Raw genomic sequence first — 112,733 nt, 5'->3', positions numbered from 1 at the left:
GCCGGCGCGCTCGACGGCCGAGATGTGGACGAACGCGTCGTCGCCGCCGGTTTCCGGTGCGATGAAGCCATAGCCCTTGTCGGCGTTGAAGAATTTGACGGTTCCGGTGATCATATGGGTATCCTTTGTCCCATGGAGGACGGGCATACGCCAAACGCGGCGCATCCCGGCTACGGCGAGGCTAGAAAGGGACAAAGGGGAGAGCCGAAGCGGCCCGATATCCGTCGCATGCGACGTCAGCGAGACGGGTGATACACCAAAGCGTCGGATTTTTGAAGGGGGGGGCTTCGGAAAGGCGTTCGAACCCGTCCGGCGCGGTCGGCGAAGCGGCTTCTCAGGCCTCGATACCCGCCTCCCCTGCGAATTCGGCTTAGGGCTGGGTTGCCAGGATATAGGTCTGGCGCAGCGTGTCGATCGGCTTGAGCACGCCTTGATCCTCGTGATGCCAGAAGGTCCAGCCATTGCAGGCGGGGGTCTTGCGCAGCAGCGAGCCGAGCTTGTGGATCGAGCCGGTCAGCCCGCACGCGCTGGCGAGCGAGCCATCGGCGCGCACCACCACGCGGAAGCGACGCTTGTCGTCGACCAGCACCGCACCGGGGGCGAGATAGCCGATCTCGACCAGCTTGCCGAACGGCACCTTGGGCTGCTGGCGCGGGCTCATCATCGTCGCCAGCGCCGATTCGTCGAGCGGTAGCGCCGCCTCGATCCGCTCGGCGGCGGCGGCGCAATAGCCGGGCTCGCGCTCGATGCCGATCCAGTGGCGCTTCAGCCGCTTGGCGACCGCCCCCGTGGTGCCGGTGCCGAAGAACGGGTCGAGCACCACGTCCCCCGGCTTGGTGCAGGCGAGCAGGATGCGATAGAGCAGCGCCTCCGGCTTCTGGGTCGGGTGGACCTTCTGGCCTTCCTTCTTCAACCGCTCCTGTCCGCCGCAGATCGGGAATTCCCAGTCCGAGCGCATCTGGATCTCGTCGTTCAGCGTCTTCATCGCGCGGTAGTTGAAGGTGTATTTCGCCTTCTCGCCCTTCGACGCCCAGATCAGCGTCTCATGCGCATTGGTGAAGCGGGTGCCGCGGAAGTTCGGCATCGGGTTGGCCTTGCGCCAGACGATGTCGTTCAGGATCCAGAAGCCCAGGTCCTGCACCGCCGTGCCGACGCGGAAGATGTTGTGATAGCTGCCGATCACCCACAGCGTGCCATTGTCCTTCAGCACCCGGTGCGCCTCCGCCATCCAGGCGCGGGTGAAGGCGTCATAGGCGGCGAAGGTGTCGAACTTGTCCCAGTCGTCGGTGACCGCGTCGACATGGCTGCCATCGGGGCGGAACAGCTCGCCGCCGAGCTGGAGGTTGTAGGGCGGATCGGCGAAGACCATGTCGACCGACTTGGCCGGCAGGGACCGCATCGCCGAGATGCAGTCGGCCATCAGGATCTGATCGATCGGGGCGGGGGTCGTCGCGGCAACCGGCTTTGCCTGGCCCTTTGCCTTGGCGCCCGGCCGCGCGATCGTCTGAATAGCCCCCATCTCAATCCCCTTGTTCGGCCCTTAAAGTGACCGAGGCGGAGAATCCGTCAAGTCTTTCCGAGTCGCGGCCTTGACTCGCGGATTCGCGCGAGTCGTTCGGAACATTACAGGGGTGGGACAAGATGTTGCGGTTGTGCGAATCGCCCGACTCAAGCCGTGGTGGGTGTGCCGCGAAAGACTCTGCGGTCGGCAAGCCGGTTTTCGGGCGAAAAAATGCGCCCAGTCGAACGGCGATGACGCCGAATCAACGCTACAGGAGCAGGCCGAACTGCGCGCAGGCGCGAGCGACGGGCGCGAAACTCCGCCGGTGAATCGGGGTCGGGCCATGATCGCGCAGCGCCGCCAGGTGGCGCGGGCAGCCATAGCCCTTGTTCGAATGCCAGTGATATTCGGGGTGCGCCTCCGCCAGCTCGATCATCATCCGGTCGCGCGTCTGCTTGGCGACGATCGAGGCGGCGGCGATCGACGCGCTGATGCCGTCGCCGCCGACCAGCGCGGTCGCCGGATAGGTCCAGCGCGGCAGGCGATTGCCATCGACCAGCACATGGCCCGGATCGACCTCCAGCGCCTCGACCGCCAGCGTCATCGCCTTCATCGTCGCCCAATAGATGTTGAGCCGGTCGATCTCCTCCGGCTCGACGATGCCCAGGCCGATCGTGGCGCAGTCCTGCAACCGGCCGAACAGCCGCGCGCGCTCGGTGGCGGACAGCTTCTTCGAGTCGTCCAGGCCGCGCGGCACGCCCTTCGCCGGCAGGATCACCGCCGCCGCGACCACCGGCCCGGCAAGCGGCCCGCGCCCCGCCTCGTCCACGCCGGCGACGGGGGGCAGGCAGAGCTTCTCATGCTTCAGGCCGGGCATTCATCCTCCAGCATGTCGAACGGCACCAGGCCCAGCGTATGGCCGATCGGGCCGTGCCCCGCGCCCAGCCCCGGCGCGGCGGCGAGCGCGGCGCGGACCAGGCGGACGGCGCGGGCGAACGCGACCTCGACCGGCAGTCCCGCGCCCAGACCCGTGGCCAGCGCGCTCGCCAGCGTGCAGCCGGTGCCATGGCTGTGGCGCGTGTCGATCCGGGGGCCGCGCAGGATGGCGAGGACGCCCTGCGGGCCGATCAGCCGGTCGACCACCATGTCGCCCTCGGCATGGCCGCCCTTGGCGAGCAGGTAGCCGCCATGCGCCAGCACCGCCGCCTCGCCGCCCAGCGCCGCCAGTTCGGGCAGGTTGGGCGTGACGACGGTGGCGATCCGCATCAGCCGGCGAAAGGCGGCGATGGTGGCGTCGTCCGCCAGCGTCGCGCCGGAGGTGGCGATCATCACCGGGTCGAACACGATCGGCACGTCCAGCGGTTCGAGCAGGTCGGCGACCGTCTCGGCGATGGCGGCCGATCCGATCATGCCGATCTTGACCGCGTCCACGCCGATATCGTCCAGCACGCTCGTCATCTGCTGCGCGACCATGGCAGGGGGCACCGGATGCACGGCCTGAACGCCCAGCGTGTTCTGCGCGGTGATCGCGGTGATCGCGGTCATGGCATGGCCGCCCAGCATCGTCACCGCGCGGATATCGGCCTGGATCCCCGCGCCGCCGCCCGAATCGGAACCGGCGACGATCAGGATGCGGGGGATCACGACCCGGCCTTGTGGCGGCGCACGGTGTCCGCCGGATGCCGGCGCAGCGTCTGGCCGGTGCGGGTCGGCCGGTCGAGCAGCTCGCCGCCGCAATGGGGGCAGCGTTCGTCCAGCGCGTCGGCGCATTCGGCGCAGAAGGTGCATTCCAGCGAGCAGATGAACGCGCCGCCCGCCTGCGGGGGCAGGTCGGCGCCGCAACGCTCGCAATCGGGGCGCATCGCCAGCATCAGGCCGCCGCCGCCCGCACCGCGTCGCAGATCGCATCGACCAGCCGCTCGACCTGGGCGGCGTCGTCGCCCTCCGCCATCACCCGGATCACCGGCTCGGTGCCGGAGGGGCGGATGACCAGCCGGCCGCGCCCCTTCAATTCGGCCTCGGCCTCGGCGATCACCGCCTGGACGCTGTCCGCCTCCAGCGGCTTGCCGCCGGCGAAGCGGACGTTCTTCAGCAATTGGGGCAGGGGGTCGAAGCGGTGCAGCACCTCGCTGGCCGGCGCGCCCGCGCGCTTCACCTCGGCGAGCACCTGGAGCGCGGCGATCAGCCCGTCGCCGGTCGTCGCGTAGTCGGCCAGGATGATATGGCCCGATTGTTCGCCGCCGACATTGAAGCCGCGCGCGCGCATCGCCTCCAGCACATGGCGGTCGCCGACCTTGGTGCGGATCAGCCCCAGCCCCTGCGCCGCCAGGTGCCGCTCCAGCCCCAGGTTGGACATGACCGTGGCGACCAGCCCGCCGCCCGCCAGCCGCCCGCGCCGCGCCCAGCCGGCGGCGATCGTCGCCATCAGCTGGTCGCCGTCGATCACCCGGCCCTTCTCGTCGACCACGATCAGCCGGTCGGCATCGCCGTCCAGCGCGATGCCGATGTCCGCGCCGCTGGCGACCACCGTCTCGGACAGCGTCTCGGGCGCGGTGGAGCCGACCCGGTCGTTGATATTGGTGCCGTTGGGGGTCACGCCGATCGCGATCACCTCCGCGCCCAATTCCCACAAGGCGTCAGGCGCGACCTTATAGCCTGCGCCGTTGGCGCAATCGATCACCACCTTCATCCCGTCGAGCCGCAGGTCGGTGGGGAAGGTCGCCTTGGCGAAATGGATATAGCGGCCGGCGGCGTCATCGATCCGTCGCGCCCGGCCGATCTGCGCGGAGGGGACCAGCGGCACGTCGCCGTCGATCAGCGCCTCGATCGCCTCCTCATCGGCGTCGGACAGCTTGTACCCGTCCGGGCCGAACAGCTTGATGCCATTGTCGGCGAACGGATTGTGGCTGGCGGAGATCATCACGCCCAGGTCGGCGCGCATCGTCTGGGTCAGCATCGCTATGGCGGGGGTGGGCAGCGGCCCGGTCATCACCACGTCCATGCCGACCGCCGTGAAGCCCGCGACCAGCGCCGATTCCAGCATATAGCCGGACAGGCGCGTGTCCTTGCCGATCACGACCCGGTGCTTGTGGCCGCCGCGCAGGAAATGGCTGCCCGCCGCCATGCCGACCTTCATCGCCATCGCCGCGGTCATCGCGCCCTGGTTGGTCGCGCCACGGATGCCGTCGGTGCCGAAATATTTCCTTGCCATGCTGCCGTCTTCGCTCGCCTATCGTTCCGTCGCGCCGGATAGCGCATGGGAGATCATAGCGCGAGCATGTCGCAGGCCAGCCGAATTCTTCTCGCCTTGATCGCCGGGCTACTGCTCGGCATCGGTCTGGCCGCCTGGCGGCCGGATCATGCGGCGGCACTGGCCGCCGTCACCCAGCCGCTCGGCACCGCCTGGCTGCACGCGCTCCAGATGGTGATCGTGCCGCTGATCGTCGGCCTGCTGGTGACCGGCATCGCGGCGGCGGCGGAGGCGGCGCGGGCCGGGCGGATCGCGGCGCGCGCGATCCTCGCCTTCGTCGCGATCCTGTGGGGAGCCACCCTGTTGTCGGCCCTGGTGATGCCGGTGCTGTTGCGACTCTGGCCGCTGCCGCCGGGCTGGGGCGAGTCGCTGCGCTCCAGCCTGGCCGGGGCCGCGCCGGTGGGGGAGGTGCCGACCCTGGCCCGCTTCTTCGACACGCTGGTGCCGACCAACGCGATCGCCGCCGCCGCGTCGGACGCGTTCCTGCCGCTCACCGTCTTCACGCTCGCCTTCGCCTTTGCGGTCGCGCGCCTGCCGACGGCGCAGCGGACCCGGCTGGTCGACCTGTTCCAGGCGATCACCGATGCGATGCTGGTCATCATCGGCTGGGTGCTGAAACTGGCGCCGGTCGGCGTCTTCGCGCTGGCCTATGGCGTCGGCGCCCGCACCGGCGCGGCGGCGTTCGGGGCGCTGGCGCATTACATCGTCTCCGTCTCCGCGATCGGCCTGCTGGTGCTGGCCGCCGCCTATCTGCTCGCCTGGATCGTCGGCGGGATCGCGCCCGGCCGCTTCGCCCGCACCGTCGTGCCGGCGCAGGCGGTGGCGCTGTCGACGCAAAGCTCGCTCGCCAGCCTGCCGGCCATGCTGCGCGCCAGCCAGATGCTGGGCGCGCCCGCCGCCACCGCCGGCATCGTCCTGCCGATCGCGGTGGCGATCTTCCGCGCGACCAGCCCGGCGATGAACCTGGCCGTCGCGCTCTATGTCGCGCATCTGGTCGGCACGCCGATCGGGCCGGGCGCGCTCGCCGCCGGGGTGGCGACGGCGGCGATCACCACCATGGGCTCGGTCAGCCTGCCCGGCACGGTCAGCTTCATCGCCTCGGTCGCGCCGGTCGCGCTGGCGATGGGCGTGCCGATCGAGGCGCTGGGCCTGTTGATCGCGGTGGAGACGATCCCCGACCTGTTCCGCACGGTCGGCAACGTCACGATGGACGTCGCCGTTACTCGCATCGTCGCGCGCTGGAGCGGCCCGGTCGAAACGGTCAGCCCGGACGCCGCATCCTGAACAGCGTCGCCTCGGTCGTCTCGAAATAATCGGCGGGTCCGCCGCCCCGGCTGATCGGGCGGGCGCGGGCCGTCTGGTAGATGCCGTCTTCCAGCAGGTCGCCGGCGATATGGATGCCGACCGCCTCGCCGATCACCAGCCACTGGTCGAGCGCGCGGCCCTCCTTGGTCTCCAGCCGCACGATCTGGCTGACCCGGCATTCGAAGCTGACCGGGCTGGCGGCGACGCGCGGGGTGGCGACGACGCGCGACGGCGCCTTGGCCAGGCCGGCATGGTCGAACTCGTCCACCTTGTCGGCGGTGGCGGTGGCGTTCATCGCATCGGCCAGCTCGCGGGTGGCGAGGTTCCAGACGAACTCGCCGCTCGCCTCCGCATTGGCGACCGAGTCCTTCCACCCCATCGACGAGAAGCCGATCAGCGGCGGGCTGTAGTTGAGCAGGTTGAAGAAGCTGTACGGGGCCAGATTGGCGCGCCCGTCCGCCGCCAGCGTCGAGATCCAGCCGATCGGGCGCGGGGCGACGATCGCGTTCAGCGGATCGTGGGGCAGGCGGTGACCCGCTGCCGGTTCGTAGAAATGCCATTCGTTCATAACCGCTTCCCTGCTACAGATCAGCCATGGATGCACGACTTCGATCCGGGCCTGACGAAACGCCGCCGCCCGGCACCCCGATCCGCCGCCACAGGCTGGCGACGCGGGTGTGGCATTGGGTGAATGCGGTGGCGGTCGTCATCCTGCTGGGATCGGGGCTGGGCATCTTCAACGCGCATCCGCGCCTCTATTGGGGGCGGTACGGCGCGAATTTCGATCCCGCCTGGCTGCAACTGCCGCGCTTCCCTGCCTGGATCACCATCCCGGCAAGCTACAATCTGGCGATCTCCCGGCGCTGGCACCTGTTCTTCGCGCTGGTGCTGGGGTTCGGCCTGCTCGCGCATCTGCTCTGGAGCCTCGCCAACCGCCATATCCAGCGCGACCTGCGCGTCCGTCGGGGCGACCTGTCGCGCGCCCATCTCCGGGCCGACCTGCGCGCGCACTGGAACTTCCGCTTCCACGATCCGGAGCGGCCGCGCGAATACAACGCCTTCCAGAAGCTGTCCTATGTCGCGATTCTCTTCGTCGCGCTGCCTTTGGCGATCCTGACCGGGCTGGCGCTGTCGCCGGCGATGGACGCGGCCTGGCCCTGGCTGCTCGACCTATTGGGCGGGCGGCAGTCGGCGCGCTCGATCCATTTCCTCGCCGCCACCGGCATCGCGCTGTTCACCATCGTCCATCTGGTGCTGGTGATCCTGGCGGGGCCGATCAACGAGGTCCGGTCGATGCTGACCGGCTGGTGGAGGGTGCCCGAATGATCGCGCGACGCAATCTGCTCGCCGGGGGCGCGGGACTGTTGCTGGCGGGCTGCGACCGGGTGGTGCAGATCCCGGCGGCGCGCAAGATCCTGTTCGCGGGCGAGGACATGCAGCGCGGCCTGCAACGCGCGCTGATGGATCGGGGGGCGCTCGCGCCCGAATTCCGGCCCGACCAGCGCTCGCCCATCTTCCGCGCCAACGGCACCTACGACCCCGGCACGCCCGAATATACGGCGCTCGCCGCCGGCCGCTTCGCCGACTGGCGGCTGGCGGTCGGCGGGCTGGTCGAGCGGCCGCTCCGCCTCTCGCTCGCCGACCTGCGGGCGCTGCCCAACCGCAGCCAGATCACCCGCCATGATTGCGTCGAGGGATGGAGCGCGATCGGGCAGTGGACCGGGCCGATGCTGGGCAATGTGCTGAAGGCGGCGGGCCTGCGCCGGGCGGCGCGCTACATCGTCTTCACCTGCGCCGACCTCTATGGCGGCGCGCCCTATTATGAATCGATCGACCTGGTCGACGCCTTCCACCCGCAGACGATCCTGGCCTGGGCGATGAACGGCCGGCCGCTCGACGTGCCGCACGGCGCGCCCTGCCGCCTGCGGGTGGAGCGGCAACTGGGCTATAAGCACGCCAAATACCTCATGCGGATCGATGCCGTTGCCAGCCTGGCCGGCATCGGCCTCGGCAAGGGCGGCTATTGGGAGGACCGGGTCGATTATGACTGGTATGCAGGGATTTGACGATCGTTGCCCGGGCAACTTAAGCTCTGGCAAGCTTTGGCATAGGAGCGTAGCAGGACGCGCATGGCGTTGATCGATCGTTTTCTCGCTGCCCAGATCAGGCATGGGCAACTCTCCGTTACCTATGCCGATGGCAAGACCCGAAGCTTCGGCACGCCCGACCCCCGCTTCCGCGACGTCGCGATCCGCTTCACCGACGCCGCCACGCCGGGGCGCATCGTCCGCCATCCGTCGCTGGGCGCGGCGGAAGCGTTCATGGACGGGCGGCTGGTCATCGACCGGGGCGATATTCGCGATCTGGTCACCCTGCTGAAGGGCAATAATCCCTGGGAAGCCGGCGGCGCGGAGAAGCCGGCGCTGCCGATCCGTCTGGCCGGGCAGGTGATCCACCGCGTCGACCGGATCAACATGCAGCGCCGCTCGAAGCGGAACGTCGCGCATCATTACGACCTGTCGGACCGGCTCTACGACCTCTTCCTGGATGCGGATCGGCAATATAGCTGCGCCTATTTCACCGATCCCGACAACATCCTGGAACGCGCGCAGGCCGACAAGAAGGCGCATATCGCCGCCAAGCTGCTGCTGCGCCCCGGCATGAAGGTGCTGGATATCGGCTGCGGCTGGGGCGGCATGGCGCTGTTCCTGCACCAGAAGACCGGCGCGGAGGTGCTGGGCGTCACCCTGTCCGAGGAACAGCTGAAGGTCGCGCGCCGCCGCGCCCAAGAGGCCGGCGTCGCCGACAAGGTGCGGTTCGAGCTGATCGACTATCGCGACGTGACCGGGCAGTTCGACCGGATCGTCTCGGTCGGCATGTTCGAACATGTCGGTCCGCCGCATTACGGCCAGTTCTTCCGCAAGTGCCGCGACCTGCTCGCCGACGACGGCGTGATGCTGCTGCACACGATCGGCCGGATGGGCGGGCCGGGCGTCACCGACACCTTCACCACCAAATATATCTTCCCCGGCGGCTACAACCCGGCCCTGTCGGAGATCGTGCGCGGCTATGAGGGGACGCGGCTGTTCCCGACCGACGTCGAGGTGTTGCGCGTCCACTACGCCATGACGATCGACCATTGGTACGACCGCACCGTCGCCGCGCGCGACCAGATCGTCGCGCTCTACGACCAGCGATTCTTCAATATGTGGACCTTCTACCTGGCGGGCGCGGCGGCGGCGTTCCGGTCGGGGGGCATGTGCAACTACCAGATCCAGCTCTCGAAGAGCCGGCTGACCGTGCCGCTGACCCGCGACTATATCGAAGCCGACGAACGCCGCCTGCGCGGGGCGTGAGGACCGGCCCCGTGCCCTGGCGTTCGCCGGAGCACGGGGGGAAGGTCTAGCGACCCGACTTCACCGCGCCGGCCGCCGCCGCGCGCTCCTCGGGGCTGATCTTGCCGTCGCCGTCGCGGTCGTAGCGGCGGAAGGTCGCGGCGAGCAGCGCCTGCGCTTCCTTCTGAGTCACCTTGCCGTCCTTGTTGGCGTCGGCCCGGTCGAACCACAGGTCGGCCAGCCGCTTGGCATGGACGGGATCGATCCGGCCGCGTCCCGCCGCCATGTTGGTGATGCGCGCCTGCACCTCGTCGCGGGTCAGCACGCCGTCCCTGTTGGTGTCGGTGGCGGCGAATTCCTTGGCGAACTTGGCGGCGGCGGACTGGGCCGTGTCCTGCGCGGCGGCGGGCGAGAGGGCGGCGCCGACCATGAGGGGCAGCAGCGCGGCGACAGCGAAACGCATCGGATTCTCCAGATAGAAACTGTGCGCCCTGTGCCGAAAATCGGCTGCACCGAGGCTGAACATGGGCTCAGGTGTTGCGGAGCGGGCGAGCAGCGCATATCGGCCCGCGCATGACCGACTCCACCCGCCCCGCCGTCAACAAGGTCGTCCTCGCCTATTCGGGCGGACTGGACACCAGCGTCATCCTCAAATGGCTCCAGCAGGAGTATCAGTGCGAGGTGGTGACCTTCACCGCCGACCTGGGCCAGGGCGAGGAGCTGGAGCCGGCCCGCGCCAAGGCCGAGCTGATGGGCGTGAAGCCCGAGCATATCTTCATCGACGACCTGCGCGAGGAATTCGTGAAGGACTACGTCTTCCCGATGATGCGCGCCAACGCGCTCTATGAGGGGCTGTACCTGCTCGGCACCTCGATCGCGCGGCCGCTGATCGCCAAGCGCCAGATCGAGATCGCCAAGATGGTCGGCGCCGACGCCGTGTCGCACGGCGCGACCGGCAAGGGCAACGACCAGGTCCGCTTCGAACTGGGCTATTACGCGCTCGCCCCCGACATCCGCGTCATCGCGCCGTGGCGCGAATGGGACCTGACCAGCCGCAGCCGCCTGATCGAGTTCGCCGAGGCCCACCAGATCCCGGTGTCGAAGGACAAGCGCGGCGAAGCGCCCTTCTCGACCGACGCGAACCTGCTGCACACCTCGTCCGAGGGCAAGGTGCTGGAGGATCCGTGGGACGAGGTGCCCGATTACGTCTATTCGCGCACGGTCAATCCCGAGGATGCGCCGGACCAGCCGGAGACGATCACGATCGATTTCGAGCGTGGCGACGGCGTCGCGCTGAACGGCGTGGCGATGAGCCCGGCGACGCTGCTGGCGGCGCTCAACGACCTGGGCCGCAAGCACGGCATCGGCCGGCTCGATCTGGTCGAGAACCGCTTCGTCGGCATGAAGAGCCGCGGCATGTACGAGACGCCGGGCGGCACCATCTATGCCCTGGCGCATCGCGGCATCGAGCAGATCACGCTTGATCGCGGCGCCGCGCATCTGAAGGACGAGCTGGCCCCGCGCTATGCCGAGCTGGTCTATAACGGCTTCTGGTTCTCGCCGGAGCGCGAGATGCTGCAGGCCGCGGTCAACTACAGCCAGGAGAAGGTGACCGGCACCGTGCGCCTGAAGCTGTACAAGGGCAGCTGCAACGTCACCGGCCGCAAGTCGCCGCATTCGCTCTATTCGGAGAAGGTCGTGACCTTCGAGGACGACCAGGGCGCCTATGACCAGCGTGACGCCGCGGGCTTCATCAAGCTCAACGCGCTGCGCCTGCGCCTGCTCGGCCGCCGCGACCGCTGATCGATCGGGGGGTGGGGCGGACGACGTCGCTCCAGCCCCCTGAAAACCAGGCCCCTCCGCCCTATCTCTTGGCGCATGGACATGCGACAGGCGATCGGCGGGCGGGTGCGGGAGCTGGTGGGCAGCGGCGAGGTCGACCTGACCCGCCCACCCGGCGACGACGGGCTGTTCGGCCCCGATTCGGTCACCTGGGCCGTGCATGGCGACTTCACCAGCATGATGATCGGCGGCGTCGCCTCGCTGCTGGTGCAGATGCTCCACCCGGCCGCGCTGGCGGGGGTGTGGGATCATAGCGACTATCGCCACGATACGCTGGGCCGGCTGCGCCGCACCGCGCAGTTCATCTCCGTCACCACCTATGGCGCGACCGAGGCGGCGGAGGGGATGATCGCGCGCGTCCGCCGCATCCATGACCGGGTCGCGGGCGTGCTGCCCGATGGGCGGCCCTATTCCGCCAATGACCCGGAACTGCTGCTCTGGGTCCATGCGGTCGAGGTCGACAGTTTCCTGCGCGCCTGCCGTCGTTATCGCGAGCCGGACATGCCGGTGGCGCGGCAGGACGCCTATGTCCGGGAGATGGCGGTGATCGCCGAACGGCTGGGCGCGCGCGACGTGCCGACCAGCCGCGCCGCGCTGACCGCCTATCTGGATGCGATGCGGCCGGTGCTGCGGGTGGATCACCGCACGCGGCTGGTCGCCCGCCACTTGACCAACCAACCCAGTCCCAGCCGGCTGAACGCACCGATCAACCATGTCATGATGCAGGCGGGGATTGATCTATTGCCCGAATGGGCGGCGCGGCTGCACGGGTTTATCCGACCAGAGATCGGCAAACCTGTGTTGCGATTGGGGGCTTTGGGGGTGGGCCGGTTAATGCAATGGGCGCTCCATTAACAGGCGTTGCCGTCTATATTGTTGCAATATAGCTTCATTTCTTGTTCTATCCCCTGACATACAGGGGGGCTTCGGACCGATATGGCTTCGCATGAAGCATCATCGCCCGGCCGCATCCCGGCCGGCGGCGGCGGGGAGGCGGACCATGATGTGCGGCTGCGCCACGCCAATCGCCTGTTCGAAGGGCTGGCGGAGGGGATGCTGGTCGCGCAGCTGATCCGCGATGCCGATGGTCCCGCGGTGGACTGGCTGATCCTCGACGTCAACGCCGCCTTCGCCAGCCTCGATCCGCGCGGACCAAGCGCGATGATCGGCCGCACCATCCGCACCATCATCCCCGGATTCGAGACGACGCTGATCGACGAGACGGCGGAGATGGTGGCGCAACGCACCTCCACCGCCTTCACCTGCCATGTCGCGACGCTCGGCCGCGATTTCGAGGGGCGGGCGATCCATCTGGAGGACGATCGCTTCGCGGTGCTGCTGCTCGACGTGACCGAGCGGATTCGCGAACTCCGCCAGCAGGAGGCGCTGCTGCTGCTGGGCGACCAGTTGCGCGAGCAGGACGAGGTCGTCGACATGGCCGCCACCGCCGCACGGATCATGGGCGAGACGCTGGGTGTGGTGCGCGCCGGCTTCGGCCATATCGACCTGCTGGAGGGGACGATCGACATCCAGGCGGACTGGACGGCGCATGGGGTCGCCAGTCTGACCGGGCGGCACCACTATGCCGATTACGGCGATCTGCTCGACCATCTGGCCCGGTCCGAACCGCTGGTGGTCGAGGACGTGCGCCGCGATCCGCGCATGGCCGGCAAGGTGGAAGCGTCGCTGGCGATCGACGTGCAGGCGCTGGTCAATCTACCGGTGGGCGGCGAGCATGGCGGCGCGGTGGCGGCGGTCTTCGTCCATGATCGCCGCGCACGCCGGTGGACCGACAGCGAGCTGATCTTCCTGCGCAAGATCGCCGACCGGGTGGAGGCGGGCGTCGCGCGCGCGCAGGCGGAGGCCCGGCAGCGCGTGCTGAACCTGGAATTGTCGCACCGGATGAAGAACACGCTGACCATGGTCCAGGCGGTCGCCACCCAGACGCTGCGCCGCGCCTCCGACCGGCCGGCGGTGGAGGCGTTCGAGCGACGGCTGGGCGCGCTCGCCACCGCGCATGACGTGCTGCTGGGCCGCAACTGGGCGAGCGCCGACCTCGCCACCGTCGCGCGCGACGTGCTGGCGGTGCTGGCCGCGCCCGGCCGCTGCCGGATCGAGGGGCCGCCGGTCGCCCTGGGCCCGCGCGCGGCGCTGTCCACCTCGTTGCTGGTGCACGAACTCGGCACCAATGCGGTGAAATATGGCGCGCTATCGGTCGAACATGGCGGCCTGATCGTCCGTTGGCGGATCGATCCGACCGGTGCCGGCGATCAACTGGTGCTCGAATGGCGCGAGGAGGGCGGCCCGCCGGCCGCGCCGCCGACCCGCCTCGGCTTCGGTTCGCGGCTGATCGAACGCGGGCTGATCGGCGGCGGCGGCGTGGAGAGCCACTACCTGCCGACCGGTTTCGCCACCACGATGTGCGCGCTGCTCACCGACCTGCGGCTGTAGAGGGCGCAAGGACGCGAAGCGGCCGCCGGCCAGGCGGCGTGCTCAGTTCTCCCCGCCATAGCGGGTTTCCAGATAGCGACCGCGTGTCTGGAGGTTGTCGAGATCGTCCTGCGCCAGCCGACCGGTCATGGCGGCGATCTCGCGTTCGATCACCGACAGGCCGTCGACCAGCGCGCCGTCGGGCGTGCGACCGTTGCGCTCGACCCGGCGCAGCGGCTCGGGGACGCGGCCGTAATCGGTGACGAAGGCGGGCAGCTGCTCGCCGACCAGCCGGCGGATCTCGCCGGCCAGTTCGCCTTCCGGCTCGACCCGGCCGAGCTGCGGCGACAGCGTGTCGAGCCGGTCGCCGATCCGGTCGAGCAGATGCTGGGCCGGCGCGGGCAGGGCGGGGCGCTGCGCGTTCAGCCAGCGACCGGTCTGGGCGGGGAGCGCCTTCAGATCGACGGTGCGGAGCTTGTCGGGTGGCGGCGCGGCGATATTCTCCGGCGGCCATACCGCGAAGAGCACCGTCGCCGCGACCAGCAACAGCATCACCAGCAGCGCGCCCATGATCCCCAGCGGCATCACCATGCCGACGACCAGCGCCGCCAGCAGGATCGCCGCGTCGGCGACCACGATCCGCTTCAGCCGGCGGCCGAGCGGCTGGTTGCGCCGCGCCGGGCGACGGACCGGCGCGCCACCCTCGGTCGCGCTGATCCGCGTCCAGGAGGCGCGCGCCGCCGCGATCGCGTCGTCGACTTCGCTCATGCCGCCGGCCTCACAGCGACTCGAGGCGGAACGAGTCGCCGGGCCCGCGCACCTGGCCCTGCGTCGCGCCCTCGGCCCGCGCGATATAGCCGCGCGACTTCTCCACCTCGTTGCCGAGCGTGTTGACCGTCGTCTTCATCGAATCGAGCGCCTTCAGCTTGAACGTGTCGATCGCATCCATCGTGTCGTAGATGTTCTGGAAGGCGCGTTGCAGCGTCTCCAGCGGGATGGTCGCGCTGGCGGCCTGTTCATGGATGCGCGCGGTATTTTCCTTCAGCAGCTTGCCGGTCGAATCGATGATGTTGGCGGTGGTGGTGTTGAGCTGGGTGATCTGCTCCAGCACCAGCCGCTGGTTGGTCATCGCCTGCGCCACGGTGACGGCGGTGCGCAGCGCCGCGACCGTGGTGGTGGAGGCGCGGTCGACGCCCTTCACCAGCTCGACATTGTTCTTCTTGACCAGGTCCAGCGCCAGATAGCCCTGCACCGTCACCGCCATCTGGGTCAGCAGGTCCTGCGTGCGCTGGCGGGTGTAGAACAAGGCCGTTTCGCGGATCGCCTTGGCCTTGGCGGGATCGGTGTGGTCCAGTTCGTTGGCCTTGTCCTCCAGCTTCTGGTCCATGCTGCGCGACAGGTGGATCATCTGCTCCAGCCGGCCCATCGCCGCCCACAGATTGGCGCGTTCGGTATCGATCGCGGCATTGTCCATCAGCAGTTCGTCCTTGCCGGACGCCAGGCTCTTCAGGATCGCGCTGATATGCGATTGCGACGAGCGATAGCCGTCGAAATAGTCGCGCATCTTGTTGCCGAACGGGATGACGCCGAACAGCTTGCGCGGGCCGGACAGCGCGCCCTTCCGACCGGGGTCCAGTTCCTCGACGATGCGGCGCAATTCGGTCAGGTCCTTGCCGACCCCGGTGTCGCGGTCCATCGCCTTGACCGGCCGGTCGAGGAAGCGGTTGCTGTGGTTCGCCGCCTCGCGGATCTCCTTCGCGCCCATCGCGGTGATCGCATCGACCCGCTTGCCGAATTCGGGGCTGTTGACGTCCTGCGCGACGAGGTCGGTGATGAAGCCGTCGACGCGCTGGTCGAGCTGCGACTTCTTGCCCTCCTCGACCGGCACCAGCCCGGCGGCCTGTTCCGCCGCGACGGTCGGCACCGGATCGGGCGGGGTCAGCACCAGTCCCGGCGCCGCCGTGCCCGTCGTGATCGTGTCCGCCGTGGTCGCCATCCTGTTCCTCCAACTGCGGTATCCGCCTGCACCATAGACTAGTGCGCGGCCGCCGTAACTCAACTGTATTGTATCTATAAGACGGTGGGCGTCGTGACAAGGAACCCGGCCGGGATGCGGCGTCGCGACGGGCGGATTCGGACGGACCCTTCCCGCGACGCACCAATTAGGCTATGGCGCGCGCCAACTTCGCTCCAGACATCCAGGATTCCCCATGAGCCTCCGCAACGTGGCGATCATCGCGCACGTCGACCACGGCAAAACGACCCTTGTCGACCAGCTTTTCCGCCAGTCGGGCACCTTCCGCGACAACCAGCGCGTCGAAGAGCGCGCGATGGATTCCAACGACCTCGAAAAAGAACGCGGGATCACCATCCTGGCGAAGCCGACCTCGGTCGACTGGACGCCGCCGGGCAGCGACGAGTCCATCCGCATCAACATCGTCGACACCCCCGGCCACGCCGATTTCGGCGGCGAGGTGGAGCGCATCCTGTCCATGGTCGACGGCGTCGTCCTGCTGGTCGACTCGTCGGAAGGCGCGATGCCGCAGACGAAGTTCGTGACCGGCAAGGCGCTGGCGCTCGGCCTGAAGCCGATCGTCGTCGTCAACAAGGTCGACCGCGCCGACGCCCGCATCCAGGAAGTGCTGGACGAGGTGTTCGACCTGTTCGTCTCGCTCGACGCGAATGACGAGCAGCTCGATTTCCCCGTGCTCTACGCCTCGGGCCGCAACGGCTATGCCTCGACCGACATGGACGCGCGCGAAGGCACGCTGATCCCGATGTTCGAGACGATCGTGAACCATGTTCCGGCGCCCAAGGTGGAAGTCGAGGACGTGCCCTTCACCTTCCTGGTGACGCTGCTCGACCGCGACAACTTCCTGGGCCGCATCCTGACCGGCCGCGTCAACTCGGGCACGGTGCGCACCAACCAGGCGATCCACGCGCTCGACAACGACGGCAACATCGTCGAGACGGGCCGCGCGTCGAAGATCATGGCGTTCCGCGGCCTGGACCGCGTGCCGGTGGACGAGGCGAAGGCGGGCGACATCATCAGCCTCGCCGGCCTGACGGTCGCGACCGTGGCGAACACCATCGCCGACACCAGCGTGAGCGAGCCGTTGCACGCGCAGCCGATCGATCCGCCGACGCTGTCGATGCGCTTCGCGGTCAACGACTCGCCGATGGCGGGCCGTGAGGGCACCAAGGTGACCAGCCGCATGATCCGCGACCGCCTGCTGCGCGAGGCGGAGTCGAACGTCGCGGTGAAGGTCACCGAAAGCGACGACCGCGACAGCTACGAAGTCGCCGGTCGCGGCGAGCTTCAGCTCGGCGTGCTGATCGAGACGATGCGCCGCGAGGGCTTCGAGCTGGGCATCAGCCGCCCGCGCGTGCTGTTCGGCGAGGACGAGAACGGCAACAAGACCGAGCCGTACGAGACCGTCATCATCGACGTGGACGAGGAATATTCGGGCACGGTCGTCGAGAAGATGAACCTCCGCAAGGCCGAGATGACCGACATGCGTCCCTCGGGCGGCGGCAAGACCCGCATCACCTTCTCCGCGCCGTCGCGCGGCATGATCGGCTATCACGGCGAGTTCCTGTCGGACACGCGCGGCACCGGCATCATGAACCGCCTGTTCGAGAAGTACGGCCCCCACAAGGGCAAGATCGAGGGCCGCAAGAACGGCGTCCTCATCTCGAACGGCGCGGGCGAGGCCCAGGGCTATGCGCTGGGTCCGCTCGAGGAGCGCGGCATCCTGTTCGTCGGTCACGGCGAGGCGCTGTACGAAGGCATGGTGATCGGCGAGAACGCCAAGACGGATGACCTGGAGGTCAATCCGATGAAGGCGAAGCAGCTGACCAACTTCCGCGCCTCGGGCGGCAAGGACGATGCCATCCGCCTGACCCCGCCGAAGAAGATGACGCTGGAACAGGCGATCGCCTATATCGACGACGACGAGATGGTCGAAGTGACGCCCAAGTCGATCCGGCTGCGCAAGCGCTTCCTCGATCCCAACGAGCGCAAGCGCGCCGCGCGCTCCAAGGCGGCGTAAGCTCTCGGGCTTTGGAAGGGGGAGGGGCCGGGCGGAAACGTCCGGCCCTTTTCCATTGCAGCGGCGTGTGGAAGGACCACGGCCCATGAAGCCGATCCTGCTGCTGCTGTGCAGCCTGCTCTACTGGAGCTTCGTTTGCCGCACGGAGGGTGTGGGCGAGCCTTGGGATGCGGCTGCCTATTGGCGGCTCTGGTATCCCCTGTCTTTCCTCCTGTCCGCCGGGGCCGGGCTGCTCCTGCGGTCGCGTGGGTGGATGGCGGGAGGGGTCGTGACGTTCGCCCAGCTTCCCGTCATGGCGTGGAACGCCGGGTGGGGAAGTCTATGGGCGGCAGGGGTGCTGACATTGGCGGTTCTGGCGGTTCCCACCATCGCCGTCTCGGCATTGTCCGGCTGGTTCGCGGCCCGTCGTCCGGGCAGGAGATGACCCGAGTCGAGCATGTTTGGATGAGAGCGAGGTTCGGGACCGATCCCCATTTCGGGCGGGGGATGGCGAACTCACGCGCTTCCTCGCCGATCGCGTCATCGGACCTCGGGAAAAGAACCGGGTGCGGGTGGACCGGCGCGAGACCGTCGTAGCGGCTGGTCCACCCTGCTGAAAGCGCTGAGGCTTCGGCTGCCCTTGTCATTGCAGCCTATGTGCCATTTGCGGCGAATGGCGGGAACGCGTCGTTCCGCTGGTTAACGCTCCCGCCCTCGCGTGCCGGCTTGTAAAATCTGCCGACAGGTCAGAGCGGGCGCACCACCGCGGTCCGGTCGGCGAGCAGCGTGGCGACCGGCATCGCCTCGCCCTCCACGGTCACCGCCGCATCGCCCCAGCCGTCTGCCGGCACACGCAACGCCACCACGACGAGCAGGCGCGTGTCGCCCGCCACGCGCAGGAACGCGACGACCCGGTCCGCGCCCTCGCCCGAGACGGGCAGGGGGTGGTAGCTGCCATCGGCGAAGACGTCCGCATGATCCCGGCGCAGCGCCAGGATCTCGGCGAGCAGCGCCAGCTTGGGTTCGCCGCCGTCCGCCACGGCTCGCTCGCGCGCGTCATAGTCGACCGGGCGGCGATTGTCGGGATCGACCAGGCTATAGTCCGGCAGCTCCGTGCCCTGATAGGTGTCGGGCACGCCCGGCACGGTCAGCCGCAGCGCCAGTTGCGCGAGCATCGCCGCCTCGACCGCCGGGGCCGTTTCCTGATGGAAGACGGCAAGGTCGGCGAGGAAGGCCTTGCCCTGTGCCGGGTCCAGCAAGGCGGCGATCAGCGCCTTGGCCTTGCCCTCATAGTCCTCGGCGGGCGCTTCCCAAGAGGAGCGGAGCTTGGCCTCGCGCAGTGCCTTTTCCTGCCAGGCCGACAGCCGCTCGGCGAAATCGGCCAGGCCGTCCGCATCGTCGGCCCGCAAATCCTCCGGCCAGGCGCCATAGATCATCTGGAGCAGCATGTAGCGGTCGGCCGGATCGACGTCCGGGGCCAGCCGCTCGGCCTCCGCATCCCAACGCCCGACCGCCGCCAGCCAGCGATCGGGAATCTGGCTCAGCACCGCCAGCCGGGCGCGGACATCCTCGCCGCGCTTGTGATCGTGCGTCGCGGTGGCGAGCAGCGCGCGCGGCCAGTCGGCGGCGCGGGCCTGCATCCGGTCGTGGAACTCGGCCACGTCCCCGGCGAAGCGACTGGCGTCGAAGCCGACATCGTTGCGCGAGAGCAGCCGGCCATAGCGGTAGAAGGCGGTGTCCTCCACGCCCTTGGCGGCGACGGGGGCGGAAAGCTGCTGGAAGCGGCGCACCGCCTCGCGCGCCAGATCGGTGTCGCCCGGACCCTCGCCCGCCAACCAGGCCATGATCGCGTCGGTGACGAAATCCTCGCCCGGCGGGATCAGCGACTGCACCCGCCCGCGCGTCTCCGCCCGGATCGCGGCATCGGCCTCGGGCGCGGCATCACCTAGGCCATAGGTGCGATAGACCGGGAAGACCCAGAGCAGCCGCACGATCGCCCGGCGCAGCATCTCCGGCGTGATCGCCGCGCTTTGCGGATCGGACGCGGCAAGTGCGGCAAAGGCGCGGATACAGCCGTTGAGCTGCCCCTCGAACGCCCAGGCGAGCACGTCCTGGCGCGCCTGCAACTCTTCCGGCGGGAAGTCGGCGGCGCGGCCGCTGATCCGCGCCCAAGCCTCCGCCAGCGGGGCTTCGCCGGCCGGGTCGTGGAGCAGCAGGTTGACCTCCTCCATGAAGTCATAGCCGCTGGTGCCGTCGATGCCCCAGTCCGTGGCCAGCGGCTCGCCCGCGCCCAGGATCTTCTCGACCCAGATGATGGCGGGGGTGCCGTCCTCGCGTGGCATGGATTCGAAGCGGGCGCGCAGGCGGCGGCAATAGCCGGCCGGGTCGGTCAGTCCGTCGACATGGTCGATGCGGACGCCATCGATCAGCCCCTCCTGCCACAGGCGGAAATAGAGCGCATGGGTGCGTTCGAACACCGGCTCCTGCCCGATGCGGACGCCGGCCAGCTCGTTGACCGTGAAGAAGCGCCGCCAGTTGAGTTCGTCGTCCGCCGTGCGCCACCAGGCGAGTCGGTAATGCTGGCGGTCGAGCAGCTCGGCAAGCGCCTCGCCGGTCATCGTGCCGCCCTCCGCACCGATGCCGCGATCCTCGGGGCGCAGCGGGAAGCGATGCTCGCCATAGGCGACGATCTCGTCGCCCTCGACGGTGATCGCGCCCTGCTCCAGCGCCTGGGGTAGCGGGTCGCCGAGCACCGGCAGGACGATGGGACGGGAAAAGTCGATGTCGAACACCGTGGCGAAGTCGCTCGCCTCGCCCTTGGCCAGCACGTCGTTCCACCAGGCATTCTCGCCGCCCGCGACGCCCATATGGTTGGGAACGATGTCGATGATCACGCCCAGCCCATGCGCCCGCGCCGTGTCGACGAGCGCGCGATAGCCGTCCTCGCCGCCCAGCTCGGGATTGATCGCGGTCGGATCGACCACGTCATAGCCATGCGTCGAGCCCTTGGCGGCGGTGGTGATCGGCGACAGATAGAGGTGGCTGATGCCCAGCCGCTCCAGATAGGGGACGATCGCCTCCGCCGTCCGGAACGGGAAGTCCTTGTGCATCTGGAGGCGATAGGTGGCGCGAAGGGTCATGCGGTTCTCGCTTCGTTGAGGATCGCGACGTGCCGGGCGACCTCGGGCCGCTGGAGCAGCGCGTCGGTCGCGTCCGGCATCCGCCGTCGCCAATTGGGATGTTCGTCGGTGGTGCCGGGCAGGTTGGGCTGTTCGACCAGCCCGACCACATCCTCCAGCGGCAGGATGGCGATGGCGCTGGGTGTCCGGCCGATGAAGCCCAATGCGGCGTCGACCACGGCATCGGGGTCGGCGGCGGCGGGGGCCTCGCCCTCGACCAGACCGGCGGCCTGGAAGCTGCGCCACCAGCCGGCCCGCTCGCGGTCGCGGGTCGTGTCGGCATCGTCGGCCACGGCGCGGTCCAGCCTGCGATTCCAGGCGATGTCGTTGCCCTGCCACCAGCCGGCCATGGTCGGCAGGTCGTGGGTGCCGGTCATCGCGGCGGCCTGTGCGTCATAATCCTCGGGCGGGACCAGATCGTCGTCACGTGTCTCGAACGGCATCACCCGCATCCCGAAGATGCCGCGCGCCTCGGAGGCCGGGCGGAAGCCCTCGGGCACCGTGCCCAGATCCTCGCCGATCACCACCGCGCGGGCGGCATGGCTCTCGATCGCGAGGATGCGGAGCATGTCGGGCAGGGGATAGGACAGATACGCCCCCTCCTTCGACGTCTTGCCGTGCGGCACCACCCAGAGGCGGCACAGACCCATCGCATGGTCGATGCGGATGCCGCCCGCGCGCGTGCCGTCCCGGCCGAGCGCGGCGCGGACGGTGGCGATGAAGGGGGCGAACCCCTCGCGCCGCAGCGCCTGGGGCGCAAAGCCGGTGATGCCCCAATTCTGCCCCTCCGGCCCCAATATGTCGGGCGGCGCGCCGATCGACAGGCCGTTGATCAGATCGTCGCGCCGGCTCCAGGCATGGCTGCCGCCGCCGTCCATGCCGACCGCGAGATCGGCGATCAGGCCCAGCGCCATGCCGGCATCCTTCGCCGCCTTCTGCGCTTCGGCCAGTCCGCGATCCGCCAGCCACTGGCAGAACAGGTAGAAATCCACCTCCGCGGCATGGGCGCGGGCGAAGTCCGCGACCGCCTCGCCGGCTGGATCGTGATAGGCGCTTGGCCAATCCTGCCAGCCGCGTGCGCCCTGTCCGAAGAAATGCGTGTGCAGCGCATCGAACCGGGCGTGGCGGCGCAGTTCGTCGCCGCCATCCAGCGCAAATTGCGCCACCGCGTCGCGGATCGCGGGCGTCGCGGCGTCATAGGCGGCGCGCAGCGCGGCCATGCGGCGCGGGATCGCGGTCGCCCAATCGATCAGCTCGGGCGCGTCCTCCGCGGGCAGCGGATGCCCGACCAGGCCGGGATCGGCGTAGAAGATGTTGAGGAACAGCCGGCTCGACGGCGCATAGGGGCTGAACCGCGATGGATCGGCGGGGAACAGCGCGTGGATCGGGCTGATCGCCAGCGTCTCCGCGCCGGCCTGTCCGAAGGCGGCGGCGCTGTGCGCGAGGCTGCCGAAATCGCCGAAGCCGGTCGTCCGATGATCGCGCAGCGCCGGAATCTGCACCGCCGGACCCCAGAGCCGCCGGCCGGGCGCGGCATTCGCGACGCCGAAGCAGCGCGACGGCGCGACCGCGACCGTCATCTCGCCATCGTCCAGTTCCAGCCGGTGATAGCCGGTCTCGTCGATCGCGGGCAGCCTGCCGTCCACCGCGATCGTGCCGCCACCGGCGAGATGGAGCGTCCCGCGCGGCGTGAAGGGCAGGTCGGCGGCCGCCCCCCGATCGACCGAGACGAAGCCCGCGCGGTCGGCGCTTTGTTCGGCCGCGAGCCGCTCGCGCGACTCCGCGATGGCGGCGTCGCTGTCCGCCGCCAGGCCGAGCGCGCCCAGCACGTCGACCAGCGCGTCGTCGGACACGCGCTTGGCCTGGCCGCTGGCATCGGTCCAGTCGACCTGTAGTCCCGCCGCCTCGGCGAGTGCGCCGAGCCCGGTCATGCCAGCCAGACGCGGCACGAGGCGGGGGGAAGGCCGGTCGTATCGGCGGGCCCGGCCGCGAACAGCGGCGTATCGGTCGGCAGGTCGGCAGGCACCATCTCATCCCCCAGATTGATCGCGATCGTCAGGAGGCTGTCGTCCTTCATCCGCCAGCGCGCAACCACCGCCCCCTCGCCGATCGCCTCGGCGGACTCGCCCTGCGCACCGGCCAGCACCGGCACGATCCGCTCGGCGCGCAAGTGAAGCAGGCGGCGATAGAGATCGCGCCACGCCGCCGCATCCGGCCCGTCCTCCGGGCGCGAGGCGTCGAAGGTGGAGCGGGCATTGGGATCGGGAATGCTTTCGCGATCCGCTTCCGAATCGAAGCCGGGATGGCCCTTGAACTCGCGCCGCCGACCCTCGCGCACCGCATCGGCCAACTCGTCATGAAAGTCGGTGAAGAACAGATAGGGCGTCTCCGAACCCGTCGCGTCCCCCATGAACAGCAGCGGGATCTGCGGCGACAGCGCCCAGAGCACGGTCGCCGCCGCCAGCTTGGCCGGGTCGGCCAGCACCGTCAGCCGCTCGCCCAGCGCCCGGTTGCCGATCTGGTCGTGATTCTGGAGGAAGGAGACGAATCGCGTGGCGGGCAGATGGCCCGACGGCTTGCCGCGCGGCGCGCCGTCATGGTTGGGCGATCCCTCGCCCTGATAGATGAAGCCGTCGCGCAGGCACCGCGCCAGCCGCTCCGCCGGGCGTTCGGCGAAGTCGCGGTAATAGGCATGGTCCTCGCCGGTCAGCAGGACGTGCAGGACATTGTGGAAATCGTCGTTCCACTGCGCATCGTACCCGCCGGGCGCGAGCCGGTCGGCGTCGTTGCTTTCATTTTCCAGCACCAGATGCACCGGGCGGTCGACCGAGGCGCGCAACTCCGCCGCCATCGCGTCGAGAAACCCATTGTCGTTGATCGCATGGACCGCGTCGAAGCGCAGGCCGTCGATGCGGAACTCGCGCAGCCACATCAGCGCATTGTCGATGAAGAAGCGGCGCACCGGCGCCTTGTCCACCGCCACCGCGCCGCCCCAGGGCGTCTTCACCTCCGGATGGAAGAAGCCGGAGGCATATTCGCCCAGGTAATTCCCGTCCGGCCCGAAGTGATTATAGACCACGTCGAGGAAGACGCTGATCCCAAGCCCGTGCGCGTCGTCGACCAGCGCCCGCAACTGGTCCGGCGTGCCATAGCCCTCCGCCGGGGCATAGGGCAGCACGCCGTCATAGCCCCAGTTGCGCGTGCCGCCGAACGCGTTGACCGGCATCAACTCGATCGCGGTCACGCCCAGCTCCGCCAGCATCGGCAAGCGCTTGGCCACGCCGTCGAAGCCGCCGAGCAGGCCGGCATGGACCTCCTCGATCACCATCGCTTCCCAGGGCCGGCCGGCCCAGTCGTCGTGCCGCCAACGATAGGCGTCCGGGTCGACGACCAGGCTCCAGCCATTGACGCCGCCGTCCTGCGCCCGCGATGCGGGGTCGGGAACCGCCATGTCGCCGATCCGGAAGCGATAGCGTGCGCCCGCCGCGACCGGCGCGCTGGCCTCGAACCAGCCATCGCCCGCCGCCGTCATCGCCTGCGACCCCTGTCCGTCGATCTCGAGCGTCACCGCATCGCGATCGGGGGCCCAGAGGCGGAAGCGGGTGCCGTCCGCCGCGAGTGTCGGTCCCCAGTCGCTCATGCCGGGTCCGACTCCAGATCGGCCGCCGCGATCGTCCAGGCGACCAGCGCCGCGCCATGTGCGCCGAGCACATAATCCTGCTCGAATGCCGCGTCCTGCACGTCCGGATTGGTGCTGTCGACCAGCACGGTGCGCCGGGCATCCTCGGGCGGGGGCAGCTTGAAGCTGATCGGATCTTCCGAGCCGTTGAGCAGCAGCGACACCGCCTCGACATCGCCATTGTCCAGCTTGACCGCGCGGCGCATCACCAGGGCCCGGCCCTCCGGGTTGTTCCAGTCGTCGGCGGACAATTGCTCGCCACGCTCGTCCCACCATTCGATGTCGTTGACGCCCGCGCCCGGCGAATCCTGGCCATAGAGGAATACGGGCGCCCGCAGCACCGAATAGCGGCGGCGCAGCTCGGTCAGGCGCGCGGTGAAGGCGAACAGCGCCTTGCCCTCGGGCGTCTCCGCCCGCTTCCAGTCGAGCCAGCTGATCGCATCGTCCTGGCAATAGGCATTGTTGTTGCCGCCCTGGGTGCGACCGAACTCGTCGCCCGCGACCAGCATCGGCGTGCCGAGCGAGGCGAACAGCGTGGTCAGCATCGACCGCTGCACGGTGGCGCGGGTCGCCTTGATGCCCTCATCGTCGGTCTCGCCCTCCGCGCCCCAATTGCGCGAATAGTTCTCGCTATGGCCGTCGCGATTGTCCTCCTTGTTCGCCTCATTGTGGCGCTGCTCGTAAGCGACCGTGTCGTAGAGCGTAAAGCCGTCATGCGCCGCGAGCAGATTGACGCTGGCCCAGGGCCGCCGCGCACGCCGGTCGAACAGGTCGGCCGAGCCGGACAGACGCGCCGCCAGGTCGCCGCGCTGCGACGGGTCGCCGCGCCAGAACTTGCGCACCGTGTCGCGATACTTGTCGTTCCATTCGGCGAAGCCCGGCGGGAAATTGCCGAGCTGGTAGCCGCCGGGGCCGATGTCCCAGGGCTCGGTCGACAGCTTCAGCCGGCCCAGGATCGGGTCCTGGCGCAACACGTCGAAAAAGGCGTGGCCGGGATCGAAGCCCGTTTCCGTCCGCCCCAGCGTCAGCCCCAGGTCGAAGCGGAAGCCGTCGATGCCGAAGCTGGTCGCCCAATAGCGCAGCGAGTCGGCGATCATCTGGATGACCCGCGCCTTGTCGGTGTTGATCGTGTTGCCGGTGCCGGTGTCGTTGATCGCATAGCGCGGCTGATCCTTGACCAGCCGGTAATAGGTGGCGTTGTCCAGCCCGCGCCACGACAGGGTCGGACCCTTTTCCGATCCCTCGCACGTGTGGTTGTAGACCACGTCCAAGATCACCTCGATCCCCGCCGCGTGCAGCTTGCGCACCGCGCGGCGCAATTCGTCATGGCTGTCGCCGGCGAAATAGCGCTGCTCGGGCGCGAAGAAGGAGAGGGTGTTGTAGCCCCAATAGTTGCTCAGGCCCTTTTCGGTCAGGAACCGATCCTGGGTGAAGGCGTGGATCGGCATCAGCTCCAGCGCGGTGACGCCCAGCCGGCGCAGATGGTCGATCACCTTGGGGTGGCCGAGCGCCGCATAAGTGCCGCGCTCGCGCGGGGGGACCAGTTCGAACAGCTTGGTCAGCCCCTTCACATGCGCCTCATAGACCACCGTGTCCGCCCAGGGGGTGTTGGGGCGGCGGTCCTGCGACCAGTCGAAATGATCGTCGACCACCACGCCCTTGGGCATGGCGGGCGCGCTGTCGCGCTTGTCGAAGGACAGGTCCTCCTTCTTCGAGCGGACCTGATAGCCGTGCAGCGCGTCGGTCCATTTGATGCTGCCGTGCAGGCGGCGGGCATAGGGATCGAGCAGCAGCTTGTTGGGGTTGAAGCGGTGCCCCGCCTCCGGATCATAGGGGCCATAGGCGCGGTAACCGTAGCGCAGTCCCGGTCCGGCATCGGGCAGATAGCCGTGCCACACTTCGTCGGTGCATTCGAGCAGGGGATAGCGTTTCAACTCGCGCTTGCCCTGGTCGTCGAACAGGCAGAGCTCGATCCCCTCCGCATTGGCGGAGAAGACCGCGAAGTTGATGCCGCCCTCCACGCAGGTCGCACCGAGCGGATAGGGCGAGCCGGCTTCGAGCCGGTCGGGCAGTGACATCAAGGCGGACCCCTAGATTGCGATGAACGGCCTGTGAATGCCCGCCTCAAAGGGATGTTCCGTGACGTCCGCCGCATCGCGGCAATCGATTGATCAAAAGCAATCGGGTTTCGGCCGGATCGGCTCGGATCAGCGCGTCACCCGGCTGGCGAATCGCACCATGTCGGCAAGCACGGGCGCCCGGCCGCGCAGGGGCCGGGCGATGGCGGTGAGGATGCCGACATGGCCGAGCTTCGCATAGCGCCGCCGCTCGACCGTAACGCCCAGGCTCGTCAGCCGCTCGGCCAGCCGGTCGCTGTTGCGCGGGCGGACCAGCGTGTCGTCGTCACCGGTCGCGAGCAGCGCCGGCAGCGTGTCGGCGATGGCGACCAGCAGTGGCTGGGTGGCGCGAAGATCGGGCGTGCCGCCGAACGCGGCCTCGGTCACCGGCTGATCGAGCGGCAGGAAGTCATAGGGGCCGGCCAGGCCGATCCAGCCGCGCACGGCCCGGCGATCCGCGCCCAGCCATTGCGGGTCGACCGCCAGCATCGCCGCGCCATAGGCCCCCGCCGAATGGCCGGCGAGCACCAGCCGGTCGGGGTCGCCGTGCAGCGTGGCGGCATGAACCCGGACCCAGCGGACGGCGGCGGCATGGTCGCGCAGGAAGTCGGGGAAGCGGACCTCGGGCACCAGCCGGTAATCGGGGATGGCGACGACGAATCCCTGCGCCGCCAGCGCCCGGCCGACAAAGGCATAGCCCTGCTTCGTGCCGCTGTTCCACGATCCGCCATAGAAGAAGACGATGATCGGATAGCGGCCGGGGGCCTTGGGCGCATAGATGTCGATCGTGCCGCGCGGACCCGGGGCGAAGGCGGCGTCATGGACCAGGCGGACGGTGCCGCCATCCTTGGGCGTCAGGCCGTTGAACAGCAGCAGCGGCGAACAGGCGGCGCTCGCCAACGCCAGCATCGCGCCCAGTGCGCCGCGCCGGCCGAGCCTTCGCATCAGCGCCGGCCGGGGCGTGGGATCACTCCTTCCAGGCCCAGTAGAGCTGGGCGGGGGGGACGTTCCACCATTCCATGTCATGGTCGATCGACGACCAGTGCGGGATCAGGAAGTCCTTCACCTTGGGGCTGAACTGATAGACCAGGAATGCGCCGTCGATCCGCAGCGCGCGGTGAGTCGCGGCGGCGATCGCCGGGCCGACGCCGGGCGGCAGGGTGGAGAAGGGCAGGCCCGACAGGATATAATCGGCATGGGCGAAGCCGCGCTCGGCGATGATCCGCTCGACATCCGCCGCGGATCCCTCGACCGCGACGAAGCGGCTGTCGGTGATGGTGGCATCCAGATAGCGGATGAAGTCCGCATTGGTGTCGATCGCGATCAGCGTCGCGTCGGGGGCCATCCGCTCCAGGATCGGGCGGCAGAAGGTGCCGACGCCGGGACCGTATTCGACGAACAGCTTGCAATTCTGCCAGTCGACCGGCGCCAGCATCTTGCGGATCAGCTTGTCGGACGAGGGGATGATCGACCCGACCATCACCGGGTGCTTCAGGAATCCCTGGAAGAACATCTGCGCCGGGGATGGAATCCCGGCGGGACGGCGCGCGCGGCGAGCGGCTGAAGACGAACTGGCCATCTGAATCCTGTCGATCGTGGTCCCCACACGAACGGCGAGGCAGCCCCTCCGTCGCACAAGTCCCGAACGAGTTGCAAGCCATAGGGTTGCAACCTGCGGTTAGCCGAGGGGGGATGGGGGCGTTGCCGCTCCACAATGTTGTGCGTCTTCCCGTTCCCGCGCCGGCAATCGCCTTACCGATGCGCATTTCGAACATTCCCGTGCGATGGGGATCGGTTCTACAGCCGGCACGATCGGAGGAGCGGAAGCATGACGGATCGGACCGGGCAATATGCGGTCATCTTCCTGTCGCAGCGGGTGGATGCGGACGAGGACGGCTATGCCGCGGCGGCGGCGGCGATGGGCGTGCTCGCCGCGGCGCAGCCGGGCTATCGCGGCGTCGACAGTGCGCGGGGGGCGGACGGGTTCGGCATCACGGTGAGCTGGTGGGCCGACGCCGAATCGGCGCGGGCGTGGCGCGAGCATCCCGAACACGCCGCGATCCGCGCACGCGGCCGCGCCGAATGGTATGAGCGCCACGCCGTCGCGGCGGGGGTGATCGAGCGCGCCTATGGCTGGACACGCGCATGAACCCGGTGGCGACGCGGCGCGACCGCGACTTCCTGCTGATGTTCACGGTGATGCTGACCATCGCCGCCGGCAACACCGCGCTGCAATCGGTGCTGCCGGCGCTGGGCCGGTCGCTGGGGGTGAAGGATTCGGCCGTCGCGCTGGCCTTTTTCGTATCGGCCTTGCTGTGGGTGATCGCCGCGCCGCTCTGGGCCAACCGGTCGGGCCGACATGGTCACCGCGCGATGATCCTGCTGGGGCTGGGCGGCTATGTGCTGTCGCTGCTGCTGTGCGGCACGTTCCTGGCGGCGGGGATCAACGGGCTGGTCGGTGGCGCCACCGCCTTCGCGCTCTTCGTGGTCGGGCGGATGCTCTATGGCGGGCTGGGCTCGGCCGCGCCGCCCGCCGTGCAGGCGCTGGTCGCCGGCCACACCACGCGCGAGGAGCGGACGCGCGCGCTGACCCTGCTCGCCTCCGCCTTCGGGCTCGGCACCATTCTGGGGCCGGCGATCGCGCCCTATCTGCTGCTGGGCCATGTCGGGGGCTATGAGATCGGGCTGGCCGGCCCCGCCTTCCTGTTCGCGCTGTTCGGTGCGCTGGTCTGGGCGACGGTGCGCGCGCTGCTGCCCGACGACCGGCCCGTTCCCGGCGAGGCGGCGGGCGCGTCCTCCGCCTATCCCTCGATCGGCAGCGCGCCGACCGGGGCCAGCGTCCGCGCCGCGACCGAGAGCCATGTCGAGCGCGTCGGCTATGCCGACCCACGCATCCGCATCTGGATGGTGGTCGGGCTGGTCGCCGGCCATGCGCAGGCGATGGTCAGCCAGGCGATCGGCTTCCTGGTCATCGACCGGCTCCATGTCGCGCCCGCCGCCGCGCTGGAGCCGACCGGGCTGGTGCTGATGATGGGCGCGGGTGCTGCGCTGCTGGTGCAATGGGGGCTGATCCCGCTGCTCAACCTGTCGCCGCGCCGGCTGGTGCTGGTGGGGTCGGCGCTGGCGGCGGCGGGGTGCGCGCTGACTGGCCTCGCGCCGTCGCTCTACGGCATCGCGCTGGCCTATGCGCTGGCCAGCCTCGGCTTCGGCTTCACCCGGCCGGGCTTCACCGCCGGCGCGTCGCTGGCCGTCGGGTCGGCGGCGCAGGGGTCGGTGGCGGGCAAGGTCACGAGCATCAACGGCGCCAGCTTCGTGCTCGGCCCCTCGATCGGCATCGCGCTCTACGAGGCGTGGCGGCCCTTGCCCTATCTGGTCGCGGGTGGGGCGCTGGCGCTGCTGGTGATCGGCTTGCTGCTCCGCCGCCGCTGATATGAAAAGGGGCGCCGCCGGTGATCCGGCGACGCCCCTGTTTCGCGATCCGCAATCGATCAGGCGGTGCGCGCCTTGACGATCTTGCCCGGCTCGCGCGGCGGCTCGCCCTTGGGCAGCGCGTCGATCAGCTCCATGCCGTCGGTCACCACGCCCCAGACGGTGTACTGGCCGTCGAGGAAGCGCGCATCGTCGAAGCAGATGAAGAACTGCGAATTGGCCGAGTTCGGATCGTTGGTCCGCGCCATCGAGCAAACGCCGCGGACATGCGGCTCCTTCGAGAATTCCTGGCGCAGGTTGGGCTTGTCCGAACCGTGCATTCCGGTGCCGGTCGGATCGCCGCCCTGCGCCATGAAGCCGGGAATGACGCGGTGGAACACGACGCCGTCGTAAAAGCCCTCGTCCGCCAGTTCGGCGATGCGCTTCACATGCTCCGGCGCGAGATCGGGGCGCAGCGTGATGGTGACGTCGCCGCCGTCCAGCGTCAGGATCAGCGTCTCGGGGGTATCGGCCATGGGTAAGCTCCAGATTTGAAGCGTGGCAGATAGGGACGCCTGTCCCCGCTGGCAAATGCCGGCGCTGGAAAAGCGGGGTGGGGCAGGATAGGGCACGCCGACGTCGCTTGCGCGGCATTGCACCACCAGCCGGATCAGGGAGCCCCAGCGATGAGCGAAACCGAGCTTCCCGAGATCGAACCCGATACCGAGCTGGACGAGGACGACCGGCTGCGCCCCGAATTCGTCAGCGCCGTGCTGGACGCGGTGGCGCAGGGGCAGGTCGACGAGGCGCGCGCGCTGGTCGAGCCGCTCCACCCCGCCGACATCGCCGACCTGTTCGAGCTGACCCCGCACGAGGATCGCGCGTCGCTGGCGCACGCGGTCTCCGACCTGCTCGACGCGGACGTGTTCGCCGAGATGAACGATTATGTCCGCGAGGACCTGATCGACGCGCTCGAACCGCATGAGGTCGCCGATCTCGCCGCCGAGCTCGACACCGACGACGCCGTCGCGATCATCGAGGATCTGGACGAGGACGACCAGCGCGCGGTGCTGCGCGCGCTCGACCCGGACGACCGCGCCGCGATCGAGGAGGCGCTGTCCTACCCCGAGGAATCCGCCGGCCGCCTGATGCAGCGCGACCTGGTCGCGGTGCCGGAGCATTGGACGGTGGGCGACGTGCTCACCTATCTGCGCGGGCAGGAGGACCTGACCACCGACTTCTGGGAGGTGTTCGTCGTCGATCCCGGCCACCATCCGGTCGGCACCTGCGCGCTGTCGTGGATCCTGCGCACGCCGCGCTGGGTGCCGGTCGCCGATGTGATGCAGCGCGAACAGACGCTGATCGAGGTCGACATGGACCAGGAGGAGGTGGCGCTCCGCTTCCAGAAATACGCGCTGATCTCCGCTGCGGTGGTGGATGGCGAGGGGCGGCTGGTCGGCATGATCACCGTCGACGACGTCGTCCACATCATCCAGCAGGAGGCCGGCGAGGATGTGCTGCGCCTGTCGGGCGCGGGCGAGGGCGACATCAACGAGCCGATCCGGCTGACGGTGCGCACGCGGCTGTTCTGGCTGGTCGTCAATCTGGGCACGGCGATGCTCGCCGCCTCGGTCGTCGGGCTGTTCCAGGGCGAGATCGCCAAGTTCGCCCTGCTCGCGGTGCTGATGCCGATCGTGTCGGGCATGGGCGGCAATGCCGGCACGCAGACGCTGGCGGTGGTGGTGCGCGCGCTGGCGACCAACCAGCTCACCTCGTCCAACTCGGTGCGGATGGTGACGCGCGAGCTGACCATCTCGATCTGCAACGGCGTGTCGCTGGCGGTGCTGATCGGGCTCGGCACCTTCCTGATCTTCGGCAATCGCGACCTGTCGCTGGTGATCGGGATGGCGATGATCATCAACAACCTGATCGCGGGGCTCGGCGGCGTGCTGGTGCCGGTGACGCTGGACCGGATGAACATCGATCCCGCCGTATCCTCGGCGGTGTTCGTCACCACCATGACCGATGTCGGCGGATTCCTGTCGTTTCTGGGGCTTGCCACCTTGTGGGGGCTGGGCGGCTGACCCACATCGCGCCCTCATGCTGCACCTGACCAAAGTGGCGTTCGGCGCGACCAGCGTCGAGCAACTGGCCGACCGGATCGCCATCCGCCGCGCGGAGGGCGGGCTGGTGCTGACCACCCGCTACCTGCCCAAGCGGCACGAGGAGGTGGTGGACCATCCGGACAGTTCGCTGTTCTGGATCGTCAAGCACCAGCTGGTCGCCCGCTCGCCGATCCTGCGCTTCGGCGAGGCGGAGGGCGGCCGGGTCGCGATCCATCTGCAACCCGAACTGGTGCTGGTCCAGGCACGGCCGAAGCGCGCGCACCAGGGCTGGCGCTATCTGGAACAGGCCGACGCGCCCGCCGATCTGGGCGGGGGCGATGCCAGCGGCCTGACCGCGCTGCCCCCGGCGCTGATGGGCAAGCTGTCGGAGCTGGCGCTGATCTGAGCGGACGATCAGCGGTCCGCCGGCTCGCGTTCCACGATCCAGTCATGGTCGACCACCACGATCGATCGGACCGGCCGGCCATCGAGATCGCGGGACGGATCGTAGCGGAAGCGCTTCTCGATCAGCCGGCAGGTGGTCGCGTCGAGCAGGGCGTTGCCGCTGCTATGCGTGACGCGGCAGCCGGTGACGCGGCCGTCGACCTCGACATAATAGCGCACCGACACGGTGCCGCCGGACCCCGCCTCCGCCGCCTGGTCGGGATAGTCCGAATCCTTCAGCCGGCCGCGAATCAGGCGGGGCGGCGTCTCGTCGTCGCCATAGCCGTCCCCGTCGCCCGAACCGCCGCTGCCCGTGCCGTTGCCGATGCCGCCCGCGCCGCTGCCGGGGCCGGGACGCTCGGCCGCGCCCGCGCTGGGGTCCGCGCCCCTTCCCGCGACCGGCGCGGCGACGACCGGCACCAGGGGCGGCAGGATGATCGGCGGCGGCGCCACGATCGGTGTCGCCTGTGATCGAAGATTGGGCGGGGCCGCCGCGCCGCGCGGGCGGTGGGTGGCGACCTTCTTCGGCACGACGGGCACGCGGTCGGGCGGTGGCGGGGGGACGTCGAAGGTGGCGATGGCCGGATCGGACGGAGCGGGATTGGTCCAGGCCAGCCCCGCGACCAGGGCATAGCCGATCAGCGCCACCACCGCCGCCGTGGGCAGCGCGGCGCGCAGGCGTTCGGCCGGGGTCGGCGGGGCGAGCGGCATTGTCCCTAGCTGGGATGCGCCGGGGGGCATGCCAAGAGGGCGTGCATGACGATGACGCTTGGCTGCATCGCAGCAATCGCTATTGAGGCACCATGCTCAATCTGAATGGCATCACCGTGCGCCTGGGCGGCCGCACGATCATCGACGGCGCGTCCGCGGCGCTGCCGCCCGGCAGCCGGGTCGGCCTGATCGGCCGTAATGGCGCAGGCAAGTCGACGCTGGTGCGCGTGATCGCCGGGATGCTCGAACCCGATGACGGCGCGGCGGAGATGCCCAAGGGCAGCCGGCTGGGCTATATCGCGCAGGAGGCCCCGGACGGCGAGGCGACGCCGTTCGACACGGTGCTGGCCGCCGATGTCGAGCGCGCCGCGCTGATGATCCGCAGCGAGACCGAGGAAGACCCGGACAAGCTGGGCGACATCTACGAGCGGCTGATCGCGATCGACGCCTATACCGCGCCCGCCCGCGCCGCCAGCATCCTGCAGGGATTGGGCTTCGACGAGGCGATGCAGGCGCGCCCGCTCAAGAGCTTCTCGGGCGGGTGGAAGATGCGGGTGGCGCTCGCCGCCCTACTCTTCTCCGCACCCGACGTGCTGCTGCTCGACGAACCCTCGAACCATCTCGACCTGGAAGCGGTGATGTGGCTGGAGGATTTCCTCCAATCCTATCGCGCCACCATCCTGCTGGTCAGCCATGAGCGCGACTTCCTGAACAATGTCGTCGACCATATCCTGCACCTGCAGGGCGGCAAGGTGACGCTCTATCCCGGCGGCTACGATTCGTTCGAGCGGCAGCGCGCCGAGCGGATGGCGCAGCTCGCCGCCGCCAAGGCGAACCAGGAGGCGCAGCGCGCCAAGCTGCAGGATTACATCGCCCGCAACTCGGCCCGCGCCTCGACCGCGAAGCAGGCGCAGAGCCGGCAGAAGATGTTGTCGAAGCTGCAACCCATCGCCGAAATGGCGAACGACCCGACCCTGTCCTTCGGCTTCCCCGATCCGGACGCGCTGCGCCCGCCGCTGATCACGCTCGACATGGCGAGCGTCGGCTATGCCGAGACGCCGATCCTGAAGCGGCTGAACCTGCGCATCGACCCGGATGACCGCATCGCCCTGCTGGGCCGCAACGGCAACGGCAAGACGACGCTGGCGCGGCTGCTGGCGGCGCAGCTGGCCCCAATGGACGGCGACATGGGATCGTCGGGCAAGATGCGCGTCGGCTATTTCACCCAATATCAGGTCGAGGAACTCGACGCCGACGACACGCCGCTCGAACATATGACGCGGATCATGCGCGGCGCGACCCCGGCGGCGGTGCGCGCGCAGCTCGGCCGGTTCGGCTTTTCGGGCGACAAGGCGACGACCAAGGTCGGCCGGCTGTCGGGCGGCGAACGCGCGCGGCTGGCGCTGGCGCTGATCACGCGCGAGGCGCCGCACCTGCTGATCCTCGACGAGCCGACCAACCACCTGGACGTCGACGCGCGCGAGGCGCTGGTCCAGGCGCTCAACGCCTATACCGGCGCGGTGGTGCTGGTCAGCCACGACCGCCACATGCTGGAGATGACGGCGGACCGTCTGGTGCTGGTCGATGACGGCACCGCGCGCGAGTTCGACGGCACGCTGGACGACTATATCGCCTTCGTCCTGAAGGGCGATTCGGGGCAGGGCGACGGCCAGTCCAAGGCGGAGCGCAAGGCGGCGAAGAAGACGGCCCTGGCCCGCGACGCCGAGAAGGCGCTGCGCAAGGAGGCGCGCGACGCCGAGGCGGAAACCGCGCGCTGGTCGGCCGAGGTCGCCAAGCTGGACGCGGCGATGGCCGATCCGAAGCGGGCGGAGCCGGCACTGGCCAAATTGTCGATGACCGAGCTGATGAAGCGCCGCGCCGACGCGGCGGCGAAGCTGGAGACGGCGGAGGCGCGCTGGCTGGAGGCGAGCGAGGGGCTGGAAACGGCCTGATCCATGAAGCCTTCCCCGCCGGGGGGAGGGGGCCATCGGCCGATAGTGCAGGGGTGGCGCGGGCACGGGGCGGCGCCACCCCTGCTCCCGGTCAGGGCTTCATCGCCTCGATCAGCTTCTTGATCTCCTGGCTGCGGCCGCGCGGCAGGATCAGCACGTCATTGCCGCTCGCCACCACGACGAGGTCGCTGACGCCGACCGCCGCGATCCGCACGCCGTCGGAGCGCAGCAGGCAATTGTTGGTGTCGAGCGCGATCACCTCGCCCCGGTGGCTGTTGCCTTCGCCGTCGCGGTCGCTGATCGCGTGCAGCGCGTCCCAGCTGCCGACGTCCGACCAGCCCATCGCGACCGGGACCACCGCCACGCGATCGGCCTTTTCCATCACCGCATAGTCGATCGAATCGGCGGGCGACGCCCCGAAGGCCTCGGCGTCGGGCAGGATCCGCTTGCCGTCCCGCGTGGCCGCATCCATCGCCTGCTGGGCGCAGCGCAGCATCTCCGGCGCATGGCTGGCCAGCGCGCTCAGGAAGATGTCGGCGCGGAACAGGAAGATGCCGCCGTTCCAGGCATGGCCGCCGGCGGCCAGCATCGCCTCCGCCCGGTCGCGCGGCGGCTTCTCGACGAAACGGGCGACGCGGTGGACGCCGGCGGCGATCTCCTCGCCGGTCTGGATCCAGCCATAGCCGGTTTCCGGTGCATCGGGCTCGATGCCGAAGGTGACCAGCCAGCCGTCATTGACCAGCGGCAACGCCACCGCGATCGCGGCGTGGAAGGCGTCGACATCGGCGATGACATGGTCGGACGGCATGACCAGCAGCGCATCGTCCGGCTTGGGGGCGGCGAGCGCGGCGAGCGCGATGGCGGGCGCGGTGTTGCGCGCCAACGGTTCCAGGATCACCGCCTCCGCCGCGATGCCGGCGGCGTCGAGTTGCGTCTCGACCATGTCCACATGGCTGGCATTGGCGACCACGATCGGCGCACCGAACCGCTCGCCCTGCACGCGACGTGCGGTCAGTTGCAGCATGGTGTCGTCGGCGGTCAGCGGCAGGAATTGCTTGGGGCGTTCCGGACGGGACATCGGCCAGAGTCGGGTTCCCGAACCTCCCGACAGGATCACTGGTACGATCGTTCCACCGGTCATGCTTCCTCCTGTTTCCGCGCGTCATAAAGGACGCTCGGGGTGAGCGCCATTCAGGGTTTCTTGGTAAATTATTGCCAGAATGGTGCCATGTCGGAATCGGGCACCAACGCCAGAACGGAACGGGCGGCGGGACGATCCATCGTTACGGTAATAAACCCTATTATTACAGGATTTTCACGTTGAAATCCGTCGACCATGGGCGGACCGGCTGAGGTGGACGTCACGCTGATCCTGTGGGGCCATGCGCTGGCCGCGCTGCTGTTCGGCACGCTCGCCCTCACGGAGGCGCGGGGGGCGGGGGGTCGCCCGCCGCGCCATATCCTGGTCGCCGCCCTCGCCGTCACCAGCCTGTGGGCGTTGATCGTGGCGGGGATCGGCGCCGGCGACCCCATCGTCCATCTGCTGCTCGGCGCGCGCAACCTGGCGTGGCTGGGCTGGCTCATCGTGCTGATCCGCCACTCCACCACGCGCGAGGGGATCAGCCGGGCGCTGGCGGCGCTGTGCATGGTCGTGGCGCTGGTCACGCTGCTGACGGTCGGACTGGCGATCGGGCAGGGGATCGCTGCGCCGACCAGCGTGCCGACGGCGCTGGCGGCGGCGATGGAGCAGACCCGGCTGGCGCTGGTGATGATGGCGGCGCTGGGATCGCTGGTGCTGGTCCAGCATCTGGCGGGCGCGCAGGGGCGGGCGCAAGGCGGCCTGCGGCTGGCGCTGGCGGCGCTGGGGGTGATGTGGGGGCTGGACCTGCTGCTGACGGCGGTCACCTATGTCGAGGGCTGGGTCCCGGCGCTGGCCGCGCTGCGCGGCTTCGCCATGGCGGCGGTCGCGGGATTGCTGGCGGCGGCGGGCAGCCGGGCGGACGATGCCGCCGCGCCGGCCCTGTCGCGCACCGCCGCGATGCGCTCGCTGGCGAGCGTGGCGGTGCTGATCTATGCCGCGACGACCGCATTGGTCGCGCATCTGGCGGCGGCGATCGGCGGCAGCCATGGCCGCATCTACGAAACGGCGGTGGTGTTCGGCGCGGCGGCGGCGCTGCTCGCGCTCGCCTCGACCCCCTGGCTGCGCGCCTGGACTCGGGTGAAGGTCGCCAAGCATCTGTTCCGCCACCGCTATGACTATCGCACCGAATGGCAGCGCTTCACCGCGACGCTGGGCGATCCGGGGCCCGGCGGCGATCCGCTGGGCGTGCGCATCGTGCGGGCGGTCGCCGACCTGACCGATTCCCCCGCGGGGCTGCTGCTGGCGATGGCGGAGGACGAGCGGATGATCCCGGCGGCGGCGTGGAACTGCGACCCGCAGGACCCGGACCCCGCCGACCTGGCCTTCGCCCGGCATCTCGCCACCGGCCGGATCGTCGCGCTGGATGTGATCCGTGCCGATGCCGGGGGTGCGGAGGCGGCCTGCATCCCGGCGGCGCTGCTGGCCGATCCGATGGCCTGGGTGGTGGTGCCGCTGCTGCATGGCGAGCGGCTGGCCGGCGCGATCGTGCTGGCGCGGCCGCCGGTGGATCGGGCGCTGGACTGGGAGGATCTCGACCTGCTCCGCGTCGTCGGGCGGCAGGCGGCCAGCTATCTGGCGGAGGACCGCGCCCATGCCGCGCTGGCCGATGCCGCGCGGTTCGAGGAGTTCAACCGCCGCTTCGCCTTCCTGCTCCACGACATCAAGAATGTCGCCAGCCAGGTGACGCTGGTCGCGCGCAATGCCGAACGCCATGCCGACAATGCCGAATTCCGCGCCGACATGGTCGCGACATTGCGCGAATCGGGCGCGCGGATGACGGCGCTGCTCGCCCGGCTGGGCCAGCATGACGCGTCGCGCCCCGAACCGCTTCGCGCCGTCGATGCCGCCGCCCTGGTCGCGCGCGCCGCCGCGATGCGCCGGGCGCAGCATCCCGTCGAGGTCGAGATCCTGCCCGGCGAACCGATCCATGTGATGGCGGCGCCGGGGCGGTTGGCGCAGGTGCTCGACCATCTGATCCAGAATGCGGTCGAGGCGAGCGATCGGGGCGTGCCGGTCCGCCTGCGCGTCGAGGTCGGCGACGGGGCGGTGGCGATCGAGGTGATCGACCGGGGCGGTGGCATGAGCCCCGGCTTCGTGCGCGACCAGCTGTTCCGGCCGTTCGTCTCGACCAAGCCGAACGGATTCGGGATCGGCGCCTATGAGGCACGGGAATTGGTGAGGGCGATGGACGGCAGGCTGGACGTATCGAGCCGCGAGGGCGAGGGCACCCGCTTCCGCATCCTGTTGGCGGCGGCGGCGATGCTGGATGCGGCGGCGTGAGCCGGCCGGTCCTGTTGGTCGTCGAGGACGACGCCGCGCTCGCGCGCCAGTTGCGCTGGGCCTATGAGGCCTATGAGGTGGTGGTGGCGGGCGACCGGGCCGCCGCGCTCGACGCGCTGCGCCTGCACGAGCCGGCGGTGGTGACGCTCGACCTGGGGCTGCCGCCCGATCCAGACGGCACCAGCGAGGGGTTCGCGACGCTTCGCGACATGCTGGCGGCCGCACCGGCCACCAAGGTGATCGTGGCGTCCGGGCATGGCGAACGCGCCAGCGCGCTCCAGGCGATCGGCGACGGGGCCTGGGACTTCTACTCCAAGCCGATCGATATCGATGCGCTGGGCCTGATCGTCGCGCGCGCCTTCCACGTCCATGCGCTGGAGGCGGAGAACCGTCGGCTGGCGGCGCGCGCCGCGCCCAGCGGCTTTGGCGGGCTGCTCTATGCCTCGCCCGAGATGACCCAGGTCGCGCGCCAGCTCCAGCGCGTCGCCCCCGCCAATGTCTCGGTGATGCTGCTGGGGGCGAGCGGGACGGGCAAGGAGCTGCTGGCGCGCGGCGTCCACGACGCGTCGCCGCGCGCCCAGGGGCGGTTCGTCGCGATCAACTGCGCCGCCATTCCGGAGACGCTGCTGGAGGCCGAACTGTTCGGCCATGAAAAGGGCGCGTTCACCGGCGCGGTCAAGACGACCGAGGGCAAGATCGAGCAGGCGGCGGGCGGCACGCTGTTCCTGGACGAGATCGGCGACGTGCCGCTGGCCTTGCAGGTCAAGCTGCTGCGCTTCCTCCAGGAACGGGTGATCGAGCGGATCGGCGGGCGCAAGGCGATCCCGGTCGACACGCGCATCGTCTGCGCGACGCATCAGGATGTCGATGCGATGGTCGCGGACGGGCGGTTCCGCGAGGATCTCTACTACCGGCTGGCGGAGATCGTGGTGCGCATCCCGGCGCTGGCGGCGCGGACCGGCGATGCCGGGCTGATCGCGCGGCACTTCGTCCAGCATTATGCGCGCACGCTCAACCCCGCCGTCACCGGCCTCGCCGCCGATGCGCGCGCGGCGGTGGACGCCTGGGGCTGGCCGGGCAATGTCCGCGAGTTGGAGAACCGGGTGAAGCGCGCGGTCATCATGGCGGAGGGCAAGCTGGTGACCGCCGCCGATCTCGACCTGGGCGAAGCGGGTGCGGACCTCAACCTGCGCACCGCGCGCGAGGCCGCCGACCGGCGCGCGATCGGCCGGGCGCTGGCCCAGGCCGACGGCAATGTCTCCGCCGCCGCGCGATTGCTGGGGATCAGCCGGCCGACGCTCTACGACCTGCTCAAGGCCTATGACTTGCAGGGGTGAGGGGGGCTGGAGCGGGATGACATCGGGTTAACCCAAGCCGTCATTGCGAGCGCAGCAAAGCAATCCAGAGCGTCACGCGCGCGGCTGTGGATTGCTTCGCTACGCTCGCAATGACGATCCCAAGTCCAGATCATATCATTGGATTCTGAGGCGCAATTTTTCTGGCAGGGGATCGTCGCGAACTCGCCCGGCTAGTGCGTGACCCGGCCGTGGTCCTGCGGAGGCAGGAGCCCAGAGCCAAGCCAGACATCGTGTTCTAATGCGTGTAACGCTGTGCTCCTACCTTCGCAGGACCACGGAAAGGCCTTTGGAAGCGATCCTTCCTCCGGCGCGTCAGGCCGTCTCCAGCAGTCGTTCCGCCTGTGCGCGGGCTTCGTCGGTGACGGTCGCGCCGGACAGCATCCGGGCGATCTCCTCGCGTCGTTCTCCTTCCGACAACTGGCGGACGCCGGTGCGGGTGACGATGCCGTCATTGGCCTTGGCGATCAGCAGATGCGCGGCGCCGCGCGCCGCGACCTGCGGGCTGTGCGTCACCACCAGCAGCTGCGTCCGCATCGCCAGCCGCGCCAGCCGCTCGCCGATCGCCGACGCCACCGCGCCGCCGACGCCGCGATCGATCTCGTCGAACACCATCGTCTCCGCGCCGCCCGTTTCCGCCAGCGCGACCTTGAGCGCGAGCAGGAAGCGCGACAATTCGCCGCCCGACGCGATCTTGGCGAGCGGGGCGAAGGGCGCGCCGGGATTGGTGGCGATCTCGAACTCGACCCGGTCCTTGCCGGCGGCGGACCAGCCGTCCGGCCCCAGCGGCGCGATCACGGTGCGGAACCGCGCGGCGTCGAGCTTGAGCGGCGGCAATTCGGTCGCCACCGCCGTGTCGAGCCGCGTCGCCGCCGCCGCCCGCCGTTCGGACAGGGCCGCCGCCGCCTTGTCATAGGCGGCGCGGGTCGTCGCCACCGTCGCCTCCAGCTTGGCGATGCCGCCTTCGCCCGCATCGAGCCGCTGGAGCCGGGCCGCCAGCTCCTCGGTCAGCGCGGCGAGGTCGTCGGGCTGGACCCGGTGCTTGCGGGCCATGGCGCGCAGGTCGAACAGGCGCGACTCGTCGTCCTCCAGCGCGCGCGGGTCGAAGGCGAGCGCATGGCGCGCCTCGCGCAGCCGCTCCTCGGCGGCGGACGCCTCGATCACCGCGCGGTCGACCGCCGCCAGCGCCTCGGCCAGCGATTCGTGATCCGGCGCGACCCGCTCCAGCACGCGCGCGGCCTGGCGCAGGCGGGCGAGACCGCCGTCCGACCCCTCCAGATGATCCTCGATCGCGGACAGGTCGTCGGCGATCTTCTCGGCGCGCTGCATCGAGCGGCGCTTGTCGGCGAGCGATTCCTCCTCGCCCGGCTCGGCCCCCAGCGCCTGAAGCTCGGCGACGCTATGCTCCAGCCATTCGCGGTCGCGCGCCGCCGTCTCGATCTCCGCGCGCGCGGCGGCGAGCGTCGCTTCCGCCTGGCGATAGGCGGCCCAGCAGCGCGCCGCCTCGGCGGGATCGACCTTGCCGAACGAGTCGAGCATCGCGCGGTGGCCGCGCGGGTTGAGCAGGCCGCGATCGTCATGCTGGCCATGGATCTCGACCAGGCGCGGGGCGATCTCGCGCAGCAGCGTGGCGGAGACGGGCTGGGTGTTGACGAAGGCCCGGCTGCCGCCATCCGCCTTCACCACGCGGCGGATCAGCAGCGGCTCGCCCGGCTCCACCTCGACGCCATTCTCGTCGAGCAGGGCGGCGAGCGGCGCGGAGGGGGCATCGAAGCTGGCGGTGACGACCGCCTGGGTCGCGCCATGGCGCACCAGGCCGCTATCGCCACGCCCGCCGAGCGCCAGCCCCAGGGCATCGAGCAGGATCGACTTGCCCGCGCCCGTCTCGCCGGTCAGCACGCCCAGTCCCTCGCCAAAGTCGAGGTCGAGCGCTTCGATCAGCACCACGTCACGGATGGACAGCGCGGTCAGCATAGACGGCCGATGTAGACCGGGGCGGGGCCGATTTGAACCGCTTATGTTCCGGAGGCGCGAATAAAGCCGGTGGACGACCGCCTGCCGACGCCCTGGTCGCCGCCGCGCTGCTGCGCGAGCGGGCGGCGAGGGGCGGGGGGGGGGGCGGGGGGTCCTAGTCGCTGGAACCCCGGGCTCCGGCTTGCGCCGGAACCCGTCAGCCGGCCTTACTGGCGGGGGATGCCGGTGCTGCTGTTCGGGCCGACGGTCGAGCCGCCGGTGGCGGTGCCGGGAACCCCGGCCGGCTGCGCGTCGCGCGGCACGCCGGAGGCGCTGCCCGAATCACCCGGCAGCGAATGCGCCTTGGCGCCCGGCGTGCCGTCCGGGATGATCGGCTGGCCCGGTGGGACCAGCGGCGCTTCCGGCAAGGGATGGTCCTTCATCAGCTTGTACGCATGGGCATACCAGTCGCTGCCCGGATAGTTGCGGCCGAGCACGGCGGCGGCCTTCTGCGCCTCGACCGGCACGCCCAGGTTCAGATAGGTCTCGGTCAACCGCATCAGCGCCTCGGGCGCATGGGTGGTCGTCTGATATTGCTCGATCACCCGCTTGAAGCGCATGTTCGCCGCCAGCCACTGGCCGCGCGCCTCGTAGAAGCGGCCGACTTCCATCTCCTTGCCGGCGAGGTGGTCGTTGACCAGGTCTATCTTCAGCCGCGCATCCGACGCATAGCGGGTGTTGGGATAGCGGCGCATCAGCTCGCCCAGCGCATCAAGCGCCTGGCGGGTGATCTTCTGGTCGCGGGTCACGTCGGTGATCTGCTCGTAATAGCCGAGCGCCACCAGATAATAGGCATAGGCCGCGTCGCGATTGCCCGGATGGACCGAGATGAACCGCTGCGCCGACTGGATCGACTGGGTATAGTCGCGCGCCAGATAATAGCTGAACGCGCTCATCAACTGCGCGCGGCGGGCCCAGATCGAATAGGGGTGCTGGCGCTCCACCTCGTCGAACAGGATCGCCGCCTCCTTGTAGCGGCCCTGGTCGAGCCGGTTCTTGGCGGTGGTGTACAGCGTGCCGACGTCGCGCGCGACATATGGCACGTCGCCCTTGCCGGCATTGCGCGCACAGGCGCCCAGCGGAAGCACGACGGCGGCGATCATCGCGACGCCAAGCGCGCGGGAACGGGGGATACGCATCGGCCTCGCCTGTAGCGCAGCGTGGCCCCGGGAAACAATAGGCTGGACGCACCGGATCGTCGCGATAGGGGAAGGCGTTCGACCGGCCGGATACGAACAAGGAGCCAACCGATGCCCGCCACCAAGCTGCACACCCATCGCGTCGAGAAGCCCTGGGGCCGCACCGACCTCTGGCCCGGCTTTCCCGACCAGCCGGCGGGCGGCGAGCCGGTGGGCGAGGTCTGGTTCCAGGAACCCGGCGACACCACGCCCGACCTGCTGATCAAGTACCTGTTCACCGGCGAGAAACTGTCGGTGCAGGTCCATCCCGACGATGAGGAGGCGCACAAGCGCGGCCTGCCGCGCGGCAAGGACGAATGCTGGACGATCCTGGCCGCAACGCCCGATTCGACCATCGCGCTGGGGCCGAAACAGGCGATGACCGCCGACGCGCTGCGGGAATCGGCGCTCGACGGATCGATCGAGGACAAGCTGGACTGGGTGCCGGTCAAGGCGGGCGATTTCTATTACGCCCCCTCGGGCACCATCCATGCGATCGGCGCGGGGCTGACGCTGATCGAGGTGCAGCAAAACAGCGAGACGACCTATCGCCTCTATGATTATGGCCGCCCCCGCGAACTGCACCTGGATGACGGCGTCGCGGTCGCGCACCTGACCCCGTACCAGGCGATCACCTCGCCCGGCCGCGTCGATGGCGAGCGGACCATCCTGGTCGAGGGGCCGAAATTCGTGCTGGAACGCTGGACCGGCGGCGCGCACGCCGTCGCGCTGCCCGAGGGGCTGACCGCGTGGATCGTGCCGATCACCGGCGGCGGCAATGTCGCCGATGTCCGCTTCCAGGCCGGCGAATGCGTGACCGTGAAGGGCAACGAGACGATCACGCTGGACGACGGCGCGGACGTGCTGTTCGCCTATCCGGGCACTCGGCGACTCTGACCCTCTCCTATCGGACCGTCATGGCGTCGCTTCGCGCCTCGGCATGACGGTTTCGCGATAGATTTCCTCCGTCTTCCGGCAGCCGGTGGCCGCTCGACTTGATCGAGGGGGAGGCGTATCGGACGGCGATGGCCGACGATCCCTTCACGCTGTTCGACGCCTGGTACGCCGAGGCGCGCGAGAGCGAAATCAACGATTCGAATGCGATGGCGCTTGCCACCGCGGATGCGGCGGGGCGGCCGTCGGTCCGCATGGTGCTGTTGAAGGGCCATGGCCCGGACGGCTTCGTCTTCTACACCAATCGCGAGGGGCGCAAGGCCGCCGACCTCGCCGCCAACCCGCACGCGGCGTTGCTGTTCCACTGGAAGTCGCTGCGCCGCCAGGTGCGGATCGAGGGCGCGGTGACGCTGGCGACCGACGCCGAATCGGACGCCTATTTCGCCAGCCGCAGCCGCGATTCGCAGCTCGGCGCCTGGGCCTCCGACCAGTCCCGCCCGCTCGCCGATCGGGCGACGTTCGAAACTCGGTTCGAGGCGATGAAGGCCCGGTTCGAGGGGCAGGACGTGCCGCGCCCGCCCTTTTGGGGCGGCTATCGCGTCACGCCCGACGTGATCGAATTCTGGCAGGATCGCGCGCATCGCCTGCATGAGCGCCGCCTGTTCACGCACGTGGAGGGCGGCTGGCGCGAAGGGTTGCTGTTCCCATGACGCACGACGAACGCCGTCGCCTCGTTCCCTATGCCACCCGCGCGGCGCTGGCCAGCGTCGCGATGGCGACCTTCCTGCTCGCGCTGAAGGGGTTCGCCGCCTGGCATACCGGATCGATCGCGATGCTGGGGTCGCTGGCGGATACCGCGCTCGACCTGCTCGCCAGCCTGGTGACGCTCTATGGCGTGCGGCTGGCGGCGACGCCGGCGGATCACGATCACCGTTTCGGCCATGGCAAGGCGGAGGCGCTGGCGGCGTTGTTCCAGGTCGCGCTGATCACCGCGTCCGCCGCCGGGATCGGCTGGCGCGCGATCCAAGCGCTGGGCGCGCCCAATGCGACCACCGATGCGGAATTCGGCATCGGCGTGTCGGTGATCGCGATCGTCGCGACGATCGGGCTGCTCGCCTATCAACGCATGGTGATCCGCAAGACCGGCTCGGTCGCGATCCTGGCCGACAATGTCCATTACCAGTCGGACGTGCTGCTCAACGGATCGGTGATCGGCGCGCTGGTGCTCGACCAGTATCTGGGCTGGCACGGCGCGGACGCGATCTTCGGCATCGCCATCGCCGCGTGGCTGCTGTGGGGGGCGTTCCAAGCCTCCTCGACCGCGATCGACATGTTGATGGACAAGGAATGGCCCGACGACCAGCGCGCGGCCTTTCTCGACGTCGCGGCGCGCCAGCCGGGGCTGCGCGGCATCCACGACTTCCGCACCCGCCGCTCGGGCAGCCACGACTTCGCGCAATTCCATATGGAGGTCGCGCGCGACCTGACCGTGGCCGAGGCGCACGACCTGGTCGAGGGGGTCGAGCGTAACCTGAAGCGGGCCTTCCCCAAGGTGGAGGTGCTGATCCATCTCGATCCCGAGGGGCATGTCGATACCGACAATCCGCTGGTCGAGGCGGACGTGACGCCGCACTGGTTCGGCAAGCGCGTGGGGCACTGAGCGATGCGCATCCCGTTCACCCAGGTCGATGCCTTTGCCGACCGGCCCTTTGCCGGCAACCCGGCGGCGGTGATGCCGCTGGCCACCTGGCCGGACGACGCGCTGCTTCAGCAGATCGCGGCGGAGAACAACCTGTCGGAAACCGCCTTTCTGGTGCCGCTGACCGGCGATGCGGAGGCGACGTTCGAACTCCGCTGGTTCACGCCCACCGCCGAGGTGGCGCTGTGCGGCCATGCGACGCTGGCGAGCGGCCATGTCGTGCTGTCGAGCGACGGCGCGATCGACCGGGTGGCGTTCCGCACTCGCCGCTCGGGCGTGCTGGCGGTGGCGCGGCAGGGGAGCGGCTATAGCCTCGACCTGCCGGCCTGGGCCCCGGCGCCGCGCGCGCTGGACGCCATCGTCGCGGCGCTGGGCGTGGACGGCGTGGTCGATACGCTGTGGCATGAGAAGGGCTATGCGCTGATCGTCGTGGACGACGCGGCGACGGTGCGGGACGCCCGTCCGGACCAGCGTGCGCTGGCGGCGGCGGAGCCCTGCGTCGCGGTCCTGGCGGCGCGGGGGCAGGAGACGGACATCGTCTCGCGCGTGTTCACGCCGGCCTATGGGATCGACGAGGACCCGGTGACCGGATCGGCCCATGCGGTGATGGTGCCCTATTTCGCGGAGAAACTCGGCCGCGATACGATGACCGCGTTCCAGGCCAGCGCGCGGGGCGGGCGTCTGACCTGCCGGCTGGCGGACGACCGGGTGGTGCTGGGCGGACAGTGCGTGACGGTGATCGAGGGCAGCTTCCTGCTGCCGTAAGGATGGGGTGTCGTTACCCCCACTCCGTTCCCCGGCCTTTGCCGGGGGAGCGGAGTGGGGGATAGGATCCTAATGACGCCTCGACCCGGCTTACCGCCAGCCGGCATCCACGAAATAATCATGTCCCGTGCACATCCGCGCATCGTCGGAGGCCAGGAACAGCGCCAGCGCCGCCACGTCGGCGGGCTGGATGCGGCCGTCCAGGCATTGCGCCGCCACGATCTCGGCCTCGCCCTCGGGCGTGTACCAGCGTTCCTGGCGCGGCGTCTGGACGTTGCCGGGCACGATCGTGTTGACGCGGATGCCGTCGCGGCCGAGATCGCGGGCCAGGCTGCGCGTCAGCCCCTCGATCGCCGCCTTGCAGGTCTGGTAGAGGACCAGGTCGGGCAAGGCGAGGTGCCAGCTGATCGACCCGAAGTTCAGGATCGCCCCGCCGCCGGCGCGCTTCATCGCCGGGATCACCGCCTTGGCGGCGAAGAACTGGTGGCGCAAGTTCACCGCGAACCGCTCGTCCCAATAGGCCGGGGTGACATCCTCGATCGAGTGGCGATCGTCGCTTGCGGCGTTGTTGATCAGGATGTCGACCCCGCCCAGCGCCTGTTCCAGTTCGGCGAACACGGACGCGAGCTGTTCGAGATCGGTCAGGTCGCAGCGCCGGAAGATCGGGGCGTGCGCCGCCGTCTCCGTCAGCCTGGCGGCCAGCGCCTGACCATCGCCCTCGGCGATGTCGACGAAGGCCACTGCCGCGCCCTGTGCCGCGAAGGCTTCGACCAGCCCGGCGCCGATGCCGCTGGCGCCGCCGGTGATGATGACGCGCTTGTCCGCCAGCGAGGGATAATTGGCCGTCATCACTTCGCTCCCAACAGGCCGCGGCCAGCCAGATTGGCCATGAACGCGCCGATGCCCATGGTCCAGGCGGGCGCATCGCGCGAGGTGGTGACCTGATTGATCAAGGTGCCCAGCCGCTCGCTGCGGATCGCCACCGTGTCGCCGATCTTGTGGGTGAAGCCCTTGCCCGGCTCGTCGCGATCCTGGGTCGGGGCGAACAGGGTGCCACAGAACAGCACCAGGCCATCGGGATAGTGATGCTCGCTCAGCGCCTGGCGGAGCAGCTCTTCCGGATCGCGGCTGATCTCCTGCATCGTGCTATGGCCGTTCAGCACATAATCGTCGGTGCCGGTGATGGTCAGCGCCACGTCGGCGGCGCGCACATCCTCCATCGAATAGCCGTCGTCGAACAGGCGGATCAGCGGCCCGAGCGAGCAGGAGGCGGTGTTGTCCTTCGCCTTGCCGAGCAGCAGCGCCGAACGACCCTCGAAATCGCGCAGATTGACGTCGTTGCCGAGCGTCGCACCGACCGCCACGCCGTGCGCGTCGGCGACCAGCACCACTTCCGGCTCCGGATTGTTCCAGGTCGAATCGGAACGGACGCCGACCGGCGCGTTGAGGCCGACCGTGGAGAGCACCGGCGACTTGGTGAAGATTTCCGCATCCGGGCCGATCGCCACCTCCAGATATTGCGACCACAGGCCGTCGGCGATCAGCGCCTCCTTCAGCGCCGCCGCCTCGTCCGTGCCGGGCACCACCGAGCGGATGCTGCCGCCCAGCGCTTCTTCCAGCCGGCCGCGCAATTCGGCGGCCTTGCTGTGGTCGCCGCGCGCGCGCTCCTCGATCACCCGCTCCAGCGCGGAGACGGCGAAGGTCACGCCCGCCGCCTTCACGCATTGCAGGTCGATCGGGCTGAGCAGTTGCGCCAGGTCGAGCGTGTCGAGATCGCCCAGCGCCTCGCCGCCGTCGAACAGGCGGTCGGCGATCAGCGCCGAGACCGTCGGCGCGACCTGCGCCATGTCATAGGCGACGCCACCCCGGACCAGGATCGGCGACGGGCCGGCCTGGGTCTGGATGCGTCCCAGGAACGTGCCGCTGCGCCAGTCGGCCGGCAACGCCTCGGCCCAGGTCGATACGCGTGTCACCATTATCCCCTCCATATATGGTAGCGGTATCTTATGTGCGGGAGGACCGTCAAGCGCGGCCTGCCGCCGATCGGATACCGGTCATCCGGCCTCATAGAGTTCCAGCGGCAGCGCGTCCGGGTCCTCGAAGAAGGTGAAGCGGCGGTCGGTATGGGGGTCGACCCGCACCGGCTCCACCGCCACGCCCGCCGCGACCAGCCGCGCGACGGCGGCGTCGAGATCGTCGACCGCGAAGGCCAGGTGACGCAGGCCGCGCGCTTCCGGCCGGCTGACGCGGGCCGGCGGGTCGGGAAAGGAGAAGAGCTCGATCTGCGCGGTGCCGACGCCCAGGTCGCATTTCCACGACCGGCGCTCCGCGCGGTACACCTCGAACAGCACGGGCAGGCCGAGCAATTCGCTGTAGAAACGCTTCGAGACGTCGTAATCGGAACAGATGATCGCGACATGGTGGAGCGATCGGATCATGGATGGCCTTTCGGAAATTCAGGAGCCGGTGAGCGTGCGGACCAGATCGAGATCGTCGGGCTTGTCGACGTCGATCGCGGCGAGGCCGAACGGGCTCGGCACCACCGCCGTCTCCACCCCCGCCCGCCGGCCGAGATGCCGCACCGCCGCCGCCAGCGTCAACCGGCCGAACAGATAGCGCAGCAGCAGCAGCGGCCCCAGTCGCCAGACGATCCGCCACGGCCGCTTGCGGTCCGCTTCCACCTGGCTCCACAGGCCGATCGCCAGCGCCGCTTCCGGTGTAGCGAGCCAGAACAGGTTGCACCCCGACCAGTCGCCATCGGCGAAGCGCAGCCAGGTCCGCCGGGTCGCGGGGGCGGCGGCCTCCACCACGTCGCGCCGGGCGAGCAGCGTCGCGACATCGGCCTCGGCGGGCACATCCGTCAGGAACCGCGCGATCCACGCGCCGTCGAGCAGCGCATGATCGGCGGTCGTCACCAGCAGGGGGGTGCCGAGCACGGTCAGCGCGGCGGCGACGCTGGCGCTGGGGCCGGCGGCGGGGGGCAGCACCTCCAGCCCCAGCCGCATCGCCTCGACCACCACCGCCCGGTCGGAAGCGGAGACGGCGACGCGGGTCGCGCCCGCCGCGCGCACCGCCGCCGCGACGCGGTCGAGCAGGGTCGCGCCTTCCAGCCGGATCAGCGCCTTATGCGACACGCCGGCATAGCTGGCGACGGGATCGGTCGTGCCAGGGCGCGAACCCGCCAGGATCAGGGCCGACCAAGTCATCGTTGCCGCCATACCTGCCACAGCACGGCCGGCGCGGCCAGCACGGGATGGCGCGTCCGCCACGGCGTCAGCGTGACGGCGACACCGGTATGCCGCTCGACCTTCCACGCGCCATAGGCGGCGGCCCCCTCGAAGGTGAAGGCGGCGCGGACCAGCCGGGCGATGTTGAGCGGCTTGCCCAGCCGCCGCCGCCGCCGCCATGCGCGACGGACGCGATCCGCCTGGGGCAGGCTGGGGATCAGCCGATCGCCGGCACGGGTGAAGGCGATGCCGGCCGCGTCCCACGCCAGGGGCAGCAGCCGCTGGTAACGCCCCGCGCCATGCGCGATGATCTGCTCCTCGCGACCGGGCCGCTCGACCCGGAGTTCGGCGGCATAGGTCTGGCGGAACAGCGCGCGCCAATAATCCTCCGCCGTCCCCTCTGCCGGCCCCAGCGCGGCGGCGAAGCGCGCCGCCGTGACGACCGCCGCCGCGATCGCGTCGACCACCGCATGGCGCGCCCCGGCATCGCGCACCCAGGCCAGGGCGGCGGGCTGGACGAAACGGGTCCAGATGGTGGTATCGACCAGATCGCCCGACGCCGCCGCGCGGAAGGTGGCGGCGCGCATCGTCGCGATCTTGGCGCGCAGCGTCTGCCCCTTCAGCGGAAACTCGCGATAGCTGACGGTCGGCCACAATCCGCGCTCCGGCGGGCCATCGGTCAGGACATAGAAGTCGAGCACGCCGTCCAGCGAGCGGGTGCGCAGGTTGGAGCCGTAGAACAGCACGGCGACCGCCTGCGTCTCGCCGGCCAGTCGGGCCGCGACCGCGCGCACCGGTTCCGCGACCGCGGCGTCCAGCCCCGCCGCCACCTGGTCCCGAAGCGTCTCGCTCATGGCGTGACGAAGGCGAGCGCCGGTCCCTGCCGCACGGTCAGCGCGCCGCCGGGAAAATGCTCGCCGTCCAGGATGAAGCCCTCGTCCAGCGCGATGTCGAACTGCGCGGCGGCGATATGGTGATAGCCGGCGCGCGCCAGCCAGGGCGCGACCGATCCGGCCAGCAGGGCGGGGGTCGCCAGCATCATCCGGCGCGGCGGCGCGTCGATCGCGAGCAGGCGGATGCCCTCGCGCGGCGGGCCGAACGGCTTCAGGCCCATCGGCAACTGGCCCAGCGTCGAGGCGAGCAGCAGGTAGCGCTGGGCGTGATCCGCCGGCTGGCCGGGCAGGGCGAGCCGCATCGCCGTACCGGCGCGCCACGCGCTCTTCGCCGTGCCGAACAAGGTCTGCGCCACGCCCCAGCCGAGCGCCAGCCCGACCGCCAGATTGTTGAACGCCCCCGCGCGGTGGGTGTGCTGCGCCAGTTCGGTCGCCTTGGCGAAGGCGCCGGCACCGAACAGGAAGCCGCGCGCCGGCGGCGCGGCGTCGCCGACCCGTGCGATCTCCAGCGGGCGGCGCTCGATCATCCGGCCTTGCCGGGCGGCGTCCAGCGCGTCGGTCAGCGTCCAGTCGGCGGGCAGGCCCAGGTCGATCGCCAACGCGTTCGTCTTGCCCGAGGGGATGACGGCGACGCGCGGCCAGGAACCGGCCCAGATATCGGCGGCGGCGGTCAGCACGTCGCGCACCGTGCCGTCGCCGCCATCGATCACCAGCAGGTCGATGCGGTGCGCGGCAAAGTCGACCAGCGTTTCCGCCAGCGCGGCGCGAGTGCGCGGTGCGGCGACGATCAGGCTGTCGGCACCCGGCACGCCCGCCTCATATTCCGCGCCGTGATTGCGGTGGCTCTTGGGATTGCACACGATTCCGACGCGCAGCGCGCCCAGCACGCCGACGCCGGGCACCGGCTTCGCCGAAGCCGGCGCGTCGACCCGCGCGTCGCAAAAGGGCAGGGATGCAGACAGAACCGTGGACACCAGGCCTCCGCTATCCGTCGGGGGACCCGGCGGCTACAGAATTATGACGTAAACGTAAGACACCGACTTTGTGACCTGAAAATGTCGTGATCCAGGTCACGCCGGCCATTTTTGTTGGCGGCGATAAGGGTTTGGCTATCGCCGGTAGCGCATCGCCATGCGAATCGTCGCGCCGCCGGCCGGCACCGCGAAGCGCGCGCTGGCAAAGGCGGGCAGGCCGATCGAGGTCGGTGCGTCGTTGGAAAAGCCGAATCCCTCCTTCGGCGTCCACAGCGTGCGGTTGAAATCGTGGTCGGCATTGGCGTCATGATATTGCGCGATCGCGTAGAAGCCGGGCCGCACCCAGAAACAGCCGGTCGTGACCGGCGCCTGGGCGGGGGTGCGGACGCGCAGCAGCTTGCCGCCCTTGGCCAGGAAGCGCCGCTTGTCGTCGGGATAGAGGGTGAAGGCGACCTCGCCCCGGGCATCGCGCAGGCCGGTCGCCTGCACCGTCAGCTTCACCATGCCGGGGCCGGTCGGCCCGGCGCAGCTTTGCGCCACGGCCGGGGCAGCGAGCAGGGCTGTCGTAGAAATCGCTAAGGTAAACAGTGGCTTGTTCATCAAACTATCCTGGTGCCCCGGCCATGGACTGCGCCTGAATCACGGCCGCACGATGGCGAAGCGCTCCCGTCCCTCAGCCGCGGCGCGACAGGCGGAGCGCCGCCGCCGCCATCAGCAGCGCGACGACCAGCGAGCCGGCAGTGACCGCCATCGCCACGCCGGTCGCGGCGTACCAGGGCATGAGCGCGAAGGCGGCGGCGAACATCACCCCGACGCCGACGACGCGGATCGCGAAGACGGTGCCGGCGCGTTGCAGCGCGGTCATCACCGTGTCGACACCGACCGTCGTCAGGTCCAGGCATCCCGCCACCGCCAGCCACAGCAGGACCGGCCAGGCATGACGGAAGTCGCGGCCGCCGACCAGGTTCAGCACCGGCTTCCCCGCCAGCGCGACGATCGCCATGATGCCCAGGGCCGCGACGCCGCTGCCCAGGAACAGCCGCGACAGCATCCGCCCCAGCCGCTGCGGCGTCGCGGATTGCACCGACTTGACCACCTCCGGAAAGGCGGCGCGGGACAGGAGCTGCGACACCTTGGCCAGCGCCTGCGCCAGTTGCGCCGCCAGCCGGAACACGCCCGCCGCCGCCGGGCCCACCACCGCGCCGACCAGCAGCAGCGGCACCTGCTTGCTCGACAGGCCGAGCGTCGAGCTGGCATTGGTCGACAGCGCGAAGCGGACGATGCCGGGATGCTCGCGCGGCAGGTCGCGGACGCCGCGTCCGTGCCGGCGCATCAGCGTCAGGTCGCCCTGTTGCGCGACCATGATCCAATAGGCGGCGGCGGTCAGCACCTCCGCCAGCCCCCAGGCGAACAGGAAGCCCTGCACCGTCGGATGGACCAGCCATACCGCGATCGCGCCCAGGAAGCGCACCACCGGCGTCACGCTGTCGGCCAGCGCGGCGAGCGCGAACCGGTCGTTCAGCCGCAGGATGCCGAGCGGGGTCGAGCGGACGGTGACAAGCTGGACCACGGCGAAGATCAGCGTCGCCCGCTTCAGCGTCGCGCCGATGCCGAGCGCCTCGCCCCAGATCTCCAGGATCACCCAGGCCAGGCCGACGCCGACCAGCGCGGTGGCGGCATCGAGGTATGCGACGCCGCGATAGAGCCGGCCGAGCGCGGGGGCGTCGCCGGTCGCGCGAGCGCGGACGCCATATTGCACCACCACCTGCCAGCTCTGGAAGGCGACCAGCGTCGCCAGAGTCTGTGCCGCGCCGGTGATGAGCGCGAACCGGCCGAAGCCGGTGACGCCCAGCGAGCGGGTCGCGATGCCCAGATAGAAGAGCGACAGGATGGCGAGCACGCTGCGGCTGGCGAGCATCCAGCCCAGGTTGCGCATCGCCGCCTGGAACATCCCGCGCGGGGCCGGTGACGGCGCGGGGGCGGGGGGATCGATGGAAGTACCGGTCATGCGTGCCCCAGCCCTAAGCACCGGAGAAACCACGGGCAAGTCCCGCGCCCGGCGTGACAGGCCGCCGGCGTCCCGATAATGCGACGCTCTTTGCGGGAGTCAGGCTTATCTGCGGCATCGTCGGCCTGTTGGCGCGAAATGGAGGCGACCCGGTCGCGGCGGTGCGTCGGCAGTGCGATTCGATCGTCCATCGCGGCCCGGATGATGAGGGGCTGTATGGCGAGCCGAGCTTCGCCTTCGGGATGCGGCGGCTGTCGATCCTCGACATCGCCGGCGGGCACCAGCCGTTCCGTTCGCCGGACGAGCGTTTCGTGCTGATGTTCAATGGCGAGATCTATAATTTCGCCGCGCTTCGCGCCGAACTGGCGGCGGCGGGACGCGTCTTTCGCAGCAGCGGCGATGCCGAGGTGATCCTCGCCGGCTATGAACGCTGGGGCGCGGCGGTGTTCGGCCGGCTGGACGGGATGTTCGCGGTCGCGATCTGGGACCGGCAGGCCAGGCGGCTGGTGCTGGCGCGCGATCCCGTCGGCATCAAGCCGCTCTATTATAGCGACCAGCCGGCGGGCTTCGCCTTCGCCTCCGAACTCCAGGCGCTGACGCTCCTGCCCGGTTTCCGCTGGACGACCGATCCGCGCGCGCAGCTCGACTATTTCCGCTTCGGCCATGTCCGCACGCCACGCACGATCCATGCGGAGGCGCGGACATTGCCACCGGGGCATATCCTCACCCTGACGGCCGGCGCGGCGCCGGAGCTGACGCCCTATTGGACGCCGCGCTATGCCCCCGCGCCGCCGCTGCCGCCGGAGGAATGGGTGGAGCGGTTCCGCCAGAGCTGGCTGGATACGGTGGCCGAGCAGATGGTCGCGGATGTCGAGGTCGGGGCTTTCCTGTCGGGGGGGATCGACTCCTCGGCGGTGGTCGCGGCGATGACGCGGGTGACCGACCGGCCGGTGCGCAGCTTCACCATCGGCTTCCCCGATCCGCGCTATGACGAAAGCCGTCATGCCGAGGCCATCGCGGCGGCGCTCGGCACCGTCCACACCACGCGGATGCTCGATCTGGTCGCGGCGCAGGACCTGCTGCCGACCGTGGCGGCCAGCTATGCCGAGCCGTTCGCCGACCCGTCGATGGTGCCGACCTGGTATGTCAGCCGGGTGGCCGCCGAACAGGTCAAGGTGGCGCTGTCGGGCGATGGCGGCGACGAGCTGTTCTTCGGTTACAAGCGCCACGCCACCGAGCGGCGGGTGGGGGCCTTGCCGGCTCCCTTGCGTCACGCCGCGCGCGCGATCGGCGCGGTGCCGACCCTGCCGTGGCGGCGCGCCAACGAGACGGTCCAGCGCTGGACCAGGACGGCCGCCAGCGCCGGCCTGCCCTGTGGCGTGTCACGCTTCTTCGCCAAGCTCCAGATCACTTCCCCGGCGCTGCGCGCGCAGGTGTTCGTGCCCGATTTCCTGGCGATGGACGGCGATCCGCGCGGCGAGATCGCGCGGCTGCGGGCGGAATATTTCCCCGATTCGGCGGCGCTGTCGGCCGATACGCTGGAGCAGTTCGCGCTGTGCGACCTGGCGCTCAACCTGCCGGGCGCGATGCTGACCAAGGTCGACCGGGCCAGCATGGCGCATTCGCTGGAGGTGCGCGTGCCGATGCTGGGGCAGAAGATGGTCGATCTGGCGCTGGCGATGCCCGCGTCGATGAAGCTGGACGGCGCCACCGGCAAGAAGGTGGTGCGCCAGGCGATCGCCCCCTGGCTGCCCGAAGGCATTCTGGATCGCCGCAAACAGGGCTTCCAGATGCCGCTGTCCGCCTGGTTCGCGGGCGATTTCGGCCGCTATGCCGAAATGCTGTGGCAGGAGAGCGGCGCGCGCGACGAGGGGATCTGGCGGCGCGCCGCCGTGGACCGGCTGTTCGCCGACCACCGCGCGGGGAAGCGGGACCATAGCCGCTTCCTCTACGCGCTGGCGGTCTATTGCCTGTGGAAGGCGCGGGGGCCGGCTAGGCCAGCCAGCTGATCACCGGCGCGCCGCGCCGCTTGACCGCCATCGCCTGGAACAGCCGGACGAGGTGGACGACGAGCGAGATGGCGGTCCAGCCGGCGACCGCGACGATCCCCCAGTCGGGCCGGCCGGCGACCAGGCTGGCGAACAGGATCACCATGTTCGGGTTGCGCCGCGCCGTGACCAGCCGGAAATCGCTGTCGAACGGCCGCCAGACATGGATGTGCATCCCGAAGCGGACGATGAACGCCCCCTCGATCAGGCGCTGCGCGACATAGCCGAACAGCATCGTGCCGATCACGATCCAGAAGGTCTGGTCGCTGAGCGGCCGGCCATAGACGGCGCAGCCGCTGGCCCAGGCCCACCACCAGATCGGCGGATGGACCAGGTCGATGCCATGGTCCCAGATGTCGCCCAGCCGGGAGGAGGTGATGGTGCAGCGCGCCAGCTTGCCGTCCACCGTGTCCAGCACCATGAAGACCAGGCCGGTGAGCAGCCCGGTCCAGAACCAGCCCTGCCAGAAGGCGATCGTCGCGACGACGCACAGCACGGTGCCGATCGCGGTGACGTTGTTGGGCGACAGGCCCCAGCGCGCCGCCAGCTGCGTCAGGCGGAACGCCCATTCCGGCCAGAGATATTTGGTCAGCAGGTCGGTGACGCCCTTATAGGCGCCCTTGTAGCTCAGCCGCTCGATCGCGGGGACGGTGGTCATCACCAGCGGCTCGACGAACGGTCGCTCGCGCTTGCGCAGCGCCTCGTTGAAGATGCCGGCCTCGTCCTCCGCCTCGATCACCACCAGGCCGGGCAGCGGCGCGCCGGCCAGCATCAGCGCGGCGGCCTCCTCCATCTCGATTCGGCCGACATGCGCCAGCACGGGCCGGCCGTCGCGGGTGACGACGGTGCCGGGCTTGTCCTTCAGATGGCGGGTCCAGACGGGATCGAAGGCATAGTCGAGATGGGCCAGCACCACTGTCTCGCCCTCGGGCGCGAAGCCCTGCGACACGCCGATGCGGCGCACCCGCTCCGCATTGGTCATGCCCCATAGGCGAGTCGTGTTGTCGCCGATCGGTTGTAGGGAAACGGTCATGCAGGCCCGTTACCCCATCGCGCGCGATTGTCGAACCGGGTTCGGGGCCGGATCGTCCGTGTTTTGCGGCGCTTTGACGGTGGTCGGGCCGGACGTCTCCGCGTTGCCTGCGGCTCCGCGCCGTCGCATGACCCCGGAATCGCCTACCGACCGGACCCGGCCAGGAAGGCGCGGATCGCCGCCGCCGCCCGCGCCGGGGCGTCGCCGCTGGCATCGCCCAGCGACTCGGCGGCGAAGCGGGCCTGGATCGCCGCATAGGCGCCATGGCCGGCCGGGGCGGCGGCGAGGGTCGGGAGCAGGTCGTCGAGGCGATCGACCACCGGCCCGCACGCCCATTGGGCATAGGCCGGGTCGTCGGCCCAGGCGATGTTGGCGGGGTTCAGGAAGACGCAGGGGCGCGGGCGGATCAGGAACTCGATGACTTGGCTCGACGTGTCGCCCAGATACAGGTCGGCGGCGGCGGTGTAGCTGCCGTCGACCATCGCGAAGCCGTCCGCATCGCAATGGACATGGGGGTGACGGTCCAGCTCCGCCATCAGCATGCGGATGTCGGGCGCGCCCTCCAGCAGCCGCTGGTGCGGTGCGAAGATCAGGTTCCAGCGACCGTCCGCGACGATCCGGCGCACCACCGCCTCGCCCCAGCTCCACCAGGAGGAGCGGTGCCGCTGCCAGTGCGGGGCGTAGAGGATGGTCGGGCGGTCGTCGGCGGCGAAGGGCGGGCGGGTGACGCTGCGCTGGCGGAACCCCGCCTTGACGTAACCGGTGGCGACGATCCGTTCCGGGGCGAAGCCGCGCGCCAGATAGGTGGCGCGCTCCCGCTCGCTCGGCACCAGGGTCAGCGCGGCGGCGCGGCGGCGGGGATCGTCGCGCGCGCTCATCGATCCGACCCCGTGCGAGGTCTTGACGAAGGGCAGGCGCAGCCAGGGGAACAGGCGGGGCAGCCACAGGCTGGTCTGTTCGGCGCAGACCACTGCCCGCGCCGAGAGCAGGCGGGGCAGCAGCCGGAGCAGCACCGGGATCTTGGAGGGCAGCGGCGGATTGCGGCCGGCCGGGCCGTCGACCCGGCGAAATCCGGGCGCCCGGCGGATGCGGACCGGCAAGCCGGCGCTCCATCTCGTCAGCAACGCCTCATGCACCGAGGTCGCGACCCAGGCATCGACGGGCACGCCCTCGTTCGCCAGGGCCTCCGCGATCGGCCAGAGATGCGGGATCAGCAGCGTCTCACCCAGGAACAGGAAGGCGACCGGTCGAGTCATGCGCGGACGCCCGGCCAGCGGGCGATGTCCTGCGGCCGGTCGACCTCCTGCCAGGCGAGGCCGGGGGGCAGGGACAGCGCGGTCACGCCGTCCGCGCCGGCCAGCCGGTCGATGATCGCATGGTGGAAGGCGTGGATGCCGTCATCCGCGCCGATCACCGTGTCGAGCGCTGCGGCATAGCCCGACCCCCGGCGCGCGACCACGACACCGAGCGATCGATGCGTGGCGCGGGTAGGGTCCAGCGTCTTGGCGACGGCGGTGACGCGGTTGCCCTGTGCCGCCACCAGCATGTCGTCCGCCTCCGCCGGCCCGTCCAGCGGATCGACGAGCAGCGACACGCCGGGACCCGCCATCGCCACGGCGAAGCGCAACGCATCGGGATCGAACAGCGTATCGCCGTTCATCAGCAGGAACGCCTCCTCCAGCAGGTCGCGCCCCGCCCAGACGCTGCCGATGCTGCTCGCCACCGCCCAGAAGGGGTTGAAGACCAGGCGCACCGGCAATGCACCGGCCGGGCGGGCGGCGAGATGCGCAGCGATCTGGGCGATGCGATAGCCGCCGATCACGACGGCTTGCTCGACCCCGGCGGCGGCGCAGGCGTCGAGCTGATGGTCGAGGATCGCCCGGCCGCCGACCGGCACCAGGCATTTCGGCCGCTCCAGCGTCAGCGGCAGCAGTCGCGACCCCTGGCCGGCCGCGAGCAGGATCGCCTTCATCGCCGCATCCTTCGGCATATTCCTTTCAGGCTCATGGACTTGGTCGCTAATCCGCGAAGATGGTCGCAATACGGCGGCCGTTCCCAAGCGATTGCCCGCGCGCATGGTTGCATCGTCGGGGCGCGAGGCGGGGCGGGGAAGGCCCCGGACATTCGGAGATTTCGCGCGCGGCGCTTTTGCGTTAGACGGCGGTTCCCATCATGGCGTCCGCTTCTCCCCCCGCACCGCAAACCCCGCCCCCTCGCCCGCGCGAGCGGCTGGCGCGCGCCTGGGGGCGGTGGTGGGTGAAGGCGCTGGCCCTGCTCGCCTTGCTCGCCGCGATCGGCTGGGCCCTGCTGTGGCTGCTGGTGATCCGCGCGCTGCCCTCGGTCGACCAGCTCCGCGCCTATGAACCGCCCTTGCCGACCAATGTGCGGGGCATCGATGGCGCGCCGATCCAGTCCTATGCGCGCGAACGACGCGTGCAGCTGGCCTATGCCGAATATCCGCCGCTGCTGGTCAAGGCGTTCCTGGCGGCGGAGGACCGGACCTTCTTCGAGCATCACGGCGTCGACTATCCCGGCCTGGCGGGCGCGGTGGTGGACTATGTGTCGAAGTTCGGCACCGGTCGTCGCGCCAAGGGCGGCTCCACCATCACCCAGCAGGTCGCCAAGAACCTGCTGATCGGCAACGAATATTCGCCGACGCGCAAGCTGCGCGAGGCGATCCTGGCGTACAAGATCGAGGATACGCTGTCGAAGGAGCAGATCCTCGAACTCTATCTCAACCAGATTCCGCTCGGCCGTAACGCGTTCGGCGTCGAGGCGGCGTCCCATGCCTATTTCGACAAGGATCTGAACGAGCTCGACCTGCCGCAGCTCGCCTATCTGGCGATCCTGCCCAAGGGGCCGTCCAATTACGACCCGATCCGCCATCCCGACCGGGCGCTGGCGCGGCGCAACTATGTGCTGCGCGAGATGGTGCGCAACGGCTTCATCACCCAGGCGCAGTTCACGCAAGCCAATGCCGCGCCGCTCGGCACGGTGCGGCGGCGCACGCCCAAGTTCGAGGCGGTCGGTGGCTATTTCGTCGAGGAGGTGCGGCGCGAGCTGGTCAATCGCTTCGGCGAGACGGCCAAGGCCAGCCCGAACAGCGTCTATGAAGGCGGCCTGTGGGTGCGCACCTCGCTCGACACCCGGCTCCAGGACCTGGCGGCGCAGGCGCTGCGCGACGGGCTGATCCGGTATGAGAGCGGGCGCGGCTGGTCGGGGCCGCTGCGCCATGTCGATCTGGACGGCGACAATTGGCAGCAGCCGTTGCTCAACACCAACATCGCGCTCGACTATCAGGACTGGCGCGCCGGAATCGTGGTGGCGCGCGAGGGCGATGCGTGGCGGCTGGGCTTCGCCAACGGCGCGACCGGCCTGTTGCCGCGCTGGGCCGCGCAGACGCCCAAGCGGGGCACGGCGACGCCGGCCTTCGGGACGCTCAAGCCCGGCGACATCATCGCGGTCGCCCCCTCGGGCAGCGATTTCGCGCTGCGCTCGGTGCCGCGGGTATCGGGCGGCTTCGTGGTCGAGGAACCGGCGACCGGCCGGGTGCTGGCGATGCAGGGCGGGTTCGACGCACGGCTCCAGGCGTTCAACCGCGCGGTGCAGGCGATGCGGCAGCCGGGCTCGACCATCAAGCCGCTGGTCTATTCGGCGGCGCTGGAGAACGGCATGACGCCCGCGTCGATCATCGTCGACGGGCCGTTCTGCGTCGACCAGGGCGCGCGGCTGGGCCAGAAATGCTTCCGCAACTTCGCCAATATGCGCTCGGCGGGGCCCAAGACGATGCGCTGGGGCATCGAGCAGTCGCGCAACCTGATGACGGTGCGCATGGCCGCCACCACCGGCATGCCCAAGCTGGTCGACACGCTGAAGCGGATGGGGGTAGGCGACTATCCCCCCTATCTGTCGATCGCGCTCGGCGCGGGGGAGACGACGGTGCTGCGCATGGTCAACGCCTATGCGACGCTCGCCAACCAGGGGCGCGGGCACGAGCCGACGCTGATCGACTTCGTCCAGGATCGCCACGGCAAGGTCGTGCTGCCCGAAAACTGGCGGCCGTGCGAAGGGTGCAACGCGCCCGACTGGAATGGCGGGCCGATGCCGCGCCCGGCGCTGCGGCAGAAGCAGGTGATCGACGCGATGACCGCCTATCAGATGGTCCATATCACCGAGGGCGTGGTCCAGCGCGGCACCGCCACCGTGCTGCGCGATCTCGACCGGCCGATGATGGGCAAGACCGGCACCACCACCGGTCCGACCGACGTCTGGTTCGTCGGCGGGACGCCGCAATTCATCGGCGGCCTCTATATCGGCTACGACCATCCCCGGAACCTGGGCGGGGTGGAGGGTGGCACCTTCGCCGCGCCGGTGTTCAAGGAATTCGCGGCCAAGGCCTATGACGGGCTGGAGAAGCTGCCGTTCCGCGCGCCGCCGGGCATCCGCATGGTGCGGATCGACCGGAAGAGCGGCCGCCCGGTGTTCGGCACCTGGCCCGACCCCGACGATCCGCGCGCCGCCGTGATCTGGGAGGCGTTCAAGCCGGAGAGCGAACCGCGCCGCGCCCGCCGCCGGGGCGACGCCGCCGCGCCGGCCGCCACCGCCGCGCCGACCGCGGCCCCCAGTCCGCGCGACAGCGATTTCTTGCAAAGGGAAGGCGGAATCTACTAGCCGCCATGCTTATATAGCTGATGGTTTCCGGCGGGCCCGACCAGTCCCGCCACAAGGCTGCCCGGATCGCCGGGCATGTCGGTCCTGATTGGAGAAGAATATGCGCGCCGAAGCGCAGGCTCATGTCGACAGCATTCGCGACGCGCTGGCGCTGCTCCGCCGGTTCCTCAACTGGGACCAGGCGCTGCGCCGGCTCGACGAACTCAACGCGCGGGTCGAGGACCAGGCGCTGTGGAACGATCCCAAGGCCGCGCAGGAGGTGATGCGCGAGCGTCGCCGGCTGGACGAGGCGGTGACCGCGACGCGCGCGATCGAATCGGAACTGGACGGCACGGTCGAACTGATCGAGCTGGCCGAGGCGGAGGGCGACGAGGAACTGGCGTCCGAGGGCACGCAGAGCCTGGCCGAACTCGCCGCCCGCGCGCAGCAGGACAAGGTGAAGGCGCTGCTGGCCGGCGAGGCCGATGCCAACGACACCTATATCGAGGTGAATGCCGGGGCCGGCGGCACCGAGAGCCAGGACTGGGCCGGGATGCTCAGCCGCATGTATACGCGCTGGGCCGAGCGGCACGGGCTGAAGGTCGAGCTGGTCGATAGCCATTCCGGCGAGCAGGCGGGGCTGAAATCGGCGACGCTGCTGCTCAAGGGCGAGAACGCCTATGGCTATGCCAAGACCGAATCGGGCGTGCACCGGCTGGTGCGGATCAGCCCGTACGACTCGGCGGCGCGGCGGCACACGTCGTTCGCCAGCGTCTGGGTCTATCCGGTCGTCGACGACAATATCGAAGTCGACTATAACGAGAGCGACCTGCGCATCGACACCTATCGCGCCTCGGGCGCGGGCGGCCAGCACATCAACACGACCGATTCGGCGGTGCGCATCACGCACATCCCGACCGGCATCGTCGTGCAGTGCCAGAACCAGCGTTCGCAGCACAAGAACAAGGCCGAGGCGTACAACCAGTTGCGCGCCCGCCTGTACGAGCGCGAACTGTCCATCCGCGAACAGGCCGCCAATGCGGAGAACGCGACCAAGACCGATATCGGTTGGGGCCACCAGATCCGCTCCTATGTCCTCCAGCCCTATCAGCTGGTGAAGGACCTGCGGACCGGCGTGACCTCGACCGCGCCCGGCGACGTGCTGGACGGCGATCTCGACCCGTTCATGGCGGCGGCGCTGTCGCAGCGCGTGACCGGCGAGAAGGTCGCCGTGGAGGATGTGGATTGAGGATGGCCTGCGCCCTGCTGCCCGCGCTCCTGCTGCTGACGGCCTGCGACGGTTCGCAGCCGCTGCTGAAGCACGAGCCGAAGCAGCCGGGGCCGTTCCCGGCGGCGGATCGCCCGGTCGCGGCGATCGTGTCGTCGCGCTGGTCGAACGAGGAGGCGCGCGATCGCCTGCGCGAGGCGGAGCAGGTGATGGACAAGGCGGATATCCGCCCGGGCATGACCGTCGCCGATATCGGCGCGGGCGAGGGCTATTACACCATCCGCCTGGCCGCGCGCGTCGGCGAGCGGGGCCGCGTGCTGGCGGAGGATATCTTCGAGCCGATCCGCGATGCGCTGGCCGAACGCGTCTCGCGCGAGCGGTTGGAGAATGTCAGCGTGCGGCTCGGCACGGCCAATGATCCGCGCCTGCCGGACCGAAGCTTCGACCGGGTGATGATGGTGCATATGTACCATGAGATCGCCCAGCCCTATGAGTTCCTGTGGCATTTGCGGCCGTCGCTGAAGCCGGACGGGCTGGTGGTGGTGGTCGATGCCGATCGCACCACGCGCAACCATGGCACGCCGCCGGCCCTGCTGACCTGCGAGTTCGCGGCGGTGGGGTTCCAGCGCGTGTCGCTGGAGCCGATGGCGAGCGCGGGCGGCTATCTCGCCACCTTCCGCCCGATGGGGCCGCGCCCCGAGCCGGCGGACATCCGACCATGCCGCATGGCCCCGGCGGGTGCGGAGGGCGGGCAGGGGCACAGGCCCTGATTTTCGAACTTCTCCCGTGCAGCGGAAGAGTGGTAAAGGTGCCGCCCGCCACCTAATAGCCCCGCCATGACCAGCCATTACGAAGACCAGTATCTCGACCTGCTCCGCCGCGTCTGGGAGACGGGCGACGAGCGGCGGGACCGTACCGGCGTCGGCACCCGATCGCTGTTCGGGCCGACCCTGCGCTTCGACCTGTCGGACGACCGGGTGCCGCTGCTCACCACCAAGCGGGTGGCGTGGAAGACCGCGGCGCGCGAGATGCTGTGGTTCCTGACCGGCGATACCAATATCCGCGCGCTGGTCGCGCAGAAGGTGCATATCTGGACCGACTGGCCGCTCGCCCGCTATCGCCGCGAGACGGGCGAGGCGATCGACCGCGACGCGTTCGAGGCGCGAATCCTGGCCGATGACGCTTTTGCCACCGCCTGGGGCGATCTCGGCCCGGTCTATGGCAAGCAATGGGTCGATTGGGACCAATATGAGCCGGTCGGCGACGGCCTGTACCGGCGCGGTCCCGGCATCAACCAGATCGCCGAGCTGGTCCGCATGATCCGCCAGGATCCGACCTCGCGCCGGCTGCTGTTCACCGGCTGGAACGTCGCGCAGCTCGGCGGCATGGCGCTGCCGCCCTGCCACATGACCTATCAGTTCCATGTGGCGGGCGGGCGGCTGTCGGGCATGTTGTGGCAGCGGTCGTGCGACCTGGGGCTGGGCTTCGCCTTCAACGCCTTTTCCGCCGCGCTGCTGATCCGGATGCTGGCGCAGCAATGCGATCTGGCGGCGGGCGAGCTGGTGTGGAGCGCGGGCGACGCGCATGTCTATCTGAACCATGCGCATCTGGTCGAGGAACAGCTCGCCCGCCCGCCGCGTGGGAGCCCACGGCTGCGCATCCATCGTCGGCCCGCATCGATCTTCGACTATGCGATCGAGGATTTCGCCGTCGAGGATTACGACCCCCATCCGGCGATCGCTGCCCCCGTCGCGGTCTGACGCCGGCTCTTTCGGAGCGCGGGGCAGACGGTATACGCTCGGTCCATGGACGATATCGATCCCAGTCACGCACCCGGTCGCCGGCGTGCGCGGAGCGAAATGGATGGGCTGATCTGCCGGCTCGACTGGTCGGCCACGCCGGTCGGGGCGCGGGCGGACTGGTCGCCGGCCTTGCAGCAGGCGGTCGCGCAGATGCTCGCCTCGCCCCAGCCGATGTTCCTGTGGTGGGGGGAGGCGCTGGTCCAGTTCTACAACGATGCCTATCGCGAGTTGCTGGGCCCGACGCTGCATCCCTGGCTGCTCGGGGGAAGCGGCCGCGCGGATTATCACATGCTGTGGGGGCAGGTCGCGCCGCAGATCGATGCCGCCATGGGCGAGGGCCGGTCGGTCCAGCAGCGCGACGTCCGCCTGTCGGTCTGCCGCTTCGGGCAGGATGAGGACGCCTGGTGGGACGTGCATCACGCACCGGTCGCGGATGCCGCCGCACCCGGCAAGGTGGGCGGCGTGCTGGTCACCTATGTCGACGTGACGGACCGGCATCTGGAGCAGACGGCGCAGCGTCGCGCCGCCGCCAATCGGCAGTTCCTGGCCGCGCTGGACCAGGCGCTGCATCACGGCACCGATGAAGCGGCGATGCTCGATACGGTGAACCGGATGCTCGGCGAATTTCTGGGCGCGAACCGGGTCGGTTTCGCCGAGGATCGCGGCGATGGTAGTGCATGTTCGGCGCGGCAATATATCTGCGACAACGTGCGCGGGACCGGACGCCTGGTCTATCGCGACTTTCCCGCCGATGGCTATGCCGCGTTGTTGGCGGGACAGACCGTGCATCGATGCGACGTACGCGGGGACCTGACGTTGAGCGATACCTATCGCGACGCGCACCGCGCGATCGGCATCCGCGCGATGATCAATGTGCCGATCCTGCGCGACGGCCGGCTGACGGCCCTGCTCTATGTCCATTGGCGCCGGGCCCGCACGCTCCGCGCCGACGAGATCGCGCTGGTCGAGACGGTCGCCCGGCGCGGCTGGATCGCGGTGGAACTGGCCCGGTCGCAGGCCCTGCTGGCGAGCCGGGGCGAACCGCTCCGCCAGGCGACCCCCGTCGACTGAGCGGCGGCCCGGTCAGGCCGCCCCCGGCCCCTCCCAGGCGCGAAAAGCGGCGATCACCGCGTCCGAGGCCTGCCAGGGGACGAAATGGCCGGCCTCGACTGTGCGCACGGTCAGGTCGGGGACGAAGGGCGGCAGCTGCTCGACCTGGATCGGCAGCAGCGCCTTGTCCTGGACGCCCCAGACGACCAGCACCGGCTGCGTCACCGGCGGGAAGGGCGCGTCGAGAAAGGCGGGGCGTTCCGGCGTCGCATCCGGCGCGGGCACGATGATCGGCGAGGCGCGATACCAGTTGAGCATCGCGGTCAGTGCGCCGGGCTGGCCCCATTCGTCCAGATAGGCCGCCTTGTCCGCCCCGGCGATCGCGTTGGTCACATGCTGGGCGAAGCTGGTGCTGAAAAACCATTCCAGCCCCTTGCCCAGGATATGCCGGTCCAGCGCCGTGTCGCGGAAGCGGGTGATATATTGGCTGGCGGCCCGCTGCGCCGGATCGTCGAACAGCGACCGCTGGAAGACGAAGGGATGCGGCGCGTTGACGATCGCCAGTCGCGCGACCCGATCCGGATGGCGCAGCGCCGCCATCCAGGCGACCGCGCCGCCCCAGTCATGGCCGACCAGCGTGAACCGATCGATGCCGAGTGCATCGGCCAGCGCGATCAGGTCGCCGACGATCCGGTCGGGCGCATAGGCCTCGACGCCCTCCGGCTTGGACGAGCGGGCATAGCCGCGCTGGTCAGGGGCGACGACGAAGTGATCGCGGGCCAGATCGGGCACGATATCGCGCCAGGTGCGGTGCGATTCGGGAAAGCCGTGGAGCAGGACCACCGGCGGCGCATCGCGCGGCCCGGCCAGCTGCACGTCCAGCTCGACGCCGGTCGACAAGGCGATGCGGGTGAGGTCGGTCATGACACGGTCTCCGGGGCGTCGGTTTCTTCCAGCATGGCGAGCAGGTCGAGCGGATAGATCGGCTCGGGCCAGACGGCGATCTCGGCGCGGGTGAACCAGCGCCAGGACTGCATCACGCGCCGCTCCAGATCAGTATGGCCGGAAGGGTCGACGGTGCAGCCGTCCAGGTCGATGCGGAAATAGCGTTCGTCCGCCTCCACCGCGACGCCCTCGATGGTGACGAACTCGACCAGCCGGGCGGCGACCTGCGCGCCGCAGTCCCGGTCCAGCCCGACTTCCTCGCGCAATTCGCGCCGCGCCGCCTGTTCGAAGCGTTCGCCCGGATCGACCGCGCCGCCCGGCGTCACCCAGAAGGGCGGCCGGTCGTCGGGCGTGAAGCGGAACAGCAGGACATGGCCGCCCGGCGTGCCGCCCGACCGGTCGACCAGCAGGATGCGGGCGGCGGGACGCTGGGCGCGGACCGCCACGGTCAGTCGCCGTCCAGTTCGGGATAGTGGCGGAAGATGCCGTCCTGGTTGAACGGCTGGCGTCGCCCGCTCGCCAGATAGGCCTTGATGCCGGGCAGCCGCGCGACCTGGTCATGCAGTCGGACCAGATCGGGATAGTCCGGCTCCAGCGTCGCCATGCGCCGAGGGAACATGTAGCGCAGGCCCTGCACCAGCTGGAACAGCGAGGTGTCGACATAGGTCCAGCGGTGATCGATTGTCCAGTCGCCGTCGTTGCAGGCGATCACCTGGCAGAAATAGGTCAGGAACTTCGGAAGGCGTTCGTCGCGGAACTGCGCGGCGGCGCGCGCCGCCTCGGCCGTCTGGTCCTCGTAATAGGCGCCGGTGCCGACCGGATGGTGCACGTCGTGGACCTCCGCGACGAGATCGGCGATGGTCAGCTGCACCTGGTTCATCCATAGCCGGTCGGCCATGGCGGAGGGGGCGAGATCGTGGCGCTCGCCCAGGAACATCAGGATGTTGGCGACCTGGGCGATCACCAGCCCCTCGCTCGCCAGATAGGGCGGGGCGAAGGGCGTGCGACCCGAACGGGCGGCCATGTCGGCGAGCAGCGCCTCGACGCCGTCCTCGCGGGCCCGGTCGCGATAGGCGATCCCGCCCGCTTCCAGCGCCAGGCGCACGAACTCGCCCCGCCCCTGAATGCCGGGCCAGTACCACAGGTCGTAGGGCATTCAGCTTTCTCCGGGCGCGCGGGCGCGGATCGCCAGCGCGTGTATCCGCGACGCCAACAGATCGGCGAGCGCTTGGTTCACCAGTCGCTGGCGCGCGACGCGGGACAGGCCGGTGAAGGCCGCGCTTTCGACATCGACGCTGAAATGCGTTTCCCCCGTCCCGTCGTCCCCCATATGGCCGCGATGCTGCGCGCTGTCGTTCGAGACGGACAGGCGGGTGGGGGACAGGGCGGCCTGGAGCCGGTCGGCGATGATCCGGTCGAGCGGGGCGGTGGCGGTGATGGTCATCGCGCCTATATAGCCCCCTTTGACGCAAGGACGAAGTGACGACGACGTGGCGGGATCGACGGAAAGGAAGGAGCGGCCGGGCGCGCGGTTTCATGGCCGGGTCGAGGCGAACGGACGAATCTGCGTCGCGCCGGGCTGTACCGAGCCGGGCGAGTTCCGCGCGCCGCCGCTGGAGGGGCCGTCTGACGGCAACGGCCCGCGTGCCTTTCGCTGGATGTGCCTGGAGCATGTCCGCGCCTTCAACGCCGGGTACAATTTCTTCGACGGCATGACCGCGGACGAGATCCATCAGGCGCAGCGGCCGATGGCCGGCTGGGAGGCGGAGTCGCGCAGCTTTGCACGCGCCGGTGCGGGGCAGGGGCCACGCTGGGCCGATTTCACCGATCCGCTCGACGCGATCGCCGCGCGCTTCCGCCGCGAACCCGCGCCCGAACGCAGCGACGGCAAGCCCCTGTCGGGCGAGGATCGCGCCAGCCTGAAGGTGCTGGGCCTGCCCGCCGATGCCGATCGCGGGGCGCTGCGCAAACGCTATTCGGAACTGGTGCGCCGCTATCATCCGGACCGCAACGGGGGCGATCGCAGCCAGGAGATCCTGCTGCAGAAGGTGATCGGTGCCTATCAGCAGTTGCGCCAGGCACCGGCCTTCGCCTGAGGGGGGCCTTTCTCAGCCGGGCGCGGTCAGGACGGCGGAGCGACCGCTGTCGCACCGTCGCGGCAGGCCTGGCGCTGTTCGACCCGGTCGTCGCTGCCCGGCCGGCGGATCAGCACTGACAGGCTGCGGCAGCCGCCCTCGCTGGGGCCGGCGACGACGAAGCCGTGATCCAGGCCCTGGGCATCGGACCATTGCTGCAACTGGCCGCTCCTGCCGGCCGCCGCGATCGCCTGCGCCATGCTGGAGAGCGGCGCGCCCTCCTCCGCCGCCACCGGCTCGGCCCGCGTCATGGCGGTGGGCATGGGCAGAGCCACCGGGCGCGGCGTCGGCGACGGGGCGGGGGCTTCAATGGTCCGAGCGGCGATCCGCGCCTTGGGTCGGGATCGGGCGATCGGCATCACCGGCTCGGCATCGTCCTGCTCCACCACGGCCGGCGGCGGCAAGGGCACGCTGACCACATAGGGTGCGCGCGCCGACACGTCCCCCGCCTGGACGGCGATGCCGACGATCGTCCCCGCGCCGATCGTCGCCAGCATCGCGCCCGCCATCCGGGTGATCCGGCGCGGGCGCGGCGCGCGGTCGGGCGCATAGGCATAGGTCGGCGGCGCGATCATCGCCGCGCGATAGTCGACCGTCGACAGGCCAAAGCGCAGCGATCCGGCATGGATCGTCCAGCTCCGCTCGCGCCGCTCGATCCGCGTCGCGCCGGTCATCACCGGCCTGTCATCCTGCGCCATGGTCGCGTCCCCCATGCCGCATCCTAACCCGCCGGACGCATCTGACCAGATGATAAAGACCCGCCAGCGTGCAACAAAATCGCCGGGATTCGACCCGGAGTCAGCCGTCGCCGACGCGCTCGATATCCGCGCCGACCGCCGACAGCTTCTCCTCCAGCCGCTCATAGCCGCGATCGAGATGATAGACGCGGCTGACCTGGGTCTCGCCCTCCGCCGCCAGGCCGGCGAGGATCAGGCTCATCGAGGCGCGCAGGTCGGTCGCCATCACCTGGGCGCCGGTCAGCTTGGGCACGCCGCGCACCACGGCGGTGCGGCCCTGGACCAGGATGTCCGCCCCCATGCGCGCCAGCTCGGGCACATGCATGTAGCGATTCTCGAAGATCGTCTCGGTCAGCACGCTGGCCCCGTCGGCCAGGCAGAGCATCGCCATGAACTGCGCCTGCATGTCGGTGGCGAAGCCCGGGAAGGGCGCGGTCGACAGGTTGATCGGCCCCAGCCGGTCCGACGCGGCGACGCGGATCACGTCCTTGCCCGTCTCCACCGTCACGCCCGCGTCGCGTAGCGCCGACAGGGTCGCGCCCATATCCTCGGCATCGACATTGACCAGTTCCAGGTCGCCGCCGGTGATCGCCGCCGCGCAGGCATAGCTGCCCGCCTCGATCCGGTCGGGCATCACCGCATAGGTCGCGCCGTGCAGCCGGTCGACGCCCTCGATCTCCAGACGATCGGTGCCGATCCCCTCGATCCGTGCGCCCATCGCCGTCAGGCAGCGGCACAGGTCGACGATCTCAGGCTCGCGCGCCGCATTCTCGATCACGCTGGAGCCGCGCGCCAGCACCGCGGCCATTACCACATTCTCGGTCGCGCCGACCGAGACCACGGGGAAGCGGTAGCGGCCGCCGGTCAGCCGCCCGCCGGGTGCGGTCGCCTTGACATAGCCGGCCGCCATTTCCAGCTCCGCGCCGATCGCCTCCAGCGCCTTGAGGTGCAGGTCGATCGGGCGATTGCCGATCGCGCAGCCGCCGGGCAGCGACACCCGCGCCTCGCCCGCACGCGCCAGCACGGGGCCGAGCACCAGGATCGACGCGCGCATCTTGCGCACAATGTCATAGGGCGCCTCGGTCGAGGTCAGCTTGCCGGCGCGGATCGTCATCACCCGGCCGAAATCCTCGGGCCGCGTCCCCTCGATCGCGGTCGACGCACCGAGCTGGTTGAGCAGATGGCCGAAGCCGTCCACGTCCGCCAGGCGCGGCAGGTTGCGCAGAGTCAGCGGCTCGTCGGTGAGCAACGCGCAGGGCATCAGCGTCAACGCCGCGTTCTTGGCCCCCGAAATGGGCAGGCGTCCGGTCAGGCGGCGGCCGCCACGAATAAGAATGCGATCCATCCCTCCCCCCCTATCGTGCCCCGCGCCGGACGCAAGAGAGTGTCCGTAAGTCCTTCATATGATCGAATTTAATGCGCGGTGGGACCGCTGCCGCCACACTGTTCGTCCGCAGTCGTGCATCGGGGAAAATGTGTCGGATCATTGCTTTGCAGATCGTATTGCTACCCTCATCCCCCTGTCAGCGGAGGAACATGCCGCAATTGCCCGTCTGGAAGACCGCGAACGCCCGGTCCGCCGCAATGGCATGGTGATGCGGGAGAATGAGCGACTGACCGAAATGTTCGTGCTGAGGCGCGGATTGATGATGAGCTACATGATCCTCGACGATGGCAGCCGGCAAATTCTGCGCTTCCATTTTCCCGGTGATCTCATGGGTCTGACCGGCCTCGCCTTCGCCAAATCGCAGGAGACCATCATGGCGCTGACCGAGTCCGTCGTCTGCCCGTTCGAGCGCGGTCATGTGTCGGAACTGGTGGCGAAGCATCCGCGCATCGGCATGGCGCTGATGGCGTTCGACCAGATCTCGCGCGTCGGGCTGACCGATCGGCTGGCGGCGGTGGGGCGGACCTCCGCCAAGGCGCGGGTCGCGGCGCTGCTGCTCGAACTCCGCGCCCGTTCGTCCACTCGCGACGGCAGCTTCGCGCTCGGCGTGACGCAGGAGGAAATCGGCGACGCCACCGGCCTCACCGCCGTCCATGTCAACAGGATGCTCCGCCAGCTGGAGGAGGAGAATCTGATCGCGCGCGACAATGGCCGCATCACCGTGGTGAACGACCAGAGGCTGATGCGCACCGCCAAATATGTCGATCGGCAAGCGCGGATCGATCTCGGCTGGATGCCGCCCGCCGCCTGAGCCGCTCTATCGAGGGAGAAGGCGAGGCCGCTCGTGAAGATTGCGAAACAGGGGGCGCGAAGGTCAGCCCCTGCATTCGCCGAGCAGGGTCGCGGGGCAGGCGGCCAGTGCCGCTCCGCAATGCCTCCCTCAGGAGAGGCTGGCGATCAGGCCTTTTCCAGCGTGCATTGCAGCGGATGCTGGTTCTGGCGGGCGAAGTCGATCACCTGCCCAACCTTGGTCTCCGCCACTTCATAGGAGAAGATGCCGCAGACCCCGACCCCGCGCTGGTGGACGTGGAGCATGACGCGCGTCGCCTGCTCCATGTCCATGCGGAAGAAGCGTTGCAGGCAGAGAACGACAAACTCCATCGGCGTATAGTCGTCGTTCAGCATCAGCACGCGATAGGGCGTCGGCTGCTTGGTCTTGCTGCGCGTCTTGGTGGCGACGCCGACCCCGGAATCGTCGCCGCCCGCATCATTGTCGCGGCGTTCGGCCATGAGGATATCGCTTCGCATGTCGGCTCGAAATATGGCACTTGCCGGGTGATCGGCAAGTGCCGTTGCACAGGAAAAGGGCGATCGCGTCCACCGCGACCGCCCTTTTCCTTTTAGCACCGCCGGCAGGTCGGCGGGCGGGATCGGATCAGGCCGAAATCTTCATCTTCTCCGACGCGACCGCGACGCGGTTCGAGATCGGCTGCGCGACCTCGCCGGCCAGCTTCAGCGTCGTCTCGGTCGACTTCGAGGTCTGGGCGACCATCGCGTCGAACGCCGAACGGGCATAATCGGCCTGGAGCTTCATGAACTCGGTCGGCGACTTGACGGTCGACAGCGTCTTCAACGCCTGGGTCATGCCCTCGAACGAGGACTTGGCATAGGCGACGGCGTCCTGGCCCATCGTCTCGAAACCGCGCGCGGCGATGCGCGACGATTCGACGAACGCCTCGACATTGCCCTTGTTGAACTCGGCGATCTCACCGAACATCTTCTGGCTCTTCTCGACCGCGCCCTGGCTGCGGGCGGTCAGGTCCGAGAACATCGCCTGGGCCTTCTGGGTGGTGTCGTTGGTCACGTCCATGATGCTGTCCTTCGCTGGGATGACGGCCTGGGTGGCCGGGGTTTCGATGATTGGCGTCTGTTCAATCGTGGCCGGCTCGCTAGCCGCCACCGGTTCCGGGGCGGGCTTGGCGATCGGTTCGGGCGTCGCGTCCGACCTGGGCTCCGGCTCGACCGGGGCCGCTGCCGCGATCGGCTGCACCTCGATCGGATCGGATGCGGTCGACTCGGGCGTGGCCGGCTCCGCCTGGAGCATCGCGACCTCGGCCAGCGTCGACGCCTCCGCCACCGGGCGGGGCCGCGCGATGCGACGGGTCTTGGCGGGCGCCGCCAGAGCGGGCGGAATCGCCGCGACGGGATCGGGGATCACCAGTTTCGGGTCATGCGACTCGATCGGCGGCACCGCCGCCTCCGGTACCTTCCGTCGTCCTGTCCTGCGTCCACCGGTCGCCATCCTGCGCCTCCGTTGTTGCAGCGCACAAATGGTATCACATCGGCCATAAGTCAACGCTATTTTGTGCACCGCACAACAAAAAATGATTTGGCTTATCTGGCCCTTACATAGCTGCCCGGCGCTGGTTCGATCGCCGCCAGCGACCCCTCGCCGGGCAGGCGCGCGCCCGTGGCGGGCACGGTGCCGCCATCCCGCGCGCGCAGCCATTCCAGCCAGTCCGGCCACCAGCTGCCGCGCGTCTCCTCCGCCCCTTCGACGAACTCGGCCAGGCTGGTCGCCTCATTCGCCTTGGGGTTGATCCAATATTGATATTTGCCCGAGGAAGGCGGGTTGACGACGCCGGCGATATGGCCCGACCCCGCCAGCACGAAGCGCAGCGGCCCGCGAAAATGCCGGGTCACCTCCCAGACGCTTTCCGCCGGGGCGATATGATCCTCGCGTCCCGCCTGGACATAGGCCGGGGTCGCCACCCGCGTCAGGTCGATCGGCGTGCCCCCGACCGACAGGGCTCCCGGCTGGACCAGCAGATTGTCGCGGTACAGGTCGCGCAGATAGGATTGATGCCACTTGCCCGGCAGGTTGGTGGTGTCGCCGTTCCAGTGGAGCAGGTCGAACGCGGCATAATCCTGCCCGAGCAGATAATTGTTGGTGACGTAGTTCCAGATCAGGTCGTTGGCGCGCAACAGGTTGAAGGTCGCGGCCATGTACCGCCCGTCGAGATAGCCGTCCGCCGACAGCCGCTCCAGCATCGCCAGCTGGTCGTCATCGACGAAGTGGAGCAGCTCGCCCGCCTTGCTGAAATCGACCTGCGCGGTGAAGAAGGTGGCGCTCGCCACCCGGTCGGCCCGGTCCTTGGCCGCCAGGACCGACAAGGTCGCCGCCAGCGTGGTGCCCGCCACGCAATAGCCGATCGCGTGGACCGACGGCACGTCCAGCCCGGTGCGGATCGTGTCGATCGCATCCAACTGCGCGGCGACATAATCGTCCCACACCACATCCTTCATCGTCGCGTCGGCCGACTTCCACGACACGACGAAGACGGTGATGCCCTGCTCCACCGCCCAGCGGATGAAGCTCTTCTCCGGCGACAGGTCGAGGATGTAGAAGCGGTTGATCCAGGGCGGGAAGATGACCAGCGGCGTGGTCATCACGCGTTCCGTCGTCGGGCTGTACTGGATCAGCTCGTAGAGCGGGGTGCGGTGCACCACCTGGCCCGGCGTGGTGGCGATGTCGCGGCCGACCTCGAACCGCCCCGCCTCGGTATGCGTGATCTGGCCCCGGTCCAGGTCGGCCATCAGCCGCTCCATGCCGCGCACCAGATTCTCGCCGCCGGTCTTCACCGTCTCCTCCAGCACCTTGGGGTTGGTGAGCGGGAAGTTGGTCGGGCTGATCGCCTGCACGAAGTTGCGCGTGGCGAAGCGCAACCGTTCCTGCTCGCGCGGGGACAGCCCCTCCATCGTGTCGATGCCGGCGATCAGCCGGTCGGAAAAGTCGAGATAGCTGCGCCGGATCCAGTCGAAGACGGGATGCTCGCGCCACACGGCATCGCGAAACCGCTTGTCGCGGGCACGGTCGGGGGCTTCCTCGGCGGCCGGTGCGCCTCGCCGGGGATCGAGCGCGCGCTGCCACAGCGACAGCGTGTCCATCCACAGGGTGCAGGCGCGGGTCAGCGTTTCGGGATCGTTGAGGCCGGGCACCACCGGCCATGGCATCGTCGGCGCGGCGGCGTCGTTCGACGCGGGATCGGCCGGGGCGGCGGGGTCGGCGGCGCGGGTTGGGTCGGCCATGGCATCCTCTATCGTCGTCCGCCCCTTCTATCCCTCCCGCCTGCCGTGCGGAAGCAGGATACATAATTGTTTCGCGGGGCCCGTGAATAAAGCGGGTTACGACACCGTCCCGAGGCCCTAGGATATGCCGACCCGCAATACGAAGGTTGGGATATCATGTCCGACGAGTTCTACCGCATCAAGCGCCTGCCCCCCTATGTCATCGCCGAAGTCAACGGGATGCGGGCCGCGGCGCGGGCGGGCGGCGAGGACATCATCGACCTGGGCATGGGCAATCCCGACCTGCCGCCGCCCGACCATGTCATCGACAAGCTGGTCGAGGTCGCGCGCAAGCCGAGCGCGCACGGCTATTCCCAGTCCAAGGGGATTCCCGGCCTGCGCCGGGCCCAGGCCAATTATTACGGCCGCCGCTTCGGCGTCGATATCGATCCGGAAACCGAGGTCGTCGTCACCATGGGGTCCAAGGAGGGGCTGGCCAGCCTGGCGACCGCGATCACCGCGCCCGGCGACGTGATCCTGGCGCCCAATCCCAGCTATCCGATCCATACCTTCGGCTTCATCATCGCCGGCGCGACGATCCGCGCCGTGCCGACCACGCCGGACGAGGCCTATTTCGAGAGCCTGGAGCGGGCCATGGCCTTCACCGTGCCGCGCCCCAGCGTGCTGGTGATGGGCTATCCGTCCAACCCCACCGCCGAGGTGGTCGACCTGGCCTTTTACGAACGCGTCGTCGCCTTCGCCAAGAAGCACGAATTATGGGTGATCTCCGACCTCGCCTATTCCGAGCTCTATTATGACGGCTGTCCGACGCCCTCGATCCTGCAGGTGAAGGGGGCGAAGGACGTCGCGATCGAGTTCACCTCGCTCAGCAAGACCTATTCCATGGCCGGCTGGCGGATGGGCTTCGGCGTCGGCAACCGCAAGCTGATCGCGGCGATGACGCGGGTGAAATCCTATCTGGATTACGGCGCCTTCACCCCGATCCAGGCGGCGGCCTGCGCCGCGCTCAACGGTCCGCAGGACATCGTCGAGAAGAACCGCCAGCTCTATCACAAGCGGCGCGACGTGCTGGTCGAGAGCTTCGGCCGCGCCGGATGGGACATCCCGTTGCCGCGCGCGTCGATGTTCGCCTGGGCGCCGCTGCCGCCGGCGCTCCGCCACCTAGGCAGCCTTGAGTTCTCCAAACAATTGCTGACGTGCGCCAAGGTCGCGGTCGCGCCAGGGGTCGGCTACGGCGAGAATGGAGAGGGCTTCGTGCGGATCGCGATGGTCGAGAACGAACAACGGTTGCGCCAGGCGGCGCGCAACGTGAAGAAATACCTGCAATCCATGGGCGTCAACACGCCCGCCTCGCGGGCCGGTTGAGCGGCATCGTCGCGCCGGGGATGGCGCGCGGGCAAGTCCTGCGAACGGGTCGAAGCGTGGATCGGAGCCGGCGATGAGCCATTTCGATCCGCTCTACTCCGTCGCGGGACTGTTCGTCGGGCTGCTGGTCGGCCTGACCGGCGTCGGCGGCGGCTCGCTGATGACGCCGCTGCTGGTCATCCTGTTCGGCTTCCACCCCGCCACGGCGGTCGGCACCGACCTGCTCTATGCCGCCGCCACCAAGACGGCGGGCACCGCCGTCCATGGCTGGCGCGGCACGGTCGACTGGCGGATCGTCCGCCGGCTGGCGCTGGGCAGCATCCCCGCGACGCTGCTGACGCTCGCCGCGCTCGCCATCGCCAAGGATCGCGCGCAGAATGTCGGCGGGCTGATCTCGATCGTGCTGGGCGCGGCGCTGGTCCTGACCGGCATCGCCACGCTGTTCCGCGAGCGGATCGTCCAGGCGCTGTCGGCGAGTTTCTCCGGCATCGACGGCTCGCGGATCGCCGGCTGGACGGTGGCGCTGGGCGCGGTGCTGGGGGTGCTGGTGTCGCTGACTTCGGTCGGCGCGGGGGCGCTGGGCATGACCGCGCTGCTGGTCCTCTATCCGCGCAGCCCGGTGTCGCGGCTGGTCGGATCGGACATCGCCCATGCCGTGCCGCTGACGTTGATCGCCGGGATCGGCCATTGGTCGATGGGCGAGGTCGATTTCGGCCTGCTCGGCGCGCTGCTGCTCGGGTCGATCCCCGGCATCATCCTGGCCAGCCTGATCGCCAGCCGCGTCTCGGACCGGGTGCTGGCTCCGGTGTTGGCGGTCACCCTGACGGTGGTGGGCATCCGCCTGCTCGTCTGACCGGTCAGGCGACGCGGCGGACGGCGGCGTCGACGGCAGGAGGAGCGACGATAGCGGCGGCCGAGGGGAGCGCGGCGGAGGGCATGGGTGCCGCCGCCCGACCCATGCCCTCCGCCAGGTCGCGGCTGGGGCGGCCGAACAGATAGCCCTGCGCCTGGGCGCAGCCTTCCTCCGCGACCATGCGGCGCTGTGTCTCGGTCTCCACTCCTTCCGCCACCACGGGCAGGTTGAGGCCGCGCCCCAGCCCGACGATCGCGCGGATGATCGAGCGGGCGGCATCGTCGCTGTCGAGCGTCGAGACGAAGCTGCGGTCGATCTTGAGCTTGTCGAACGGGAAGGCCTGGAGGTTGCTGAGCGACGAATAGCCTGTGCCGAAATCGTCCATCGCGATCCGCACGCCGTCCTGCTTCAACCGGTGCAGCGTCGCCAGCGCCGCGTCGCGGTCACGCATCAGCACGCTTTCGGTGATCTCGATCTCCAGCCGGCGCGGATCAAAGCCGCTCTCGACCAGCGCCGCCCGGACGATGCCCGGTAGCGTGTCGACCTGGAACTGCACCGCCGACACGTTCACCGCCAGGGTGATGTGATCGGGCCAGTGGCTCGCCGCCCGGCACGCCTCGCGGATCACCCATTCGCCGAGCTGGATGATGAAGCCGCTTTCCTCGGCCAGCGGGATGAAGTCGCTGGGCGGGATCTCGCCCCGCTCGGGGTGTTTCCAGCGCACCAGCGCCTCATAGCCGACGATGCGCTGCGTGTTGCTGCATACCAGCGGCTGGTAGACCAGATAGAGCTGGTCGCGCAGCAGCGTGTGGCGCAGATCCTGCTCCAGTTGCCGGCGCGCCTGCACCGCCCGGTCCATGTCCCCGTCGAAGAAGCAGCAGGTGCCGCGCCCCGCGTCCTTGGCGCGGTAGAGCGCCAGGTCGGCATGGTGGCACAGCGTCTCGCCGAGCACGGCGTCGTCGGGCATCAGCGCGACGCCGATGCTGGCCCGCACCGCCAGCGGATTGCGCGCCACGTCCATCTGCTCGGCGAAGCTGTCCATGATCCGGCCGGCCAGGGCCTGCGCGCCTCGCGGCTGGGGCTGGTCCCATTGCAGGATCATGAATTCGTCGCCGCCCATGCGGACCACGGCATCGCCGGGCGCGGCCGCCTCGCGGAGGATGTCGGCCACCTGGCACAGCACCTCGTCGCCGGCGGCATGGCCGAACAGGTCGTTGATCGCCTTGAACCGGTCGAGATCGATCGCGAGCAGCGCCACCTGTTCCCCCGCCGCCGTCCGGCGCTCCGCCTCGACCAGCGCCTCGCGCAGGCTGGCGCGGTTGGCGAGGCCGGTCAGCGCGTCGTGCCGGGCCAGATAGGCGATCTTCTCGCGCGCGCGGCGGCTTTCGGTCAGGTCGCGCACCGCCAGCACTTCGCTGCGGCGTCCGCGATATTCCACCATCCGCACCGCGACTTCGCACAGCCGGTCGCCGCCCGCGATCTCCGCCTCGAACGGGGCGGGACGATCCTGGCGCAGGGCTTGCCCGTCGAGCGCGGTCAACCAGCGATCGGGCCAGGTGCCGCGCAGTTCTTCGACCGGATGGCCGACCAGCGCCGCGAAGATGTCGTTCGCCTCGATGATGCGGTCGTCCTGCACGATCACCAGGCCCTCCAGCGCGGCGGAGGCGAGGCCGCGCAGGTCGGTCAGCATCCGGTCGACAAAGGCAATGGCGACCACGCCGACGACGACGAAGAAGCCGACCAGCGCGACACCGCCGATCATCAACGGATGACCGCCAGGGATATGGACATGGTCCATCGGCTGCGGAAAGCGCGTTCCGACAATCGCGCCGAAATGCAGCACCCCGACGCCCAAGGTGGTCAGCTGGGTCGGCCACAAGATTTGTTGCGTGCCGGACTGACGGCCGAACACCCAGCAGCCCGCCACCATCAGCCCCGTCGACCCCAGGATGACCGGCACGATGATCGCCAGATCATAGGTGACCGGCATCACCGTGTGCAGCGCCGCCATGCCGATGAAGTGCATCGCCGCCACGCCCAGCCCGGACAAGATGCCGATCGTGACCGTCCCGCCATGGCCCGGCATCCGATCCCGCAGGCTGAAGGCGCCCCATAGGGTGAACACCATCGCCCAGGCGGAGAACAGCGTCAGGCCGGGCGCATAGAGCATCTGCCCGGTGCCCTGATGCCCCAGCATGGCGATGAAGTGGGTCGCCCAGAAACCCAGCCCGCCGACCGTCGCGGCGGCGATCCGCCAGGCGCGACGGCGCTGCGTGCCACATTCGCGGGCGCGCCGGCGCAACAGGTACATGCCGGCGCTCGCGACCCCGCACAGCACCATGGCGACCAGGACCAGATACCAGGCGTGCTCATCCAACAGGCAAGACAAGATTCGCGACATTCGGCGCCCCCCGATCCTATCATAGGATGGAATCTGGCCCGGCCGACGTCAGGCCGATAGCCCAAAATCGTCATTGTTGGCTTATAGGAGCACAAATATCTGGGTTCACGATACATTTGTTGGCCCCCTTTTTTTCGCATCACCGCTCCGGCCGTAGCCAAAACCGCCCATTTTCCGCGCGCTGCGCGACCAAGCCACTTGCAAAGCGGCGGGTGTCCGCGCCATTGATATGCCGTGCTGCGGCAATATGAACTGGTGGACCGTGTCCTGGAATATGATCCGGACGCCGACGAGGCGCTGCTGAACCGCGCCTATGTCTTTTCGATGCATGCCCATGGCAGCCAGAAGCGGGCCAGCGGCGATCCCTATTTCAGCCACCCGATCGAGGTGGCGGGCATCCTGACCGACCTGCGCCTGGACGACGAGACGATCGCCACCGCGATCCTCCACGACACGATCGAGGATACGGTCGCCACGCCCGAGGAGATCACGCGCCTGTTCGGGTCGAACGTCGCACGGCTGGTCGACGGCGTCACCAAGCTGTCGAAGATCGAGGCCCAGACCGAGAACGAACGCGCGGCGGAGAATCTCCGCAAGTTCCTGCTCGCCATGTCGGACGATATCCGCGTGCTGCTGGTCAAGCTGGCCGACCGGCTGCACAACATGCGCACGCTGCACCACATCGCCAAGCCGGAGAAGCGGCGGCGCATCGCCAAGGAGACGATGGACATCTACGCCCCGCTCGCCGAGCGCGTGGGCATGTACGAGTTCATGAAGGAGATGCAGACGCTCGCCTTCCAGCAGATCGAGCCGGAGGCCTATGAGAGCATCCAGCGCCGGCTGGAGCAGCTCAAGATCGGCGGCGGCGACCGGATCGCGCGCATCGCGTCCGGCCTGAAGCTCCTGCTGTCGCGCGCCGGCATCGAGGCGGAGGTGACCGGCCGCGAGAAACATCCCTATTCGATCTGGCGCAAGATGGCCGAGCGGCACATCAGCTTCGAGCAATTGTCCGACGTGATGGCGTTCCGCGCGATCGTGCCGACGGAGGAGGACTGCTACCGCGCGCTGGGCGTCATCCATCGCCGCTGGCCGATGGTGCCGGGGCGGTTCAAGGATTATATCTCGACGCCCAAGCGCAACGGCTATCGCTCGCTGCACACCACGATCATCACCAGCGACCAGAACCGCGTCGAGATCCAGATCCGCACGCCGGCCATGCATGCCGAGGCGGATTTCGGGCTGGCCGCGCACTGGACCTACAAGCAGTCGAGCCGCCACGACGCGCAGGTGAGCTGGATTCGCGACCTGGTCGAGATCCTCGACACCGCCGACAGTCCCGAGGAACTGCTCGAACATACCAAGATGGCGATGTACCAGGATCGCATCTTCGCCTTCACCCCCAAGGGCGAGCTGATCCAGCTGCCCAAGGGCGCGACGCCGATCGACTTCGCCTATGCGGTGCATACCGATCTGGGCGACCAGTCGGTCGGCGCGAAGATCAACGGCCGGGTCGTGCCGCTGTCGACGGTGATCGAGAATGGCGACCAGGTCCAGATCCTGCGCTCGGCCGGGCAGACGCCGCAACCCGCCTGGCTGTCGGTCGCGGTCACCGGCAAGGCGCAGGCGGCGGTCCGCCGTCACATGCGCCAGACCGAGCGGGCCGAGCAGCTGGCGCTCGGCCGCCAGCTCTATGACGATATCGTCGGCCGCCTGCCGGCGCAGATCGGCGCGGACGCGCTGGGCCATGCTCTGAAGCGGCTAAAGCTGCCCGACGAAGCGGCGCTGATGGTCGCGATCGCCCGGCGGACCCTGTCCGATGCGGCGGTGATGGAGGCGCTGATGCCGGGTTCGGCGGGGGCCGACGTCGCGGCGCTGCCGCCGCAATCGGGCACGATCTCGATCAAGGGGTTGAAGCCGAGCGTGGCCTATGAACTGGCGCATTGCTGCCACCCGGTGCCGGGCGACCGCATCGTCGGCCTGCGCCGGCCGGATGCGGGGATCGAGGTCCATGCGATCGACTGCGCGGTGCTGACCGAACTGGCCGACCGGTCCGAGGAGGAAACCGACTGGGTCGACGTCTCCTGGGGCGACGCGACCGAGGGCGCGGTCGCGCGGATCTCGGTGACGGTCCGGAACGAACCCGGCGCGCTCGGCGTGCTGGCGACGGTGATCGGGCAGCACAAGGCGAACATCATCAACCTGCGCCTCGACACGCGCGACAGCCGCTTCCACACCAACCTGATCGACGTCGAGGTGCATGACGTGCAGCAACTGATGCGCCTGATCGCGGCGCTGCGCGCGGTGGACTCGGTCAATGCGGTCGAGCGGGTCTAGGCGCGGGGAGGGTCCTTTGGGCGAGGGACGCGTCGCGCCGCCGCCACAGGAGACGGGGCCGGGCGGACCTTCGGGGCGGTCGTCATGAGCCTCCCTCCACCCGGCTGGGATACCGACCAAGCGGTCCTTCGTGCCCCGCTACCGTGTCTGCGTTGACCCCGCCTCGGCCCCGCGTCCGGGAACGGCAGGACGGGGTCGCGCGTCTTCCGCGGCATGACTGACACAAACGGGGGCCATGGTCCCGTCGCCATCGTGACCGGCGCCAGTTCGGGAATCGGCCAGGCCGTGGCGCGCCGCCTGGGGTTGGCGGGCGCCGCCGTCACCATCAACTATCATTCGCAGGCCGAGCCGGCCGAGGCGCTGGTGGAGGAGATCCGTGCCGCCGGCGGTCGCGCCGTCGCGGTGCGGGCCGACGTGTCGAAGGAGGCGGATGTCGCATCGCTGTTCGACCGGACGGTCGAGAGCTTCGGCCGCGTCGACATTCTGGTCGCCAATTCGGGGGCGCAGAAGGATGCGCCGGTCGCCGAGCTGTCGCTGGCCGACTGGCAGGCGGTGATCGACATCGACCTGACCGGGCAGTTCCTCTGCTGCCGCGAGGCGATCCGCCATTTCCGCCGTCAGCCGGACGCGGGGCGGCCGTTCCGCGCCGCCGGGGCGATCCTGTCGATGTCGTCGGTGCACGACGTGATCCCCTGGGCCGGACACGTCAATTACGCGGCATCGAAAGGCGGCGTCGCGATGATGGTCAAGACGCTGGCGCAGGAGGTCGCGGCCGACCATATCCGCGTCAATGCGCTGTCGCCGGGGGCGATCGCCACGCCGATCAACGAGGATGTGTGGCGCGATCCCGCCAAGCGCGACGAACTGCTGAAACTGATCCCCTATGGCCGGATCGGCGAGACGCAGGACGTCGCCGAGGCCGCCGCCTGGCTGGTGTCCGACGCGGCCGATTATGTCACCGGCACCACCCTCTATGTCGATGGCGGCATGACGCTCTATCCCGGCTTTCGCGACAATGGGTAAGGATGGGGCGCCGCCCAACCCGGTGCCGGGGCGGACGATCGGCGAACATGGCATCGTCGGCAATCTCGATACCGCCGCCCTGGTCGCCAGCGACGGCACGATCGACTTCCTCTGCTGGCCGCATCTCGACAGCCCGACGATCTTCGCCGCGCTGCTCGATCCCGACACGGGCGGCGAGTTCATGCTCGCGCCCGAGCTGACGGAGGCGCGGACGCTGCAATTCTACCATCCCGACACCAACGTCCTGGTCACGCGCTGGCTGGCGGAGGACGGCAGCGCCGAACTGACCGACCTGATGCCGCATCCGGAGGTGCATGGCGCGGTGCATTGCGCGCTGATCCGCCGGATCGAGGTGACGCGCGGCACCGTGACCTTCACGATGCGCTGCCGCCCCCGGCCCGATTATGCGCGCACCGTACCGGAGGTGCGCGCCGATGATCCGGGCCTCGTCATCGCGCTGCCCGACGGGCAGGCGATGCGCCTGTCCGCCTCGGTGCCGCTGACCGTCGGCGACGGGGAGGCGACCGCCCGCTTCACGCTCCGCTGCGGCGAGACCGCGCATATCGTGCTGGGCGAGGCGCACCAGCCGGTGCCGGACGCCGATCAGGTCGAGCATGCCATCGCGCGGACGATCGACGCGTGGCACGGCTGGTCGCGCAAATCCACCTATCGCGGCCGCTGGCGCGAGCAGGTGATGCGCTCGGCCCTGGCGCTCAAGCTGCTCACCTCGCACCGCCACGGCTCGATCGCCGCCGCCGCGACCTTCGGCCTGCCCGAGGCGACGGGGGCGGAGCGCAACTGGGATTATCGCGCCACCTGGATTCGCGACGCGTCCTTCACCGTCTATGCCTTTCTGCGCCTGGGCTATGTCGAGGAGGCGGAGCATTTCCGCCGCTGGATGAGCAAGCTGGCGATCGATGACGACCGGCCCGGCCACCTCCACGTCATGTATGCGCTGGACGGCGGGCTGGCGGAGGATGAGGCGGTGCTCGACCATCTCGCCGGCTACGCCCGGTCGCAGCCGGTGCGGATCGGCAATGCCGCGCGCCACCAGAGCCAGCTCGATATCTTCGGCGAGCTGCTCGACAGCGTCTATCTCTCCAACCGATATGCCAGCGCGTCCAGCCATGCGAGCTGGGAGCAGATCACCGCGATGGTCGAGCATGTCCGCAAGCATTGGCGCGACAAGGATGCCGGCATCTGGGAGCTGCGGGGCGCCGAGCGTCACCTGACCCATTCGCGGCTGATGTGCTGGGTGGCGGTGGACCGGGCGCTGCGGCTGGCGCGCAAGCGGTCGCTGCCGGTGCCGCTGACCCGCTGGACGCGGTTGCGCGACCGGATCGCACGCGACCTGTGGGACAATTTCCGCCATCCGGAACATGGCTATTTCGTCCAGGACGAGCATGGCACGCATCTGGACGCGGCGTTGCTGATGATGCCGCTGGTCCGCTTCGTCTCCGCCACCGATCCGGTCTGGCTGGCGACGCTGGATGCGATCAAGCGCGAACTCGCCGATGACGGCATGATCTATCGCTATCGCAACGATGACGGGCTGGAGGGAGGCGAGGGCGCGTTCACCACCTGCACCTTCTGGTATGTCGAGTGTCTGGCTCGTGCCGGACGGCTGAGCGAGGCGCAGGTGGTGATGGAGAAGGGGCTGGCCTATGCCAATCACCTCGGCCTCTTTTCCGAGGAACTGGACGTGCGCGGCCTGCCGCTGGGCAATTTCCCCCAGGCGCTGACGCACCTCGCCTTCATCAGCGCGGCGCATTTCCTGGACCGGCGGCTGGACAGCCCCAATGGCGGCGAGTGGCAGCCGTGACGCCGGGTTGAACGTTGAAGTCGGGCCATGCGTTACCTCGCCGATCGCCATTTTCATCGAAAGGTTCGACGATGACGCCTCCCGATCCTCGATCCTCCCCGCCGCCGGACCGGATGCCGCCGCTGGCGCGGACCGGGCGGCATCTCGGGCTGTTCCTGACCGGGCTCGGCGTCGGCATCATCCTGTTCGCCTGGACGATGCCGGTCGACATGGCCGGGCCGGCGGGCTGGTATCCGGTGGTGGCGCTGATGCAGCAGCGCGATTCGCTAACCATCGTCGGGGCGGCCGGGCTGGTGCTGGGCCTGTACCTGATGCTGCGGCGACGGACGCGCTGAATCACTTCGGCATGATCAGGATCAGCGGCAGGCGCAGCACGCTGCGCACATCGGCCGCATCGTCGGTTGCGCCGACTTCGACCGACCAGTTGATGCTCGCCCGGTCGGTCGCGCGATAGGTCACGCCGAACAACAGCCGGCCGAGTTGCAAATCGCGCGAGGTGCTCTCGACGAAGTCGGGGTCCATCGGGCCGGGTTCGATCAGCGAGGTGCGGGTGCGCGTGCCGAACGCCCAGGTATGCGCATAGCCCAGGTTGATCGAGGTCCGCTCGTTGAGCGCGATGCCGATGCCCGCGCTGAACGACAGCGCGTCGCCCGGCTTCACATAGTTGATCCGCACCGGCGTGATCACCGTATCGACATGGCGGCCGAAATTGCGGGTATAACCGATCGTGCCGAACAGCACCGCCGGGTCGCTGGGCAGGATCGCGGTGACGCTGGGCGACACGCCCCAGAAGCCCGCGCCGGTCGCCGCCTTGGTCGCCTCGCCGGTCGCAAGGCGGCGGATGCTGAACGGATCGCTGCCGGTGGGCGCCACGACCTGGAGGTTGCCGACCACATAGGGCAGGCCGCGCCGCCCGGTCAGGATTTGGTAGCGCGCGGACATCTCGATATCGCCGATGCCGTTGCCGCTCGTCGAACTGTCGATCTCGCGCGCGGCGTCGTTGTTGGTGCTGCCCTGCACCGGCACCAGCACCGACGTGTCCCAGCGCTGCACGAAGGGCAGGCGGACGCCCAGTTCCAGCCGGTCGGTCAGGCCATAACGCAGGGCGGCCGATCCGGTGATGATGTCCTGGCGGCTTTCGTTGATGTTGAACTCGCCGACCAGCACCGATTCGACGATCTCGATGCCGCGGAACAGCGCGCGGTTGCGGTCGGCGCGGGCATAGTCGAACTGGAGCTCGCCGGTCAGCTGCCCCTTGCGGGTGACGACGCTGCCCTCGCTGCCCAGCACCGCGACCTCGGGCGGGCGGTCGCGCTCGACCGGGCGGGCGCCGACGCTCTCCACCGGGGTGGCGGGGACGGCGCTGACCATCGTGGCCGGATCGCCCGGCGTGGCGGCGGCGCTGGCCTGCGCGACCGCCGAGGGAGGCTGGGCGGCGGGCGGCGGCGGCCCGGCGGGCGCGGCGGCGAGCGCGCCCATCCGGGCTTCCAGCGCCCTCAGCCGCGCCTCCTGCTGCTCGATCTGGCGGCGTTGCGCGGCGATCTCCGCCCGGGCCTGCGCCAGTTCGGCCTGGAGCCCGGTGGTGCGCGTCTGGGCCTGGGCGGCAGGAAAGGTCAGCGTCGTCGCGACGATCAGCGCCGCGCCCCAATATCCACCGCTTGCCGTCAACGCACCATCCCCCTCGAAGCATCCGCCGCCAGCGCGTCGACCTTCATCGCCGCCGATCCCATCGCCAGAGCGGCGGCGTCGTGCAGGTCGATGCCGATCGTTGTAACCGTATCGATTGTCCTGTCATTGCCGGAGTTCAGGATGGCGGTCGCGACCGAGGGGCCGACCAGATGGGCGATGCCGATCTGGTCGCCGGCCAGCGACACCTGCGTGCCGTTGGGCAGGGTGGTGACCGACACCAGCCCGTCCGGCGTCCGCACCGCCGCTCCGCCCGCCGCGACCGTGATCGGCGTCAGGCCCAGTTCCGCCGCGCCCGCACCGGCCGCGCCGGTGCCGCCGATGCGGATCGTGCTGACCGTGGGCGGCGTGATCTGCGCGCCCGACCGGCGGTCGAACAGCACCGATGCGCCTTGGGTCAGCGCCGGGACGGCGTGGACCGTCGCGGCGGTCGTGCCCATCGGCGCGGCGGCACCACCGGCCCGGCCAAAGACCTGCACGCTCGATCCCTGATCGACGGTGAGCACGGTGCGCAGCACCAGCGCGCCGTTGAGCATCGTGTCGCTGGTCACCGACAGCGCCAGCGCGCCGCCTCCCGGCAGGATGAACTTGCCGGTCATCTCCGCCAGTTCCGCATCGGCCAGGGGTTCGCCCAGCTCCTGCGCGGAGAGCGGCGCGGCGGCGAGGGCGAACAGGGCGCAGAGCAGGAACGGGCGGACCATGGTCAGAAATCCCGGTAGAAGGGCGCGCTCAGCGTCAGCGCCTGCACGCTCAGCGGATCGAGAAAGGGCTGGCCGACCGGCGCGCGGGCGATCGGCTGCCACTGGCGCGGGCCGTTGAAATTGCTGCTCCCGACCTGCGGGGCGGAGGTCAGCACGAAATAGATGCCGTTCCACATCGCCTGGAACTGCGCGCGCGGCACTGCCTTCAGCCCCAGCGACGGGTCGCCGAGCAGCACCTGGTCGGCGGTGATCCCCTTCACCACGACGAAATGCCGATAGCCCTTGACGGTGATCAGCGCGATGCCGGGCAGCTTCCGCCCCGCGATCGCGTCCAGCGTGACCTTGTAGCCGTCGGCGCGAAGCTGATGGTCGGCCAGATAGCGTTTCATGTCGAGCAGCGAGAAGCCGACGCGGCGGATCTGCGCCTGGTCGCCCTGCCGCCACATGCCGGTGAACACATCCGTCTCCGACCGGGGCAGGCCGTAATGATAGCGCAGCAACGTCGCGAGTGCGGCCGATCCGCAGCTGAAATCATATTGCTGGCGGACGACGGTGGCGAACTTGCGCGCCAGCATCGATGCGACCGGCACCTGATAGTCGGCGATCGGGCCGGACGCGGCGGCGAAGCGCGGGTCGGCGGGCCGGATCTGCGCCGCGCAGCCGCCCGCGCCCAGGCTCAGGGCCAGCATCGTCAGGGCGCGGCCAGCCCTCATTGCGGGCCCAGGTTGATGACGACGTTCATCGCCGAATTGATCGCGACATTGTTGCCGCTATTGGCGCTGATCACCGCCAGCCCCGAAAGGTTGGAAAAGGCCTGCCCATCGATGGTGACGGTGCCGGTGACCGAATTGCCGGTGACCGAGTTGTTCTGGACGGTGTTGCGCTGGTCGGCCTGGGCGATCAGGGTGCCGCGATCCTCGCGACCGGCGATGGCGCCGAGATCGCTCTCGCTGAGCGCGCTGCCTTGCAGGAAGGCGGCGTCCTGCTGCGGCTCTTGCCCCTGGGCCAGGACGGGCGCGGCGGTGAGGCCGATGGCCAGTCCCGCGGCGCGGATGATGCGACGCATGACGATCCCCTCTGTTGGACAAGGACTTGACGAAAAAGGGGGGCGGGCCGCCCCTGTCATCGGCCCGCCCCGTCAGGACGATCAGCGGACGATGTCGCCCGCGGTGACCGCCACGCTGACATTGGCGTTCTGCGACGCGCCGGCCCCGGTGTTGAGGTTGAGCGCCTGCATCCCGGCGAAGTTCTGGAACGCCGTGGCGCCCGTCGTCAGGCTGTTGTCCGTGGTGCTGGATTCGCCGGCCGAGCCCGCGAAGCTGACCTTCACGCCGCTGACATAGTTGGACAGCGCCGCACTGGCGACCACCGCGCTGTCGGCGAACGTGCTGCTGGGCGACACGGTCGAGTCGCCGGCCGTCTCCGTCGTCGTCGTGGTATAGGCCAGCGACGAATTGTCGGTGTTGTAGGTCTGGTTGTTGTTGTTCGTCGTCGTCGTGTTGTTGCTGTTGTTCACCGACGAATCGCTGCTGTCGCTGCTCGACGAGTCGGTGTTGTAGGTCTGGTTGTTATAGGCGACGTTGCTGGTGTTGCCGCTGTCGTTGGTCGACGCATCGGTGTTGTAGGTCTGGTTGTTGTTGTTGGTCGTGGTGTTGGTGGCGGTGTTGTAGCTGTCGCTGGTGTTGCCGCCGTTATAGCTGCTGTTGGTCGAGCTGTTCGAATTCTGGCTGTCGGCGATCGACGTATTGCCGCCGTTATTGCTGTCGTTCGTCGAGCTGTTCGAGTTCTGGCTGTCGGCGATCGAGGTGTTGCCACCGTTGTTGCTGTCATTGGTCGAGCTGTTGGTGGCGATGTCGCCCACCGTCGACGACGAGTCGGTGTTGGTCGTCGTGCTGGTGTTGGAGGTGGAGGCATAGCTGGTGTTGGTGGCGGTGTTGCCGCCATTGTTGCTGTCCGCCACCGAGGTGTTGGTGGTGTTGACGGTCGAGCTGTTACCGCCATTGTTGCTGTCGGCGACCGACGTGTTCGACGTGTTGTCGGTCATCGTGTTGCCGCCATTGTAGCTGTCGTTGACCGAGTTGTTGGTGTTGTCGGTCTGCGCCGTGTTGGTTGCGGTGTTGCCGCCATTGTAGCTGTCGTTGGTCGAGCTGTTGGTGGCGATGTCGCCGACCGTCGAGGACGAGTCGCTGTTGGTGGTGGTGCTGGTGTTGGTCGCGGTGTTGCCACCGTTATAGCTGTCGGCGACCGAGGTCATGTTGCTCGTATTGCCGCCATTATAGCTGTCGTTCGTCGAACTGTTGCTCGCCGTCGACACGTCGCCCACGGTCGACGACGAGTCGCTGTTGTTCGTCGTGTTGGTGGTGGAGGTGGAGGCGCTGTTGTAGCTGTCCGCGACCGAATTGTCGGTGTTCACCGTGGTGATCGGATTGTTGCTGTCGTTGATTGAGCGGTTCGAACTGTCGGTCGTGACGATGTTGCCCGAATCGGCGATGTCGCCGGTGGCAAGGCTGCCGTCGCGGGCGGCGGCGGTGCCGGCGGAGTTGTTGCCGTCCTGCGCGCTGGCGACGGATGCGGTGGCGGCGAGCAGCGCTGCGACCGACGTGCTGATGATCAGGCTCGTTTTCATCCCCGTTATCCTCTCTTGCGGATCAAGAAGCGGTGTCCCCCTTTTGCGAGGATGCATCGCCCGTCCCATTGGAACGATGGTTAACTAGATGTTCATGTTCGCGTGCCGCCCCCTCCACCCGAGGAAAATCGCACGCCCGATTGAGGAAAATCGCTCCCCCCAATCGGGGAGGCGGGCTTTGGCGCAGATGCGCGAACGGCCGCAGCGCGGACGCTGCGGCCGTCGGATGAATTACCCAGTAATGGGGCGATCAGGCCGATTCGAAGTGGAAGTCGCCACGCACGGCGCGTTGATAGCGCAGCATCAATTGCAGCAGGTCGCTCTGCCGATGCGTATCGGTCTTGGCGAAGACCTGTTTCAGATAGGTGCGCGCGGTGTCCGGCTTGATCCGCATCTGCGCGGCGGTTTCGCCCAGCGGCAGGCCGCTGACCAGATGCGACACCAATTGCGTCTCGACCGGCGACAGGCCGTGCAGGTGGCAGATCGCCTCCAGCCCCTGCGCCGCGCGGCATTCGGGCCGCATCAGATAGACGATCGCCGCCGCCTCGCCCTGGTCGAAGCCTTCCAGTTCGTCGCCCGAGGTGCAGCCGGTCGGCGCGATCACCGCGATCAACGGTCGCTGCGCGCCGCTGCGCTCCAGCAGCATCATCAGGCTGCGGCTGCGGCCCGACCTGGCATGGATCGGCGGCGCGATCACCGCGTCGAGCGCGGCCTGGAAGCGGACCACGTCCTGGTAGCGTTCGGGGCGCAACAGGTTCCGGCGCAGTTCCATTCCGTCTGCCTCGTCCAGGATGGTCTGCGCGGCGGGGTTGGCGTACAGTACGCTATGGTCGGCGCGGACCAAGATGGTGCCGCATTCGCTTTGCCGCAGCGCCGCCGCCAGCGCGCGATGCCGGCGTTCGGCCAGTGCCAGGTCGACCGTGACCTCGTGCATCGCGCCCGCCATCGCGCCGAGGCCGGGGGCCAGCGCCAGCACCTGGACGATCACCTCGTCCTCCTCGAGCTGGTCGCGCGCGAAGAGCAGCAGCAAATGCCCCGCGCCATGCTGCATCGGCGTCTCCACCGCCAGGCCGCGATAGTCGGGCGCCCCCGCATCGCGCACCCAGCCATAGCCGCGTCGCGACAGCTCCACCTCGACGCGCAGCAGCACACGCAGGGCGGCGCGCGCCTCGTCGTTGCGGGCGGTGAAGCCGCAGGGACGGATGATCGCGCCCATCGCGCGGTCGTCATGCGGGATCAGGCATCCGGCGAGCGCCCCGACCGTGCGGCAGATGCCGTCGAGGAAACGGTCGAGCGTGTCGCGCTGTTCGGGCGCGCGGTCCGCGGCGGGCGGACGGGGCGCCAGCAAGATGGGGTCGGCGAGATCCGAGTCGCTGCCAAGCATCAAACCCTCCTGTTCGTCGCACCCTGCCCCGGATGCGTGGCGGTTCCGGGTCAAGCCCGATATCGTTCGCCAGTCACCTTATGCCTCAGAAACTTAGGTCCGATCCGTAACTTAAGTGAAGTATCCTAAATATTTATTCATAATGGTCTGATCGGGGAAGATGCTGACGCTCAGTCGTCTTCATGGCCAAGAATCGTCCTTGCTTTGCTCCGCTCAAAATAACGGGTCGGTCGCGCACCAGTCCTGCAACGCAAAGCGCCCCCGCCGCTGGTCGAGCGGCGGGGGCGCGAAGTGCACGCCGGTGGGGCGGGCGGGATCAGCCGAAGATGGCGCCCCACTTGCGGACGGGACGGTCCTTCCAAAGGCCGCGATGATAGGCGTCGGACGCCAGCAGCGGCATCACCGAACCGGCCTCCGCGAACACCATCTGCTCGATGCCGGTGTTCACCTTGCCCCAGCTCGCCGCTTCCTGCAGCGTCGAGGAGGAGCAAGCGCCGTCGCGCACGTCGGCGACGGTGATCTGCACCGCATATTTATGCACCTGCACGTCCTCATGGCCCAGGATCTCGGCGCAGACGACCGTGTCCTGGATGAAGTTCTTGGGCACGCCGCCGCCGATCATCAGCAGGCCGGTGGTGCCCGCCTGGATCTTGATCTCGGTCAGCTCGCGGAAATCGGCGACCGCGTCGATCATCAGGTACGGCTTGCCTGCCTTGGCCTGGTCGACCTGGTGCTTGACCAGGCCGAAGCCGGCCGAGGAGTCGACGAACGCCGGGCAGAAGATCGGCACGTCATGCTCATAGGCGAGCTTGACCAGGCTGTTCTCCTTCTTGCCGTGCTCGACCAGATACTTGCCCATCGCGCGGATGAACTCGCGGCTGGAATAGGCGCGCGGCTCCAGCTCGTTCGCGATCTTGTTGATCGTGAAGTCGCAATCCTGAAGCTGCTCCTCGTCGATATAGGTGTCGTAGATGCGGTCGATGTACAGCGAGCGCAGCGTGTCGTCGTCCGGCACCTCCAGCGCCTGATAATGCTTGTGGCCCAGGCCCTCGAAGAAATCCATGTCGACGATCGACGCGCCGGTCGCGACGATGCCGTCGACCATGTTGTTGCGCACCAGCTCGGCATAGAGGTCCATGCAGCCGCCGGCGGAGGTCGAGCCGGCGATCACCAGGAAGATCGAGCAGTCCTTGTCCGCCAGCATCTGGTTGTAGATGTCGGTGGCGCGGCCCAGGTCGCGGCTGGTGAAGCTCATCTTCTTCATCGCATCGACGATCGGGCGCGCGTCGAAAGACGTGATGTCGATATGCTCGACCTGGGTCGAAAGCAGCTCGGCCTTGCGGGTGTCGTTGATCGGAGAGTCGGTCATGATGGTTCCATCATCATCGAGAAGCCGTCGTCGTTAAGGGGACGCGGGAACCCGGGAAGAACCGCTCGCGACGAACTCGCGAACGGGGTTGGTGAACGGTATCGGCGCGGTAGCGCGGCCGATGCCGCAATGCCACCCCGACCCCCTTCCGCCGGGGCGGAAGGGGGGAAGGGCGGGATAGGGTGATCGAGTTACAGCTTGACGACGTTGCTGGCGCGGGCGGTCATCTCGGCCGGCGCCGCATAGACCGACAGCATCGGCTCGTCGTCGGTGACGACGGTCTCGCCGGTGCCGAAGCCGTTGAAACCGGTCCGCATCGCGACGCCATAGGCACCGAGCATCCCGATCTCGAAATAGTCGCCCGTATTGGTGTCGGCCGGCAACGGGAACGGACCCTTCATATAGTCCAGATCGTCGCAGGTCGGACCCCAGAAGCTGAAGTCCATGTCGCGCGCGTCCGACTCCGGCTTGCGCAGGAGCTGCACCGGATATTTCCAGCCGATATGCGCCGCATCGAACAGCGTGCCGTAGGCGCCGTCGTTGATGAACAGCTCATCGCCCCGGCGACGCTCGACGCGCACCACGACCGAGCTGTATTCGGCGCACAGCGCCCGACCCGGTTCCGCCCACAGCTCGGCCGAATAGGACACCGGCAGGCTCTCGAACGCCCGGTGGATCGTCTCGAAGAAACGCTCCAGCGGCGGCGGGGTCATGCCCGGATAGGCCGAGGGGAAGCCGCCGCCGACATCGATCACGTCGACGGTGACCGCCGCCGTCACGATCGCCGCGCGCACCCGCTCCATCGCGTTGCTGTACGCGTCGGGTGACATGGTCTGGCTGCCGACATGGAAGCAGATGCCGAGCGCGTCGGCGACCTGGCGGGTCGCCATCAGCAGTTCCGTCGCCTCCGACGGATCGACGCCGAACTTCGAGCCGAGGCTGAGCTTGGCATATTCGGAGGATACGCGCATCCGCACGCACAGCGTCAGGTCGGTGGCGCCATCGGTGCCACGGACGATCTTCGCCAGCTCTTCCATGCTGTCGAGGGAAAAGGTCCGCACCCCATGGACGAAATACGCCTCGGCGATCGCTTCCTCGGACTTGACCGGGTGCATGAAGCAGCAGGTCGCCTCCGGCAGGGTCGACTTCACCAGACGCACCTCGGCGATCGACGCCGTGTCGTAGAAGGTGATGCCGTTGTCCCACAGGATACGGAGCAGATCGGGAGACGGATTCGCCTTGACCGCATACATCGACCGGCCCGGAAACTTCTCGACGAAGAATCGGGCGGCCCGTGCCGCGGCATGGGGACGAACGAGCGTGACCGGTTCGACCGGCTTCCGCTTGGCGATATCGATGCCGCGCTCCATGACGGAGGAAACGGCGGTCGTACGGGCCGCTAGCCCCAGCGCGCTATGATGCTTGTGCAACTCAAGGGACCTCCAATTGCCTTACGGCATACGGTGACAAAAGCTGCCTTGCGGTTGGAAGTCCCATGGGGCAGCGGAGGCGCGATCTATGGTCGCCGACCCCACATGTAAAGGGTTGAATCGAGGGAGCGGTAAAAAGTGACAATTCAGCGACAGCCGACACGCGCGGGGGTCCGCGACGCGGCGGCGAAGCTGGCGCGGGTCGTGCCGCCCACGCCGCTCTACACGGCGGAAATCCGCGGCCGGACGGTGTTTATGAAGGCCGAATCGTTGCAGCCGATGGGCGCGTTCAAGCTACGCGGGGCATGGCATCGGCTGACCGCGCTGGACGAGGATCAGCGGCGGCGCGGCGTCGTCGCCTTCTCCTCGGGCAATCATGCGCAGGGGGTGGCCTGGGCGGCGAAGCGACTCGGCATCGCCGCGACCATCGTGATGCCCGCCGACGCGCCGCGCGCCAAGCGGGAGGGGACGCTGGCGCTGGGCGCGGAGGTGGTCGATTACGACCGCAAGACCCAGAGCCGCGAGGCGATCGCCGCCGCGCTGGCGGAGGCGCGCGGCGCGGTGCTGGTGCCGAGCTTCGACGATCCCTGGATCATCGAGGGCCAGGGAAGCTGCGGGATCGAGGCGGCGGCGCAGATGCAGGCCCTGGGCGTCGGCGCGCCGGTCCAGGCGGTGGTGCCGTGCGGCGGCGGCGGCTTGTCGGCGGGGATGGCGCTGGCGCTGCCCGAGGCGCGGATTACCGTGGTCGAGCCGGAGGGCTGGGACGATATGCGCCGCAGTCTGGAGGCGGGCTGGATCGAGCCGGTCGGCGACGCGCCGCCGCCGACCGCCTGCGACGCGCTCCAGACGCCGCGCGTCTCGCCGCTGACCTTCGACGTGCTGTCGCGGCGCGGCGCGGACGGGCTGGCGGTCAGCGAGGCGGCGATAAGGCGGGCGCAGGCCTGGGCGGCGGAGCGGCTGCGCCTGGTGGTGGAGCCGGGCGGCGCGGTGGCGCTGGCGGCGATGCTGACCGGGCAGGTGACGCCGGCGGACGGCACGCTGGTGGTGCTGTCGGGCGGCAATGTCGACCTGGCCGCCTATGCGCGCGCGCTGGCGGAGGGCGGCGCGGCATGACCGGGCCGCTCGCCGGTATCGCGGCGGCCGCGCCGACGCTGGCGATGCTCGCCTGCTTCGCCTGCCTGATCGGCGGCGTCCGGCTGATCCGGCAGCGGCGCGACAAGCGCAAGGGCGTGCTGATGATCGTGCTGGCGGCGGTGCTGCTGGGAAATGTGGTGATCTGGTCGATGTAAGCCGGCCGGGATGGTCGCGCCGTTGAAATAGTTTTGCCCTGCCGTTGAACCACCTGTCGGATAACCGCACGATTTCCGATGCAGTTATGCTTGCAATGTTGGGCAATGTTGCTTCTTTGTTCCTGTCGTCACGACAGGCGGCGACGACATGCAACAGACGGAGCAGCTACGACGACAGGCTTTTTCATCCTGGTTGAGGACGGGGCGCTGGCCGATCGTACGGACGGCCGACGGGATCGAGTGCAAGTTCAATCCCTATCACGACCCGACCAACGGCCGGTTCACCTTCGCGCCCGGCGGTGCGCGCGGCACGGCCTATGTCCGGCCGGAGTCCGGGCATCGGACCAGTGGCTCGGGCACGTCGGCATCGGACCGGATCGCGCATCTCCAGGCGCGAACGCCCGGCGGGCGGGGCAGCAACAGTGGGGCCTTCCAGGACCCGATGACGCTGGAACAGGTCGCCCCCGGCTTGCGCAGCGCGCCGGGCGGGGCGGTGGTCGCGGTGATGGATCACCTGTTCGACTTCACCGGGCCGGCGAACGAGATGCGGATCGGGCAGATCGACGCGCAGGCCGACAATATACTTGCAGACATCAAGCGGCTCAATCCGGGTTTTCACTATGACGAACTTGGTCCCAACACGACGGTGGAAGGACGGCTCAACCGGTTGAACGATCTCCGGATGATCCGCGCGGTAACTTTAGTGCGGGTGAAGGGGGGTTACGGGGCCCTGACGATCGAAACGATTCGCCGCAGGCAGGAAATGGCGGACAAGGCCTATGAAGAAGGTGTCGAGATGCTGAAACAGGGAAGGCTAAAGCGCGGAACGACAGATTCGATGCGCCTCGGCAATTATATTGACACTGAGGTCAGAAAGAAAATTAGAGCGCTCTACGATCGGTATGGCATAAAGGTCACATCGCAAGGCCGTGTCCGCGTAAATCGCGTTGAACGTGACTCCATAACGGGTAGCTACCGCCAGCCCGACATTCGTGTTGACGATACGGCGATCGATATTAGCCTCACGAAAAAGCAGGGAAACACTCCTCAGGTACGAGGATTTTTTGGTAGCGATTTCCGTCCGAACCACGTCGTTATCATCACGCCAAACGAATATAATTCCGGTGGTTCTTCCATTATCAAGCGATAGGGGCGATCATGCAAAACGAGGAAGCGGGTACTAGTGACCAAGTTCCCGATAGGCCCTGGTATCGCGGGGAATATATGCCACGGCATCTCAGTGAGATACAGGATGAACTTGCCTACCATATCGGCAAGGCGCCGAGCTATCGAGATCCAGAGGAAGAGTTTTTTGGAGAGAACATCCACACGCATTTTGCGCGCTTGATCAAGGCCTTTGGCCTGGTTCGCGACAAGGTCGGCGAGGAGCGTTACGCCAGGCTGGTCGCCATGGCCGAACAGGCCAAGGCCCTATTCCTGGAAGACCCGGAAGAAACCAACGGTAAGACCGGTCAAGGAATCGACCTGATCTGGGAAATCGACACGCTACTGGAGGAGGTGCGCGACGAACGATATGCCGCCGGCCTACCCGATGTCGACGGGCGCGTGACCGGCGACTGATGGATCGCCGTCTTTGAACACGGAAACGCCCGCCGGCTCGGCAGCCAGGCGGGCGTTTTTCGTATCCGGTCAGGGACGCAGCGCGATCACTTGATCGGCGAACGGGGGTCCAGGCGCATGTCGAGATAGCGGTCCACCGACCCCATCAGGTCGGGCATCTCATGCTCGAAGAAGTGGTTCGCCTTGGGGATGGTGTCGTGGTGGATGGTGATGTGTTTCTGCGTGCGCAGCTTGTCGACCAGCTTCTGCACCGCGCCGGGCGTCACCACCTCGTCCTGCTCGCCCTGGATGATGATGCCCGAGGAGGGGCAGGGGGCCAGGAACGTGAAGTCGAACATGTTGGCCGGCGGCGCGATCGAGATGAAGCCGCGAATCTCCGGCCGGCGCATCAGCAGCTGCATCCCGATCCACGCGCCGAAGCCGAAGCCCGCCACCCAGGTCGTCGACGCCTCCGGATGGAAGCTCTGCACCCAGTCGAGCGCCGAGGCGGCGTCGGACAGCTCGCCGATGCCGTTGTCGAACACGCCCTGGCTCTTGCCGACGCCGCGGAAGTTGAAGCGCAGCGTGGCGAAACCGCGCCGCTGGAACGTCTTGTAGAGTTCCTGCACGATGCGGTTGTTCATCGTACCCCCGGAGGAGGGGTGCGGGTGCAGGATCATGGCGACGGGCGCGCGCGGCCGGGGAGCGGGGGCGAAACGCCCCTCCAGGCGACCCTCGGGTCCGGGAAAGATGACTTCGGGCATCGGAAAACTCGGGCTAGGCCCCAAGGGTGGAGCGGGAGATATCGGGCGCTATATAGGCGTCACGCCTCCTTCCGCAATCGAAACGGCCCCAGCTTTGCGCACCTATCTCGATCATGCCGCCACCACGATGATGACCGAGGCGGCACGTGCGGCCGTTTCGGAGGGGATGACGCGCTGGGCCAATCCCTCCAGCCCCCATGCCGAAGGGCGCGCGGCGAAGGCGGCGCTGGAGGGCGCGCGGGTCGAGGTGGCGGCCGCCTATGGCTGGCGGCACGAGCTGCTCTTCACCAGCGGCGCGAGCGAGGCGCTGGCGATCGCGCTGGGCCGGTCGCAGGCGGAGCGCGTGCTGGTCAGCGCGGTCGAGCATGACGCGGTGCTGCGCGCGTGCCCCGATGCGCTGACCCTGCCGGTCGGTACGGACGGGCTGGTCGATCCGGCGGCGCTGTCGCTCACGCCCGGCGATCTGGTCGCGGTGCAATGGGCGAATAGCGAGACCGGCGTGCGCCAGCCGATCGCCGCGATCGCGGCGGCGGTCCATGCGGCGGGCGCGCATCTGCTGGTCGATGCCGCGCAGATGCCGGCGGGCGCGGACCCGGCGCTGGCGACGCAGGCCGACCTGATCGCGCTGTCGGCGCACAAGCGCGGCGGACCGCCGGGGATCGGCGCGCTGCTGGTGCGCGACCTGGCCTTGCTCAGCCCCAGTGGCGGGCAGGAGCGCGGCTATCGGCCGGGTACGGAGAATTTGCCCGCCGCGCTCGGTTACGCGGCCGCGCTCGCGGAGCCGGAGCCGGACCATGCGGAATTGCGCGCGATGCTCGATGACCGGATCACCCGGTCGGGCGGCATCGCGGTGGCGGCGGGGGCGGGGCGGCACCCGGCGATCGGCTCCTATCGTCTGCCCGGCGTGGCGGCGGCGACGCAGCTGATCCGGCTCGACCTGGCCGGCTTCGCTGTGTCGGCCGGAAGCGCCTGCGCCAGCGGCAGCATGAAGCCCAGCCATGTGCTGGCGGCGATGGGCTGGCGCGCGGAGGAGGGCCGCGAGGTGATCCGGGTCAGTTTCGGCCGGACGACCGGGGCGGCGGAGGTCGAGGCGTTCGTTGCCGCCTGGCGCGCGATGGCACGAGCGACCGGGCGGTTCGCGGCATGACCTATCTTGATTACCAGGCGACGACCCCGCTCGCGCCCGAGGCGCTGGCGGAGATGTTGCCCTGGTTGCAGGACCAGCATGGCAATCCGCACAGCGCGCACCGCGCCGGGCGCGTCGCCCGTGCGGGCGTCGAGGTGGCGCGCGATGCGGTCGCCGCGCTGCTGCCGGGCGGCGGGCGGCTGGCCTTCACCGGCGGCGCGACCGAGGCGATTAACTGGGCGATCAAGGGCAGCCAGGGCGGCATCGTCACCATCGCCACCGAACATGCCGCCGTGCTCGACAGCGTCGCGGCGGAGGCGGCACGCGGCCGCGACGTCACGATCCTTCCCGTGGACGAAGCCGGGCTGGTCGATCCGGCGGCGGCACGGGCGGCGATCCGGCCGGGCGTCGGCCTGGTCGCGGCGATGCTGGTCAATAACGAGATCGGCGTGATCCAGCCGATTGCCGAGCTCGCGGCCATGGCGCGGGCGGCGGGCGCGACCATGTTGTGCGACGCGGTGCAGGGCTATGGCCGTGTCGCCATTCCGGAGGGCGTGGACTGGATCGCGCTGTCCGCGCACAAGATCTACGGTCCCAAGGGGATTGGTGGCCTGTGGATGCGCGAGGCCGCCCCGGCGACGCTGCTGCATGGCGGCGACCAGGAGGGCGGTCGCTCGGGAACGCTCAGCCCGGCGCTTTGCGCGGGATTGGGGACGGCGGCGCGGCTGATGCGCGAGCGGGCGGCCGAGGATGCCGCGCATGTCGAGCGGCTGTGGCAGGCGGCGCGCGCGATCCTGTCGCCGGAGCGGGGCTGGACGCTGAACGGCGATGCGGAGCGGCGCTATCGCGGCAATGTCAATGTGCGGCGGCCCGGCCTGGATGTCGCGCGGCTGATGAGCGACTGCCGTGACCTGGCCTTTTCCGCCGGATCGGCCTGCGCCAGCGGGTCGGGACGCTCCAGCCATGTGCTGCGCGCGATCGGCCTGTCCGAGGCGGAGGCGCGGTCGTCGATCCGCATCGGCTTCGGCCGCGACACGCAGGAGGTCGCGCTGGTCGCCGCGCTGGAGCGGATCGCCGAGGCGGCGGCGGCGCAATGATCCGGCTGGTCTTCGAGCATCGCGGCGCATCGGTGCCGGCGGAAGCGGAAGCGGGCGCGCGGCTGCTCGACGTGGCGCAAGCGGCGGGAATGCCGCTGGAGGGGACATGCGGCGGCCAACTGGCCTGCGCCACCTGCCATGTCGTCATCGCCGCCGACTGGGCCGGCCGCCTGCCGCCGCCGGGCGAGGCGGAGGAGGACATGCTGGACCTGGTCCCCGCCGCCACCCGCACCAGCCGGCTGGCCTGTCAGGTGCGGCTGACCGAAGCGTTGGACGGCATGGTCGTCCGCGTGACATAAACTGTTACAAAACAATCGTTTTCTATTGACTTTCCTGACAGTGGGACAACGGCGGGTTCAGCCGTGATGCATCGCCATGGCCGTAATGCTCTGGTCATACCCGCTTCACCCGGCGGGTGCGTAACGGAGTATCGAGCCATGAAGATTGCAGCACTGATCGGTGCCGGCCTGCTCGCCACCGGAGCCCTGACCGCCCTGCCGGCAGAGGCGCAGCGATGGGATCATCATCGCGGGCCCGGCTGGGATCGCGGACCGGGCCGGCATTACGGCCATGATCGCGGCTGGCGGGGCGACCGCTGGGATCGCGGCCCCCGCTGGCAGGGCGGTCATCGCTGGCAGGGCGGCCCGCGCTGGGCCGGACGCGGGCGGGGCCGACTGGTCTGCGAGCGTGGCTATTACGGCCGGCAATGCTACCGCGTCTATCGCTAAGCCAAAGATACTAAAGCTTTCATCAGGAAGGACAATTTTATGACCCTCAAGACCTTTATGGCCGCCGGCCTCGTCGTGCTCACCGGCCTGTCGCCGATCGCCCTCGCCACGCCGGCCGCGGCGCAGCGCACCGTCGTCCACGAACGCACCGTGGTCCGCCACGATGTCCGCCCGCATCATCGCCAGCGCGTCGCGACCCGCAAGGTCTGCACCAATCGCTGGATCCACGGCCATCGCGAGCGGGTGTGCCGCACCGTGCGCCGCTATCGCTGACCGATAGAAGGCCGGGCGGGCGGGGACTTGATCCCGCCGCCCGGCTCCGCCATAGGGCGCCTGGGAGTCGGGCGGACGTGGTCGTCGCCAACCCGGTCAGATCCGGAAGGAAGCAGCCGCAACGATTTCGCCGCGGGTCGTCCCGGCTCCCACCCATGACAAGGGCCAGAGACGCGGAAGCACGTCTCTGGCCCTTGTCGTATCCGCTGCCGTCCGTGGCGGGATCAGACCGGCTTGCCCACCGCCGCACCGGGCAGGGCCGAGGCGGCCTCCACCACATCCTCGTCGCGGAGCCGCCGCCAGCCTGCCGGACCCAGCAGCTCGAGCGGGCGGTAGCGCGTCTTGTAGGCCATGCGCGCCGAACCCTTCACCCAATAGCCGAGATAGAGATAGGGCAGGCCGGCATCCCGCGCGCGCATGATGTGGTCCATGATGATCAGGTTGCCGAGGCCCGGCCGGACCGGCGAATCACCCCCATCTCCCTCGGTCGCGAAGAAGCTGTAGATCATCGACAACCCGTCGGCCTGACGATCGGTCAGGCAGGCGCCCACCAGCTTGCCGCGCCGGCCGTTCGCCGGCGGCTCGCGATACTCGACGATCAGCGAATCGACCGGCGAATGCTCGACCATGTCGGCGAAGTCGTCCTCGTCCATATTGGCCATGCCGCCGCCCGGATGGCGATGGCCGAGATAGCGGCGGAGCAGTTGATACTGCTCGTCCGTCGCCCAGGCGCGACAGGCGACCACTTCCAGATCGCTGTTGCGCCGCAGCAACTTACGCTGCGTCGCATTGGGCACGAACTCGGTGTTGACGACCCGCACCGACACGCAGGCGGTGCAGCCGGTGCAGGATGGACGATAGGCCACGCCTTGGCTGCGGCGAAAGCCGATGCGGCCGAGCGCATCGTTCAACTCGCTGGCATGGGGGCCGGTCAGCTCCGTGAAGACCTTCCGTTCCTGCCGCCCGGGAAGGTACGGGCAGGGTGACGGCGTCGTGACGAAGAAGCGCGGAAAACGAAAAGGCGCGGTCACCGCCGAAAAACCCCCACAAAAGTCGTTACGCTGTTATATGTCGGTAGCGGCTGGATCTGAAAAGGTCGTTTACCATCAAATTGTGTCGATGGCGTCACAGACGTCGGAAACACGAGATCGGGTGGGGAACGAGCTGATCCTAGTTGCGTTGCCGAATTTCCCAATGGGAGGATTTTTATGAAGAAGTTCACCTCTGCCGTCGCAATTCTCGCCGCGTCGGCCATCTCGGTTCCCGCGATGGCGGCCCCGGCCAACCCGGCGTCGTCGCTGTCGGTCGCCAAGTCGGTCCGCGCCAGCGCTCCGTCGGGCAAGGCCAACAAGGCGGCCGGCGGCGGCGCGCTGCTCGGTGCGCTGATCGCGGCCGGCGTCGTGGCGATCGGCGTCGTCGCCGTCGTCAAGGACGACAATTCGGACAGCAACTAATCCTGCTGTGCGGCGGGAGGGGCCATGGCCTGTCCCGCCGTTTCCCGTTCAGGCCAGTTCGACCTGGCTGGTTTCATAACCCGCATCGCGCAAGCCCGCGATCAACCGGTCCAGATGCGCCCGATCGCGTGTCTCGCACTCGATATCGGTGATCAGCCCCTTGGCGGGCAGCGTCGTGAAGACGCGTTGGTGATAGACCTCGATGATGTTCACCCGCTCCTGATCGAAGATCCGGGCGACGTGGAACAGGGCACCCGGCCGATCCTGCAAGCGGATGCGAAGTCGGGCGAGCCGACCCGACCGCGCCAGGTCGCGCAACAGCACATTGGCCAGCAGCCGCGTGTCGATGTTGCCGCCGCACAGCACCACGCCCACGGTCCGCCCCTTGAACCGCTCCGGATGCGCCAGCAGCGCCGCGAGGCCGGCCGCGCCCGCGCCCTCCACCACCGTCTTCTCGATCTGGAGCAGCAGGCTGACGGACTGTTCCAGCTGCCGTTCGCCGACCAGCACGAGGTCGTCGACCAGTTCGGCGACGATCCGGGCAGTGATCCCGCCCGGCTCCTTCACCGCGATACCCTCCGCCAGCGTATCGCCCGCGCAGGGCAGGTCGGTGCCATGGATGCGGTTGTACATCGAGGGATAGAGTTCGGCCTGCACGCCGACCACCTCGACCCGCCGGTCGGCGGCCCGCGCCACCGTCGCCATGCCGGAGATCAGGCCACCGCCGCCGATCGGGACGATGAAGGTGTCGATGTCCGGCGCGTCCTCCAGCATCTCCAGCGCCAGCGTGCCCTGGCCGGCGATGATCCGGGGGTCGTCGAAGGGATGGACGAAGGTATAGCCGCGCTCGCCCTCCAGCACGCGGGCATGGGCATAGGCGGCGTCGAACGTCTCGCCCTCCAGCACGACCGTCGCGCCATGGCCCTCGGTCTGCACGACCTTCACGGTCGGCGTGTTGCGCGGCATCACGATCGTCGCGGGAACGCCCAGCCGGTTGGCATGATAGGCGAGGCCCTGCGCGTGATTGCCGGCCGAGGCGGCGATCACGCCCTGCGCCCGGGCCGCCTCGCTGAGCTGGAGCAGCGTGTTGAGCGCGCCACGCTCCTTATAGGCGGCGGTGAACTGGAGATTCTCGAACTTCAGATAGACGGTGGCGCCGGTCAGTTGCGACAGGGTGCGGCTGATCAGGGTCGGGGTGCGCACGATCGACTCGCGAATGCGCGCATGGGCGGTCCGGACGTCATCGATGGACACGGGCAGCGAGGCGGCGGGCGCATTGACCTGGGTTGTCATCGGGCGTCGTTAGACCGTCTGGTGCGGCGTGGAAACACCGCTTATGCGCCGATGTCATGCAAGGATATGCAATCAAGGGCTTGGTGGCCCTGTCACTGATCGCCTGGCCTGTCGCGGCGAGCGCGGACGCGCTGGTCGACAATGTCACCGGCATCACGCTGGACGAGGATGGCAAGGTCGTCCGCTTCACCGGCCTGTTGATGTCGCTTGATGGCAAGGTCGCCAAATTGCTGTCCGCCAAGGATAAACGGCCCGAAAAGCTCGACTGGCGCGCCGATATGAAGGGGCGGGTGATGATCCCCGGCTTCGTCGATTCGCACGGCCATGTGCTGGAACTGGGCTTTCGCCAGTTGGAGCTCGACCTGTCGGGCGCGCGCACGCTGGCCGAGGCGCAGGCGCGCATCCGCGCCTATGCCGCCGCCAATCCGGAACGGAAATGGATCTTGGGCGGCGGCTGGAACCAGGAGGCCTGGGGTCTGGGCCGCTTCCCCACCGCCGTCGAGCTGGATGCGGCGGTGCCCGACCGGCCGGTCTGGCTGGCGCGCGCCGACGGCCATGCCGGCTGGGCGAACAGCGTCGCGCTGCGCGAGGCGGGGGTGACCGCGAAGACCGTGTCGCCCGCGGGCGGACGGATCGAGAAGAGCGGCGCCCAGCCGTCCGGCGTCTTCGTCGATGCCGCGCAGGCGCTGATCCAGAAGGTGGTGCCGCAGCCTTTGCCCAAGGAACGCGACCTCGCCTTCCTCAAGGCGCAGGCGCTGCTGCTGGCGAACGGCGTCACCGCCACCGCCGATATGGGCACCAGCGTCGACGACTGGCTGACCTATCGCCGGATGGGCGACATCGGCAATCTGCGGATTCGAGTCATCAGCTATGGCGCCGGCATCGAGGATACGGTGCGGATCGGCGGCAAGGGGCCGACGCCCTGGCTCTATCAGGACCGGCTGCGGCTGGTGGGCGTGAAGCTGTACGGGGACGGCGCGCTCGGCTCGCGCGGCGCGTGGCTGAAAGCGCCCTATGCCGATTCCCCCCGCGAATCGGGGCTGGGCTTCCTGTCCGACACGGTGCTGCGCAACCTGATGAGCCGCGCGGCGATGGACGGATATCAGGTCGCCGTCCATGCGATCGGCGACGCCACCAATGCCGAGGTGCTGGGCGCGATCGACGAACTGTCGGAAACCTACAAGGGCGATCGCCGCTGGCGGATCGAACATGCGCAGATTGTCGATCCCGCCGACCTGAAGCGATTCGGCCAGCATGGCACCATCGCCTCGATGCAGCCGGTCCATGCGACCAGCGACCGGGTGATGGCCGAGGCGCGGCTGGGCCCGGCGCGGCTGGCCGGGGCCTATGCCTGGCGGACGATGCTGGCGAACGGCGTGCCGCTCGCCTTCGGATCGGACTATCCGGTGGAAAGCCCCGATCCCTTCGCCGGCTGGGCCGCCGCCGTCTCGCGCGAGGACGCCCAGGGGCAGCCGCCGGGCGGCTGGCGGCCGGAAGAGGCGGTGACGCGCGAACAGGCGTGGCGGGCCTTCACCCAAGGCGGGGCCTATGCCGGCTTTGCCGAGACCAAGTTCGGGCGACTGGCGCCCGGGCAGCGCGCCGATTTCCTGATCGTCGACCGCGATCCGACCGCCGCCTCCCCGGCCGAGCTGCGCGCGACCAAGGTGCAGGAAACCTGGGTCGGCGGTGAGAAGATGTGGGAGCGGAAGTAGGGAGGGGCCTCGCCTCCGCGCGGACTACCCCGGCGCAGACGAGCCCTCTGAAAGACCCGCCGGGATCATCCGCCGAGGGGTGGATCCAGCCGGGTGAGCCTCGCCATTCGTTCGAAACCTTCCGGAGCCGAACTCCCGCCTCTGCCGGGTAACGGGAATGGAACATCGACTCGTGCAGCGGTCCCGGCCGTCGCCGGACGGTGACGAGGGGCGGCCTCTTCCCAAATCGCGGTGAAGCCGGCGCACGGACCCGCGTCCATCATCCTTTCAAACGTGAAAAGCCGCGCGTCTCGCTAGAGACGCGCGGCGATCAACCCCCCACGGGTTAACCGGATCAGGCGACGGCGTTGATCTCCGCGTCTTCCGAGTCGCGCAGCACATAGCCGCGACCCCAGACGGTCTCGATGTAATTCTCGCCGTCGCAGGCCAGCGACAGCTTCTTGCGCAGCTTGCAGATGAAGACGTCGATGATCTTCAGTTCGGGCTCGTCCATGCCGCCATAGAGATGGTTCAGGAACATCTCCTTGGTCAGCGTCGTGCCCTTGCGGAGCGAGAGCAGCTCCAGCATCGCATATTCCTTGCCGGTCAGGTGCACGCGCGCGCCATCGACCTCGACCGTCTTGGCGTCGAGGTTGACGGCGAGCTTGCCGGTGCGGATCACCGACTGGCTATGCCCCTTGGAGCGGCGGACCACAGCGTGGATGCGCGCGATCAGCTCTTCGCGATGGAATGGTTTGGTGACGTAATCGTCGGCGCCGAAGCCGAAGCTGCGCACCTTCGAATCCATCTCATTGACGCCCGACAGGATCAGCACCGGGGTCGTCACCCGCGCCACCCGCAGCTTCTTCAGCACGTCATAGCCGTGCATGTCGGGCAGGTTCAGGTCGAGCAGAATGATGTCGTAATCATACAGCTTGCCCAGATCGAGGCCTTCCTCGCCCAGATCGGTCGTGTAGCAGTTGAAGCCCTCCGTGGAGAGCATGAGCTCGATGGCCTTTGCCGTGGTCGGCTCGTCCTCGATCAACAGCACGCGCATCAGCCAGTCCCCTGTCACAAGCCGAAGATCCCATCCCATGGAATCGGTCGGCTTGGATTCATTAACCAAAGAACATTTGAAGGCAAAAGGTTAATTTCTGGTTAGAGACGATCGGGAAAAGCCCCCCGCTCCATTTTCGCTTCATTTTCCTGCACCAGCGAGGGATGGACGACGCGGGGGATCGGCTCGCCCAGCACCTCGCGCAGGTAAAGGCTGCGAATCAGGGTAAAAAATACCACCAGCAGCGCGGCCGAGAAGAACAGGCCGAAGATGCCGAACACCACCCCGATGCCGATGATCGCGAAGACGGTGACGGCCGGCGGGATCGAGATCACCCGCTGCTGGACATAAGGAGTGATGAAGTTCGTCTGAATCAGCCGCACGACCGCATAGGTGACGAGCGTCCCGATGACGGGGCCGGTGCCGTGGATCGCCGCCAGTCCCAGGGCAGGCAGCATCGCGGCGGTCGGCCCGACATAGGGGATGAATTCCGACAATCCAGCCAGCAGGCCCAGCGCCGCGGCGGACGGCACGCCCGACAGCGCCAGGCCGATGCCGACCAGCACCCCCATGCTCGTCATCAGGATCAGCGACGATCGCAGCCACAGCCGCAGCGTCACCGCCACGTCGACCAGGGCATCCTCCACCGCCGGCCGGTGCTTGCGCGGGACGAGCAGCAACAGCCCGCGCTCATAGACCTTGGGATCGCCCGCGAAGAAGAAGGCGCCGACCAGCAGCAGGAGGGCGTTCAGGATCAGCTCGCCCGTGCCCTGCGCCAGCCCGCCGATATCCTGCGCGACCCGGCTGCCGGCAAAGGCGGCGCGCACCGCATCGACGATCTTGGCGCCGACCGGCGACTGGCTGGCCCAGCGCGCGAACTGGTCGATCAGGCCGGGCAGGGCGGTGACCAGCGCATTGAGTTGCTGACGAAAGGCGACGCCGAACAGCCAGACCAGGAAGGCGATCGCCGCCAGCACGGTCGCCATCGCCGTCCCCAGCGCCGCTTTCGCCGGCATCTTCAGGCGGCGGACATAGAGATCGGCAAAGGCGTGGATGACGGTCGCGCCCAGTACCGATCCGAAGGCGAGGATCAGCAGGTCGCTCGCCCGCCACAGCGCCAGCACCACCGCCGCCAGCACGACCAGGATGACGACCCGACGGATGAATCGCCCATCCGCTTCGTCGGGGGCCAGGCGACCGGCGGGCGGTTCGGGCTGGGTCGCGGGATCGTCGGAGGTCATGCGCGGTTCATGGCAGAGCCCGGCCGCTCGCGACAGGCTTTGTCGCCGCCGCGGCGCAGGGATCGTGCAGATGCTCCGCGAGAAAGGCGATCAGCGCTTCGACCCGCATCGGTCGCAAGGGGCTGGGCGGCGTGAGCAGGTGCAGCCCGATCGGCGGCGGCGTCCAGTCGGGTAGGATCGCGACCAGCGCGCCGCTGGCCAGGTGAGGGCCGACGATGAAGCCGGGCAACCGGGCGATCCCCAGCCCCTGGAGCAGGGCCGGCACCAGCGCATCGCCGCTATTGGCGGTCAGCGGCCCGTCGGCCTGCACGGTCAGCACCGTCCCCTCCGCATCGGCGAAGCGCCACGGGCCGGGTGCATTGGCATAGCCGAGCAGCCGGTGCGCGCTCAACTCGTTGGGATGAGCAGGCGCGCCGGCGGCCGCGAGATAGGCGGGGGCGGCGACGATATGGCTGGCGATGCCGCACAGCCGGCGCGCGCGCAGCGAGCTGTCCGCCAGGTCGCCGATCCGCAGCGCCACGTCGAACCCCTCCGCGACGATGTCGATTCGCGCGTCCGACAGGTGCAGGTCGATCTCGACGCCGGGATGTTGGGCCAGGAACCGCGCGACCAAAGGCGCGACATTGGCGATGCCGAAGCTCATCGGCGCGGCGAGTCGCACCCGCCCGGCCGGAGAGGTGGCGGCGTCATGGGCGGCCTCCTCGGCGGCGCGCGCCTCCGCCAGCAGCCGCGCGGCATGGTCGGCGAGCGGCCGCCCCGCCTCGGTCAGGGCCAGGCGGCGCGAGGTGCGGTGGAACAGCGACTGACCGATCTGCGCCTCCAGCCGCGACACCGCCTTGGACACGGTCGCCTTGCTGAGGCCGATCGCGGCGGCCGCACCGCTGAACGAGCGATGCTCCGCCACCGCCGCGAAGATCGCCCAGGCTTCCAGATCCGGCAGACGCATGGCGGCATTGCTCCTTTGCGGGAAGCTTATCCGTGGAAACGATCGGTTTCCACCGTTTCCGTTTACGCGACCCGCAAAGCGCCTATCTTGGTGTCATCACAGGAGTTCGACACCATGTCCGACACAGTCTCCGACACCCAAGCCATCGACCGCCGTCGCTTCGACACGCTGGGCCATGCGAATCATGGCTGGCTCGACGCGCGTCACCATTTCTCCTTCGCCGGCTATCACGATCCCGACCGGATGGGCTGGGGCGCGATCCGCGTATGGAACGACGATGTCATCGCGCCGCAGAACGGTTTCCCGCCGCATCCGCATCGCGACATGGAGATCGTCACCTATGTCCGCAGCGGCGCGATCACCCACCAGGATTCGCTGGGCAACAAGGGCCGAACCGGCGCCGGCGACGTGCAGGTGATGAGCGCCGGATCGGGCGTCCGCCATGCCGAATATAATCTGGAAGACGTGCCGACCACTCTGTTCCAGATCTGGATCGAGCCGACCAGCCGGGGTGGCGAGCCGCATTGGGGCGCCAAGCCGTTTCCCAAGGGCGAGCGCTCGGGCAGGTTCGTGACCCTGGCGTCGGGCTTCGCGGAGGATAGCGATGCGCTGCCGATCCGGGCCAAGGCGCGGGTGATGGGCGCGACGCTGAAGGCCGGCGAGGCGACCAGCCACCGCGTCGAGGCCGGCCGCCACGCCTATCTGGTGCCCGCCACCGGGCGGATCACGATCGACGGCCAGACGTTCGACGCGCGCGACGGCGCGGCGCTGTCGGGCGGCCGCACGTACGACATCGCGGCAACCGACGATGCCGAGATCGTCCTGGTCGACGCCGAATGATCCTCTCCGGGATCACCACGCTGATTTGGAAAGGGAGTTATCGATGACCAAGGTTCTGGTGCTGTACTATTCGTCCTATGGCCATATCGAGCAGATGGCCGATGCCGTCGCTGAGGGTGCCCGCGAGGCCGGCGCGCAGGTGGACATCCGCCGCGTCGAGGAAACCGCGCCCAAGGCGGTGGTCGAGGCGGCGCATTTCAAGACCGACACCGCCCACCCGCTGATCGAGGGGCCGGACGCGCTGGCCGATTATGACGCGATCATCGTCGGCGCACCGACCCGCTATGGCCGGATGCCCAGCCAGATGGCGTCCTTCTGGGACACGACCGGCGGCCTGTGGTTCCAGGGCAAGCTGATCGGCAAGGTCGGCGGTGCCTTCACCTCGACCGCCAGCCAGCATGGCGGGCAGGAGACGACGCTCTTCTCGATCATCACCAACCTGCTGCATCATGGCATGACGATCGTCGGGCTGGATTACGGCTTCAAGGGCCAGATGGGCGTCGCCGAGGTGCTGGGTGGCACGCCCTATGGCGCGACCACGATCGCGGACGGCGACGGCAGCCGACAGCCGCACGCCGAGGAGCTCGCCGGCGCGCGCTACCAGGGCAAGCGGATCGCGGAGACGGCGGCGAAGCTGTTCGGTTGACGATGAAGCGGGGTGCCGGCTGTGGCTGGCGCCCCGCATCATGAGAAATCTTCGGTTCCCCGGCGAAGGCCGGGGCCCAGTCGGGAAGGCGGAGGTAAGGGAGCGATGCGCTTCGTTACGAACGTTCCCCAACTGGACCCCGGCGTTCGCCGCGGAACACGCGTGTTTACAATCCTGCCCGGCTTATGGGCGGATCAAAGCGGTTCTCAATCCTCGTTCAGATCGCGCGCCACCTGCGGTGCGCGCAGCAACTGGTCGATATGGCTGCCCTCGTCGAAGCTTTCGTCCGCCAGGAACTTGAGCTTGGCGGCATATTTCATCTTGATGCGGGTCGCGACCTCGCGCTGCAGATAGGCAGTGTTGGTGCGTAGCGCCTTCAGCACCGCCGCCTCGTCCTTGCCGAGCAGCGGCTTCACGAACACGGTGGCGTGGCGCAGGTCGGGCGACATGCGGACCTCGGTCACCGACACCATGTGCTTCGCCAGCACATCGTCATGCACGTCGCCGCGCTGGAGGACTTCGGACAGGATGTGCCGCACCTGCTCGCCGACACGCAGCGTGCGGACGGATTTTTCGGGGGCGGCGTCGCTTTGATGTTTCATGGTCGTCCTGCGCCGCCGGTCAGCGGGCGGCGGTAAATCCGGGGGCGACCGGCGGCGGGGAAGCCGCCACCGGTCGCGCGCCCGATCAGAGGGTGCGCTCGCGCAGTTCGACCTCGAAGGTTTCGAGATAGTCGCCGGAGCGGATATCCACGAAATTGTTCGAGAAGGTCACACCGCACTCCAGGCCGGCGCGCACTTCGGCGACATCGTCCTTGAAGCGACGAAGCGACGCGATCTCACCCTGATAGATGATGACGTCGTTGCGCATGATGCGCGCCTTGAGCGCCTTGCGGATGACGCCGTCGACAACCAGCAGACCGGCTGCCCGGCCGTGCTTGCCCGCGGAGAAGACCTCGCGGATCTCGGCGCGGCCGACCACCGTCTCGAACGCCTCCGGCCCGAGCTGCCCCGCCATGCCGGCGCGAATCTCGTCGATCAGGTCGTAGATGACGTCGTAATATTTCAACGCCACCTTCTGCCGCTCGGCAATCTCACGCGCCTTGGCATTGGCGCGGACGTTGAAGCCCACGATCGGCGCGCCCGACGCACCGGCCAGCGTCACGTCGCTCTCGGTGATGCCGCCGACGCCCGAATGCAGGATGCGGGCGCGGATCAGATCGGTCGAGATCTTGTTGATCGACGCCACGATCGCCTCGACCGTGCCCTGCGTGTCCGCCTTCACCACCAGCGGATATTCCGCCGCCTGGTTCTGGCGCAGCGCCGAAAACATCGACTCCAGGCTGGCCGGGGCCGAGGTGGTGCGCTTCTGGGTCAGCACGCCCTGGCGATATTCCGCCACTTCGCGCGCCCGCGCCTCGTTCTCGACGACCTGCAGCGGATCGCCCGCCGACGGCACGCCCGACAGGCCGAGCACCTCGACCGGCATGGACGGACCAGCTTCCTTGATCTGGCGACCCTTGTCGTCGACCAGCGCCCGGACACGACCGCTTTCCGCGCCGACGACGAACACGTCGCCGACCTTCAGCGTGCCGCGATTGACCAGGACCGTCGCGACCGGGCCACGGCCCTTGTCCAGCTTGGCCTCGATCACCGTGCCGTCGGCCGGGCGATCGGGGTTGGCGGACAGCTCCATCAGTTCGGCCTGAAGCTGGATCTTCTCGATCAGTTCTTCCAGGCCGATCTTCTTGAGCGCCGACACCTCGACGTTCTGGACGTCGCCGCCCATTTCCTCGACCACGACTTCCTCGCTCAGCAGGCGCTCGCGCACCTTCTGGGCATTGGCCTCATGCTTGTCGATCTTGTTGATCGCCACGATCATCGGCACGCCGGCCGCCTTGGTGTGGTTGATCGCCTCGATCGTCTGCGGCATCAGCCCGTCATCGGCCGCGACCACCAGCACCACGATATCCGTGACGTCGGCGCCACGTGCGCGCATCTGGGTGAAGGCCTCGTGACCCGGCGTGTCGAGGAAGGTGACCTTCGACTTGTCCTTCAGCGTGACCTGATAGGCGCCGATATGCTGGGTGATGCCACCGGCCTCGCCCCGCACCACGTCGGTGCCGCGCAGCGCGTCGAGCAGCGAGGTCTTGCCATGGTCGACATGGCCCATGATCGTGACGACGGGCGGACGCGGCTGCAGGGCCTCGACCGGATCCTCGTTGGTATCGACCGCCAGATCGACATCGCTGTCGGAGACACGGACGATATTGTGGCCGAACTCGGTCACCAGCAACTCGGCCGTATCCTGGTCGATCGTCTGCGTCATCGTGACGGGCATGCCCATCTTGAACAGCGTCTTGACCAGATCCGCACCCTTTTCCGCCATGCGGTTGGCGAGTTCCTGCACCGTGATCGCCTCGGGCACCTGCACGTCGCGGACCTGCTTGATCTGCGGCTCGCGCGGACCACCGAAGGAGCGCTTCTCCTTCTCGCGGGCCCGCTTGAGCGCCGCGAGCGAACGGGCGCGCGCGCCGTCGTCGCTGCCCAGCGCGCGGGTCACGGTCAGCTTGCCGCCACGACGCTCGTCGCCGCGCCGGTCACGCTGCTGCGGACGCGTGGCCGGCGCACCGGCGCGCGGCGTCGCCGCACCCGAGGTGAAGCTGCGCGGCTGCGATGCCGACGATTCGGCCGGCTTGGCGGCGGCGGTCGGTGCCGCGGCGGCTGCGGGCTTTTCCACCGGCTTGGGCGCGGGCGGCGGAGGACGCTCGGGCCGGGCGACCGGCGAGAAGCGGCGCGGGGCCGGCATCGACGGATCGCGCGCCAGTTCGACCACCGGACGCGCCGGAGCGGGCGCGGGGATCGGTGCCGGACGCGCCGCCACGGGGGCGGGGGCCGGCACCGATCCCCGCGCC

At 69.0% G+C, this 112,733-nt stretch carries 105 protein-coding genes and 1 other RNA gene (1 of these 106 running past the window's edge); 48 read left to right on the top strand and 58 right to left on the bottom strand.

Going from position 1 to position 112,733, the window contains the following annotated elements:
• The 6 genes from BRX43_RS10135 to glmM form a co-directional block, all read right to left on the bottom strand.
• Positions 1-114 carry the 5' portion of a cold-shock protein gene (locus BRX43_RS10135; RefSeq protein ID WP_125994741.1) on the bottom strand. The gene continues 93 nt to the left of window position 1, outside the view, so only the first 114 of its 207 coding nucleotides appear in the window; it begins with the start codon at positions 112-114; its stop codon lies beyond the left edge, outside the window.
• Between the two features lie 256 nt (positions 115-370).
• Positions 371-1,519 (bottom strand): site-specific DNA-methyltransferase, encoded by a 1,149-nt coding sequence (locus BRX43_RS10130; RefSeq protein WP_125994740.1) that lies wholly within the window; start codon positions 1,517-1,519, stop codon positions 371-373.
• A gap of 250 nt (positions 1,520-1,769) precedes the next feature.
• Positions 1,770-2,378, bottom strand: a complete 609-nt coding sequence (locus tag BRX43_RS10125) for a ribonuclease HII (protein WP_125994739.1) — start codon at positions 2,376-2,378, stop codon at positions 1,770-1,772.
• A complete protein-coding gene (thiD, locus tag BRX43_RS10120) occupies positions 2,366-3,145 on the bottom strand; it encodes a bifunctional hydroxymethylpyrimidine kinase/phosphomethylpyrimidine kinase (RefSeq protein WP_241214890.1) in 780 nt (259 codons plus the stop codon). The genes BRX43_RS10125 and thiD overlap by 13 nt, the downstream gene beginning before the upstream one ends.
• Complete coding sequence (locus BRX43_RS20840) at positions 3,142-3,372, bottom strand: DUF1272 domain-containing protein (protein ID WP_125994737.1); 231 nt, start codon at positions 3,370-3,372, stop codon at positions 3,142-3,144. The genes thiD and BRX43_RS20840 overlap by 4 nt, the downstream gene beginning before the upstream one ends.
• Complete coding sequence (gene glmM, locus BRX43_RS10110; protein ID WP_125994736.1) at positions 3,372-4,712, bottom strand: phosphoglucosamine mutase; 1,341 nt, start codon at positions 4,710-4,712, stop codon at positions 3,372-3,374. The genes BRX43_RS20840 and glmM overlap by 1 nt, the downstream gene beginning before the upstream one ends.
• A 45-nt stretch (positions 4,713-4,757) precedes the next feature.
• Between glmM and BRX43_RS10105 the strand changes: the two genes are divergently transcribed.
• Positions 4,758-6,035, top strand: coding sequence for a cation:dicarboxylase symporter family transporter (locus tag BRX43_RS10105; protein WP_346962859.1), 1,278 nt, complete (start codon positions 4,758-4,760; stop codon positions 6,033-6,035).
• Here BRX43_RS10105 and BRX43_RS10100 read toward each other — a convergent pair.
• Positions 6,013-6,624 (bottom strand): flavin reductase family protein, encoded by a 612-nt coding sequence (locus BRX43_RS10100; RefSeq protein ID WP_125994735.1) that lies wholly within the window; start codon positions 6,622-6,624, stop codon positions 6,013-6,015. The two genes, BRX43_RS10105 and BRX43_RS10100, sit on opposite strands and share 23 nt — an antisense overlap.
• A gap of 26 nt (positions 6,625-6,650) precedes the next feature.
• Between BRX43_RS10100 and BRX43_RS10095 the strand changes: the two genes are divergently transcribed.
• The 3 genes from BRX43_RS10095 (at position 6,651) to BRX43_RS10085 (ending at position 9,412) form a co-directional block, all read left to right on the top strand.
• Entirely contained in the window at positions 6,651-7,382 is a 732-nt protein-coding gene (locus tag BRX43_RS10095; protein ID WP_125994734.1) for a cytochrome b/b6 domain-containing protein, read from the top strand.
• Positions 7,379-8,122: a molybdopterin-dependent oxidoreductase gene (locus BRX43_RS10090; protein ID WP_125994733.1), complete on the top strand. Its 744-nt coding sequence runs from the start codon at positions 7,379-7,381 to the stop codon at positions 8,120-8,122. Before BRX43_RS10095 ends, BRX43_RS10090 begins: the two co-directional genes overlap by 4 nt.
• Before the next feature lie 63 nt (positions 8,123-8,185).
• Positions 8,186-9,412, top strand: a complete 1,227-nt coding sequence (locus BRX43_RS10085) for a cyclopropane-fatty-acyl-phospholipid synthase family protein (RefSeq protein ID WP_125994732.1) — start codon at positions 8,186-8,188, stop codon at positions 9,410-9,412.
• Positions 9,413-9,458: 46 nt separating this feature from the next.
• Here BRX43_RS10085 and BRX43_RS10080 read toward each other — a convergent pair whose 3' ends face one another.
• Entirely contained in the window at positions 9,459-9,854 is a 396-nt protein-coding gene (locus tag BRX43_RS10080; RefSeq protein WP_164523576.1) for an EF-hand domain-containing protein, read from the bottom strand.
• 110 nt (positions 9,855-9,964) lie between these two features.
• Here BRX43_RS10080 and BRX43_RS10075 point away from each other — a divergent pair, with 110 nt between their 5' ends.
• The 3 genes from BRX43_RS10075 to BRX43_RS10065 all read left to right on the top strand — a co-directional run bounded on the left by BRX43_RS10075 (position 9,965) and on the right by BRX43_RS10065 (position 13,684).
• On the top strand, positions 9,965-11,194 hold the full coding sequence (locus BRX43_RS10075; protein ID WP_125994730.1) for an argininosuccinate synthase: 1,230 nt from the start codon (positions 9,965-9,967) through the stop codon (positions 11,192-11,194).
• Positions 11,195-11,269: 75 nt separating this feature from the next.
• On the top strand, positions 11,270-12,088 hold the full coding sequence (locus BRX43_RS10070; RefSeq protein ID WP_125994729.1) for an oxygenase MpaB family protein: 819 nt from the start codon (positions 11,270-11,272) through the stop codon (positions 12,086-12,088).
• Between the two features lie 81 nt (positions 12,089-12,169).
• Complete coding sequence (locus BRX43_RS10065; RefSeq protein ID WP_125994728.1) at positions 12,170-13,684, top strand: HWE histidine kinase domain-containing protein; 1,515 nt, start codon at positions 12,170-12,172, stop codon at positions 13,682-13,684.
• Between the two features lie 42 nt (positions 13,685-13,726).
• Here BRX43_RS10065 and BRX43_RS10060 read toward each other — a convergent pair whose 3' ends face one another.
• Entirely contained in the window at positions 13,727-14,431 is a 705-nt protein-coding gene (locus BRX43_RS10060; protein ID WP_125994727.1) for a hypothetical protein, read from the bottom strand.
• Between the two features lie 10 nt (positions 14,432-14,441).
• The gene (locus BRX43_RS10055; RefSeq protein WP_125994726.1) at positions 14,442-15,659 is read right to left on the bottom strand and encodes a toxic anion resistance protein; all 1,218 of its coding nucleotides are present in this window, start codon (positions 15,657-15,659) and stop codon (positions 14,442-14,444) included.
• A gap of 214 nt (positions 15,660-15,873) precedes the next feature.
• Between BRX43_RS10055 and typA the strand changes: the two genes are divergently transcribed.
• Together typA and BRX43_RS10045 are read left to right on the top strand one after the other, a co-directional pair.
• Positions 15,874-17,715 carry a translational GTPase TypA gene (gene typA / locus BRX43_RS10050; RefSeq protein ID WP_125994725.1) on the top strand — a complete coding sequence of 614 codons (1,842 nt, stop codon included), beginning with the start codon at positions 15,874-15,876 and terminating at the stop codon, positions 17,713-17,715.
• An 85-nt stretch (positions 17,716-17,800) separates the two neighbouring features.
• Positions 17,801-18,139, top strand: a complete 339-nt coding sequence (locus BRX43_RS10045) for a hypothetical protein (protein WP_125994724.1) — start codon at positions 17,801-17,803, stop codon at positions 18,137-18,139.
• Between the two features lie 301 nt (positions 18,140-18,440).
• On the opposite strand, the gene treY is transcribed toward BRX43_RS10045, so the two are convergent.
• From treY to BRX43_RS10015, 6 genes are all read right to left on the bottom strand, one after another.
• Positions 18,441-20,834 (bottom strand): malto-oligosyltrehalose synthase, encoded by a 2,394-nt coding sequence (gene treY, locus BRX43_RS10040; RefSeq protein WP_125994723.1) that lies wholly within the window; start codon positions 20,832-20,834, stop codon positions 18,441-18,443.
• Positions 20,831-22,822, bottom strand: a complete 1,992-nt coding sequence (malQ, locus tag BRX43_RS10035; protein WP_241214889.1) for a 4-alpha-glucanotransferase — start codon at positions 22,820-22,822, stop codon at positions 20,831-20,833. Before malQ ends, treY begins: the two co-directional genes overlap by 4 nt.
• Positions 22,801-24,513: a malto-oligosyltrehalose trehalohydrolase gene (gene treZ / locus BRX43_RS10030; RefSeq protein ID WP_125994721.1), complete on the bottom strand. Its 1,713-nt coding sequence runs from the start codon at positions 24,511-24,513 to the stop codon at positions 22,801-22,803. The genes malQ and treZ overlap by 22 nt, the downstream gene beginning before the upstream one ends.
• Positions 24,510-26,630, bottom strand: a complete 2,121-nt coding sequence (glgX, locus tag BRX43_RS10025; RefSeq protein WP_125994720.1) for a glycogen debranching protein GlgX — start codon at positions 26,628-26,630, stop codon at positions 24,510-24,512. Before glgX ends, treZ begins: the two co-directional genes overlap by 4 nt.
• Before the next feature lie 129 nt (positions 26,631-26,759).
• The gene (locus BRX43_RS10020) at positions 26,760-27,614 is read right to left on the bottom strand and encodes an alpha/beta hydrolase (protein WP_125994719.1); all 855 of its coding nucleotides are present in this window, start codon (positions 27,612-27,614) and stop codon (positions 26,760-26,762) included.
• 22 nt (positions 27,615-27,636) lie between these two features.
• Positions 27,637-28,248, bottom strand: a complete 612-nt coding sequence (locus BRX43_RS10015; RefSeq protein WP_125994718.1) for a methyltransferase — start codon at positions 28,246-28,248, stop codon at positions 27,637-27,639.
• Positions 28,249-28,497: 249 nt separating this feature from the next.
• On the opposite strand from BRX43_RS10015, the gene BRX43_RS10010 reads away from it, so the two are divergent.
• Positions 28,498-28,818, top strand: coding sequence for an antibiotic biosynthesis monooxygenase (locus BRX43_RS10010; protein ID WP_125994717.1), 321 nt, complete (start codon positions 28,498-28,500; stop codon positions 28,816-28,818).
• Positions 28,815-30,098: an MFS transporter gene (locus tag BRX43_RS10005; protein WP_125994716.1), complete on the top strand. Its 1,284-nt coding sequence runs from the start codon at positions 28,815-28,817 to the stop codon at positions 30,096-30,098. The genes BRX43_RS10010 and BRX43_RS10005 overlap by 4 nt, the downstream gene beginning before the upstream one ends.
• A 59-nt stretch (positions 30,099-30,157) precedes the next feature.
• Here BRX43_RS10005 and BRX43_RS10000 read toward each other — a convergent pair whose 3' ends face one another.
• A complete protein-coding gene (locus tag BRX43_RS10000) occupies positions 30,158-30,613 on the bottom strand; it encodes a peptidylprolyl isomerase (RefSeq protein ID WP_125994715.1) in 456 nt (151 codons plus the stop codon).
• A gap of 150 nt (positions 30,614-30,763) precedes the next feature.
• On the opposite strand from BRX43_RS10000, the gene mgtE reads away from it, so the two are divergent.
• A complete protein-coding gene (gene mgtE / locus BRX43_RS09995; RefSeq protein WP_125994714.1) occupies positions 30,764-32,161 on the top strand; it encodes a magnesium transporter in 1,398 nt (465 codons plus the stop codon).
• Between the two features lie 16 nt (positions 32,162-32,177).
• Entirely contained in the window at positions 32,178-32,588 is a 411-nt protein-coding gene (locus BRX43_RS09990) for a DUF1489 domain-containing protein (protein ID WP_125994713.1), read from the top strand.
• Positions 32,589-32,596: 8 nt separating this feature from the next.
• On the opposite strand, the gene BRX43_RS09985 is transcribed toward BRX43_RS09990, so the two are convergent.
• The gene (locus tag BRX43_RS09985; protein ID WP_125994712.1) at positions 32,597-33,337 is read right to left on the bottom strand and encodes an energy transducer TonB; all 741 of its coding nucleotides are present in this window, start codon (positions 33,335-33,337) and stop codon (positions 32,597-32,599) included.
• 92 nt (positions 33,338-33,429) lie between these two features.
• Between BRX43_RS09985 and BRX43_RS09980 the strand changes: the two genes are divergently transcribed.
• Positions 33,430-35,289 (top strand): ABC-F family ATP-binding cassette domain-containing protein, encoded by a 1,860-nt coding sequence (locus tag BRX43_RS09980; protein ID WP_125994711.1) that lies wholly within the window; start codon positions 33,430-33,432, stop codon positions 35,287-35,289.
• Between the two features lie 91 nt (positions 35,290-35,380).
• Here BRX43_RS09980 and BRX43_RS09975 read toward each other — a convergent pair whose 3' ends face one another.
• Positions 35,381-36,430 carry a mannose-1-phosphate guanylyltransferase/mannose-6-phosphate isomerase gene (locus tag BRX43_RS09975; RefSeq protein WP_125994710.1) on the bottom strand — a complete coding sequence of 350 codons (1,050 nt, stop codon included), beginning with the start codon at positions 36,428-36,430 and terminating at the stop codon, positions 35,381-35,383.
• Positions 36,431-36,625: 195 nt separating this feature from the next.
• Between BRX43_RS09975 and prsK the strand changes: the two genes are divergently transcribed.
• Entirely contained in the window at positions 36,626-38,710 is a 2,085-nt protein-coding gene (prsK, locus tag BRX43_RS09970) for an XrtA/PEP-CTERM system histidine kinase PrsK (protein WP_125994709.1), read from the top strand.
• Complete coding sequence (gene prsR, locus BRX43_RS09965) at positions 38,707-40,047, top strand: PEP-CTERM-box response regulator transcription factor (protein ID WP_125994708.1); 1,341 nt, start codon at positions 38,707-38,709, stop codon at positions 40,045-40,047. The genes prsK and prsR overlap by 4 nt, the downstream gene beginning before the upstream one ends.
• Positions 40,048-40,380: 333 nt before the next feature.
• Here prsR and recN read toward each other — a convergent pair whose 3' ends face one another.
• A complete protein-coding gene (recN, locus tag BRX43_RS09960) occupies positions 40,381-42,039 on the bottom strand; it encodes a DNA repair protein RecN (protein ID WP_125994707.1) in 1,659 nt (552 codons plus the stop codon).
• Positions 42,040-42,245: 206 nt separating this feature from the next.
• On the bottom strand, positions 42,246-43,217 hold the full coding sequence (locus tag BRX43_RS09955) for an outer membrane protein assembly factor BamD (protein WP_125994706.1): 972 nt from the start codon (positions 43,215-43,217) through the stop codon (positions 42,246-42,248).
• Between the two features lie 111 nt (positions 43,218-43,328).
• On the opposite strand from BRX43_RS09955, the gene BRX43_RS09950 reads away from it, so the two are divergent.
• The 4 genes from BRX43_RS09950 (at position 43,329) to BRX43_RS09935 (ending at position 46,614) form a co-directional block, all read left to right on the top strand.
• Complete coding sequence (locus BRX43_RS09950) at positions 43,329-44,153, top strand: class I mannose-6-phosphate isomerase (protein WP_125994705.1); 825 nt, start codon at positions 43,329-43,331, stop codon at positions 44,151-44,153.
• Positions 44,154-44,281: 128 nt separating this feature from the next.
• Complete coding sequence (gene pdxH, locus BRX43_RS09945) at positions 44,282-44,860, top strand: pyridoxamine 5'-phosphate oxidase (RefSeq protein WP_125994704.1); 579 nt, start codon at positions 44,282-44,284, stop codon at positions 44,858-44,860.
• Positions 44,857-45,810 (top strand): cation diffusion facilitator family transporter, encoded by a 954-nt coding sequence (locus tag BRX43_RS09940; RefSeq protein ID WP_125994703.1) that lies wholly within the window; start codon positions 44,857-44,859, stop codon positions 45,808-45,810. The genes pdxH and BRX43_RS09940 overlap by 4 nt, the downstream gene beginning before the upstream one ends.
• A gap of 3 nt (positions 45,811-45,813) precedes the next feature.
• On the top strand, positions 45,814-46,614 hold the full coding sequence (locus BRX43_RS09935) for a PhzF family phenazine biosynthesis protein (protein WP_125994702.1): 801 nt from the start codon (positions 45,814-45,816) through the stop codon (positions 46,612-46,614).
• 90 nt (positions 46,615-46,704) lie between these two features.
• Here BRX43_RS09935 and BRX43_RS09930 read toward each other — a convergent pair whose 3' ends face one another.
• The 8 genes from BRX43_RS09930 to BRX43_RS09895 all read right to left on the bottom strand — a co-directional run bounded on the left by BRX43_RS09930 (position 46,705) and on the right by BRX43_RS09895 (position 53,716).
• A complete protein-coding gene (locus BRX43_RS09930) occupies positions 46,705-47,466 on the bottom strand; it encodes an SDR family oxidoreductase (RefSeq protein WP_125994701.1) in 762 nt (253 codons plus the stop codon).
• Entirely contained in the window at positions 47,463-48,590 is a 1,128-nt protein-coding gene (locus BRX43_RS09925) for a fumarylacetoacetate hydrolase family protein (protein ID WP_125994700.1), read from the bottom strand. The genes BRX43_RS09930 and BRX43_RS09925 overlap by 4 nt, the downstream gene beginning before the upstream one ends.
• 78 nt (positions 48,591-48,668) lie before the next feature.
• Complete coding sequence (locus BRX43_RS09920) at positions 48,669-49,049, bottom strand: VOC family protein (protein WP_125994757.1); 381 nt, start codon at positions 49,047-49,049, stop codon at positions 48,669-48,671.
• A 21-nt stretch (positions 49,050-49,070) separates the two neighbouring features.
• Positions 49,071-49,820, bottom strand: coding sequence for a nucleotidyltransferase family protein (locus BRX43_RS09915; RefSeq protein ID WP_241214887.1), 750 nt, complete (start codon positions 49,818-49,820; stop codon positions 49,071-49,073).
• The gene (locus BRX43_RS09910) at positions 49,817-50,695 is read right to left on the bottom strand and encodes a hypothetical protein (protein ID WP_125994698.1); all 879 of its coding nucleotides are present in this window, start codon (positions 50,693-50,695) and stop codon (positions 49,817-49,819) included. The genes BRX43_RS09915 and BRX43_RS09910 overlap by 4 nt, the downstream gene beginning before the upstream one ends.
• Positions 50,692-51,708 carry an acylglycerol kinase family protein gene (locus BRX43_RS09905; protein WP_164523574.1) on the bottom strand — a complete coding sequence of 339 codons (1,017 nt, stop codon included), beginning with the start codon at positions 51,706-51,708 and terminating at the stop codon, positions 50,692-50,694. Before BRX43_RS09905 ends, BRX43_RS09910 begins: the two co-directional genes overlap by 4 nt.
• Positions 51,709-51,843: 135 nt before the next feature.
• Entirely contained in the window at positions 51,844-52,308 is a 465-nt protein-coding gene (locus tag BRX43_RS09900; protein WP_125994696.1) for a DUF2141 domain-containing protein, read from the bottom strand.
• A gap of 73 nt (positions 52,309-52,381) precedes the next feature.
• Positions 52,382-53,716 (bottom strand): lipopolysaccharide biosynthesis protein, encoded by a 1,335-nt coding sequence (locus BRX43_RS09895; RefSeq protein ID WP_241214886.1) that lies wholly within the window; start codon positions 53,714-53,716, stop codon positions 52,382-52,384.
• 53 nt (positions 53,717-53,769) lie between these two features.
• On the opposite strand from BRX43_RS09895, the gene asnB reads away from it, so the two are divergent.
• Complete coding sequence (gene asnB / locus BRX43_RS09890; protein WP_277600162.1) at positions 53,770-55,725, top strand: asparagine synthase (glutamine-hydrolyzing); 1,956 nt, start codon at positions 53,770-53,772, stop codon at positions 55,723-55,725.
• Here the strand turns inward: asnB and BRX43_RS09885 are convergent.
• The 3 genes from BRX43_RS09885 to BRX43_RS09875 form a co-directional block, all read right to left on the bottom strand.
• Complete coding sequence (locus BRX43_RS09885; RefSeq protein ID WP_125994695.1) at positions 55,709-56,797, bottom strand: CDP-alcohol phosphatidyltransferase family protein; 1,089 nt, start codon at positions 56,795-56,797, stop codon at positions 55,709-55,711. The genes asnB and BRX43_RS09885 overlap by 17 nt on opposite strands.
• Before the next feature lie 143 nt (positions 56,798-56,940).
• Positions 56,941-58,053: a hypothetical protein gene (locus tag BRX43_RS09880; RefSeq protein ID WP_125994694.1), complete on the bottom strand. Its 1,113-nt coding sequence runs from the start codon at positions 58,051-58,053 to the stop codon at positions 56,941-56,943.
• Positions 58,050-58,787: an NTP transferase domain-containing protein gene (locus BRX43_RS09875; RefSeq protein WP_241214884.1), complete on the bottom strand. Its 738-nt coding sequence runs from the start codon at positions 58,785-58,787 to the stop codon at positions 58,050-58,052. The genes BRX43_RS09880 and BRX43_RS09875 overlap by 4 nt, the downstream gene beginning before the upstream one ends.
• Positions 58,788-58,969: 182 nt before the next feature.
• Here BRX43_RS09875 and BRX43_RS09870 point away from each other — a divergent pair, with 182 nt between their 5' ends.
• The 5 genes from BRX43_RS09870 to BRX43_RS09850 all read left to right on the top strand — a co-directional run bounded on the left by BRX43_RS09870 (position 58,970) and on the right by BRX43_RS09850 (position 65,548).
• Complete coding sequence (locus tag BRX43_RS09870; protein WP_125994692.1) at positions 58,970-61,468, top strand: transglycosylase domain-containing protein; 2,499 nt, start codon at positions 58,970-58,972, stop codon at positions 61,466-61,468.
• A gap of 100 nt (positions 61,469-61,568) precedes the next feature.
• Positions 61,569-62,696 carry a peptide chain release factor 2 gene (gene prfB / locus BRX43_RS09865; RefSeq protein WP_125994691.1) on the top strand — a complete coding sequence of 376 codons (1,128 nt, stop codon included), beginning with the start codon at positions 61,569-61,571 and terminating at the stop codon, positions 62,694-62,696.
• Between the two features lie 2 nt (positions 62,697-62,698).
• Positions 62,699-63,445, top strand: coding sequence for a methyltransferase domain-containing protein (locus BRX43_RS09860; RefSeq protein ID WP_125994690.1), 747 nt, complete (start codon positions 62,699-62,701; stop codon positions 63,443-63,445).
• A 66-nt stretch (positions 63,446-63,511) separates the two neighbouring features.
• Positions 63,512-64,435, top strand: coding sequence for a thymidylate synthase (gene thyA / locus BRX43_RS09855; RefSeq protein WP_125994689.1), 924 nt, complete (start codon positions 63,512-63,514; stop codon positions 64,433-64,435).
• A 45-nt stretch (positions 64,436-64,480) separates the two neighbouring features.
• A complete protein-coding gene (locus tag BRX43_RS09850; protein ID WP_125994688.1) occupies positions 64,481-65,548 on the top strand; it encodes a GAF domain-containing protein in 1,068 nt (355 codons plus the stop codon).
• 12 nt (positions 65,549-65,560) lie between these two features.
• On the opposite strand, the gene BRX43_RS09845 is transcribed toward BRX43_RS09850, so the two are convergent.
• Genes BRX43_RS09845 through BRX43_RS09830 form a run of 4 tightly spaced genes read right to left on the bottom strand, consistent with a single transcriptional unit; the run spans position 65,561 to position 67,916 of the window.
• A complete protein-coding gene (locus BRX43_RS09845; RefSeq protein WP_125994687.1) occupies positions 65,561-66,451 on the bottom strand; it encodes an alpha/beta hydrolase in 891 nt (296 codons plus the stop codon).
• On the bottom strand, positions 66,448-66,918 hold the full coding sequence (locus tag BRX43_RS09840; RefSeq protein WP_125994686.1) for an NUDIX domain-containing protein: 471 nt from the start codon (positions 66,916-66,918) through the stop codon (positions 66,448-66,450). Before BRX43_RS09840 ends, BRX43_RS09845 begins: the two co-directional genes overlap by 4 nt.
• 2 nt (positions 66,919-66,920) lie before the next feature.
• Entirely contained in the window at positions 66,921-67,628 is a 708-nt protein-coding gene (locus BRX43_RS09835; protein ID WP_125994685.1) for a glutathione S-transferase, read from the bottom strand.
• A complete protein-coding gene (locus BRX43_RS09830; RefSeq protein ID WP_125994684.1) occupies positions 67,629-67,916 on the bottom strand; it encodes a BolA family protein in 288 nt (95 codons plus the stop codon).
• Positions 67,917-67,962: 46 nt separating this feature from the next.
• Between BRX43_RS09830 and BRX43_RS09825 the strand changes: the two genes are divergently transcribed.
• Entirely contained in the window at positions 67,963-68,568 is a 606-nt protein-coding gene (locus BRX43_RS09825; protein ID WP_125994754.1) for a J domain-containing protein, read from the top strand.
• Positions 68,569-68,594: 26 nt separating this feature from the next.
• On the opposite strand, the gene BRX43_RS09820 is transcribed toward BRX43_RS09825, so the two are convergent.
• Together BRX43_RS09820 and murA are read right to left on the bottom strand one after the other, a co-directional pair.
• On the bottom strand, positions 68,595-69,320 hold the full coding sequence (locus tag BRX43_RS09820) for a hypothetical protein (protein ID WP_125994683.1): 726 nt from the start codon (positions 69,318-69,320) through the stop codon (positions 68,595-68,597).
• An 85-nt stretch (positions 69,321-69,405) separates the two neighbouring features.
• A complete protein-coding gene (gene murA / locus BRX43_RS09815; protein WP_125994682.1) occupies positions 69,406-70,689 on the bottom strand; it encodes a UDP-N-acetylglucosamine 1-carboxyvinyltransferase in 1,284 nt (427 codons plus the stop codon).
• A 130-nt stretch (positions 70,690-70,819) separates the two neighbouring features.
• Between murA and BRX43_RS09810 the strand changes: the two genes are divergently transcribed.
• Entirely contained in the window at positions 70,820-71,542 is a 723-nt protein-coding gene (locus BRX43_RS09810) for a Crp/Fnr family transcriptional regulator (protein ID WP_346962858.1), read from the top strand.
• 146 nt (positions 71,543-71,688) lie between these two features.
• Here the strand turns inward: BRX43_RS09810 and clpS are convergent, their stop codons facing one another.
• The 3 genes from clpS to phaC all read right to left on the bottom strand — a co-directional run bounded on the left by clpS (position 71,689) and on the right by phaC (position 74,820).
• The gene (gene clpS, locus BRX43_RS09805; RefSeq protein WP_125994753.1) at positions 71,689-72,021 is read right to left on the bottom strand and encodes an ATP-dependent Clp protease adapter ClpS; all 333 of its coding nucleotides are present in this window, start codon (positions 72,019-72,021) and stop codon (positions 71,689-71,691) included.
• Positions 72,022-72,166: 145 nt separating this feature from the next.
• Positions 72,167-73,033: a phasin family protein gene (gene phaP, locus BRX43_RS09800; protein WP_241214883.1), complete on the bottom strand. Its 867-nt coding sequence runs from the start codon at positions 73,031-73,033 to the stop codon at positions 72,167-72,169.
• Between the two features lie 92 nt (positions 73,034-73,125).
• The gene (phaC, locus tag BRX43_RS09795) at positions 73,126-74,820 is read right to left on the bottom strand and encodes a class I poly(R)-hydroxyalkanoic acid synthase (RefSeq protein WP_125994680.1); all 1,695 of its coding nucleotides are present in this window, start codon (positions 74,818-74,820) and stop codon (positions 73,126-73,128) included.
• A gap of 156 nt (positions 74,821-74,976) precedes the next feature.
• Between phaC and BRX43_RS09790 the strand changes: the two genes are divergently transcribed.
• Positions 74,977-76,185, top strand: coding sequence for an LL-diaminopimelate aminotransferase (locus BRX43_RS09790; protein WP_125994679.1), 1,209 nt, complete (start codon positions 74,977-74,979; stop codon positions 76,183-76,185).
• Between the two features lie 73 nt (positions 76,186-76,258).
• Entirely contained in the window at positions 76,259-77,038 is a 780-nt protein-coding gene (locus BRX43_RS09785) for a sulfite exporter TauE/SafE family protein (RefSeq protein ID WP_125994678.1), read from the top strand.
• 4 nt (positions 77,039-77,042) lie between these two features.
• Here the strand turns inward: BRX43_RS09785 and BRX43_RS09780 are convergent, their stop codons facing one another.
• The gene (locus tag BRX43_RS09780; RefSeq protein ID WP_241214882.1) at positions 77,043-79,415 is read right to left on the bottom strand and encodes an EAL domain-containing protein; all 2,373 of its coding nucleotides are present in this window, start codon (positions 79,413-79,415) and stop codon (positions 77,043-77,045) included.
• 258 nt (positions 79,416-79,673) lie between these two features.
• On the opposite strand from BRX43_RS09780, the gene BRX43_RS09775 reads away from it, so the two are divergent.
• The 4 genes from BRX43_RS09775 to BRX43_RS09760 all read left to right on the top strand — a co-directional run bounded on the left by BRX43_RS09775 (position 79,674) and on the right by BRX43_RS09760 (position 84,953).
• Complete coding sequence (locus tag BRX43_RS09775; protein ID WP_125994676.1) at positions 79,674-81,773, top strand: bifunctional (p)ppGpp synthetase/guanosine-3',5'-bis(diphosphate) 3'-pyrophosphohydrolase; 2,100 nt, start codon at positions 79,674-79,676, stop codon at positions 81,771-81,773.
• A gap of 213 nt (positions 81,774-81,986) precedes the next feature.
• Complete coding sequence (locus BRX43_RS09770) at positions 81,987-82,796, top strand: SDR family oxidoreductase (protein WP_125994675.1); 810 nt, start codon at positions 81,987-81,989, stop codon at positions 82,794-82,796.
• A complete protein-coding gene (locus BRX43_RS09765; RefSeq protein WP_125994674.1) occupies positions 82,789-84,618 on the top strand; it encodes a glycoside hydrolase family 15 protein in 1,830 nt (609 codons plus the stop codon). The genes BRX43_RS09770 and BRX43_RS09765 overlap by 8 nt, the downstream gene beginning before the upstream one ends.
• Before the next feature lie 71 nt (positions 84,619-84,689).
• Entirely contained in the window at positions 84,690-84,953 is a 264-nt protein-coding gene (locus tag BRX43_RS09760) for a hypothetical protein (RefSeq protein ID WP_125994673.1), read from the top strand.
• Position 84,954: 1 nt separating this feature from the next.
• Here the strand turns inward: BRX43_RS09760 and BRX43_RS09755 are convergent, their stop codons facing one another.
• The 8 genes from BRX43_RS09755 to BRX43_RS09720 form a co-directional block, all read right to left on the bottom strand.
• A complete protein-coding gene (locus tag BRX43_RS09755; RefSeq protein WP_125994672.1) occupies positions 84,955-86,286 on the bottom strand; it encodes a transporter in 1,332 nt (443 codons plus the stop codon).
• Complete coding sequence (locus BRX43_RS09750; RefSeq protein ID WP_125994671.1) at positions 86,283-87,005, bottom strand: hypothetical protein; 723 nt, start codon at positions 87,003-87,005, stop codon at positions 86,283-86,285. The genes BRX43_RS09755 and BRX43_RS09750 overlap by 4 nt, the downstream gene beginning before the upstream one ends.
• 2 nt (positions 87,006-87,007) lie before the next feature.
• Positions 87,008-87,718, bottom strand: a complete 711-nt coding sequence (locus BRX43_RS09745; RefSeq protein ID WP_125994670.1) for a C39 family peptidase — start codon at positions 87,716-87,718, stop codon at positions 87,008-87,010.
• Complete coding sequence (locus BRX43_RS09740) at positions 87,715-88,071, bottom strand: hypothetical protein (protein WP_125994669.1); 357 nt, start codon at positions 88,069-88,071, stop codon at positions 87,715-87,717. Before BRX43_RS09740 ends, BRX43_RS09745 begins: the two co-directional genes overlap by 4 nt.
• Before the next feature lie 81 nt (positions 88,072-88,152).
• Entirely contained in the window at positions 88,153-89,631 is a 1,479-nt protein-coding gene (locus BRX43_RS09735) for a hypothetical protein (protein ID WP_125994668.1), read from the bottom strand.
• Between the two features lie 250 nt (positions 89,632-89,881).
• On the bottom strand, positions 89,882-91,015 hold the full coding sequence (locus tag BRX43_RS09730; protein WP_125994667.1) for a helix-turn-helix transcriptional regulator: 1,134 nt from the start codon (positions 91,013-91,015) through the stop codon (positions 89,882-89,884).
• A 316-nt stretch (positions 91,016-91,331) separates the two neighbouring features.
• Positions 91,332-92,384 carry a deoxyhypusine synthase gene (locus BRX43_RS09725; RefSeq protein ID WP_125994666.1) on the bottom strand — a complete coding sequence of 351 codons (1,053 nt, stop codon included), beginning with the start codon at positions 92,382-92,384 and terminating at the stop codon, positions 91,332-91,334.
• A gap of 191 nt (positions 92,385-92,575) precedes the next feature.
• Positions 92,576-93,814 carry a type III PLP-dependent enzyme gene (locus BRX43_RS09720; RefSeq protein ID WP_125994665.1) on the bottom strand — a complete coding sequence of 413 codons (1,239 nt, stop codon included), beginning with the start codon at positions 93,812-93,814 and terminating at the stop codon, positions 92,576-92,578.
• 138 nt (positions 93,815-93,952) lie between these two features.
• On the opposite strand from BRX43_RS09720, the gene BRX43_RS09715 reads away from it, so the two are divergent.
• The 4 genes from BRX43_RS09715 (at position 93,953) to BRX43_RS09700 (ending at position 96,684) form a co-directional block, all read left to right on the top strand.
• Positions 93,953-94,927 carry a threonine/serine dehydratase gene (locus tag BRX43_RS09715; protein ID WP_125994664.1) on the top strand — a complete coding sequence of 325 codons (975 nt, stop codon included), beginning with the start codon at positions 93,953-93,955 and terminating at the stop codon, positions 94,925-94,927.
• Positions 94,924-95,103, top strand: coding sequence for a hypothetical protein (locus BRX43_RS09710; protein WP_125994663.1), 180 nt, complete (start codon positions 94,924-94,926; stop codon positions 95,101-95,103). Before BRX43_RS09715 ends, BRX43_RS09710 begins: the two co-directional genes overlap by 4 nt.
• Before the next feature lie 148 nt (positions 95,104-95,251).
• Positions 95,252-96,253 (top strand): hypothetical protein, encoded by a 1,002-nt coding sequence (locus tag BRX43_RS09705; RefSeq protein WP_125994662.1) that lies wholly within the window; start codon positions 95,252-95,254, stop codon positions 96,251-96,253.
• A gap of 8 nt (positions 96,254-96,261) precedes the next feature.
• Positions 96,262-96,684 (top strand): hypothetical protein, encoded by a 423-nt coding sequence (locus BRX43_RS09700; RefSeq protein WP_125994661.1) that lies wholly within the window; start codon positions 96,262-96,264, stop codon positions 96,682-96,684.
• A gap of 86 nt (positions 96,685-96,770) precedes the next feature.
• Here the strand turns inward: BRX43_RS09700 and BRX43_RS09695 are convergent, their stop codons facing one another.
• On the bottom strand, positions 96,771-97,427 hold the full coding sequence (locus tag BRX43_RS09695; RefSeq protein ID WP_125994660.1) for an alpha/beta hydrolase: 657 nt from the start codon (positions 97,425-97,427) through the stop codon (positions 96,771-96,773).
• 94 nt (positions 97,428-97,521) lie between these two features.
• On the opposite strand from BRX43_RS09695, the gene BRX43_RS09690 reads away from it, so the two are divergent.
• From BRX43_RS09690 to ffs, 6 genes are all read left to right on the top strand, one after another.
• Entirely contained in the window at positions 97,522-98,574 is a 1,053-nt protein-coding gene (locus BRX43_RS09690; protein WP_277600161.1) for an aminotransferase class V-fold PLP-dependent enzyme, read from the top strand.
• Entirely contained in the window at positions 98,571-99,650 is a 1,080-nt protein-coding gene (locus BRX43_RS09685; protein WP_125994658.1) for a cysteine desulfurase family protein, read from the top strand. Before BRX43_RS09690 ends, BRX43_RS09685 begins: the two co-directional genes overlap by 4 nt.
• Entirely contained in the window at positions 99,647-99,949 is a 303-nt protein-coding gene (locus BRX43_RS09680) for a 2Fe-2S iron-sulfur cluster-binding protein (RefSeq protein WP_125994657.1), read from the top strand. Before BRX43_RS09685 ends, BRX43_RS09680 begins: the two co-directional genes overlap by 4 nt.
• A 138-nt stretch (positions 99,950-100,087) precedes the next feature.
• Positions 100,088-100,378 (top strand): hypothetical protein, encoded by a 291-nt coding sequence (locus tag BRX43_RS09675; protein WP_125994656.1) that lies wholly within the window; start codon positions 100,088-100,090, stop codon positions 100,376-100,378.
• A gap of 39 nt (positions 100,379-100,417) precedes the next feature.
• On the top strand, positions 100,418-100,651 hold the full coding sequence (locus BRX43_RS09670) for a hypothetical protein (RefSeq protein ID WP_241214881.1): 234 nt from the start codon (positions 100,418-100,420) through the stop codon (positions 100,649-100,651).
• A 59-nt stretch (positions 100,652-100,710) separates the two neighbouring features.
• Positions 100,711-100,808, top strand: an RNA gene (ffs, locus tag BRX43_RS09665) — signal recognition particle sRNA small type.
• A 67-nt stretch (positions 100,809-100,875) separates the two neighbouring features.
• On the opposite strand, the gene BRX43_RS09660 is transcribed toward ffs, so the two are convergent.
• Complete coding sequence (locus BRX43_RS09660; RefSeq protein ID WP_125994655.1) at positions 100,876-101,682, bottom strand: arginyltransferase; 807 nt, start codon at positions 101,680-101,682, stop codon at positions 100,876-100,878.
• A gap of 177 nt (positions 101,683-101,859) precedes the next feature.
• On the opposite strand from BRX43_RS09660, the gene BRX43_RS09655 reads away from it, so the two are divergent.
• The gene (locus BRX43_RS09655) at positions 101,860-102,105 is read left to right on the top strand and encodes a hypothetical protein (protein ID WP_125994654.1); all 246 of its coding nucleotides are present in this window, start codon (positions 101,860-101,862) and stop codon (positions 102,103-102,105) included.
• Positions 102,106-102,153: 48 nt separating this feature from the next.
• Here BRX43_RS09655 and BRX43_RS09650 read toward each other — a convergent pair whose 3' ends face one another.
• Positions 102,154-103,398 carry a threonine ammonia-lyase gene (locus tag BRX43_RS09650; protein WP_125994653.1) on the bottom strand — a complete coding sequence of 415 codons (1,245 nt, stop codon included), beginning with the start codon at positions 103,396-103,398 and terminating at the stop codon, positions 102,154-102,156.
• 56 nt (positions 103,399-103,454) lie between these two features.
• On the opposite strand from BRX43_RS09650, the gene BRX43_RS09645 reads away from it, so the two are divergent.
• Positions 103,455-105,110 (top strand): amidohydrolase, encoded by a 1,656-nt coding sequence (locus tag BRX43_RS09645; protein ID WP_125994652.1) that lies wholly within the window; start codon positions 103,455-103,457, stop codon positions 105,108-105,110.
• Between the two features lie 334 nt (positions 105,111-105,444).
• On the opposite strand, the gene BRX43_RS09640 is transcribed toward BRX43_RS09645, so the two are convergent.
• The 3 genes from BRX43_RS09640 to BRX43_RS09630 all read right to left on the bottom strand — a co-directional run bounded on the left by BRX43_RS09640 (position 105,445) and on the right by BRX43_RS09630 (position 108,333).
• Positions 105,445-106,146 carry a response regulator transcription factor gene (locus BRX43_RS09640; protein ID WP_125994651.1) on the bottom strand — a complete coding sequence of 234 codons (702 nt, stop codon included), beginning with the start codon at positions 106,144-106,146 and terminating at the stop codon, positions 105,445-105,447.
• A 101-nt stretch (positions 106,147-106,247) separates the two neighbouring features.
• On the bottom strand, positions 106,248-107,387 hold the full coding sequence (locus BRX43_RS09635) for an AI-2E family transporter (RefSeq protein WP_125994650.1): 1,140 nt from the start codon (positions 107,385-107,387) through the stop codon (positions 106,248-106,250).
• Positions 107,388-107,394: 7 nt separating this feature from the next.
• Positions 107,395-108,333, bottom strand: a complete 939-nt coding sequence (locus BRX43_RS09630) for a LysR family transcriptional regulator (protein WP_125994649.1) — start codon at positions 108,331-108,333, stop codon at positions 107,395-107,397.
• 114 nt (positions 108,334-108,447) lie between these two features.
• Between BRX43_RS09630 and BRX43_RS09625 the strand changes: the two genes are divergently transcribed.
• Both BRX43_RS09625 and wrbA read left to right on the top strand, forming a co-directional pair.
• On the top strand, positions 108,448-109,173 hold the full coding sequence (locus BRX43_RS09625) for a pirin family protein (RefSeq protein ID WP_125994648.1): 726 nt from the start codon (positions 108,448-108,450) through the stop codon (positions 109,171-109,173).
• A 43-nt stretch (positions 109,174-109,216) separates the two neighbouring features.
• The gene (gene wrbA, locus BRX43_RS09620) at positions 109,217-109,819 is read left to right on the top strand and encodes an NAD(P)H:quinone oxidoreductase (RefSeq protein WP_125994647.1); all 603 of its coding nucleotides are present in this window, start codon (positions 109,217-109,219) and stop codon (positions 109,817-109,819) included.
• 206 nt (positions 109,820-110,025) lie between these two features.
• Here wrbA and rbfA read toward each other — a convergent pair whose 3' ends face one another.
• Both rbfA and infB read right to left on the bottom strand, forming a co-directional pair.
• Complete coding sequence (gene rbfA / locus BRX43_RS09615) at positions 110,026-110,421, bottom strand: 30S ribosome-binding factor RbfA (RefSeq protein ID WP_125994646.1); 396 nt, start codon at positions 110,419-110,421, stop codon at positions 110,026-110,028.
• Positions 110,422-110,506: 85 nt separating this feature from the next.
• The coding region (gene infB, locus BRX43_RS09610; protein ID WP_125994645.1) for a translation initiation factor IF-2 at positions 110,507-112,733 on the bottom strand (2,227 nt) is incomplete at its 5' end.

Origin of the sequence: Sphingomonas sp. S-NIH.Pt15_0812 (assembly GCF_003951315.1) — a bacterium.
GTDB lineage: Bacteria > Pseudomonadota > Alphaproteobacteria > Sphingomonadales > Sphingomonadaceae > Sphingomonas.
The sequence above is the reverse complement of the archived record's forward strand: the minus strand, read 5'-3'. Positions and strand labels throughout refer to the sequence as shown.

Coding starts and splice junctions, on each gene's coding strand:
- BRX43_RS10130 (WP_125994740.1), bottom strand. CDS start 1,519: ATGGGGGCTATTCAGACGATCGCGCGGCCGGGCGCCAAGGCAAAGGGC.
- BRX43_RS10125 (WP_125994739.1), bottom strand. CDS start 2,378: ATGCCCGGCCTGAAGCATGAGAAGCTCTGCCTGCCCCCCGTCGCCGGC.
- BRX43_RS20840 (WP_125994737.1), bottom strand. CDS start 3,372: ATGCTGGCGATGCGCCCCGATTGCGAGCGTTGCGGCGCCGACCTGCCC.
- glmM (WP_125994736.1), bottom strand. CDS start 4,712: ATGGCAAGGAAATATTTCGGCACCGACGGCATCCGTGGCGCGACCAAC.
- BRX43_RS10105 (WP_346962859.1), top strand. CDS start 4,758: ATGGGAGATCATAGCGCGAGCATGTCGCAGGCCAGCCGAATTCTTCTC.
- BRX43_RS10100 (WP_125994735.1), bottom strand. CDS start 6,624: ATGAACGAATGGCATTTCTACGAACCGGCAGCGGGTCACCGCCTGCCC.
- BRX43_RS10095 (WP_125994734.1), top strand. CDS start 6,651: ATGGATGCACGACTTCGATCCGGGCCTGACGAAACGCCGCCGCCCGGC.
- BRX43_RS10090 (WP_125994733.1), top strand. CDS start 7,379: ATGATCGCGCGACGCAATCTGCTCGCCGGGGGCGCGGGACTGTTGCTG.
- BRX43_RS10085 (WP_125994732.1), top strand. CDS start 8,186: ATGGCGTTGATCGATCGTTTTCTCGCTGCCCAGATCAGGCATGGGCAA.
- BRX43_RS10080 (WP_164523576.1), bottom strand. CDS start 9,854: ATGCGTTTCGCTGTCGCCGCGCTGCTGCCCCTCATGGTCGGCGCCGCC.
- BRX43_RS10075 (WP_125994730.1), top strand. CDS start 9,965: ATGACCGACTCCACCCGCCCCGCCGTCAACAAGGTCGTCCTCGCCTAT.
- BRX43_RS10070 (WP_125994729.1), top strand. CDS start 11,270: ATGGACATGCGACAGGCGATCGGCGGGCGGGTGCGGGAGCTGGTGGGC.
- BRX43_RS10065 (WP_125994728.1), top strand. CDS start 12,170: ATGGCTTCGCATGAAGCATCATCGCCCGGCCGCATCCCGGCCGGCGGC.
- BRX43_RS10060 (WP_125994727.1), bottom strand. CDS start 14,431: ATGAGCGAAGTCGACGACGCGATCGCGGCGGCGCGCGCCTCCTGGACG.
- BRX43_RS10055 (WP_125994726.1), bottom strand. CDS start 15,659: ATGGCGACCACGGCGGACACGATCACGACGGGCACGGCGGCGCCGGGA.
- typA (WP_125994725.1), top strand. CDS start 15,874: ATGAGCCTCCGCAACGTGGCGATCATCGCGCACGTCGACCACGGCAAA.
- BRX43_RS10045 (WP_125994724.1), top strand. CDS start 17,801: ATGAAGCCGATCCTGCTGCTGCTGTGCAGCCTGCTCTACTGGAGCTTC.
- treY (WP_125994723.1), bottom strand. CDS start 20,834: ATGACCCTTCGCGCCACCTATCGCCTCCAGATGCACAAGGACTTCCCG.
- treZ (WP_125994721.1), bottom strand. CDS start 24,513: ATGAGCGACTGGGGACCGACACTCGCGGCGGACGGCACCCGCTTCCGC.
- glgX (WP_125994720.1), bottom strand. CDS start 26,630: ATGTCACTGCCCGACCGGCTCGAAGCCGGCTCGCCCTATCCGCTCGGT.
- BRX43_RS10020 (WP_125994719.1), bottom strand. CDS start 27,614: ATGCGAAGGCTCGGCCGGCGCGGCGCACTGGGCGCGATGCTGGCGTTG.
- BRX43_RS10015 (WP_125994718.1), bottom strand. CDS start 28,248: ATGGCCAGTTCGTCTTCAGCCGCTCGCCGCGCGCGCCGTCCCGCCGGG.
- BRX43_RS10010 (WP_125994717.1), top strand. CDS start 28,498: ATGACGGATCGGACCGGGCAATATGCGGTCATCTTCCTGTCGCAGCGG.
- BRX43_RS10005 (WP_125994716.1), top strand. CDS start 28,815: ATGAACCCGGTGGCGACGCGGCGCGACCGCGACTTCCTGCTGATGTTC.
- BRX43_RS10000 (WP_125994715.1), bottom strand. CDS start 30,613: ATGGCCGATACCCCCGAGACGCTGATCCTGACGCTGGACGGCGGCGAC.
- mgtE (WP_125994714.1), top strand. CDS start 30,764: ATGAGCGAAACCGAGCTTCCCGAGATCGAACCCGATACCGAGCTGGAC.
- BRX43_RS09990 (WP_125994713.1), top strand. CDS start 32,178: ATGCTGCACCTGACCAAAGTGGCGTTCGGCGCGACCAGCGTCGAGCAA.
- BRX43_RS09985 (WP_125994712.1), bottom strand. CDS start 33,337: ATGCCGCTCGCCCCGCCGACCCCGGCCGAACGCCTGCGCGCCGCGCTG.
- BRX43_RS09980 (WP_125994711.1), top strand. CDS start 33,430: ATGCTCAATCTGAATGGCATCACCGTGCGCCTGGGCGGCCGCACGATC.
- BRX43_RS09975 (WP_125994710.1), bottom strand. CDS start 36,430: ATGACCGGTGGAACGATCGTACCAGTGATCCTGTCGGGAGGTTCGGGA.
- prsK (WP_125994709.1), top strand. CDS start 36,626: ATGGGCGGACCGGCTGAGGTGGACGTCACGCTGATCCTGTGGGGCCAT.
- recN (WP_125994707.1), bottom strand. CDS start 42,039: ATGCTGACCGCGCTGTCCATCCGTGACGTGGTGCTGATCGAAGCGCTC.
- BRX43_RS09955 (WP_125994706.1), bottom strand. CDS start 43,217: ATGCGTATCCCCCGTTCCCGCGCGCTTGGCGTCGCGATGATCGCCGCC.
- BRX43_RS09950 (WP_125994705.1), top strand. CDS start 43,329: ATGCCCGCCACCAAGCTGCACACCCATCGCGTCGAGAAGCCCTGGGGC.
- pdxH (WP_125994704.1), top strand. CDS start 44,282: ATGGCCGACGATCCCTTCACGCTGTTCGACGCCTGGTACGCCGAGGCG.
- BRX43_RS09940 (WP_125994703.1), top strand. CDS start 44,857: ATGACGCACGACGAACGCCGTCGCCTCGTTCCCTATGCCACCCGCGCG.
- BRX43_RS09935 (WP_125994702.1), top strand. CDS start 45,814: ATGCGCATCCCGTTCACCCAGGTCGATGCCTTTGCCGACCGGCCCTTT.
- BRX43_RS09925 (WP_125994700.1), bottom strand. CDS start 48,590: ATGGTGACACGCGTATCGACCTGGGCCGAGGCGTTGCCGGCCGACTGG.
- BRX43_RS09915 (WP_241214887.1), bottom strand. CDS start 49,820: ATGACTTGGTCGGCCCTGATCCTGGCGGGTTCGCGCCCTGGCACGACC.
- BRX43_RS09910 (WP_125994698.1), bottom strand. CDS start 50,695: ATGAGCGAGACGCTTCGGGACCAGGTGGCGGCGGGGCTGGACGCCGCG.
- BRX43_RS09900 (WP_125994696.1), bottom strand. CDS start 52,308: ATGAACAAGCCACTGTTTACCTTAGCGATTTCTACGACAGCCCTGCTC.
- BRX43_RS09895 (WP_241214886.1), bottom strand. CDS start 53,716: ATGACCGGTACTTCCATCGATCCCCCCGCCCCCGCGCCGTCACCGGCC.
- BRX43_RS09885 (WP_125994695.1), bottom strand. CDS start 56,797: ATGACCGTTTCCCTACAACCGATCGGCGACAACACGACTCGCCTATGG.
- BRX43_RS09880 (WP_125994694.1), bottom strand. CDS start 58,053: ATGACTCGACCGGTCGCCTTCCTGTTCCTGGGTGAGACGCTGCTGATC.
- BRX43_RS09875 (WP_241214884.1), bottom strand. CDS start 58,787: ATGCCGAAGGATGCGGCGATGAAGGCGATCCTGCTCGCGGCCGGCCAG.
- BRX43_RS09870 (WP_125994692.1), top strand. CDS start 58,970: ATGGCGTCCGCTTCTCCCCCCGCACCGCAAACCCCGCCCCCTCGCCCG.
- prfB (WP_125994691.1), top strand. CDS start 61,569: ATGCGCGCCGAAGCGCAGGCTCATGTCGACAGCATTCGCGACGCGCTG.
- BRX43_RS09860 (WP_125994690.1), top strand. CDS start 62,699: ATGGCCTGCGCCCTGCTGCCCGCGCTCCTGCTGCTGACGGCCTGCGAC.
- thyA (WP_125994689.1), top strand. CDS start 63,512: ATGACCAGCCATTACGAAGACCAGTATCTCGACCTGCTCCGCCGCGTC.
- BRX43_RS09850 (WP_125994688.1), top strand. CDS start 64,481: ATGGACGATATCGATCCCAGTCACGCACCCGGTCGCCGGCGTGCGCGG.
- BRX43_RS09845 (WP_125994687.1), bottom strand. CDS start 66,451: ATGACCGACCTCACCCGCATCGCCTTGTCGACCGGCGTCGAGCTGGAC.
- BRX43_RS09835 (WP_125994685.1), bottom strand. CDS start 67,628: ATGCCCTACGACCTGTGGTACTGGCCCGGCATTCAGGGGCGGGGCGAG.
- BRX43_RS09830 (WP_125994684.1), bottom strand. CDS start 67,916: ATGACCATCACCGCCACCGCCCCGCTCGACCGGATCATCGCCGACCGG.
- BRX43_RS09820 (WP_125994683.1), bottom strand. CDS start 69,320: ATGGGGGACGCGACCATGGCGCAGGATGACAGGCCGGTGATGACCGGC.
- murA (WP_125994682.1), bottom strand. CDS start 70,689: ATGGATCGCATTCTTATTCGTGGCGGCCGCCGCCTGACCGGACGCCTG.
- clpS (WP_125994753.1), bottom strand. CDS start 72,021: ATGGCCGAACGCCGCGACAATGATGCGGGCGGCGACGATTCCGGGGTC.
- phaP (WP_241214883.1), bottom strand. CDS start 73,033: ATGGCGACCGGTGGACGCAGGACAGGACGACGGAAGGTACCGGAGGCG.
- phaC (WP_125994680.1), bottom strand. CDS start 74,820: ATGGCCGACCCAACCCGCGCCGCCGACCCCGCCGCCCCGGCCGATCCC.
- BRX43_RS09790 (WP_125994679.1), top strand. CDS start 74,977: ATGTCCGACGAGTTCTACCGCATCAAGCGCCTGCCCCCCTATGTCATC.
- BRX43_RS09785 (WP_125994678.1), top strand. CDS start 76,259: ATGAGCCATTTCGATCCGCTCTACTCCGTCGCGGGACTGTTCGTCGGG.
- BRX43_RS09770 (WP_125994675.1), top strand. CDS start 81,987: ATGACTGACACAAACGGGGGCCATGGTCCCGTCGCCATCGTGACCGGC.
- BRX43_RS09765 (WP_125994674.1), top strand. CDS start 82,789: ATGGGTAAGGATGGGGCGCCGCCCAACCCGGTGCCGGGGCGGACGATC.
- BRX43_RS09760 (WP_125994673.1), top strand. CDS start 84,690: ATGACGCCTCCCGATCCTCGATCCTCCCCGCCGCCGGACCGGATGCCG.
- BRX43_RS09750 (WP_125994671.1), bottom strand. CDS start 87,005: ATGGTCCGCCCGTTCCTGCTCTGCGCCCTGTTCGCCCTCGCCGCCGCG.
- BRX43_RS09745 (WP_125994670.1), bottom strand. CDS start 87,718: ATGAGGGCTGGCCGCGCCCTGACGATGCTGGCCCTGAGCCTGGGCGCG.
- BRX43_RS09740 (WP_125994669.1), bottom strand. CDS start 88,071: ATGCGTCGCATCATCCGCGCCGCGGGACTGGCCATCGGCCTCACCGCC.
- BRX43_RS09735 (WP_125994668.1), bottom strand. CDS start 89,631: ATGAAAACGAGCCTGATCATCAGCACGTCGGTCGCAGCGCTGCTCGCC.
- BRX43_RS09730 (WP_125994667.1), bottom strand. CDS start 91,015: ATGCTTGGCAGCGACTCGGATCTCGCCGACCCCATCTTGCTGGCGCCC.
- BRX43_RS09725 (WP_125994666.1), bottom strand. CDS start 92,384: ATGACCGACTCTCCGATCAACGACACCCGCAAGGCCGAGCTGCTTTCG.
- BRX43_RS09710 (WP_125994663.1), top strand. CDS start 94,924: ATGACCGGGCCGCTCGCCGGTATCGCGGCGGCCGCGCCGACGCTGGCG.
- BRX43_RS09705 (WP_125994662.1), top strand. CDS start 95,252: ATGCAACAGACGGAGCAGCTACGACGACAGGCTTTTTCATCCTGGTTG.
- BRX43_RS09700 (WP_125994661.1), top strand. CDS start 96,262: ATGCAAAACGAGGAAGCGGGTACTAGTGACCAAGTTCCCGATAGGCCC.
- BRX43_RS09695 (WP_125994660.1), bottom strand. CDS start 97,427: ATGCCCGAAGTCATCTTTCCCGGACCCGAGGGTCGCCTGGAGGGGCGT.
- BRX43_RS09685 (WP_125994658.1), top strand. CDS start 98,571: ATGACCTATCTTGATTACCAGGCGACGACCCCGCTCGCGCCCGAGGCG.
- BRX43_RS09680 (WP_125994657.1), top strand. CDS start 99,647: ATGATCCGGCTGGTCTTCGAGCATCGCGGCGCATCGGTGCCGGCGGAA.
- BRX43_RS09675 (WP_125994656.1), top strand. CDS start 100,088: ATGAAGATTGCAGCACTGATCGGTGCCGGCCTGCTCGCCACCGGAGCC.
- BRX43_RS09670 (WP_241214881.1), top strand. CDS start 100,418: ATGACCCTCAAGACCTTTATGGCCGCCGGCCTCGTCGTGCTCACCGGC.
- BRX43_RS09655 (WP_125994654.1), top strand. CDS start 101,860: ATGAAGAAGTTCACCTCTGCCGTCGCAATTCTCGCCGCGTCGGCCATC.
- BRX43_RS09650 (WP_125994653.1), bottom strand. CDS start 103,398: ATGACAACCCAGGTCAATGCGCCCGCCGCCTCGCTGCCCGTGTCCATC.
- BRX43_RS09645 (WP_125994652.1), top strand. CDS start 103,455: ATGCAAGGATATGCAATCAAGGGCTTGGTGGCCCTGTCACTGATCGCC.
- BRX43_RS09640 (WP_125994651.1), bottom strand. CDS start 106,146: ATGCGCGTGCTGTTGATCGAGGACGAGCCGACCACGGCAAAGGCCATC.
- BRX43_RS09635 (WP_125994650.1), bottom strand. CDS start 107,387: ATGACCTCCGACGATCCCGCGACCCAGCCCGAACCGCCCGCCGGTCGC.
- BRX43_RS09630 (WP_125994649.1), bottom strand. CDS start 108,333: ATGCGTCTGCCGGATCTGGAAGCCTGGGCGATCTTCGCGGCGGTGGCG.
- BRX43_RS09625 (WP_125994648.1), top strand. CDS start 108,448: ATGTCCGACACAGTCTCCGACACCCAAGCCATCGACCGCCGTCGCTTC.
- wrbA (WP_125994647.1), top strand. CDS start 109,217: ATGACCAAGGTTCTGGTGCTGTACTATTCGTCCTATGGCCATATCGAG.
- rbfA (WP_125994646.1), bottom strand. CDS start 110,421: ATGAAACATCAAAGCGACGCCGCCCCCGAAAAATCCGTCCGCACGCTG.